The organism is Lactococcus sp. LG1267, assembly GCF_017309545.1.
Taxonomy (GTDB): Bacteria; Bacillota; Bacilli; order Lactobacillales; family Streptococcaceae; genus Lactococcus; species Lactococcus petauri.
In genome coordinates this window covers 1,153,430-1,268,772 of sequence record NZ_CP071295.1, presented here as the reverse complement: position 1 = coordinate 1,268,772, position 115,343 = coordinate 1,153,430, and the positions used below count along the sequence as shown (strand labels likewise).

Genomic DNA, 115,343 nt, shown 5'->3' with positions numbered 1-115,343 from the left:
TTGGCTGTGAAGTACCCATCTTAAGATTTTCATCTGCTTTTTCTTTGATGAGTTGTGCATTAATTGTCAACTTGTCTAGAAAATTTTGGTCTCCCACAGTGACATTTACAGGTAAAACATGCACTTGATGTGCAAGCACGAATTCTTGAGGTAAATCAGCAATAGAATCTGTAACAATCGCTATTGGAGCTAACATTTGTTGAGAAATTTCGTACTGTAGGCGCATATCGTCTACTTTTTGGTAGATAATTTGTCCGTATTTTTCTAGCTTTGCCAAGACCTTTTGAGGCTCATTAGTGTGCATATGGAGTTTTAACTGTTTAGCATTTCCTGCAGTAACCATTGAATCGCCCTTTTCTTGCAGTACTTCTCGTAATTGAAGTTCAGAGATTTGGGGTGCTTTGATGATAAATTCGGAACAGTATCTGTAACGCGGTGCTTCAGCTATGATATGATTTACCGAAAGTTCTTTAACCCTCTCTAGACCGTCATCTGCCTCTTCATCCCCAACTTTTAAAACTCTACCACAGTAAAAGTCTGTAAAACCAAGGATGAAATAATAAAAACCTTTCGCCCCTGCATCTACCAACTTATTTTTCCGTAACAAAGACATTTGAAATTGCGTAGCATTTAGTGCTTCTTGTGCTTCTGCTTTTGCTTCTAACAATGCCTCTTCAAAGGAGTGATTCAATCTATAATTTTTTTCCAGTGTAATAGACCAGGCACGCATTACTGTTAAAATAGTCCCTTCCTTAGGATCTATTAACGAACTATAAGCTTTGTTTACAGCTTGTTCTAAAGCTTCCACAAAACTTTCAAAATTCGTTTCTGCTTTCTGGTAGTTCTCAGCCACAGCACTTAAATATTGGGCAAAAATGATTCCTGAATTTCCTCGAGCACCAATAAGTGCAGCTGCTGATATCTCATCTAAAAGAATATCCATAGGATAATTTTTCATCGGCACATTGTCAATAATAGCTTGCATTAATGAGGCAAGATTACTACCTGTATCTCCATCTGCCACAGGGAAAACATTTATTTTATTCAGCTCTTCTTTCTGAAGGATTACTTTTTCTGCCCCAGCTCTAAAACTCTGTAACAAGCGATAATTTTCATTTTTTTCTCCCACTTCTTTCTCCTTCTAAAGCTGTGTAGCAATTATATAAGTGAGTGTTGCACTAAAAAAAGTCACAAAACTCCCCCAAATAATATCAACAATTGTAATTTTCAATGGCCAATCGCTCAATGTCGCAAGATTTGTCAAATCATATGTGGCATAACATACTGCTCCAAAAAAAGCTCCGGCTAAAAGAACATAAGAAAGGCTTTCTTTTTCTTGTCCAGGTATCAAAACAAAAAATACAAGTGCAGCCACATAAATAAGATAAAAAATGACGGCAGGCAAAAGTTTGGTTTGCCCCATCAGATGGCCAATATATGGTTGATAAAATTTTTTATTTGCAAAGATTAACCATAAACTATCCAAAATAAGGAAAATTACTGCATTGATTAAAAACAACTTTAAAAATTGAAACATCTTATACCCCTTTTCCACTTCGTATCCTACTCGGCAACCGATTTCATTTCATTAATTTTAACACTTCTCTTTAAAATTAGCGAAAAACTTAACTCAAATCTTTCAATTCAGAAAATTTTCATTTCTTAAATGAATCAGAGAAGTTAAATCGTCAAAATATTGATATAATAATAAGAATAGGAGTTAAAAAATGGAGAAGATAAATGAAAAAAATAATTGAAATTCCGGATGATGTTGCGGATAAATTTGAGCAACAAAACTATAAAATGTCAGTCGAGCAAAACCAGATTGTCTTAAAAAGTGACGTTGATCAGCTTGATGCACAAAATTTTTCGTTACACTATATGCTTATTCCCAGTTTATTAAGTTTAGTTATCTCGCTACTTACTTTCTTTTTAAGTGGTCATTCTCAGATTAATTTTACGGGCGGGCGGTATCATTCTGTCGCTGGAATCAGCATGCTGTGTGCGACAATTATTGGCTTTGCAACCTTCCTTTGGGTTTATGCCAAGCAAAATACCTCACCACAAAAACGCATGCTTAGCCGTATAAGAGAACTTGTCACAATCAGCCTTGCCTATACCTTGATTGTTTTTGCGATTCAAGCATTAATTTGGTACATTTTGGGGATGACCTTTGTCGGAGTAACTCTCGATCGCTTCACAGCTTCTTTTGTAGCTGCTCTCTTTTCAGCTATTGTTTTTTACTTTTTGATTCTTTTTGCAGCCTCTGTTAAAATTTCTCATCTGATTATCTTATTGTTTATTACCTTTATTGGTGGTATTTTCCTTTCCATGGCCACTAATGGTCAAAATGGCTGGTGGCAATACAACTTTAGCTTTTTAGGAACAGGTGAAGCTAAAAATCAGTGGCAATTTAATTTTACGATGATTTTTTCTGCTTTGATGCTATTAACGATCACTGATTATTTATTTATGGATTTTCAAAAAAGCGACTTGTACAATTTCAAAGTCAAAATTGTTCAAGCTTTCTACTATGTCATTGCTCTGTTTATTGCTGGTGTAGGTATTTTCCCCGCTCAATCATGGACAATGACCTTTCACAATGCCTCTGCGTATGGTATTGTTTTGTGCATTATTATCTTGATAGTATTAAGTAAATATCTGTTACCCCAAATTTCGAAAGAATTTCTCAGCATGTCAGCTATTGTTTTCGTCGCTCTTGTTACTTCAGCAATTTTATTTCTGAAAGTTCATTATCTGTCTCTGACGGTTTTCGAGATTATTGCCTTTGCAATTTCCTTTACATGGTTGGTTCTGATGATTAATGCTCTCCAAAAAATGCTTCATGAGTCGAGTATCTATCAAGTCAAAGTTGTCCAACTAAAGGAAGAGATTTAATAAAAAAAATAAGGAGAAAATCTCCTTATTTTTATTTTACACGTGGTTCATCATCATCGCTGACTTTGTCTTTCACTTGATCAACTTTTTCCGAAGTAAATCGTCCTGTTGATTTTGCGGCATCGCCTACTTTATCTTGAAGGCTTTGTTCATCTTGTTTTTGTTGTTCTTTCGTTTTAACATCGATAACATCTACGTTAACTTCTACAACTTCAAGGTCTGTCATGCCTTTAACTTCTTTTGAAACAACTTCTTTTATATTTTTATAAATGTCAGGAACATATTTCTTATATTCAGCTACGATTTTAAGATCAACCGCAACTTGTTGTTTACCAACTTCGACACCTACACCAGAAGTTACATCGTCCGTATTTACGAGTTTTCCTGTGAGATTAGACAGGAAGCCACCATCAACTGCAAGCAAGCCGTCTACTTTTTCCAAGGCAAGTCCTACGATTTTTTGAATCACTTTATCTTCATAAGTTAAAGTTCCACTTACTGCATCAACTGAGTTATCCAAAGTTTTTTTGTTTTCTTGTACCATAGCTTCTCCTTTTTATTTATAAATTATTTAATTATTTTTTACCTATTTTATCAATATATCCTGTACGTTCGAGATAGAAACCAATATAACTACCAAGCGCGATGAGTAAAAACAGTAAGAGCATCTTCCAAAAACCAATTGTAAAGATACAGATAGCGATGATTGCTCCAATTGCCCCACCTATAATTGGATATTGATATTCTTCTAAAAGATTCATCTAACCTCCAATCATAACACACGTGAACTGCTTTTACTCTTTGGTGTTACAGCGTTCACTTTTATTTTCAAACTTAAGTGATGATTTACCCCGAGAAACTCTTTCAAGCCCTTACGAATTTCTTCTTCAATAAGCAAAGCCTTTTCTGAAATTTGCACACGAGGTATAATCTCACCTTTAATCGCAATTTTAATCTTATTTTTACCTAGCAAAGTATCGATTTTCGGATCTTTAATATAACCATTTTCTCTGAGCGTTTCTCGCACAAAGCCTTCAATCGCAGATTTTTTAAGAAGCAGTTCTCCTCTACCTTCTCCTAAGACAAAGCCTGTATATCTTCTTGGATAGAAGATAATGACAAGTAAAAGAATGAGTAAGAGAATTCCTAAAATACCTGTTGCAAACAAGAAATATGTAGGCAAGTAAGGTCCAATATAAGGGACCTGCGCCATATCTGTAATTGGTTGGACTATATTAAATTTCCCGAGTGTGTAAAGAAACAGTGGTAGGATGATTGTAATAAGAAATAAATCAACTAAAATTAGAATAATTTTTTTTCCTTTTGACACATTTCCTCCTCCCGTTTTACTGCAGCTACTGTTTAATCGCCCATTTTACTTAAGAAGAAAGAAACAACAGCTACCACGATAACGGCACCGATAATGGAAGGTATAAGCGCCATACCAGCTAAACTAGGGCCCCATGATCCCAGTAAAGCTTGACCAACAGCAGAACCCACGAGACCCGCTAAGATATTAGCAATCCATCCCATAGACTTCCCTTTGCTTGTGATTGCACCCGCAATCACCCCGATAATTGCACCAACGATTAATGACCAAATCATAAAGCACCTCTTTCTTTCTATTTATTATTTTTTCTATATAATAATTCTAACAAAGTTAAAAAACGCTTACAAATTATTCGACTTATCTTTTTTAGATGAGAGTTTTTTCTTCATTAACTTTTAATTTATAGATAATTAATCAGGTTTTTGAGAGACAATATGTTATACTGGAAGAAAGAAAAGGAATTTTAAGGAGTCTTACATATGAAAAAATTTAAATTATCATTACTTTTAGTTAGTTCATTAGCTGCTATCTTGCTACTGACAGCTTGCAGCAATACAACTAGTGCAAAGAAAGACACATCTTCTGAACCTTCTAGCTCTGTTAAAAGCTCAAGTGAAAGTACAAGTAAAGCCAGCAGTTCAGAAACAACAACTACAACATCTGAGAGTTCAGATGCCAGTTCAACTTCAGATTCCACAACAGCTACTTCTGAAGCCCCAGCTACATCTGAACAACCGTCTGAACCTGCAACATCAGAAAGTTCAGATCAGGGCTGGGTCGATAACTCAAATAATCCAGTAGAAAATAACGGTGCAGGTGGTCATAGTCCTCAGGCTGACCCTAATGCAACACCATCTAGCTCTGAAACAACTCCCAACGGACGTGCTTGGGTCTTGGTTTATGTAGATAAAGCAGGCAACAAGCATGAGTCAACAGTTTCAACATCATACAAGGAACTTCAAGATAAAGCAAATGCTCTCCTCGCTTCAGGTGAAGCAACATCTTATTACTTCATTCAAAAATAAGGATAAAAGTAAAAAAATAAGCCATTTAGCTCTAGTCTAATGGCTTTTTTTATGTAAATTTTATCTACAAGCTCTGGTTCATAATTGCTTCAATCAACTTAAGCACACGTTCTGTTGCTTTGCCATCGCCATAGTTATATGTTTTCTTGAAAAAGAGAGCTCTTTCTTTTTGGTAGGAAGCACTATCTGTTGCTTGGAGCGCTTGGATGAGCTCACTTTCATTAAAAGTAACCTCTCCGGGAAATTCTTGCAGATAATCGATCGTCAAACCTGGTTTTTTAGAATAACTTTTATAGTCGGGCACATAAGCAATAAACTCAAAAGAAAATAAACTTATAGAAGGCACTAAAAAAACTCAAGGTATCGAAGAAATTATTTCTTCTATCTACTTGAGTTTTTTGTATTTTTCACCCTTAATACTTATCTTCCCTGTCGTTGTTTAAGAAAAATATCATAAACCACAAAAATTAATAACCCAGCAACTACGCTATAAAAAGTCGAGAAGCTTCCTAGATTTTTCCAAAATGGAATTTTGGTTACTTCTACTGTTTTATTCCAAGGTGTCTCTGCATCAATGGTAATACGAGTTGTTTTTGATCCATTGCTACTGTAGCCTCGTGGCAATTGTACGGTGAGTGTTTCTCCTGTTTGGCCTTCAATGTTTGTGATGGAAATATTTTTTTGATGTTTATCATTAAAGAAAAGTGTGATGGTATGAAGTGTAGGCTTGACATGAATGTCAATGGTCTGATCGAAACGTTTATTAAAAATATAAGATTTAGGATTATTTGATAGTATTTCATAGCCTGCAGTTGCTGCATGAGAAATATCATAAGCTTCATTATAAGGTGAAGTGATTTGCTCTGTTGCAACGATTTCATCCTTGTTTACATCGATATAGCGAATAAGCGCGTTACGAAGCCAAGGTTTATCTGCCGGTAAGTTTTTGTTATTTGGTTTAGGATTCTTAGTAATGGTTGTTTTTGCTGCCGAAGTTTTAGCAGTTTGCTCACGTTTTAAGACCTTATCAGTATTGAAAGGAAGAATCTTGCGTTGGAAATAACCAAAATATTTATTGTAAGCATTCAGAATGTTATCAATAGGTTGAGCATTCTCTAAGTTTACTTTTGCCATTGGCACTGTATCATCCAAATAGACTTTCTCTAGCCCATAATATTTGGCAAACCATGTGTTCGCCCATTCTTTTTCTGGGTGCTCACTTGAAACCAAATAAGGCGTCCCAAAATAAGCATTAAAGTCGTTAGAAGTCATCGGAATCCCAGGTACGCGGACCGAAGTTTTACCCTCTTCTTTTGCTTTTTGGGCTATAGATTGGGCTGTATAAAAATATTCATATGAATTTTTGATGTCTTTTAAATTATAGTCATAGCTGGGCAAACTCACAAAGCTTAAGCAAAGAATGGCAATGCACAAAGGCACATTGGTCCAAGAGCTTTGTGTATGTAACTCCTGCCATGCTTCAATCATCATTAATAAAGCTATGATAAACAGAATATTACTCGCAAACCAAAGACGGGCAGGTGTGATGGGCGATGCCAGGATTGCAGCACAACCTGCAAGACCTGATACCAGAAAGATAAGTCCTCCATGCCAGAGATAACATGCTTTTTCTTGGAGTTGCTTCCGGTTAAAATAAAGAATTCCCCCAAATACAAGGATAGGCAGTATCAGAAAACCAGAATAATGCGCAGTTCCCAATATGATATCGAGGAAACGTTGGCCTAAACCGGAAGAAGCACCGTAGTTCTGCGTTTCAGCAGATCCTGATGATAAGATGACTTGCATCCCAAAACCAAAGGCGGCAGCTAAGGTTCCTAAAATCTGCGCCACCGTGTTTCCGTTTGTCGATTTTTTAAAATTATAAACCGTAAAAATGAGAGCAAGCAATACAGTTGTCGCGCCACCGACTTCATTTGTTAAGCCTGCTAAAAGTCCCAAAACCGGGAGATAGTATTCTTCCCAACCACGTTTTGTACTTACATTAAAACGGTAGGGTAATAAAAAGAGGAGTATGATTACTGTGGCCCACAGGTAATTTGCAGCTCCACTGACCCAAAGCACTGTGCTGCCCATCCCCGGAATGAAAAACCACATCAACAGAAAAGTTAACGTCAGATGCAAAGGTTTTAAAAGTACCTTTTTACCACTGATTATTACATTCAATAACAGCCCAACCAATACATAAATACTGGCATTAAGGATATTGAAAATTCCTTTAGGAAGCTGCATCGCTAAGATTTCGAAAATTATCGAAGTCATGCGGGCATTCCATAGTGTCATGTGCGTATAGACTGCTGAAATATAATCACCAATATTATGATATTCACTCAGATGTTCACTTGGCCAAGCACCTGTATAGATAAAGTGATACAAAAAATCATCGCCCGTGTAGCCTGTAAAGCGGTTGAGGTTCAAAATAAAAATAAAGGTCAGTCCTAAAACAACTATGGTTGCTATTGTGCATAATATATTCCAACCACTTGTTAAATTAAATCTTGTCCTATTTTCCATGTTCAATATCCTTAAATAGCTTATATAAGCCATCTTCTATTTCTTCCGTATTTTAAGCCGGTTAAGGTTTGGCTTACTGTCTTTTTTATCTTATTATCGGACATTTTCCCACTTTAAATCATTACTTACACTTTCAAATAAATGTGAAAAAATCACCGTTAACATTATAGCAAAAAAATGTGTCAATTTTACTTTATGAAAAAAATAACATACTGTTACGGTGATTTCTTTTATCTTCTCCAACTTCTTATCAATTGTCTAAAAATATAAAAAGCTCAAGATGCAGAAAAGCCTGTGCTCTTCTACATCTTGAACTTTTCAAATCACCAAAACCTACTGTTCTCTATGGTCTAATCCTGTATCATCTTCAAGACTTGCTCTGTCGAGCGGACGCGTCCTAAGCGTGTAAAGATACCGTTAACGATGCCTCTATGTAGTGCCCCATTAAAGTCTGTCATTGCATCTTCAACAGCAATCACATTATATCCATGTTGATAAGCTTCACGCGCCGTTGTATCACAACCTATCATTGTAGCAACACCTGTCAAGATAATGTTTTCAATGCCTCGTCTACGTAACTGCACATCGAGATCTGTCCCATAAAAAGCGCCCCAATTGTGCTTTTTGACATGGATTTTATTTTTAACCTCTTCATCATAAGCCAGAGGAGAAACAAATTGGCTATAATTGTCGGGAAGTGGACCAGAAGCACTTATATTTGTATCTGTAAGCGGAGTGAGCATTTCTGGCCCATAATTTTTCACATGCACAAAAACGATAAGTCCTGCTGTATTTTTGAACTTGTCCAGCAATCTATCATTTTTGTTAAGAATTTCTTCCTTACTATAGGGTTCAAGCTGTGAACGATTTACAATGCCTTCTTGTAAATCAATCAGGACCAAGGCCGTTTTCTCAAGATTCAATTGTTCTGACATAGGCTTTTCTCCTCTAAAGTATTTTTATTTTTTCGATTTTTTCTTCGTATTATTTCCGAATTTTCCTTTTGCTGCATCCGCATAGAAAGGCTTCTTCTTTTTCTTTTTATTTGGTTTTTTATCGAAATCGTTTTTACGTTCTCGATCCTCATCCTTGGATTTTCCTCTGTATTTTTTGTTTTTGTTATTTTCAGAGAAATTTTTTCCGTGTTTTGAGGCTTTACGTTCCTCTTTATTTTCGGAACGATTTGCTTTTGGTCTACGGCGTGGGCCTTTTTCTTTTTTAGATTTTAAATTACTTTCGACAACATCGAGATCACTCTTGATATATTCAAAGTCGATATCACCGGTAACTTTATCCGCTTTAGTAACTTGGATTTTGATGGGTTGACCAATTCGGAAGACAAGTCCTGTTTTTTCTCCCACAAGCGCCATCATACGTTCATGAAAGTTCATATATTCACCTTTAATAGTAGAAATATGAACCAAACCTTCAATAGTATTTTCAAGCTCAATAAACATCCCAAAGCGAGTAACGCTAGCAATAACACCTTCGAACTGTTCACCGACATGTTTTTCCATAAATTCGGCTTTTTTCATCTTTTCAACTTCACGTTCAGCATCGACAGCACGGCGTTCACGGTTACTTGATTGTTGAGCAATTTCCGGTATTTTTTCGGCCCAATATTCGATGGTCTTTGGACTTGGTTGAGCCATCTCACGAATTAAGCGGTGCACGATCAAGTCAGGATAACGACGAATCGGACTGGTAAAGTGCGTATAGTTTTCTGCTGCCAAGCCAAAGTGACCATAGTTGTCTTCCGAATAGCGTGCTTGTTGCATCGAACGCAGAAGCATCGTTGAGAGAACCATTTCTCCTGGTTGGCCTTTCACTTTTTTCAAAAATTCTTGCAAGGCTTTTTGACTAACTTCTGTCGAAGTGCCTTTGACTTGCAAACCAAAAGTTGCAGCAAAGTCGATAAAACGGGTCATTTTTTCTTCTTTTGGATGTTCGTGAATACGATAAATCCCTGGTAAATGACGTGCTTCAAAACTGCTTGCAACTGTTTCGTTAGCAATCAACATGAAGGACTCAATCATTCGTTCTGCTGTTCCACGACTGCGCTTACGAATTTCGATAGGCAAGCCATTTTCATCAACGATGATCCGTGCTTCCATCGTTTCGAAATCAATCGCTCCACGGCGGCGGCGCATCGCTGCCAAAGCTTCGTGAAGTTCAGACATAATTTCTACGGATTCTTTAATTGCAGCATATTTTTCTAATGTTTCCTCGTCACCAGCAAGCATAAGGTTAACATCATCGTAGGTCATACGTTCTGTCGTCTTGATAATGGAAGGACCTATTTGTGATTGAAGGACTTTTCCTTCTGGCGTAATCTCCATCACACAAGACTGTGTCAAGCGATTAACGCGTGGGTTGAGTGAACAGATACCGTTTGAGAGTCGTTCAGGCAACATTGGCACGACACGATCAGCCACATATACTGATGTTCCACGCTCAAAAGCTTCACGGTCCAAGGGCGAATTTTCAGTGACATAGTGTGACACATCTGCAATGTGAACGCCCAACTCATAGTTACCATTACCCAAGCGTTTGATATGCACAGCATCGTCTAAGTCTTTTGCATCAGCGCCATCGATAGTGAAAGTAATCTCATTACGATAGTCCACGCGCCCCATGATATCTTTTTCATCAACTTCTTCTGGTACAGCGTTCGCTTGCGCCAAAACGTCTTCTGGAAATTCAGAACGAATACCAAGTGAAGCTAAAACTTCAAGAACATCGATTCCTTTATCACCTGCTTGTCCGACAATTTCGACAGCCAAACCTTGCATACTTTTGGGATTTTTCTTATCTGGATAAGCGGTAATGTCAACACGAACTACTGCTTTATCTTCTGGTACCAAGCCCTTATCTGTCAAAAAGACATGATAAGGCAACTTTTTATTGCGTGATTTTACGTAACCGATAGGATTGAACTCTTGACGTTCTTTTTCGTCAAATTTGACAAAAGTTCCGACAAGCTGAGTAACCGCGCGCTTTAAAACCTCTGTAACTACCCCTTCAGCACTTGTGCCTTTTAAAGGATTAGCATTACTTTTCAGTTCGACTTTTACTTCATCTCCTTCAAGAGCAAAAGCCGTTCTTCCCTTAGGAATAAAAACGTCAGGCTCATCAGAATCCACTGTTACAAAACCAAAACCGTTCGCATTAGCACGGAAGATTCCGACAAGTTCTGCTTTTACTTCGGCTAGTGTGACTTTTCCATTTTTTGTAAATTCCAGTAATCCTTCCCCTTCAAGAGCAGCTAAAGTTTTAACAAATAGTTTAAAATCTGAAGCCTTTGTTAGGTCAAGTTCCATTGCCAGTTCTTCTACAGCATAGGCTCTCTTTGGATGTTTTTTAAGTTCATCCAATATAACTTCTTTTATTTTCATGTTTCTCCAATATTTCTTTTTCTCTATGCACTTTGGTGATTCTTTTCAATCCCAATAACATACATTATTATTTTAAAAATTAAAATGCGGACTGTCAGCAGCCCGCTACTTTTTGGTTCGATAAACGTAAAATCTCCACTGATTTCTCCGTAATCGTTTATTCAATAGGGGCAATCATCCTAAACAGCCCAATCTTTTTCATCGTCCGCATGGAATAATGATATTATAACATATTTGATATTTTCGTGAACCACCTTTTACTGCACGCGATCAAATCTTGCTCCTGCTGTTGGATGATTATGATATTCAAAAGCTTCCAGAAGATCCTCACGTGTGTTTCGATCCACAGAAATATTCTGCAAGTTTTTAACTTCTTCCCGCGAGAAAAAGCGTGCCTCCGAAGTTTCTAATCCCGGATGCAACTCAAAAGTTTTGGGCTCACAATAAAAGAAGAGCTTATAAACATAATTCAAGCTTTTAGGATAAGGATGTTTGGCCTTATCAACCAGCTTAAACAACTGTAACGGTATCACTTCAAGCCCACTTTCTTCTCTTACTTCTTTTTGAGCTATTTCTGCGGGAGAATAACCGACATCTGCCCAACCACCAGGTAAAGACCATTGTCCTTCAGTTTTTTCTTTCACAAGTAAGAGACGGCTATCTTCAAAGACAACAGCTCTTACATCCACTTTGGGTGTGACATAACCTAAATCCTCATTAAAGAAGGATTCCAGTTCATTTTTTGAGTAAGAGGTCAACTTTTGAGAAATTTCAAAGAGAATTTCTTTCATTTCTTCTAATCTTTCTCGGTCATACACATCTTTATTATAATACAAAGAAGTGTTTACAAGAGCTTTAAGTTTTGCTAGAGCTTGAGTTGTATCCATTTTTTATCCTCCTTCTCTCATTTTATCACACGTACGGGATGATACAAAAAGTATTTATTATTAACTAAATGAAAGAGTATATTTTATTGAAAAATTTTTATTAAATGTTTGAATCTTGGGGAGCTTGTCTATATAATGAAAAGAGTAAGAGATAAAAAATGGGAACAAATCATATCGCAAGCTAGTCTCTTGAAGAATGAAATACGTGCGCGAATCACGCTAAAAGGGCAAGGAGAAACTTTTATGAATGAAAAGAAGATTAACAAACATATTTTTGTTTGGATTGGAAACTTTTTAGTTGGACACTTTGGCGTTGACCGCTTTATGCGTGGTCAAATCGGCATGGGTATCTTTAAACTTCTATGTAACTGGATGACTTTTGGTATTTGGTCACTCACCGACTGGATAATCTCCCTCGTGAAAGCTTATAGTACATATAGTGACACAGACGATATTACCTTTATCGATGGTAAATATTCACGATAAATGAAAAAACATCCTCATCTTCAAAAGATAAGGATGTTTTTTTGTGGGATTACTTAAAACGTTGTCCACGCTTTCGTCTTATCAACCGAATAACTACACCCGATAAGCCACAAAAGAGAGCACCAACGGAAGCTATCGCTCCCAGCCCTTCTAAAAATAATTTGTGAGAGTGTGCGCCATAGCTAAATAAAACAAGACCAACTGCTATTATGACAAGCCATGTACTGCTTATTCTGATTCGATCGTCCATTGTGTTCCTCACATGTTTTAGTAGGATATTATTATAGCATATAATATCACGAATCAATTCAAAATAAATTGTGAGGAAAAATATTTCCAAAGAAATGTTAGGAATTTCCTAAAATTGTAATAATCTCTTCAAAGATTTCCGTCTTTTCCTTATATTTTATATCTTAACGCTTTGCTTCTTATAGTTTCGGATCAGCCACCAGCCTAATACACTGAAGACAACTGGTCCGGCTATCATTGAGATAATATCCGAATAAACACTTCCCAAAGGAATTTCAGCTGGCGCTTGGAGATAATTTATGACGGGTTCAATAATTGTAAAGAAGTCCGCCAGAATAATCATCAGCGCTGCAATCCAAGAGATGCCAATAGCAAAGGCTTGATTTTTCATAATCGTGAAAGGTTTCTCGATCGCCTGATTTTTCTTGAATTTGATATAAGCAAAGACGATAAAGACATAGGGAAGACTAGAAGCAATATTACTCATGTTAGTAATGACTAGGAAGAATTTATCTGCTGCTCCCTTATTGATGAGTGAAATTCCCATATTCAATAAAATCATTAGAGTCACAATGATGAATTGAGCTTTCATAGCATTTTTAGGCACACCATTTTCTATTTTTCCAAGTTTTCCTGGCCACACTTTTTCCGGTGTCCCCTCCATCAGTTGTTTAAGGGGAGAATAAATCAAAGTAAAGAGTGCACCTATAAGAGTGAGAAACATCGAGAGACCTACATAACGAGCAAAAACTGTTCCCCAAGTATGTACAGCACCAGATGATAGATTGAAGGATTCTGCCAGTTTTTCACCCAGCTGCTGCATCATAAAATAAGTAATATTACCTTGGTTGACTGAACCATCCATAATCCCCGGAATCCAGTCTTTATCAAAATTAATGAAAAAACCTGTACAAAGAATCATGAAAGAATAACCAATGCCAATAATGGCTGCCGAAAGTAAGATACCTTTAGGAAAGTTCTTTTTCGGTTCCACTGTTTCATCAACCAGTCCTCCCACGGATTCTACTCCGGCGTAGGCAAAAATAGCATATACTAAGAAAGCAATAAAAGTAACAAAACTTGTAGGTTGCAATGTTGGATTTGGTGTTGAAATCAAGGATTTTATCGTTAAGGGCGTTGCAGGCTGAAAACCACTTTTAGCTAAAATAATAAAGGCACCGATGATGAGAATAAAATTAAGTGAAACAACAGCAATACCTCCAACTGAGGCCACTTTTTTTATGGTTTCAAGCCCTCTAAGCGAAATGAACGTCACGAGAAACATGATAAGAATGGCCAAAAGTGACACAATAACTGTGCTTGGTAAGATTGTTGTACCAAAAATCATGTTCGATATAGGTACAAGTATCCTGTTACCTACAGAGACAAACCAGATAACCCATGACATGTACCACATCAAAGTACCAACCATGGCAAAGGATGGCCCCACTGATTTTTCCATCCATGTATAAATACCACCTTTCTCAGCATTAAAAGCAGAACCAAATTCAGTGACCATTAAAGAAAATGGGATGAAAAAGACTAAGGCACTAATAATATACCAAATGATTGATCCGTAGCCCATTTGAAAAAAGGCGAGCGGAACATTCCCAAAGCCATACACCGATGTAAAAATCATCAGGGCTAAAGAAATTGCTGTTAATTTATTTTTTTTTAGTTGCGACATTTTCTTCCTCTTTATGTATTTCTTTGGATTTATTATACAGCTATATGTATATTTATGCAAGAATTTATTAATAAACTGCAGTAAGTATGAATATCAATAAAATGCTTTTCTATTGTCTCTCCTTGAATCGGCATAAAAAAATAGAGTAAAATACTCTATTTTTTTACTAGAAGGTAAATGCTGGATTAAAAACCCCTCTATATGGCTCATGTTCAACATAGACCACAATATCCTTACCAGCTGCATCTTTCCCCATACGTTTGTAAGTAAATTTTTGAGAATTTAGCTCAGTGATTTCTAATACTGCACCGTATTTATTTTGACCAATAGAAACATGACTTCTAATTTTATTTTTGAAAATCACATCAAAGTAACCAAAATCACCACGGGTATTGCCTGTATTGACATCGAAAAATTCATATTTGCTAGTTTGTGCATCAAATTTCGCAAGGCTAATAAACATCTGGTTTTCTTTTGTCACGTCATTACCTTGCTCATCACGTACTACTGTACCATGCCATAAGGTACTACCAAGAATTTGACTGCCGGGCTTTGACTTCACAATTTTGCCTGTTTGAGTATGCAATTTTTCACGACCATGTGTAAATTTAAGATTTTTCGCCTTATAGGGTACATGTTCGACATATACTTCGACAGATTGACCATTTTTATCGACACCCATTCGTTTGTAAGTAAATTTGTGGTGATTCAACTCTGTGATATCAACGACAGCTTGATAGTTTTGTGTCGCAGAGATGAGAACACGTTTTGTACCATCATTTGTTACGAAAAATGTTCCTTCATCACCTCTTGTTTTTCCGGTTGTCTTATCAAAAAATTCATAGTAACCTGTTTTGCTGTCATACTTGGCAAGGCCGATAAAGTTACTATTTTCTTTTGTTAAATCATTGCCCTGCGCATCATAAACTTTTGTGCCTTGCCAGTTTGTCTGTGACAATGTTTTTTCATATTGATTTCCTAATGAAGAATCGTTTTTATGTGAAGATGAATGTTGAGACACCTGATTGGCTTGGGTCGAGTGATCTGACACATAAGTATCTGCAAAGACACCAAGTGCTAAGACAGATGAGAACAATACTATTTTTTGAACTTTCATAAGATAATCTCCTTTTTTATTGTATAATTTATTATAGCAAGCAAATATAAACTCCAAATGGCTAAATTATGAACAAATTATAAACTTTTAGCATTTGGTTGAGAAAGAGCTATATGACAATAAAACATAGATTTATCACAACTTACATCAGTGCTATCGCAGTGACATTAGTTTCTGTGTTCTTAATTTTTTCTGTTGTATCTTACAGTACTTTGGGTAAGATTCCTTCTATAAAAAATATTTACAGTATGTTAACGACAAACCAGCCTCTCTCAGAGCAAGAAAAGCAAAGTTTTCTGACTTTGCAAACATTGGTAAAAAGTTCGCCAAATCTTCTTGAGCCTCCTTTAAAGGACGAAGCCAAAGATATTATTCAGAGCATCGAAAAGCAAAATATTAATATCGTCATTCGCAAAGGCAATAATGTCCTCTATCATTCCGAAGAGCTGAAAGCTTCTTCACTTCGGGTTCATATACCTGAGTTCGACGAAAGCAATCTTAATCCGACAGGCACGATGGATAACAATGGACGTTTTTATAATTACATCAAGTACAGCTTTAGATATGAAGACGGGACTTTTGGTGATTTTCTAATTTTAAAAAGACAAACTAACTTATTTGAGTTCTTCATTCGTTGGGGCATCTGGATGATTCTGTTCATTCTCATTTTATCTGCTCTTATTTTCTGGTTTATCAGTAAGCAGCTTTCAAAAACCGTCATCAAACCCTTAGTTACTCTAGAAAAAAATGCCCGCTATCTGGTCGAACAGAATAATATACTTACGGAAAATCCATTTACTGATGATTCAAAGGGTGCAAAAGAGGTTGAACAGCTAAAAGAAAGTTTGTACCAGATGTGGACGGATCTTCAATCTGCACGTCTGGTTCAGAAAAAGTATGAAGAAAATCGCAAAGAACTGATTGCCACCATCTCGCATGATCTTAAAACACCGATAACTTCAATCCTTGGTTATGTCGAAGGGTTGCAGGAAAACATTGCTCAGACGCCAGAAAAACGAGCACTTTATTTGGCAACCATCCATGAAAAGAGCTTGGTACTCAATGAACTTATCGATGAACTCTTCCTTTACTCGAAGCTAGATATGGATAGTGTCAACTTAAATTTTAGCAAAATCGACTTTACCTTTTATATCCAGAAGTTTGAATCCGAAATTGCAAGACACGAAAATGTCAATGTTATCCTTCAGCTCCCACAAGATGAACTTCCTGTGCTGTTGGATACAGCTTACTTTGACCGAGTTATGCAAAACCTCATCCAAAACAGTTTTAAATTTGCCCAAGCAGAGCAGCAGTTAGAGATTATACTCACTTTATTTAAAACCTCAAAAGGTGTCCAGTTTATATTTGAAGACAATGGCAGAGGAATTTCACCTGAGGACTTACCTTATATTTTCGATCGTTTATACCGATCTGATAAGTCGCGCACTTCTCAGATAAAAGGCAGTGGTTTAGGGCTGAGTATTGTCAAACAAATCGTAGAACAACATCAAGGGTCTGTTCATGCCGAAAGTACTTTAAATAAAGGCACACGTATTATAATAATTCTGCCTAAAGCATAAGGAGTAACAATGAAAGATAAAATTTTAATCATCGAAGACGATGTGAGTATCGCCAATTTACAAAAGGACTATTTGGAAATTAACGGAATGGATGCTGTGATTGAAACAGACGGAACAGCTGGTTTAAACACTGCTCTAAATCTAGATTTTGACTTAATTATCGTGGATATTATGCTTCCCGGGGTTGATGGATTTGAGATTTGTAAAGCAATTCGAAATAAAAAACAAACGCCTATCATGATTGTTTCCGCAAAAAAAGAAGATATTGATAAAATTCGCGGACTTGGCTTAGGTGCTAACGATTATATGATTAAACCATTCAGTCCCAATGAACTGGTGGCACGAGTCAAAGCTCATATCCAGAACTATAAAATTTTAAAACCTAAAGAAAACACCGATATGCTTAGGATAGATGACCTTATCATCCACAAGGATTCACATAAGGTTTATGTTTTAGACAAAGAAATCATCCTCACGAACAAGGAATTCCAACTGTTGCTCTTTTTAGTCGAACATCCAAATCGAGTATGGAGCAAGGAAAGCTTATTCGAACAAATCTGGAAGATGGATATTTATGATACAGATGTTGCTACTGTTGTTGTTCACATTAAAAGACTAAGAGAAAAACTCAAAAGCGTTCAGTCGCCAACACAACCTATCGAAACTATTTGGGGCGTGGGCTATCGTTTTAATTTATAATAAAAAACGTTTCTATCATAAGGACAGAAACGTTTTTTATATTCTTTATTTTCCAAGATAACGTTGTTCAAAAGCTTCAAGGCTTTCACCTTCTCGACGTTCAACAACTTTTTCAACAGTCCATAATTCATCATGGCTACGATCACGCATCGTATCCGAAGTATCTAGAGGACGTAAACTTGCTGCTGTACGTGCTTTGACAGCTTCATCTTCTGGGAAGAGATGAGGAGGTAAACTTAGGTCTTTCCCTGCTTCTTCTTTTGATTCGTCAATCCAGAAACCTGAAGTAATTAATGCCTCTTCATAACTGTCGACAGCACCATCACCTGACTCAGCCATATCAAGAGCGCCAATACCTGGTGTAAATGTAGCAATTTCAAACAGAACACCCGGAGCTACACGCACGTATTCGCTAGAGAAGTAGAAACGATCCACCAAGCCAGAATGTGGTAAACGAAAAGCTTGAATACGTTCAATCCAGTAATTTAAAGTTTCAGGATTTGTCGTTCCTAATGCTAAATGGTGAATTGTACCGTAGCCTTGATAAGCATAACGCTCATTTTCTTGCGCTTCTTCAATGATCAAAGCTGCACCATTGCCTCCATTGGCTACTTCAAAAAGATGCAAATTATCTTCTTGACCAGCATAACGAAAGCCAAAGACTGTTTCCAAAATAATCCGTAAATTGTAAGTGTCCGTAACTTTCACAAAGACTGGACCCATGCCAATGATTCCATGTTCAGGCGCTACATTTGAGAGAAGCCATGAACGATCCAGTGCAGCATCACCTGTGTTGTCTTGATCGGAAATCAATTGGTATTTTTGACCATCAAAATCTTCAAATTCGAGTGTTTTCTTGCCAAATTTGACATTAATTTCGCCATGTTTAACATGGGCTTTTTCAAAACGCTCTGTCCAGTAAGTAAGAGAAGCGTCACTTGGTACACGAAACGAAGCACGTTCAATATTGTTTGCCCCATGCATTCCTTTGGGAATATCTTTGAAGTCAAAGAAGGTCATATTTGGACTTTTCCCATCTTCCCCTGTGAAGTAAAGGTGATAAGTCTCATAACCATCTTGATTGACGGTTAATTTTGCCAAACGTAAGCCTAAGATATTTGTAAAAAAGTCATAATTCTTTTGTGCGCTTGATGTGATTGCTGTAACGTGGTGAACTCCACCAAGGATGTTTTGTGTTTCAATTTCTGTGTTCATGGGATTTTCCTCTTTTTTTAGTTTTTTTATGATTTTCTCGATTGGAAAGACATGTTCATGTAAGCTTATCTTTTTCTTCATGCTGCTAACCATTTCTTTGCTGCTACAAGTTCATCATTGCTTAATTGGTGACCAAAACTGGTTTTAAATACTTCCAGCTCACATTCTGTCTTTTGCAAGTCAGAAGAGAGCTCTTCCAGATTTGCTCGACTTACGATAGGATCATTGTCCGCGTGAGTCAGAAAAATTTTACTTTCATCTGCAATTACGGGTTCTTCTATATCGGTAAGTTGCATGGCATGAAAGGCTAAAACTCTATCAAATTGCATTATGCCTTTCAGTTGCATATATAGTGCAACATTCGCACCATTAGAATAACCAATCACTGCAAGTCGCGTAAGATCCAGCTGATATTTTTGTCCTAAACGTGTCACTTCTGTAGCTAACCATTGGGATTCTTGGCTCAGCGATTTCAAGTCAAAATTTTCTTTCGTAAAACCAGGACCTTTGAGTTTAAAGTAGCGGTTTATCCCTTGCTCACTGACGCGTCCACGAATGGATAAGAGAGGGTGATTGGGAAATAAGTCTTCAGCCAATGGAATCAGCTGCTCTTCATCACCACCTGTGCTATGCAAAACCAGAACAGGTGCAAGACTTTCATCGCCGGGTTTAAAAATATAGTTGGTCATTTCATTTCCTCTTTCTGATACAGATTAGACTTGCCTATTTTTGATACAGCCTCAACATCGTTTTATGTTTTTTTAATTTTCATTTTTTGCCCTTTTCGTTTACGTTTGTAAACTATATTTGTATTATATCGTTTACTTTTGTAAACGTCAAGTATTTAAGATTATTTTTTCAAAAATTTTTTAGTGACTAAAATCCTGCAACTTACTTTAATTGTCCTTGAATTTTTACTTTTTTTGTTCTTTATCAAGTTTTCACTTACGAAGACACGGTCATTTATGTTATGATATAGTGCACTTAAAAAGAATGGAGAAAAAAAGATGCCTAAAAATTTTAAAGAAGAACTTGTTTTTACCGGATTAATTGCTGGAATGATGGTTTTTGGAATGACCATGTATAATGTTTTTAAAGCCAGCGGTATAAGTATGGAAAGTTGGGGAAATGTAGCTACTGGTTTTCCACTCGCTCTACTTGTCGCTGTCATACTTGATCTTGCACTTGTTGGTCCGCTGGTGAAAAAAATTGTCTTTTCTCATATCGAAAAAAAGAACTTACAGCCTTCTCCTGCGCAACTTGGTATTTTTATTTCCTTGTTTATGATTCTAGGAATGGTTACCCTTATGTCTATTTTTGGGATTATCATGGAAGGGACACCAACAACAGATAGTCTGCTTCTCTTGTATGGTAAAACATGGGCATTAAACATCGTCGTTGCACTTCCTCTTCAATTACTTTTGGTCGGTCCAAGTTCACGATTTATATTTGCGAAAATTTATCGTTAAATACCTGAAGAATACTAAAAAGTCCCTTTAAAAGATAAAGGGACTTTTTAGTCAAAAGAAAAAACTCTCCAAGTTGAAGAGTAAATTGAAATTATGAAATTATGTATTTAAATTGTATCAAAAAATTTACACTAGTGGTTAACATTTGTCTATAAATTTTTCTTTTTAAATAAAAAAGCGGTCCATTATTTTTCGACCGCTTCATTTTGCATATTGTTATTCTTTTATTTCGTAGAGAGAACGACCAAGATGAAACCAAGTACAAGCCAAATACCAATAGTAATACCTGTAAAACGTTGCATCACAGCCTCAAAACCACGCGCTTTACGTCGTTCAAATAGCTCGCCTGAACCACCTGAAAAAGCATCAGCAGCACCATCTTGTTTAGAAGGTTGCATCAAAATTGAAATAACTAAAATTGCAGAAATAACCAACATAATGACGAGTAAAACGTCGTAAATTACTTTATCCATATATAATTTTCTTCCTTAATCAGAATTACACTAATAAGATTATAACACATTTATTACTAGAATACGAACGATAAAAACAAAAAAGAACGGCAGTAATGCACGCTCTTTTTTGTTTAACCTTCTACATATTTGTAAGCTTCTTGAGCTGCTTGGGCTCCATCACCTACTGCAGTAGTAATTTGGCGGAAATCTTTTTGACGAACATCACCAACGGCAAAGATACCTGGAATGCTTGTCTTCATCGTAGCATCTGTGATAATCCAACCTTCTTCATCTGTAATACCTAAATCACGAGCAAATTCAGATACAGCATCCAAACCTACATAGATAAAGAGACCACCGAAGTTGGCTTCTGTAACTTCACCTGTCTTAACGTTTTTATAACGTACAGATTCAATTTTACGTTCATCACCTTTGATTTCTTCAAGAACAGAATCCCAGATAAATTTTATTTTATCGTTAGCAAAGGCGCGTTCTTGAATAATTTTTTGCGCGCGTAATTCGTCGCGGCGATGCATAATTGTTACTGTTTTACCAAAGCGAGTTAAGAAAATGGCTTCTTCAACAGCGGAATCACCACCACCAACAACCAAGATATCTTGATCACGGAAGAATGCACCATCACAGACAGCACAGTAAGATACACCACGGGCACCGTATTCTTCTTCTCCAGGAACTCCTAACTTACGGTGATTTGCTCCTGTCGCAATGATGATTGATTTTGTTTCAAATACTTCTTCTTCAGTATTGATTGTTTTAGTTGCACCATTATCGACGATTGATGTGACAAAGCCATAAGCATTTTCAACACCAAGATCAGCTAAAGGCTCATACATTTTCATTGAAAGTTCAGGACCCATGATTTGACCATAGCCTGGGTAGTTTTCAATTTCTGCTGTATTATTCATTTGCCCGCCCGGAACACCTCGTTCCAAAAGCAAGGTTTTCATTTCACTTCTAGCGCTGTACATAGCTGCGGTCATGCCTGCAGGCCCTGCACCGATAACTACTACATCGTAAATTTTTTCTGTCATAATTCACCTCTTCAAGTATAGAACCATTATAAATTCTCTTTTGATTATTTGCCATTATTTTGATTTACAATCATCTGATTCTTAAAATAATCAGTATACCAACAACTGCAAAACTCAAAATCGGAATCGTCAAAATATCCACCAAAATAATGTCAAATAAACGATTGCGCCAGACATTTCGGGGTTTATGATGATTACGGAGCCAATAGATAAAACCGTACAAAAGACTGAGTAAACCTACAACTAAAAAAGAAATGAGTAAACCTTTAAGATAAAACTGTAAAACTAAATTAATCATTTGAACTTCCTATATCAATGGTTTTAACATGACGAGAGAGAAACTCACTCGTCCGCGGATTTTTAGGATGATGGAACACTTCCTCAGGGCTACCTTCTTCAATGATTTTACCCTTTTCAAGGAAGAGTACTTTTGTAGCAACATTATAGACAAAGTCCATCTCATGACTCACCAAAACCATTGTTTGTTTATTTTTAGCTGCATTGAGAATAGTGTCTTGTACCTCGCCAACAAGTTCCGGATCCAGCGCTGATGTCGGCTCATCAAGCAAGAGTAAAGTTGGCTGCATTGCCATCGCTCGTGCTATTCCTACACGCTGTTTTTGACCGCCGGATAAGAATTTTGGATAGTAATCCATACGATCTTCAAGACCGACTTTTCTTAAATTTTCCTCAGCAAGCTTCTGTGCTTCTGCTTTGGACATTTTCTTAACTTGAATTAAACCTTCCATCACATTTTGGAGGGCTGTACGACGTTCAAAGAGATTGAACTGCTGGAAGACCATTCCTGTTTTGCGACGAAGCTCAAGAATTTCTTGTTTACTGATATGTTCAAAGTCGACTTTAAAATTATCAATTTCTAACTGTCCACTGTCTGCTTCTTCCAGATAATTAATAGAGCGTAAAAATGTTGACTTACCGGCACCTGATGCACCAATAAGCGCAATGACATCACCTTCATTAATTTCCAGATTAAGATTGTCAAGAACAACATTACCTGCAAAAGATTTACTTAAATTTGAAATTTTTATCATTTGTTGGTCACCCCATTATCAAAAGGATTGCGTCCAAGTGAGATTTTCCGCGCTGCTTTAGGCATTTTGATTTCCAGTTTGCTTTCAATCTTACGAATCAAGATTTCCAGAACGATACAGATTGGCCAGTAAATTAAGGCCAGAGCCAAATAGGTTTCAAAAAGACGGAAGGTTGAACCGCCAATTATTTGGGCTTGAGCGGTCATTTCGACTACACCAGCAACAAAAGCGAGTGAAGTTGATTTGAGTAAGCCAATCAAAGCATTGCCTAATGGCGCTGTTGCAACAGAAGCTGCTTCAGGTAAGGTTACACGCCAAAAAACTTGAAAATTTGTCATTCCTAGGGAGCGTGCTGCTTCGATTTGACCTTTATCTACTGATTGAATGGCTGAGCGGATTGTTTCTGAATTATAAGCGCCTTCGTTAAGGGCAAAAGCCACAATCACAAAGAGCATAGCAGGAACCGAGTTAACTGTATAATTTGTTCCGTAATTCATATTGATTGCTTTAAGAATCAAGGGAATCCCTGTATAAGTTAAATAAAGTTGTACCAGAATTGGTGTCCCACGTGTAAAGGAAACAAACAAGGCACGTAACTGATCTAAAATAGGAATTTTATTTATTCTGACAAGTGCAAGGAGCAACCCCAAAATGAGACCAAAGAACATTGCGATAAGTGTCATCTGCAATGAAATAGGAATCATTTTAATGATTGGTACAAAGGCTGCTGTAAAGTCTTTCCAACTAAAAATTTTGGTGAAAAACATCGTCCAAAATTCGTCAAAACTATATTGCCCTTGCATGATCAAAAAGGGAAGCATAGGCAAAATAATCAACAGGAGCAAAACTCCCAAGCCTAAAATTATTTTTTTATTTTTATTCATTTTTATTCTCTTCATCAAAGAAAGCTGTCTGAACCCCTCACTCGTGCCACAAGCATTTGTGTGTGAGAGACTCAGGGACAGCTTTTACACTACTCCTACTATTATACAAGAAACTAAAAATTTTTTCTTGTCTGTGAAATATTTATTTAAACTTGCTTGCTTCAGGTACAAAATCTCCATCAAAGAATTTTTCTGAAAGTTTTTTCAAGGTACCATCTTTTTCAAGCTCCGCAAGTACTTTGTTGACTTTAGATTGAAGTTCTTTGCCAGCATCATCTTTTGCAAAGAGGAAATACTCATAACCGTCATGTTCAGGATCACCTGTTGAAGTATCGATATCTTGAATTTTCAAGCTGTCAAATCCTTGATCCTTAATACTTGATTGCAGAGAAATTTTATCATAAAGCATGAAATCAATCTTCCCAGATTCAATCTGGTTAAAGCGTGTATTGATAGATGTGCTATCTGAAGAGTAGCTGATATTTATTTTCTTATCTGGATGCGCATTGTTCCAATCATTGATAATCTTTGTATAGTTAGAAGCTGGATTACCGATTGTACTTTTACCTGCAAGATCTTCTAGGGTTTTATAATCACCGTCTTTCGTTAATACTGCATTATTCGATTTAGAAATTGGTGATGAAAAATTATATTTTTCTGCACGTTCTTTTGACCAACCAAAATCATTGGCTCCCATCTGATAACGACCACTGTCCAAACCTGGAACAATCCCAGAAAAGTCAACTGCTTGATACGTTACTTTATATTCAGGTAACTTATCAAAGACAGCACGTGCAACCTCAATGTCATATCCTGTTAAATTTCCTTGATTATCAGAATAGGTAAAGGGTTTAGTTGCTCCATCTGTAGCTACAACAATCTCCGTTTGCTTGGTTTTTGATTCTTCTTTACTTGATGAACCACCATTACTGCAAGCAGCTAAAGCTCCTGCGGCGATAAGCGAAACGAGCGCGAGTGAAAGCTTCAGTGACTTTTTCATAGTAATGTTCTCCTTAATTTTTTGATATTTAAAGTTTATCACGCTCCCTATTGGTTTGTCATATTATTTGTTTATCGAGGGGTTAAGATTTTTTTATACCGGAATTTTATTTATTTAATATCAGCAAACAAAAAAGTTATCCGCAAAAAAGGATAACTATTTCTCTTTATTTCCAGACCGGTTGCCATGTAATGCCAAATTTGTCAGTGATCCAGGCACATTTACGAATATCTCCTACAGCTTCCGGCCCCATCATCACGCTTCCTTGGTCTGCTAAAGCTGCAAAGATTTCATCAAATTCAGCCTCGGTCGCACAGTCCAGAAGAAGGGAATTTGACCAATTTGGTGTTGGTGCTGCATATTCTTTTTGCATATCAAGAAAGAAAAGTTCTGTCCCTTTTATTTCCAAACTTCCATATAAAACAAGTTCTTCTTTCAGCTCAGAAAAAGCTGGGCTTTCATTATAAAACTCCATACGTATAATCTTTGTGTCTGGCAAAACTTGAGCATAAAAAGTCATCGCTTCCTTGGCCTTACCATTTAATGTAATAAAAGGGGTGAGTTTTGCTTTTACCATCGTTCTCCTTTGCTTAAAACAAACCAGTGATTTTCCCAGTTTCGTCAATATCCATATTTAAAGCCGCTGGTTTTTTAGGTAAGCCAGGCATAGTCATCACGTCACCTAACAAGGCCACGATGAATCCTGCTCCAATCTTCGGCACCAACTCACGCACGGTAACTTCAAAGCCTTCTGGTGCTGCCAGAAGTTTAGGATTATCAGAAAATGAATATTGTGTCTTCGCCATACAAACAGGCAACTTATCCCAACCATTCTCCTCAATTTCTGTTAATTGACGCGCTGCTTTTGCAGAAAAATTAACTTTCTTTCCACCATAAATTTGTGTCACAACTGTTGTAATCTTGCTCTCCACTGATGCTTCTAAATCATAAAGATAATGGAACTCTCTTGCTTCCTGCGTGAAAATACTAGTTAGTTTTTCGGCTAAATCAATTCCACCTGCGCCTCCCTTTTCAAAGACTTGTGTCAAACTCACAGCAACATCTTCTGCTTCAACAAGTCGTGTTAACTCAGCTATTTCCGCCTCAGTATCACTGGCAAATTGATTAATGGCTACAACGATTGGCGCACCATAGCTCGCCATATTTTTAATATGACGTTTCAGATTTGCAAAGCCTTGGGTAACGGCTGCAACATTTTCGCCAGTTAGTTCCGTTTTAGCTACACCACCATGCATTTTCAACGCACGAAGAGTAGCAACAATTACAATAGCATCAGGGGTTTTTCCCAGTTGACGTGTTTTGATATCAAGGAATTTTTCGCCGCCTAAATCTGCTCCAAATCCAGCCTCTGTAATAGTTACATCTGCTAATTTTAAGGCTGTTTTTGTGGCTAAAACAGAGTTACAGCCGTGCGCAATATTGGCAAAAGGACCGCCATGTACTAATACGGGTGTCCCTTCAATAGTTTGGGCCAGATTTGGCTTAAGTGCATCTTTCAATAGGACTGTAATTGCACCTTCAATCTCTAAATCACCCACAGTGACCGGCTGACGATCATAAGTATAAGCCACAACAATACGTGAAAGACGTTCTTTCAAATCTGTCAATGAGGTAGCCAAACATAAAACAGCCATAATCTCACTGGCTACCGTGATATCAAAACCGTCCTCACGGGGCACACCATTAACTACACTGCCTAAGCCAGCAACGATATGACGAAGCTCGCGGTCATTCATATCTAAGACACGTTTCCAAACAACACGACGACTATCGATGTTTAGAGCATTTCCTTGGAAGATATGATTATCTAAAAGTGCTGCAATAGCATTATTCGCTGTTGTCATGGCATGAATATCGCCTGTGAAATGCAAGTTAATATCTTCCATCGGAAGAACTTGAGCATATCCTCCACCTGTTGCACCACCTTTTATCCCCATCACAGGGCCCAATGAAGGTTCACGTAGCGCCACCATTACCTTTTGGTTCAAGCGTGCAAAGGCATCTGCTAGTCCAACTGTCACCGTTGATTTTCCTTCACCAGCAGGAGTTGGGTTAATGGATGTAACCAAGACAAGTTTTCCCTCAGCATTATCCTCAAACTTTTTAAGGCTTTCGAGTGGTATTTTTGCTTTATATTTTCCGTAAAGTTCGATATCTTCAAAACTTAAACCAATTTTTTCAGCGACGTTTGTGATAGCTTCCATCTTGCATTCTTGTGCAATTTCGATATCTGTTTTCATCTTTTAAATAACTCCCTAATCTCCATAACTTTCTTATCATTTTAACAGAAACATCTGGAAATTTCCTTTGCAAATGCTAAATTTAATAATTTTACCCTTTCAATGTTCGGCTTTAACTTTTACTTTCTCCTAAACAATAAGTGTTTCAAGCCCTACACGCATCATATCAGTAAAGGTAGTTTGACGTTCTTCTGAACTTGTTGACTCTCCTGTCACTAGACTATCAGAGATGGTCATGATTCCTAATGTTTGGACATTATGTTTTGCACCCAAATAATAAAGAGCTGCTGCTTCCATCTCTACTGCTTTTACGCCCAATTTACCTATAGCCAGCGTATCAATATCACTGTAGAATAAGTCAGCCGAAAGAACATTTCCTACATGGGTTGGAATATTTAAGTTTTTCGCAATGTGATAGGCCTTATCTAACAAATCAAAATCAGCAATTTGCGGCAAATCAAACTGTGGCCAGTCATTTTTAATAATGCGTGAAGTTGTGGCAGCGCCTTGTGCCAAGACTAAATCTCGTACATGAACATCTTCATTTAGCGCACCTGCTGTGCCTACTCGGATCAATTTTTTCACGCCGTATTCGGTGATTAATTCATGTGCATAGATGGAGATTGATGGCATTCCCATGCCTGTTCCCATAACTGAGATACGGTGTCCTTTATAAGTCCCTGTATAGCCCAACATGCCTCGCACATTATTAAATTGTTGAGCATCCTCGAGAAAATTTTCAGCAATAAACTTGGCACGCAATGGATCGCCTGGCAAGAGGATTTTATCTGCAATTTGACCTTTTCTAGCTTCGATATGAACTGACATAGTTACTCCTTATGTTTAGGTTATTTTGGTGCCAGCTTTCTTCACTAAAAAAAGAAAACGCTAACACGTTTTCTCTTATTTTATCACATTTTCACTAAAACATTCTTAACAAGTGTTTTAAATGTTTCTTTCACACGTTCTGTTGTCTCAACAACTTCAGCGTGATTAAGTTCACTTTGCATTCCTGCAGCTAAGTTAGTAATGCATGAAATACCTAGAACACGCATTCCGGAATGAACAGCCACAATAACTTCAGGAACAGTTGACATACCTACGGCTGAAGCTCCCATCGTGCGAGCCATATGAATTTCTGCTGGTGTTTCGTAAGTAGGTCCGGTGAAGCCCATGTAGACCCCTTCTTGAACTTTAGCTGACATTTCTGCTGCTGTTTCCTTAACAAGCTCTTGATAGGCTTTGTCGTAGGCTTGTGACATATCTGGGAAACGTGGACCGATTTCATCGTCATTAGGACCAATCAATGGGTTTGTTCCCATGAAGTTGATATGATCGTTGATGATCATCAAGTCGCCAGGTGCGAAGTCTTTATTTACTCCACCTGCAGCATTGGTAACAATAATTGATGGTGTACCAAGAGCTGAGAACACACGTACAGGATAAGTCACAACTTCCATTGTATTTCCTTCATAGAAGTGGAAACGCCCTTGCATAGCAATAACTTTCTTACCAGATAAATCACCATAAACGAGTTGTCCAGCATGACCAACAACTGTTGAAACAGGGAAGTGAGGGATTGTTTCATATTTGATAATAACAGGATTTTCAATTTCTCCTGCTAATTCTCCCAAACCTGATCCTAAGATAAGAGCGACATCAATAGCGCCAACACCTTGATCTTTGAGGTATTTTGTCGTTTCAGCTAACTTCATTTTCAATTCCATTTTTGTGTTCCTTTAATTTTTATTTTTTCCAGCGCTTCAAGCCCTTTATTTGCATCGGGTAAAGTGTCTTGAGGAGCCATTTTTTAATTCCTGATATTTCCAGTTGTTCCAAGGCTTTACTTCCTAAAGCAATTGTTTCTTCCAAAGTAATATTGGGTTGTGTCCAAGAGCCATTCTGGTAGCAATATCTACAATATTCGGTAGCTGCTTGGCCGTTTCTTTCCGTTCCAAAATCGACCGCTTGTGCTAAAGGCATACCGCAAGATTGACAAAAAACTTTTTTAGTCATGAATTAGACCAAGCTTTCAAGGAAGGACTCCCCGATTTCAGCCTTGTCAATATTAAAATTATCTGCAATAGTAGCAGAGATATCCGCGAAGTGGCCCAAAGGTAGAACTTTTGGTTCTTTCAATGAAGGTGAGAAGATAACAAGTGGAATATATTCACGTGTATGGTCTGTACCTACATAGCTTGGATCATTCCCGTGATCAGCTGTAATCATTAACAAGTCATCTTCATGCATGGCTTCAAGAATTTCAGGCAAACGTCTGTCAAAGTCTTCGATTGCTTGTCCATAACCTTCTACATCACGACGATGACCATATTTCGCATCGAAATCAACCAAGTTCGTAAAGCTAAAGCCTTCAACGAATTCTTCTTTACGCATTGCTTTGAGAAGACGATCGACACCATCCATATCATTTTTATTATGTCCCATATCATATTTCACACCAACTGTGTTGAAAATATCAGAGATTTTACCTACTGAGTATGTGTCTACGCCAGCATTATAAAGTTTTTCTAACACTGTTTCATCAAATGGGCTCAAGGCATAATCACGACGGCCATCAGTACGTGTAAAGTCCCCTGGTGCACCCACATAAGGACGAGCAATTATACGACCAATCATAATACCAGAACCTTCCAGTGTGATTGAACGCACGTATTCGCAAATTTTGTACAATTCTTCACGAGAAATAATATCTTCGTGTGCCGCAATTTGTAACACAGGATCAGCTGAAGTATAAATAATCAACTCGCCTGTTTCCATTTGACGTGGTCCAAAATCATCGATAACAGCTGTTCCAGAATAAGGTTTGTTGGCTTCACGAATGACTTTACGGCCCGAAAACTCTTCAATTTTTTGAAGGAGATCTTCAGGATATCCTTCCGGATATGTTGGGAAAGGAGTTTGAATATTCAAGCCCATGATTTCCCAGTGCCCTGTCATTGTGTCTTTACCTTTAGAAACTTCTTGTAACTTGGTCACATAAGCTTTAGGCTGATCAGCAGCTGGAATAGTTTTTAGAGCTGTATCGCGTGGGATATTGCCCCAGCCCATTTCTTGAAGATGAGGAACATTTAGACCACGGATTTCTGAGATGTGACCAATTGTATCCGAATTCACATCATTTACTGCTTCGTGTGTTTCTACATCGTGGTTGAAAAACTTATCTGCATCTGGTGCAGCACCGATTCCAACGGAATCCATAACTACGAGGTGAACACGATTAAATTTTTTAGGCATATTATTTTCTCCTTACTTAGTGAACTTCTATATTATCATTATAAACTATTTAGTGATGAATAGGTTTCCAGAGCTAAACCTTCATGCAGAAAAACTTTTCTCGTTCGGAAGTTGCCCTTTGATGAGAAAAACGAAAACTGCTAAAGCCGCAATGGCTACACATGCAATCATGAGAAGAACCTCACTATAATGTCCTTTGACGGTTGCCGCAAAAACATGAAGATTTACACCATCAATAAAACGTGAAGAATAAGTAAACCCGATTGACATTGCAATATTGATGCAAAGATTGTAGAAACCAATTGCTGTTCCTTTATTTTCTTCTGGCATTTTTTCCAAACTTGTGTGCATAAGTGGTGCATACATCATGGCAAAAGCACATGAACTTAAAATAAGTAAGCCTGTGAAAAGGAAAACTGAGGCTCCCATGAACAATGCAGCAAGCACAATTGTCACCACAATAGTCACCATTGAAACAATAACGGCTTTAAATGAATTAAGTTTGGAAGCAATTGCTCCTGAAAGACTACCTACAATCGCAGCTGCTAAACATGCAGGAATAAACATCAAAGATACACTATCTAATTGCATTTGATACACATCTGTAAGCAAAAATGAAAATGTATTCAAGGTAAAGGCAGCTTGTGTCGAGTAGATCAAAAGTGCAGCAATCAAAGTAAAGACAAACAATTTGTTTTTGAAGAAGTCAATCGTAATAAAAGCATTTTTCTTTTTCGAAATATAAAGTAAGAAAACAATTGTTGCCAAAATAAAACCAATCAAAACAAGCCACGAGAAGTTGGTCAGGTAAACCATTGCAGTAACAGCAACAGCTGCAACAAGCATAATTCCCATCACATCAATATATTTTTTCTCACCAGATTCTTTGGGAAGATATTTTAAAAGGAAGGGGATAACCAATAAAGAAAGTAACGGCACAAGGAAAAGCGTTTGCCAAGCCAAATGCGTAGTGATAAATCCTCCAGTCAAAGTGCCAATAACTGTCGCAATTTGAAAACTAGACGTTGAAAAGCCATAATATTTTTTTTGCTTATCTGGTGCAACATAGCGGGCTACAAAAATAAGATAGAGGGTTTCAGTAGCACCCAATCCAGCTGCCTGAATGACACGCGCAAAAACAACCAACCAGTAATTATCATGAACCAGGTAACCCATAAAGGAACCTGCAGAAATCAAAAGAATACCAAAAATAAGTAATGAACGAATACTAATACTGTCAGAAAGGGATGCATAGACGACTGCTCCCATCCCTATAACTAATCCGGCCAAGGTCACTTGCCAAGCTACTGTACTCGCAGAAACATGGAAATATTCAACCAGTTTAGGGGAAATTATTTTAAAAGAATTATCAATGACCAAAGAAAAAATCATCAATAAAAGGATGACAGGAACAGCTTTGCCTACCTGTACTTCTTGTGTTGTATTTTGCTGACTTGTAGAGAGTTGTGCTTCCACAGTTAGTCCTCCGATATGATATATTTAAGTGCTTCATGAAAACGCTATCTTTAAAGAATATAATCATTATATCTTAAACATTTCTGAAAATGTATTCGCTTTCTCATGAAACACCTTGAAAAACTTTACAAAAAAAGACAAGTTACTAACTTGTCTTCTTTTACCTGATTGTACCTTTTGCGCGATAGATCGTAAACATATCCACCATAATACGACAAATTACTTCTAAAGGTAAAATACTTCCAGCATCTCCATAGAGTTCTTCTTTCTCTAATTTACTTTGATAAGCAAGTAGATAGTAGTCACTCATTTGGGCCAATTGGCTTCGGTAGTTATTTGTCAGAACTATTACTTTTGCACCCTTCTTCTTTGCTTTTTTAGCTGCAGAAACAATGATTTTCTCCTCACCTGTTGAAGAAACGATAAGCATCATATCTTCTGAAGTCAGTTTTTCAGCATACATTTCCATATCATCATAGTAACGACTGATTGCATTTTTCCCTAGCGTTTGAAACCGATGAATCATATCATCCGCTACAGCTTCACTTGCGCCACGCGCTACTGTCATGATCATCTTCGTTTCCACTAAAGCTTTCGAAATAGCTTCCAAGTCGGCAGGGTTAAGTAAACCAATCGTCCGTGAAACTTCAATCAAGTTCTTAAAAACATATTGATTAGCCTCGTCAGACAAACCAACTATCTTGTTTTCTTCCGCATTAGCTCCATTTTTATTTCTTTTGAGAGAATTTTTGAAATCGGCAAAGCCATCAAATCCTCTTTTTTTGAGAGTTCGCACAATTGTGGCTGTACTCACATGTGCTTCTTCAGCAATTTGAGTAATTGACATCAATTGAACTTTTGACTTGTTTTCTTCCAAAAATTCCCAAGTATACATTTCCGCATCTGATAATTTTTCCATAGTTACTCAATTATATCATATCCAAGAAGGAAGAAGATACAAAAAAGCGCTCTTTATGAGCGCAATTGTCTGGTGTTATTCTGCTAATGATTTTAATTTTGAATTTTTAAAGACATCAATAGTATAAATTTTATTGAGGACTTTACATAAACCAAATGCAAGGTTGAAATCGACAAAGCTATGAACAATTCCACCGAAGAAGACAAGCATAAGCAAGCTATTTAAGGCTTGAGGATTAAGATCTGCAAAACCAATACGATAAAAGGCTAAAACAGCCAAGGCCTCCAATCCTGCGTGGAAAACTCCCAAAATCAGGTTAAAAACTTGTAGTTTAACTTTTTTGTCAACTAAATCTGGATTCTTCTTCAAGAACCAAGCACCAGCAGTCATTACTACAATATGAGTTGCCGCTCGCATCCAGATAAGGGGAACTGGGACACTAATAAAGAAACCAAGTGTGGTCCCAACAGCTACAAGCGCTGCTAAATAAGGGCTAAAGAACATAGCGGCCATAACTGGCACGTGTGAAGCAAGAGTAAATGATGCGGGGCCAATTACGATTTTTGCCGGCATAATCATCGGAATTAAAATCCCTAAAGCCGTAAGAAGAGCACCAATCACCAAGTTCCTGATTCTTTTTCTACTATCAGAGTTCACTTTTATAATACCAACCTTTCTATGTTCACTATTTTACAATATTTCCCAGCGAATAAAATTACAATTTAGTTACATTTCCTGTTTTTTTACGTATATTAGGGAAGAGTTCAGTTTTCTATACACTTTAAAAGAAAAAAGTCTGAATAAATTCAGACTCTCTTGTTATTCTTTAAGGCCTAGGCGTTCTTTAATCTGCTTAACTTGCAGTTTTGTGAATTCCTCTGGGCTGTTCTTTTGTAGTTCCATCATTGCTTTTGCTTGCGCAGGATTTGCTTTCAGTGCTGCTTCTTGCTGAGCTTGCATCGCTGGTACTTCTTGTTGAAGTTTTTTGGCTTCATCTTGGGTCAAGACGAGCCACGTATCCTTAGGCACGTAAGCACGCGCGTGTTGAGAAACAAGCTTTCCTTCTTCTCCGCCAATACCGAAAAGGAACTTCATAAAGTTGTCTTTAAATTTCCATTTGACTGTTGTTGTAACAACTTTGGCTTCAGACTCAGACGTCAGCTTGTAGTCTGCCGTTTTTTTCAAAGTTTCAACCATATGTTTTTGATCAGGTTGGAAATGAACTTCAGGCTCTTTATCTTCTTTGTTTGTACGGTAGACTAAAGCATAATTATTGGTGTCTTGACCGATTTCTGCTTTTAAAAGCATCCCAAAGGCAGCATTAGTATCTCCTGCTGTGTAAATTTTCTTCGTTTCAGTAGAAGTTACTTTCTCCATACCCCAGTTATCTTTAATGTGTATTGTCAAAGCCATAACTGATGCTGTAAGTAGGATTAATGATAAACCGCCAACAAGACCACGCCAAAATATTTTATCAATGTGGATAAAGCCGTAGAAGGTTAAAAGTGTAAATAAAGCAATAAGTATGATAATCATTATTTCTCACCTCCTACTTCTTTTTTGTTTTTAACAATATGCCTTTGAAGGAAAAATGAAAGCACGAGCCCAAGGATAGCAAAGGCTAACCCTATAGCGAAAGAGGCGTGATAGCCTTTAAGCATGGTATCTAACATATCTCCTGCAAAAGTAAGTGGGTTGGACTCTTTCAAGCTTGCTGCAGGTTGTGAATTGGTAATAATATTTTGCGTAACAGAGCTTAAGAGCGCCACAACAACAGCTGAAGCAACTTGACGTGCTGTACTATTTGCTGCAGTACCATGTGCCGATTGTTCGCGTGGTAAAGCGTTCATGGCTGATGCAGTTAATGGCATCATTACCATCGCAATACCAAACATACGCAAACCATAGAGCACAGTAATAAAGTGTTCTGGTGTTGTTGTTGTCAAAAACATAAATGGAATTGTACCAATGGCCAAAATGGTAAAACCAACACGCGCTAAGCGTTTCGCACCTACTTTATCATAGGCAGCACCCGCAAGTGGACTCACGATCCCCATCATCAAGGCACCAGGTAAGAGTGTCAAACCTGAACTCAATGGTGAAAGACCGTGGACTTGTTGCATATACAAAGGCAACATCATTTCAACACCCATCATAGCCATCATTGAAAGTGCCATAACAACGGTTGTCAAAGCAAATTGTTTATTTTTAAATACGGAAACGTTTAAGAAAGGTGTTTCCATATGCAATTGACGACGGACAAAGAGAGCAATGATTGCTACCCCCGCAACGATAGGTAGGATAACCGTTTGAAGATCACCCCAGCCATCGCTAGCTACATTTGTAAAGCCCCATAAAAAGAGCCCAAAACCAAGAACTGATTCGACTAATGACATAAAATCTAGCTTCATGTCACGATTAGGCACAATGTCACGCATAAAAATAAGCATCAATACCCAACAAATGGCAATAACAACCATTGGAATCAAGAAGATTGTGCGCCATGATTGTTCCAGAGTGAATCCTAAAATGACATGATCTTTATCTAGAATCCATCCTGCATAAGTAGGGCCAATTGCTGGTGCAAGACCTATAACAAGTCCCATAGCACCCATAACAGCACCCATTTGTTTTGGTGAGAACATATTGACCATAACAACCTGCATCAAGGGCATCGAAATACCAACGGCAATAGCTTGCATGATACGAGCTCCTAAAAAGACGCTCCATGTCGAAGTTGGTGCCGAATAGGCGACAAACATTCCAGCCAATAAAATTGCATAAGAAATCAAATATAACCAGCGTGTTGGGAATTTTGTTGTTAAATAGGCCGATACAGGGATCATAATTCCGTTTGCCAACAAGAACCATGTTGTGGCTTGTTGCCCCGTAGCTAAAGAGATATTAAAATCATTCATCAATGTGGGCATTGCTGTACCCAATGAGGTTTGCATGAGCATCCCTCCAAAAGTAGCAATCAAAATAAGGGCAAGAACAATTCCTCGATTAAATGGTTTCCCATGAATATCGAGTGGCTGATCTTTTGTTAATTCTTCAGTCATACTTTTTCGTTTTCCTCCTCAAATATTTCCATTGCTAAATCAAAAAATAGTTGGACATTTTCGACAAAACTTTTGGTGCGTTCTTCGCCCATTCGTTCAAGGATTTTCACAATACGGCTCACAGCTTCTTTTCTTGATTGCTCCGCTTCTTCACGACCTTTAGCCGTGATAGCCACTAAAATTTTACGACGGTCCGTACGAGAGATCTCACGTGTAACAAGTCCTTTCTCCTCAAGATTATTAAGAATTGTTGCTACTCGCGCTGTACTCATATTGGTTTGCTTCGCAATGTCACTAGGTAAAATTGGTGAGCCAGTATTTTTATAGAGGCCAACCAAAACGAGTTTTTCACCATGCGCATACTTACTAAAACGGCTCATAACTTCAGTTTTACTGCGACTCTTCACACAAGATAAAAAAGTTTCTGCTGCTTGATTGTAATCCATATCTTCCATTCCTAACACTATTAATTATCTAACACTGTTAGTATTATATTCTCTTTATTATCAATTGTCAAAAATTTACTACGATAAAGAAAGCTTAATCCCTCAAGGTTATCCCTCTTTTTTATTTGGGAATATTAGTGAAAAAGTTTTCATATAAAAAGAGACCTCCTAATAGTGGTCTACTTTAATGGCCATTTTTTTCGATAATACTAGTGCAGAGCAAGGAGATAAAAAATAGTTTTTTGAAAATCTCCAACTCTTTTTATGGAATGTATGTATTATAAGTCTTGTATCTTAAGGTAAACTGAATAAAAAAGGTTAAATTTTAGCTTTGCAATATGCAGTTTGGGCACAAAAAATCATAATCATAAAAAAAACATTATTAACTGGAGGAGACTTATTGATATTTTAAACATAGTTTTTTTAACGTTTATTTTTATTGGTGTTTCCATAAACTAAGGATTTAATTTCATTGGTTTTATGATAAAATATAAATATTGGAAAATTTTAATTTTACAGGAGTGAATAAGAAAAATGAGGATGCAACACATAGATAGCGCAATAAAAAGAATACTTTTCTTCTTATTATTTTTACTTTCGTTTTATTGGCTTTTTTGGTCTGTAAGGTACATCTTTTCGGCTGTTCTTCCGAGTATGAGTCACACATTCTTTTTATCACTACTTGTTTTGGGAATTGTTTCGGGAATCATCTTTTATAAATCTCTAAAACCTTTGGTTATCAAGCTCTTCAAACTCCTTTATACTTATCGTTATTTTGTTATCGGAATACTTTTCATAGGTCAGATTGTGATATCTGTATTTGCCCAATGCCTTCCCAACGGAGATGCTTCTATTCTATATAAGGTAGCAACCGCTCCACCAACACACAGTGGTTCATCCATTAGGTACTTCTCCTTATTTCCGAATAACTTTCTCATTTTTATCACCTTTAAAATCTTGAACGGCATTGTTACAGCCCCGCACCTTATTTTAACTGTGTCAATTTTAAATGCTCTACTTATTGATGGCGGTATTTTATTGCTGACGGGTCTGGCTGATCATCTGAAGGGGGAAAAATTAGCTCGAATTGTCTTTTTAGAAAGCCTATTTCTATTTGGGTTACAACCACATTTTTTATCTTTCTATAGCGATCCAGCTACCTTCTTCCTAATGGCTCTGCTGTGTTATTTAGTGATTATAAATTTAGATAAAGCTGGGATTTTTAGATGGTTTGCTATTGGCCTTCTTTTTAGTATTGCCTACAAAATTAGAGTGCCCATTTTTATTTACCTTATCGCCTTAATCCTCCTGATTATCTATAGGTTGATTTTCGACAAGAAACAAGTGAACCTTAAGCGCCTGTTCATTCGGAGCTTACTCCTTCTTTTAGGGATGCTCACAATGACTTTCGCTATTAATTTTTATGCGGAAAATCAAAAGTTTGTAGAATATGATGGAAAATACACTATGAGTCCCTGGTTTTTTGTAGACTTAGGCTTGACTGCTACAGGAGCAGATCATGCAGCAGTCAGTCAGGATGTTAAGTTTTTGGACGCTAAGGGTCAATTTAAACCAAGATCTGAACTGGAACCTCAACTTAAAGAGGATGTAAAAAAAAGATTCTCACGATTTGGTACTTTGGGTCTTATCAAACACCAAAGTACTAAATTTAAAATTTTTACACAAGATGGTAGTCTAGGTTGGACTGCAGAAAATGTTTTAAAAGAACAAAATATTGTTAAAACCAAATTTACAAACTCTAAATTTGGTCAAAAGATAAGATCAGTAATCTATGTTGGAAATCCTCACTATGGTAATTACGCCCTATACCTTCAAATCGCTTGGTCTATAATAATTTTGGGATTGGTTGCTTATTTTAAAAAATTTAGGCAGACCTCTAATTTTGAATTCTACCTGCAGATTGTATTATTTGGGGTTATTCTATACTTATCAATATTCGAAGCTGGTAGAAGTCGCTACTTAATACAATTCCTTCCAGCGATTATTATGTTATCATCAATTGGATACTTAAATTATTTTAACAATCGTCAAAACAAATAAAATCAAAAAAGCTCTCAGTTTTATAGCTGAGAGCTTTTTTAAATTATTAAACGTCAATAGTAGAATATTGTGCATTGGCTTCGATAAATTCGCGACGTGGTTCCACACGATCGCCCATTAGCATATCAAAGATTTTGTCTGCTTCAGCGGCATCTTCTACAGATACACGCGCCATGAGGCGGGCATCTGGATCCATAGTTGTTTCCCAAAGTTGGTGGTCATCCATTTCTCCTAAACCTTTATAACGCTGTACTGTTGGTTTAGCACGACCTTGAGACCATTTTTCAAGTGCAAGCTTCAGCTCACGTTCTTGATTCTCCCCTGGTTGAATGTATTCTTTTGTTTCCGAACCGACTTTGATTCCGTAAATTGGTGGTTGAGCAATATAAACATAACCGGCCTCAACTACAGGACGCATATAGCGGTAAAAAAGAGTTAACAAGAGTGTACGAATGTGTGCCCCATCGACATCGGCATCGGTCATGATAACCAGTTTATGATACCGTGCTTTAGATAAATCATAGTCAGCACCAAAACCAGTTCCCATCGCTGTAAAGAGTGAACGGATTTCTTCATTTGCTAAAATCTTATCCATTGTCGCTTTTTCCACGTTCAAGATTTTACCACGGATGGGCAAAATAGCTTGGAATTCTCGATTACGGCCAGACTTAGCAGAACCACCAGCAGAATCCCCTTCGACGATGAAAAGTTCTGTTTGTTTAGGATCATTGGAAGAGCAGTCCGCAAGTTTACCAGGCAAGTTAGAAATCTCTAAACCTGATTTTTTACGCGTTACTTCACGTGCGCGTTTGGCCGCAATACGTGCCTTGCTTGCAAGAATCCCTTTCTCAACAATCTTCTTCGCAACTTGAGGATTCTCAAGCATAAAGGTTTGCAAAGCTTCTGAGAAAAGCTTATTGACGATACCTGTTACTTCACTATTCCCCAGTTTGGTTTTCGTTTGACCTTCAAATTGTGGATTAGGGTGTTTAACAGAAATGACAGCGGTCAAACCTTCACGAACATCGTCCCCAGTAAGGTTTTCTTCGTTATCTTTAAGAAGCTTTTGAGCCTTTGCGTAATTGTTTATCGCACGCGTTAAAGCTGTACGGAAACCTTGTTCATGCGTACCACCTTCATGCGTATTGATATTATTTGCAAATGACATGATTGTTGAATGGTAAGTTCCTGTATATTGCATAGCAACTTCGACAGTTATTCCATCTAACTCACCCTCTGTATAGATTGGCGTATCAAAAATAACTTCCTTGTTTTCATTGATAAAGGAAACATAAGATTGAATCCCACCTTCATAGTGGAACATAGCATGATTGTCTTCTTGGCCTTCACGTTTATCGGTAATAGAAATACGCAAACCACGGTTCAAGAAAGCCAACTCACGGACACGTGTCACCAACTTATCATAGTCAAAAACTTGAGTTTCGGTGAAAATTGTTGGATCTGGTGTAAAGTGAACGACTGTCCCTCGTTTATCTGTTTCACCAATAATGGCCAAATCTTCGACGACAACACCACGATGGTATTCTTGATAGTATTTTTGACCATCTTTATGTACAGTAACGTCTAACTGTGTTGAGAGGGCATTAACAACGGATGAACCAACACCGTGTAAACCACCAGAAACTTTGTAGCCGCCACCGCCAAATTTACCACCAGCATGAAGGATAGTAAAGACCGTTTCGACCGCAGGACGTCCTGTTTTTTCTTGAATGTCTACGGGAATACCACGTCCATCATCGACAACTGTAATTGAGTTATCAGGTTCAATAAACACTTCGATATGGCTGGCAAACCCCGCTAGCGCTTCATCGATCGAGTTATCAACAATCTCCCACACTAAGTGGTGCAATCCTTCCTTTGAAGTTGATCCGATATACATCCCAGGACGCATACGCACCGCTTCAAGTCCTTCTAAAACTTGAATTTGACTGGCATCATATTCTTCTGCCATTTTTTCAATTTGTTCTTTATTTTCTTCGTTCAAAATAATCTCATTTCTTTGAAAATACTTACTTATAATTATAGCACATTCTAGCTTTTTTTACTATATACTGCGAGCCATAAAAGCTTTTACTCCATCTTAATAATTTCAGAAAAAAAGCAGCTTTAAGCTGCTTTTTTGTTTAATATATTTTGTCTTTTTACTTAATTCATCCGAACTTTTGGTGATTTTTTCCATGACCAAGGAAGATAAATAACAAGCCAAAACATCAATACAATAAAAATTAAACCTAAGATATAATAAGAACCGAACACATCATAGATGGGTTCAAGTGGACTTCCCGGAACTGGTGTCCTTAGGAAGAAAAAATTTTGATTCCAAACTTGATTGAGGACTGCACAAATCGGTACAACAATCGACAAAAAGACAGCAGAGCGCCAGAGTTCACGCCATTGAGGGACAAAATCGCCTGCAATCAGACGCATTAAAACATACGAGATAAGTAAGCAATGAATCAAAAAGCTCTGCCATACAAAGACATTAACAAAATCATTGGTTACCCAGTTCGGTGTCACAAGTGCAAAAATTGCTCCAGGTAAAGTTAAGCTATACAAGAGCTCACGACTCGTCTTATTTGAACGCATTGCATCAAAAACAATAATGAATATGCCAAGTCCACACAGCTGCAAAGGCAAGTCTGCGTACAAAAATTGATGAGTCATCACTAAAATGATATCTCTAATGATTTCGAGCAACAGGGTAAACGAGGCAACAAGTAGACGTAACAGTTTACGTCTCTCGTCATTTGCGCGCAGATAAATACGAATCAAGCCAAAACTGAGCAGTGCTAGAACAGCAAGGGCAAAAAAGTGATTGGCACTAAAAAGGCCAAAGCCTGGCCCAACTGCTTTTTCATTCGATATAAAAAAAGTATTCATTGTGGTTCAGTTTACTCCATAATGTCTGATAATTTTTTGATGCTTCGCGTTGCTTGGGGATACTCCTGCTGGCTATCAAAGAAAATAGTCGCAATACCCGCTGCACGACCGGCTTCAATGTCCAAAGGACGGTCACCAATCATCACCGTCTTCTTGGGGTCTAAATTATATTTTTGTACTAAATATTTTATTGAATCTGGTGCTGGTTTACGTGGGAAACCATTATCAGCAGTAACAACTTCAGTAAAATACTGAGAAATATGGGCTGCCTCAAGAATGTCCAGTACTTGCTTATCTCTATGAGAAATCATAAAGTTTTTGCAGTTCTGGCTCACGATAGTATGCAAAAGATCAACAGCACCTTCAAACAAAATTGGCTTGTCCAAAGCTTCTGCTTCTAATTTCCGATATGTTTCAAGAAACTGCGGTATATGACTCGCGTATTGGTCCACAGCATGTGCTGTAGAAACTTTGAGTGCTGCATAGATATCGTCATGCAAAACTACTCGTTCTTCCTTTTGCCAAAGTGCTGCAGCAAAAGCATGACTAGAATTTTCGTAATTATTAAGTAAAGTGCCACCTAAATCCCAGATATAGTTTTCGTAGTTCATTTGATAATTATATCACAGCCAAGGGCTGGCTTTCTATTTTAAACTTATGCTTCTTATTTTCTAAGTAAAGGCTGTGTGCTACATCTAAATGAACCGCCCAAGCTTCGGGATATTTTAAAATCAAGGTATTCTGAGCGGATGCCTCGTGCTTCCAGAGCTTCGCCAATGTATTTAAATTCTGAATCTAGTATATATACCTCGTCATTTATTGGTAGACCATTTATTGCTAGCTTTGCAATATCTTCAAAAGGAACATTTATTCTATCCCAATTTTTAAGCTGTTCAGGTATACCAGTTAGAAAGGCTTCTTCACAGATAATCATTAGACCATCTCTAACTAGACTTAGAGCGCAATCAAGATGCAAAACATCATGATGAAGTTTAACCTCAATCACCTGATAGCCCCAATGTGCTAAATAAGCTTTAAGCCATAAATAGCCATTATGATTGCTCGCTTTACCTGAATTTCCTACAAATACTGTTTTTCCTAAAACGAGGATATCGCCACCTTCTAAGAAAGGTCCACTCTCATCCGTTTCTCCTTGTGAAGTATCTGCCATTGGAAGAGAAACGTAAAAAGCATCGCTAGAATAGGCTTGTTCAGTGAGTAAGTTTCTTACGGGTAAAACCTCGTTGCGGCGATGGAAAAAGCGCATAGACCCTTCAATCAAAGAGTCACCAATCGTAAAGAACGGGTCACGTACAAAAAAGTTTGCAGCACCATAGACTTTTCCTTGTTCTTTCTCATAATCCGTGAGAAGACGTGGTCGCAAAACTTCAATATCATATTTTTCTAACAAAGCTTGTAGATTAGTACGCTCTGCTTCCCATTTTCTTTGTCTTTCAAGAAATACTTCTGCATAATTTTTTCCACTGGTGTCTTTATTATTAAACATATCAAGAACATCATCTTCAAGGAAGGAGCCATCATCATTGGTATGCTCTTCGTGAGGTAAGATAAATTCCGATTGTGTTAAAACTACACGTCTCAGTGGTGCAAACTCACTTGTAACACCTATTTCATTTGCATTGCTCATTTTTATTTCCCTCCTTAAAAACTAAATTGTTAACTAATTCTTATATTATAACATTTTGTGATTTTAAAAAGTCCTCACATTGGTGAGGACTAAAGATGTTACAAAAAGAGTATTATTTGGAATAGTTATATTATACATTCGTCTTCTTAACCAAGACTAAAAAAGACTGCTTTTTTAATGAATTAATATCTTTTTTCTAGATTTGTCTGAATTTTTATATATTTACTATAATATAATAGTAATTTTGACCTTAAACAAGGTTTAATTAAGTTTTAAATGTAATAATAATAGTTACAACACTGATAAATATAGGCTCCTTTTAAAGCAATTACAAAGATACGAAATTATTTATTCAAAGCTTTAAGGATATCCTAGAAATAACGAACTGTTAAGGAGAACTTATGACACTTTTAGGCGTAAAAATAGATAAATATTTTATGCGGGATTTACTGATACTACTGATCGGCGTAGGACTATATGTCCTATCTGTACAGCTTTTCGTCATCCCCAACCGACTAGCCAGTAATGGCGTTGCTGGATTTTCTGTATTGATGGACTTTGTCTTTGGTGTTAATCCAGCTTTAACTTTCTTCCTCGTTAATGTGCCACTCTTTACTTTTGGCCGTAAATACTTATCTTCGCGTGAGCTTCTTCTCAGTATTCCGGGTGCAGCCGCTATGAGTGTCTGGATGATAATTTATGAAGCAATCGGAATTACAGGGATTCAGTTTTCTAATATTGTCTTTGCTGGTATTTTCGACGGAATTCTCTCAGGAACAGCTGCTGGTTTAGTCATTATTTCTGAAGGAACCTTTGGTGGAACGCTGCTTCTAGGACGAATTTTAGAAGAAAAATGGAGCTTCAAAGTAGACAAAGTTTTATTTGGTGGTGATGTCATTGTTTTGAGTCTTTCGCTTCTCACATACCTTACCTTACCCAATTTTGCTGTCACATTGTTGTCTTGTTACCTCTTCAGTAAGGTCACTTTGATTGTTGGCCGTGCTGACTACCGTCAAGAACTCTTGCAACGTCTTTCATTCATACGTCTACCTCAGTTTGGTACTCAAACGATTAAAGAGCGAAATAGAAAGTAAGAAAAAAAGTTTCCCAAAAAAGTGGAAACTTTTTTATTTGTGTTCAAAAGCGAAGCTGCTGGCATATTTTTCTAGCATAACAAGTGTTGAACCTATCCACAAATTGAAACTTTTTTGTTATACTAGTGACATGACATATGATAAAAAGCGCCGCAAGGCGACTTCTAAGATCCGAAGTTTCTTCCGCATTATTTTGCAGCTTTTGATTTTTCTCTTTGTTGCAGCTAACCTCTTGAATTTTAGAGTGATACAAACCAGTGATAATCGCAATGACACTGAGCTTGCCAACCAAGTTGAAACAATTACAGAATATAACTTCATTCGTACTATAGCACCATATGCGCAAGAATCACAAGAAAAGTATAATGTTCTCGCTTCTCTGACTTTGGCTCAGGCTGCTTTGGAAAGTAACTTTGGCCAAAGTGGACTTGCCGCAAAATATTACAATCTTTTTGGTATCAAAGCTTACGGAAATGTCCCCACAGTAACTTTAGAAACCAAAGAATTTGAAAATGATAAATGGGTGACTGTAAAAGCGCAATTTCGCGTTTACGATGGTTGGAAAGAATCTGTCGAAGGACATGCCTATCTCTTTACTAAGGGCACTACATGGAACCCTAAGCAGTATGCGAGCGTTTTAGCTGCGAAAAACTATAAAGAAGCCGCGAAAGCTGTGCAAACTTCTGGTTATGCAACTGACCCAGCCTATACTGAAAAGCTCATTCAAATGATTGAGAGTTACGGTTTAGATCAATACGATAAGATTTAGTCTTTCTTTCTCAAAGACATAAAAAACGTAGAAACAAAAACTCTGTTTCTACGTTTTTTATTTTATTCAAACAGGAATCTACTCTCCTACTGCAAAATCATGCCTTTACCTGAAGCATAATCAATTTGAATACCGGGCTGCACATTTGGAATGAAAACATTAAACTCTAAGCTTCCATCTTTCGACTTGGCTTCCATATGCGTCCCTGAGGGAACGAGATCATTCCCATCATACATAGGTTCTACACGATAACGGACTGTTTTGTTCTTATCGAGCGCTTTACGCACTAAACCTTCATAATAGTTTTGCCCTGTATTTTCCTCGTTGCCATTACTTGCCTGATTGGCCCAAGCGGTTTGTGTACTGATATTTTGTGGATTTGCTTCAGAAGCATCAAAGCCTTTAATATTTCCAGCTAGCGCGTAGCCAATTGAATGTCCTCGGTTATAGAGTGTGCTGTATGAACCAGAAGGAATCATGAGTTGTTTCCAGCCTACAGGATTTATTTTCGCACTGTTGGACTTTCCATCTGCTCCCGTTGTTTCTGAACGGTTTTTATACTGGCGGCTTGTCTTGTTGAGGAGTGCATTGGCAAGTTTGGGACGACCTAAAGCATCTTGTTTTGCCAGTTGAACATAAGGTGCACTGTTAACTTTAGCATCCAAGTCTGTTTTATTGTCATTGACAATAAAGGCACCAGTTCCATTATAAGTGACTGAATCTTTGAGGTTCTTTTTAATTGAAGGTGTCAAAACCGATTGTGATAAAGATTGTGTCGGCACTTTGTCTTTGACACTACCATAATCTACCTTGCTAAAATTCTTAAGTTGCTGGCTTTGCGCTGGCTGATTCAGTGATGGTGTTCCTGTGACTGTCGACAATATTTCGGGATTCGACTTTAGAAATCCTAAACCAAGAACGACAACTGTTCCTAGAATCCCTGCCCCTGCTTTCAAACCTGTTTGTTTTTTCTTTGCCATCTTCGCTCCTGATTTTATCTTATTACTCGTTCAATGTTTGTTTCTTCTTGTCTCAAAAACAACATAAAGAAAATAGACTTTCGTCTACTGCTACTTCCCTTTATTAGATTAGGGATTTCTAAAAAGTTTATCGTACTGTTCTTGCGTACGAATCATATTTAAATCTAAATGCCCACCATAGCTCGACAATTGTCCGCGGTCCGTAAACTGGTGCATGTCATAGTTCAAGTCTGTTTTAGGAGATGTATCCCACATCCCGGTATTTCGACCATAATCAGCCATCCAAATTGAACTAAAATGGCTAGAATCAATCTTATGGTCAGTCAAGAACCAATCTTGCGCGTAGATACCTATATTCTTGGCACCTAGGCTCTTAAGCTCCTCACGGAAAGCATCCACACCTTCGCTCATGTTATCCATGCTGACTTCTTCAATATCCAGCCAATAATACGTTGGTTTAAAAGGATGAGCTCGCTCATAAAAAAGACGTGCCTGTTCTTTCATCTCTTCAACATTTTTACCATTGACATAGGCATATACAGCAACAGGAACACCACGCTTTTGCAATTCGCTCATATGCGTTTTAAATTGACGATCTTCACCACTTTTATAAGCTGCTGCATTGTCCTTACTTGACTTTCCTGTCTGTACACGTACGACAGCACCAATGACTTCTTGACTCATTAAATTATAATCAATATCTTCTGGGCGTTGCCATGCGGAGATATCTACTACAAAACGGTTCAAATCAACATCATCATTGCTTAATGATTTATTTACAACCACCGTTTCTTCTTTTTCATGCGTCGCTGCCATTTCGGGAACCTGGTATCTTAGGTTACCAAAAGCAAAGACCAGAGCAGTAAAAATTCCAGCAACAATCATGGTTGCTAGAGGGGTAAGCTTTTTTCTCATATTACTATTTTCACTCTTCATTCACACTATTGTAACATAGATTAGAACAATATCTTTCAGATATGCATACTTAATCTAACAAAAAACGCTCAAAAACTTCATTTCCTAATTCAAATCCTTTTTCCGTCATCTGAATCCGTCCATCAGCTTCAAACAACATTTTTTGAAACGCCAATTCTTCAATAATTGTGCCATAAACTTCTTCAAGTGTTTGACCAAACTTTTTATGGAAACGTTCAATGGATACGCCATTTTTTTTGCGTAAGCCCAGAAACATTTCCTCTTCAATCCTTTGTTTTCTTGTCAATATTTCTTCATTTACACGTTTATTTTCCTCGCGTAAATAATGATGAACAGGTCCATGATTTTTATAACGAATACCATCAAGATAACCTGAAGCTCCAGCTCCAATGCCATAGTATTCCGCATTGTCCCAATATGTCATATTGTGCTTACTTTCATAGCCGATTTTTCCAAAATTTGAAACTTCATAATGCGAATAACCTTTAGAAGTCAGCATTTCAATAATATACTCATACATATCCGCATTGCGATCATCAGATGGTAAACGGAGGCGTCCACGACGTTGACGATTCATGAATACTGTATGATCTTCTAGTATCAGGCTATATAAGGCAACATGGGGAAGGTCCAATTCTAAGAATTTTTGAACATCCCGCTCAACCATTTCCATCGTTTGGTTCGGTAAGCCATAAATTAAATCTATTGTGATATTTTCAAATCCGACAGTACGTAGTCTTTCTATTGAAGAGTAAACTTGTGCTTCAGTATGTGTTCTCCCAATTTTTTTCAAGAGTTTATCATCAAACGATTGTACACCAAGTGAGATGCGGTTCACAGGCGAATTCGCTAAAACAGCAAGGACTTCATCTGTTAAATCAGAAGGGTTTGCTTCCACTGTGAACTCTTCAAGTTCTTCTAAATCAAGCTTTTTTGTCAGATGCGTGAGTAATTTTTCAAGCTGATCTGCAGGTAAAACACTCGGTGTCCCACCTCCAATATAAAGCGTTTTCAAACTACTAATATCATAACTATCATATTCTTTGAGCAACTCATCAATATAGGCTTCGACCGGTTGTCCCGTCATCAAAACTTTAGCAAAATCACAATAGTAACAAATATGTGAGCAAAAAGGGATATGGACATAAGCTGCTTTTGTTTCGTTCTTTTTCACTTTATTTCCTCTTCATTATTTGTTTCTATGATTTTTACAAATCTTCATTTTTCGCTATTCTTTATCGACTTATCTTTCACTTTTAAAATCACTGTCATTAAGATGTTTAATAGAAAAAGATAAACAGGGAAAGCAAGATGTGCAAAATCCCAAGTACTTGTAGCGGGAAGGGCAATTCCCGTGGTTACTATTCCCGCAGCAAAGGGCTTAATGCTTTCAGTTTCAGGATATCTCCAAGCTTTAATCAAGGTAGGCAAAGCTGCTAAAGCATCACTCATGATGGCCAAAAAAATCGCCAGATTAGAATTCTGTGTCAAATACCAGATGACTAAGGTGATCAGTGAAACTACTCCACAGGACAAGTCAAAAAAGGTTATTTTCCAAAAAGACTGCTTATTTATAAAGGAAGCGCCAAAAACAAGCAAGGGCGTAAAGCCAGCCATAAAAACAGGAATTTGACCAAGGCTAAACCCCGACGAAGAAAAGGTGGCAAAAAAAGCAATCATTGGCGCTAAAGCCCAGAGAAACCAAGTTACTTTATTGGGAATAACCCAGCCTTTGAGTGTGGCTCTAACGTAGCCCAAAGCAAAATATAAGGTAACAGCAGCACTCAAAATAAGTAAATATGCCATCTTGCCGCTCTCCTTTACTGGTAAAAACTCATATCTTACTATTGTAACAAAAAACGAGCGAAAATTTTATCATTTTAGACTATTTGAGTCAATTTGTTTTCTATTTATTGTGTTATAATTAATAACAAAAGTTCAATAAATTTAAATGGGAGAACACATGGAAAAAGAAGTTACCATTACTGATTATACCGGTTTAGGAGCTTTTGAAGTTAGCTTTGAAATGCTTAAACTGGCAGAAAAAAATAAAAAAGCCAATATCTTTTTGAATGCCGGTCGCGGCAATCCAAACTGGATTAATACAAAAGCACGTTTAGCCTTTAATCGCTTGATTGAATTTGGTATTAAAGACTCCCTTCGTACGATTGAAAAAGCTGATATGGCTGGATACACAACATTGAAAGGTATTGGGCAACGCTTTGAGGCTTTCTTAGAACCTGACGATGATGAGATTGATAAATTCTTGATTGATGTCATGGACTATATCGAAATTGATCTTAAGCTAAATATTGACGATGTGATTAAGGAATTTATCGATGGTGCTATCGGAAATAATTATCCTGTTCCTAGCCGCTGTCTGAGAAATACCGAAATTGTCTTGAATCGTTTTATGGAAAAAATTCTGTATAATGGCGTTCATCTCGAAAATAAGACACAAATCTTCCCAACGGAAGGCGGTACAGCTGCGATTGTCTATATCTTCAACTCACTCAAGCGCAATAAATTAGTTGTGCCGGGTGATAAAATAGCTATTAACACACCTATCTTTACACCTTACTTGCAACTTCCTGGTTTAAGTGAATTCAATCTGGTTGAAACATTAATTACTTCTGATGAGAGCGACAATTGGAGCATTCCCGAAACAGAAATCGAAAAATTATCAGATCCTGAAATCAAGGCATTCTTCTTAGTTAATCCATCAAATCCAGGTTCTAAAGCTTTCAGTCAAGAAACACTTGACGCTTTAAAACGAGCTGTTGAAAAAAATCCGGATCTCATCATTATTACAGACGATGTCTATGGAACTTTCGTTCAAGATTTCCAATCTGTCTATAGTGTGGTTCCCTATAATACCATTCTCGTTTATTCTTTCTCAAAACTTTTTGGTGCAACAGGTTGGCGTTTAGGGCTTATTGCCATGCAGGAAGATAATGTCTTTGACCGTCTTATCTCTGAGCTTGATCCTGAGGATATTGAGAAACTCGACAAGCGCTATGATATTGTAACACATGACACTAAAGAGCTACCATTTATCGAACGTATTGTTGCGGATTCACGTTCTGTTGGTCTCTATCATACGGCTGGCCTCTCTACACCACAACAAATCATGGAAGTTCTTTTTGCCTTTACGCATTTGATTCATCGTAAAGAGGCAGATCCTTACTTTGAAGCTTGTGATGCTCTTATTGATGAGCGTTATCAAGATTTGCTTAAAGCCATGAAATTAGAGCCAGACAACTCGAAAGAGAATGCTAAATATTATACGCTCGTAGATATTTACCAACTTGCCGAAATCCGTTTTGGTAAAAAATTCCGTATCTATTTGGAAGAAAACTTTGATTACTTAGAGTTCTTGCTCAATCTCGCCGACAAAAATGGCGTTGTTTTGATGGACGGGACAGGTTTTGGTGCTTCTAGCGGAACACTCCGCATCTCTCAAGCCAACTTACCTACAGAGGATTATTACTTGATTGGGAAGCAGATTATCAATCTCCTTAAGGAATATTACTCGGATTATTTGAAGAAGAGATGAGTGTAAATAATACTATATGAAATAAAAAAAGGAACCTTAAAGGTTCCCTTTTTTTATTATGCATGTTAATCTTATTTGTAAATTTCAAGCAAGCCAAGGAATGAATCAGCTTCGAGTGAAGCTCCACCAACCAAAGCGCCGTCAATGTTTTCTTTAGACATAAGTTCAGCAACTGTTTCAGGTTTTACAGAACCACCGTATTGGATACGTACAGCATCTGAAACTTCTTTTCCGTAAAGTTTTTCAACTGTTGAACGAACAACACCACAAGTTTCGTCAGCGATTTCAGCAGTAGCAGTTTTACCTGTACCAATAGCCCAGATTGGTTCGTAAGCGATAACCATGTTTGCAACATCTTTACCGTCGATACCAGCAAGACCAGCTTCGATTTGAGCTGAAACCCATTCAGCTGTTTTACCAGCTTCAAAAGTTTCAAGTGTTTCACCACAGCAAAGGATTGGTGTTACACCAGCTGCGATAAGAGCTTTAGCTTTTTTGTTGATGTCTTCGTCTGTTTCGTGGAAGTACTCACGACGTTCGCTGTGACCGATTACTGAGTATTCGATTCCTTCTGCTGCAAGCATAGCTGGAGCGATTTCACCAGTGAAGGCACCTGAATTTTCAAAGTAAACATTTTCTGCTGCAACTTTAAGTGGGTTATTTCCACGTTCTTGTACCATTGATACAAGGTAAAGTGCAGGAGCTGCAATAGCAACTTCTACTTTGTCTTCTGATGGCAATTTACCGTCAATGTTAGCGATAAATTCTTTAACCTCTTTGAGGTTTTTATTCAATTTCCAGTTACCAGCGATAATAGGTTTACGTGACATTATTAATGTTCTCCTTAAAAATTGTTCTTATTAAGTATATCACAATCTGGCTCTTTCTGCTTGGATTAACGTTTCAACCTTTTACCCGCCAACTCGTGAACCAAGTAAAGGGTAACAGAAAAACCTAATCAAAATTAGGCTTCTTTTACTTTATATTGACGTGCTTTTTCTTCATCATCTTTCATCTGAACAATCAAAGCTTCAATGCTGTCAAATTTAATCATTTCTCGAATCTTATCTAGCCAGAGAACCGTTAAATTTTCTCCATACAAGTCCAAATCTTTATCAAAAATATGGATTTCGACTGTTTTTTCTTTGCCATTAAAAGTTTCATTATAGCCGATTGAAGCAAAGCCACGTTGACGTTGGCCCTCCCAAAGAACATCTACCGTATAAACACCAGTTGATGGGAGATGAATAAAGTCTTTAATCGCTAGATTAGCAGTTGGATAGCCGATTGTTCGGCCACGTGCAAAACCATGCACCACAATTCCAGTTGTCTCATAAGGATAACCTAAAAGCTCGTTTGCTGCTTCAATATCTCCAGTTTTTACAAGTTCACGTATCCGAGTAGAGGAAATTTTTCCTTCATCATCTGCAACTTCTGGTATAACGACCACTTTATATTGATCATTGCTTTTGAGTTGTGTCATGTCTGAGCCTGTTTTATGATCAAAGCCTGTAATAACAATTTTCGGTAAGAATTTTTCCACTACATTTTTTGAGAATTCTTCTGCTGTTTGTTTAGCAAAACTTGAAGTAAAATCTTTAAAAACTAGATAGTCCACCCCATTTTCTGCAAAAAGTGCTTCTCGTTTTTTATCACTTGTTAACTTAAGCAACATATCTGGTTCAAATTTTTGAAAAGTAAGTGTCGGTTTTTCTGGAAAAGTTAAGACGGCAATCTTCAAATTTAGAACAGCTGCGAGTTTTTTTGCCTCAGCAAACAAAGCTTGGTGACCACGATGTAAACCATCAAAATAGCCCAAGACAAGAACTGTCGGTTCAGTCCAATTTTCAATTTCGTCAAAATATAAAGTTTTCATTTTAATTTATTACCTTATTTGGTTTTAATATTCCTGGTTTTTCGGGATGTCTCATATAGACAGCAATCAATTGATCTTGATAAAAGAAAGCAAAACGTGTGGCTTCGCCAAGCTTAGCAAACTCAGCTTCTTCAAACTTTTTACCCACGCGTACTGCTGCTGCTTGTTCGTCTGTCACATCAAGGCGCGGTAAGTCAGAGACTGCGACTTCATTTGGCTGTAATATTTCATCAAGTTTTTCAGCCTTAACTAAAGTCTCAATCTGCTCCAAAGTCATTGCATCAGCAATATGCAAACCGTTAGCTGCAGTCCGCTGTAATTTAGACATATGCCCCGCATAGCCTAAAGCATCAGAGAGATCAACTGCCAAAGTACGAATATAAGTACCCTTGCTACAAGCTACACGAAACGTAAATCGTGCACAGCCCTTTTCAAAAGTCACTGGACTTGTCCGCGTAAATGATTTGATGGTAACCTTTCGTATAGGACGCTCAACCATTTGTCCAGCTCTTGCATATTCGTAAAGGCGCTTGCCTTTCACTTTAACTGCTGAATACATGGGTGGGACCTGTTGAATCTCCCCGACAAAACGTGTCATTACCTCATCAATTTCTTCGTCTGAGAGGGTTGATGGCACAGGTGTAGTTTCAATGACTTCACCTTCAGCATCCTCTGTTTCTGTAGAGAAACCGATTGTCACTTCACCTTCGTATACTTTCCCCGCCTCTTCCATGTATTCCAGAAGGCGAGTGGCTTTACCAACAGCTACAGGGAGAACTCCTGTCACTTGTGGATCAAGCGTTCCTCCGTGGCCGATTTTTTTTGTTTTTAAAATTCCTCGAAGTTTAGCAACAACATCAAAAGATGTCCAGCCCGCTTCTTTATATACATTTAAAATTCCATTCATAGATACATAATTATAGCACTTTTTCAGACTTATTTCAGATAAAGGAGCGCTTCAATTTAAAATATTTACATAAAAATAACGTAGCATTTTCTGCTACGTTAAAATACAAGTGAACTTTGCCCGTTTTTACATTTCTCCAAGTTTAGAGTAAGGTTGCGCATGCAACATCCATCGTACGCCATATTTATCAGTAAAATCGCCCATAGCGCCGCCCCAGAATTGTTCTTCAAAAGGCATATTTATTGTCACTTTTCCTGAATCAGATAAGTGTTTCCAAAATTCCTGCGCTTCTGCCATCGCCTCTTTATCTTCTGAATTAAGATCTAATAAGATCGATATTCCTGTATAACTTAAAGCTTCATGTTGAAAATTATCTGCTGCCATAATAGTCGTTCCTAAGATATCAAACTGACTGTGCATTGTCATTTCTGCTGCTTGTTCTTCAGATAAATCAAATTCTTTTGCCTGTTCAGCAGCAACAGGAACACGGCGGATATTTTTTGCACCAAGAACTTCTTCATAGTAAGCAAGTGCTTCTTTGGTATTATTAAGAGCAATATAAGGATGTATGTTAGCCATAAGCGCCTCTTTCTTTTTTATACTTGCTATTGTGATACCTTCATTTTATCATAAGGAAGCTCTTTCAACTATTGATTTGACATTTATTTCATTGTCCTTCATTTTCTAACTTTCTTTGCAAATGTTTATCATAGTTCCGAACTGAGGGCGTACAATATAATAGAGCTGCAGCTAATATGCCTCCAAAGCCTGCAATCACAAGCATGTTTTGAACACCTATGGATTCCGCTACTGGAGCTGCGAAGATTAGCCCAACTGGTCCGGCAATACTCATCAATGCAGAGACTATTCCCATAACCCGTCCTAAGTATTGGGCTTCAAATGATTGCTGCGTGATTGCCATATTCATTGTGGTATAAATCTGTCCCACAATTCCAGCAAAAACATTCAAAACAAGGAAAACCCAAAACCCGTTCATATTGCCAGGAAGAAAGCCTGAACCACCGATGCTCAAGCCAACGATAAGATAAGCCGCAATAATCCAGGGCATACGGTCCTTAGTTTTTCCAAAAATACCGACAGCAAAAGAGCCAATCAGCATCGCAGCAGCAAATAGAACTTCAACCCAACCCGCGTGGACAATCGTGCCGCCAAAATATTTTGTGGTCACTAGAGGATAGAGACTCATTGCAGGCATAAAAAGTAACATAAATAGGGCACCGATGAGTGTCATTTTCCACATCGGTTTGTTCTCACGGAGAATATTAAAGCCCTCAAGTGCATCCTTCATCACAGAGATCTTTTCGCCCTGTGAAGCGACTTCGGGAATCCTGACTAAAAGCAACATTCCAGCACCAAGAATGAAGCCAATCACATCAAGTAAAATAACCCAATGAATCGGCATAGTTGCTACCATGAAAGCTCCAATCCCAGGTGAAACAATAAATATCAAAGATTGAATAATACCGAACTGTCCGTTGACTCGAGTAATTTCGTCTTCTGGTACCATTGTGGGCATAATAGATTGGACTGTTGGCATCTGAGCGGTCTGTGCAACCGCACGAATACCAATAGTCACAAAGACCATCCAAAGTGGATAAACATCATTATTAATCCCGTAAATAAAAAGACCCAAGGCTATTACTGCCACCACAGCATCATATGAAATAAGTAAGAACTTCTTGTTGATACGGTCAATGAATGGCCCAACAAACGGGCTTAGAAGCGCCATTGGTAACATACCTACAAGTGTAGCAATTGCAAGGACAGATTCTTCACCTGTTTCAAGGGTCAAATACCAAATAATCGCATACTGGACAATCATTGAAGTCACGCCCGTTAGGAGCTGACCTATCAAAAACAAATAAAAATTTTTCCGCCAATTTGGCGGGACTGATGTGTTCATAGAGTTCCTTTTTCTATATTTTCTTTAAAGAGCCTAAAATTTTATCCGTAATCCAAACAGATATTCTTCTCCTTTTTAAATATTAGCATATCAAAAAAGGAAGAGTTCTCAAAGCAATTCAAACCTTAACCTTTAGTATTTTGCTGATTATTAAGAAGCATCAAAAAGCGCCTGATAAATGTCAGACGCTTCTCTTTCTACAACAGCTCTTTATTACGGAAACAATAATCCGCATGGTCATTAATCACGCCTACAGCTTGAAGATAAGCATAGATGATTGTTGGACCAACAAATTTCATTCCTCTTTTTTTCATGTCTGTAGACATAGCTTCAGCTAAAGCATTGGTAACAGGTACTTGGCTCTCATCAGTAATTTGATGTTGCAACACTTGACCTTCTGAGAAAGACCAAATATATTTATCCAAAGAACCGAATTCTTTCTGAAGTTCTAAAACTTTTTGAGCGTTATTTACTGCAGCTGCTATCTTTAGCTTGTTGCGGATAATTCCCGCATTTTGGCGGAGTTCTTCTTCCTTTTCCTTACTATAGCTGGCTACTTTTTCAATCTCAAACTGATCATAAGCTTTATAGAAGCTTTCTTGTTTGTTTAAAATGGTTGACCAAGAGAGGCCTGCTTGATTCATATCTAAAACGAGTTTTGCAAAAAGCTCTTGATCGTCATGGACCGGAGTACCCCAATATGTATCATGATAATGAATCATCTTCTCCGAAGAAAGACACCACTTGCATCGCTTCTTATCCATTTACTACTCCTTTTTCTCAATTGGTGCCATTGCAGCCAAAAGACGTTTCATACCCACTTCAGGAAACTTAATTTTCAGCTCCATATTCTTACCGGTTCCAGTAACAGCTAACACAATACCTTCACCCCATTTGCGGTGGACGGCAGTATCTCCAATCGTCCAATCTTCTGTAGCTACATCTGCTTTTTCAATCACACGTGATGCTCCAGGATTGACTGCAGCTTTACGTTGATGAAGAGCATCTGTCATGGACATGCCAGTACCAAATCGTGTCGCACCTCCAGCCATTTTATAACTAGCATTGAAGCTTGAATTGGCCTTACGTGCAATCCCTCCATAGTCCAATAACTCATCATCAATCTCAGAGATGAAACGGCTCGGACGATTATAGCTGGTTTTACCGTAGAGCACACGTTGATTTGCATTGGTCATATAAAGAAATTCTTCGGCGCGCGTGATTCCCACATAGGCAAGACGACGTTCCTCTTCCAATTCATCAGGATCATCATTAACACGTGAAAGTGGAAAGATATTTTCTTCCATCCCAATAAGAAATACAACAGGAAATTCTAGACCCTTTGCAGCATGTAAGGTCATCATAGTAACCGCGTCACTCGCTTCTTCATATTCATCCACCTCAGAAAGAAGACTCACTTCATTAAGGAAACGACTCAAGCGGTCCAAACCGGTTTCCTTGATTGGTTCTCCGGTCATTTCATCTAGTGGTACTTCTGATTTTTCATCAAAATTCTTTGTCACGGAGAGAAATTCTTCGATATTCTCAATCCGTGTCTGAGCTTCAAGATTTGCTTGCATTCGTAGGAACTTCATATAGCCCGTGCGGTCAAGCATTTCTTCGACAAGTTCCGTGATACTAGATGTTTCAATGAAGCTACGCAAGAAATCAAAAATTAGCCCAAGATTGTAGATTTCGCCAGCTGCTTTGCCTCGAATATCCGATAAAGTAATATCCAACGTTGATTCTGCTAAAGATTTACCTTGCATATCCGCAAAGTTTCTCAATTTTTCCAGAGCACTTGGACCAACACCACGTTTAGGCTCATTAACGATCCGCTCAAAACTCATATTATCTCGAGGATTGGCAATCACGTTAAGATAAGAGATCACATCACGAATTTCTTTACGTGAGTAGAACTTTGTCCCAGCGACCATACTATAAGGAATATTAGACTTCAAGAAGGCTTCTTCTATTGTACGTGACTGTGCATTTGTCCGGTAAAGGACTGCAAAATCAGAGTATTTCCGTCCAGCTTGCACTTGCTCATTGATTGTCGAAGCTGTAAAGATTGCTTCATCCCGCTCATCGTTGGCACGATAATAAAGAATATTCTCCCCATCATTATTTTGAGTCCATAATTTTTTAGGACGACGGTTCACATTGTTATTTATCACATTATTGGCAGCCTGTAAGATTGTTTTTGTGGAACGATAATTTTCTTCAAGTAAAACAACTTTCGCATCGGGATAATCTTTTTCAAAGTCAAGAATATTCTGCATATCTGCACCACGCCAGCCATAGATTGATTGGTCAGCATCACCAACGACACAAATATTTTTAAAACGTTGAGCCATTAACTTGACGAGCTGATATTGCGCATGGTTAGTATCTTGATATTCATCCACATGGATATATTGAAATTTACCTTGATAATAGGCTAAAACATCTGGATTTTTATCAAAAAGACGTAAGGTTTGCATGATTAAATCATCGAAATCCATCGACTCCGCTTTACGCAGTTCTGCCTGATAGGTTTTATAAACACGGGCTGTCAGTAACTCATAAGGATTACGCGCATTGATTTGTCCTTCGTAAGCCTCGGGATCGAGAAGGTCATTTTTAGCGTTTGAAATCGTATTAAGGAGCGTTTTGGGTTCCCATTTTTTAGGATCCAAGTTAGCTTCTTTCAAAATACGCTTCATCAAGGTTTTTTGTTCCCCTGGATCAATAATCGTAAAGTTTCGGTTATAACCAATATGATCTGCATCGCGTCGGAGGATTCGAACACACATTGAGTGAAATGTTGCAATTAATGTATCTTGAGCTGCCGGGGTTAAATTAAGCGCACGTTCTCTCATCTCACGCGCAGCTTTGTTGGTAAAGGTAATCGCCAAAATATTCCAAGGATTCACCATTTTTTCATCGATAAGATAAGCAATGCGGTGTGTCAAAACACGGGTTTTTCCTGAGCCCGCGCCTGCCATGATTAAAAGTGGCCCTTCTGTAGTTTGTACTGCTTCTGCTTGTTTTTCATTCATTCCATTTAATAAAGGATTCATTTACTCTCTCAATTCCAGTCTAGTCTTGCTCTCCTATTATAACAAAAGAGGACCTATCCTGCACATCTGTTTTCCCTAAATTCTTTTTCATTAAATGTAATGACTCTCGCAATAATCAAAGCTGTAAATATGGTATTACACTTTATGGATTGGCTTGTAAAAGCAACGCACACATGATAGAATTATTCATAAAATGAAAGAAGGAAAAACATGACGCTGAACATCCAAAACCTCCGCTTCTCTTACCAAGCGCACAATGTCCTGAATTTATCCTCTGTGTCTTTTGACCAAGGAAAAATTTATGGGATTGTGGGAAGAAATGGTGTCGGAAAAACAACATTTTTTAAAACGCTGACTAATATTATTACCAACTATTCCGGTAGCATCGAAATTGATGGTAAGAATATTAAAGAAAATCCTAAAGTACTTACTTCTGTCGGTATTGTTCTTGATGATATGGAACTTTATAAAAACTACTCAGGTTGGTTTAATCTTCGCTACTTTGGTGGGCTACGTGGAAATTTTGATGAAGAGAGAACCCGCATCTTAGCTAAAGAATTAAATATTTACGATAACCTGAACGAAAAAGTAAGCCATTATTCTTTAGGAATGAATAAAAAGTTGATTCTTCTGATTTCCCTGATGAGCGATGCAAATATTCTCATTTTTGATGAGCCTTTCCGTGGCTTAGATAAAAAAACAGTCGAATGGTTTAAACATTACTTGCTTCATTTAAAGACAGAGGGACGAATGATTCTTATTTCAAGTCATGTTCAAGAAGACATTGAAACTCTAGCCGATGAAGTTTTAGTCCTAGAAAATGGTAATTTTGTTGAAAAATTCGATCTTCATAAGAAGAATCAGACCTATATTTACCGTGTACAAACAAATCAGCCTCAAGCGCTTCACACCTTCCTAACGGAGTTACAAGTTAAGTTTTCACAACAATCCGAAAACTGGACTATTTTTGAAATGAATGAAGACAAGTATCGTGAATTCTTCAAGGAAGCTGTAGCTCAAGATATTGAGTTTTATCAGATTAAAAAAGAAAGCAAGTTCATTGAACTTGTGAAATAGGAGGAACTCAGTATGAATGCCAAAAATATTTTTAAAATGGAAATGTATAAAAACATAAAGGATAAAACTTACATGATTGTCCTTGCCGTATTCATTTCTTTAAGTTTACTGCTTAACTTTTCATGGTTAGCTGTCAGTTTGACAAACATTGATTTCCAAAACTTTCCCATCCTCCTCACCTTTCTTTCGATTACGACTGTCTTTGCCGTCATTGGGTTAGCTATCTTTTCCCTCTTATATCCTTTTCATCTGCTCAATATTGATTATAAAAACAAGGTCATGAGTTTGATGATTGCAAGTGGAGTCTCTCGGGTCAAATATTACTTTGTCAAGATTGGCACAACAATTTTGACTCAATTAATTGCTCTTTTTCTTGTCTTAGTTGTCCCCTTTGTCACCTTCTTTATCTTCAACCAAGAAACGGTCTTTTCTCTCTTTCGATCGCTTGACTTACTCGTTCATTCTGCCGATATTTTTATGGGACTTCTTTCTTATATTTTAGGACTCGTAGCTATGATGGTAACAATGGCTTTAGCCGTTATTATCACGCGCGGAAGAACATCAGGTTTATTTGTATACATTGCTTTTAATTTCACCTCTCGTATTCTTCAAACAGTCTTAATGAGTCTATTTTTCCTCTTCCTTGCACAAGTAGGAACTTCAGACTTTAGTTCTACCTTTGTAAGTAATAACAGTCTCTTCAGTATTGGTTATCATATTATAGAAATCTTAGTTTTCGGCCTCATTGGTATTTTCTATCTTCGCAAACAGGATTTATAAAAATATCGAAAAAACTCCCAGAGCATTTCTGGAAGTTTTTTTATTAAAGTACTTGATTATAACTGCGGTCAAAAGCAGATTTCATCTCTTGTGTCGCAGCATCGTAAGCAACTTTTTTCTCAAATGTACCATGTACAATAATTCGATTTACAGCTTCTGGATCAGCACAGGTTACCAAGGTAATCTCCGTTTTTCCTGGTGTATCATCGATTACCTCTGAATGTTCTGGAGAAACGACAGATATTTTGTTGATACGATATTGATAGATATTATTTTTGTCCGTGACGTAAATAATCATCCCCTCTTTCGCACGTTCAAGCGGGGTAAAGAGTAGGCTAACATCGCTGCTAAAACCAGTGACGTTATGGCTGGCTAAAGCATAATTTCCTTGCCCCATCACTTGGTCTTCCTTCATCGTACCCGCTCCAAAAGCAAGGTTCTCATTTGCTAAGCCTTTGAAAATTGGCAGATTAATGCCAACATCTGGAATTGCAATACCTCCAATGACTGGCATGGGTTGACGGTTTAACTGGTTACGTACCACTTGTTCAAAACTAATCGACTCTACACTGTCAAAGTCAAAGTTGCCCTTTACTTCTTTGTTTTCTTTAATCGTTTCCCGCGTCACATTATTTATCTGATAATGCGCCGTATTTCTGCCGATTAACCAGTTTCGGATAGGTTTGTTAAAAACAAGGATTAAACCCACAAGAAAGAGAACCAAAATAAGCAAATTGACTAGCACGCGTTTCCAACTCTTACTTTTTTTCGCCATGTTACCTCTTTCTATTTTAAGTCTTTAATTTGACCGATCTTATAGTTTTCACTGGTTAAGTCAAATTTATCTTTTAAGCCATCCGTAATATAGACCTTGTTATCTTTATCCACAAATACAGCTTGAACATTTTTCAGGCTTTCGACATATTCATAACCTTTTTTGGTTCCCATAGCGTAAATCATAGTAGATAAACCATCACCATTTGTAGCATCATCACCAGAAATTAAAAGAGTGATGCTGGCAATATCATTGTCAAATGGGAAGCCCGTTTTAGGGTTAAGGATATGAGAGTAGCGATGCCCATCCACTTCTAAATAACGTTCATAAATACCAGAAGTATTTACATGTTGATCACTTGCTTTTAAAATTCCTAACTGCGATTTTTCTGGATCATTGGGGTCTTTTATAGCAATCGTCCACGCATCATTTGTTTGACGTGGAGAATGTCCAATCACATAGATAGAACTTGATCCCAAATCGACAATCCCAGTGGTTACGCCATTATTTTTAAGACTTTCAACCATCTTCATGGCTGTATATCCTTTAGCTATTGAACCTAAATCTAAGCGGGCACCTTTTTGACTTAAATAGACGGTACTGTCCTTTTCATTAAACTGGATAAATTGATAGTTAATCAGAGGTAAGACCTTGTCTATCTCATCTTGTGAAGGTTTCCGTGCATCAGGAAAGCCTATATTCCAGAGCTTGCTCAAAGGACCTATGGTAATATCATAGCCCATGTTCTTAGCAGAATAGTTATAGCCTAGCTTGATCAATTGATAAATTTCAGAATTTACTTTGACTGGTTTAATACCAGCATTGTCATTGATTTTATCGACAACTGATTTTGCTTGATCTACAGATACCCAATCGTTATATTTCTCAGCAATATTTAAAGCTTCTTCAACCGCTTTTTCCTTACCTTTATCGTAGACAGTGACTTGGATGTATGTTCCCATTGTTGTGGCATCTTTTTTGATTGGCTGCTCTAAAAGATCACGGGTCTCCTTATTTGAACTACAAGCTGCCAGTAAAAAGATACTGACAGCTGCAGTTAAGAATATAAATAATTTTTTCATTTTATTCTTCCGTATTTGAAGCTCTCTCTGCCTCGCTTATTTCTTTCTCTTCCTGTTCAGGTTCAACCAGAGCAAATGTCACAATTTGTGCATCATCATCCAAACGCATGATTTTCACTCCTTGCGCTGCACGACCCGTTTGTGAGATATTATCAACACTTGTACGAATCACAACACCTGTATCAGTAATGACCATAATATCTTCATCACCATTGATAGCAGTCAAACCGGCAAGTTTACCTGTGCGGTCAGTGATGTTCATGACTTTAATCCCTTTACCACCACGACCTTTAACAGGATATTCACTCGCAATCGTTCTCTTACCTAAACCTTTTTCAGAAATCACTAAGACTTCCTGTTCATCATGAACAATCGCTGTACCAACAACAAAGTCGCCTTCACGCAGGCTGACACCTTTAACACCCGTAGCAGAACGGCCCATATCACGTACCACAGCTTCCTCAAAGCGTACGGAGAAGCCATTATGCGTTCCGATAATGATGTTTTCTTTGCCTGATGTGAGCAGAACATTGATAAGCTCGTCACCTTCACGAAGATTTAGAGCTTTGAGACCGTTAGTTCGAATATTGGCAAATTGTTGGGTATTGGTACGTTTGACTAAGCCTTTACGTGTTGTAAAGAACAGATATCTTTCTTCGTCTGACTTCACAACATTAATAATTGTTTGAATCTTTTCACCTTCATCAAGTTTTAAAAGATTGACGATAGGCAAGCCTTTAGCAGCACGACCGTATTCTGGGATTTCATAGCCCTTCATTCGATAGACACGTCCAAGATTAGTAAAGAAGAGCAAATGATCGTGTGTACTTGTTGATACCAGATGTTGTACAAAATCATCGTCGGACATGTTCATGCCCTGAACACCACGTCCACCACGTTTTTGTGCACGGAATTCGTCATTGCTAAGACGTTTGATATATCCCTTATTTGAGAGAGTTATAAGAACATCTTCTTCCTCAATCAAATCTTCGTCTTCCAGATTCAAGACTTCTCCAACCAAAAGCTCTGTGCGACGTTTGTCTGCAAATTTACGTCTAATTTCACCTAATTCTTCTCGAATAATAGCTTTAACACGTTCTGGTTTAGCCAAGATATCTGCCAAATCAGCAATCAAGGCAATAAGCTCTTGATACTCATTTTCAATCTTGTCACGTTCCAAACCTGTCAAACGGCGCAAACGCATATCCAAGATAGCTTGCGATTGCTTGTCTGACAGTTGGAATTCATCCATCATCGCTTTTTGAGCAATTGCATCTGTTGCAGATTCACGGATAATAGTAATCATACGATCAATGTTATCCAAGGCTATACGCAAACCTTCTAAGATGTGAGCACGAGCTTCTGCACGAGCTTTATCAAAGCGTGTACGACGTTCTACAACTTCGATTTGATGCTCAATGTAGTCGGTCAAGATTTGTTTCAATGACAGAATCTTTGGCGTACCCTTTTCAATGGCCAACATATTAAAACCAAAGGATGTTTGAAGTTGTGTAAGTTTGAACAAGTTGTTCAAAATCACGTGTGCCGATGCATCGCGACGGACTTCAACCACTAAACGTACACCTTCACGACTTGACTCATCACGACAGGCTGTAATACCTTCAATACGCTTTTCTTGTGCCAAACGAACAATATGCTCATGAACTTTTGACTTATTGACCATATAAGGGAACTCAGTAACTACAATGCGTTCCTTACCTCCAGGTAATTCCTCAATTTCTGTCTTCGCACGAAGCGTAATTGAGCCTTTACCTGTTTCATAAGCACGGCGAATACCAGATTTACCCATGACTAGAGCACCAGTAGGAAAGTCTGGCCCAGGTAATACTTCCATCAAATCACGTGTTGTCGCCTCTGGATTTTCCATCAGCAAGTCAACCGCATCAATTGTTTCTCCTAAGTTATGAGGTGGAATATTTGTCGCCATCCCAACGGCAATCCCCGTTGTTCCGTTAACCAAAAGGTTCGGAAAACGTGCCGGAAGTACTTCTGGCTCTCGTTCTGTTCCGTCATAGTTATCAACAAAGTCAACAGTGTTTTTGTTGATGTCACGAAGCATTTCCAAGGCAATTTTTGACATACGTGCTTCGGTATAACGTTGAGCGGCAGCGCCATCTCCATCCATGGAACCAAAGTTCCCATGTCCGTCAACCAGCATGTGGCGATAGCTCCACCACTGAGCCATACGTACCATGGCCTCATAAATCGAGCTGTCTCCATGTGGGTGATATTTACCCATGACATCCCCGGTAATACGGGCAGATTTTTTATGTGGCTTATCAGGCGTTGTACCAAGCTCGTTCATTCCGTAAAGAATGCGGCGATGAACCGGCTTTAAACCATCGCGTACATCAGGTAGGGCACGTGCCACAATAACTGACATTGCATAGTCACGAAAGCTGGTTTTCATCTCCTCAGCAAGATTGACATTTATGATATTTTTATCTTCCATGTTCTCCTCTTTCAATGTATAAACACTGTCTCTATTATACCATAATTTCTTATTGTTTACAGTTGTTTTTAAATCTTTTGAATATACTTTTCACTTGTAAATCAGGCTTATTTTGACAGTATTTCTAAATAAAAAATAATCCTCATTGAGGATCATTTTTATTTTATTTTTGCTTCAATCACACGATCAATATCTTCGGCTAAGGGATGGCCATTGCTTGCACGATCGGATAAATTCAAGTCTGTCAGTTCTGTTTGATAGACTTTGCCCACTGCTGAAGTTACCTCCAAAATCTGGCTCTTATCAGTTGGCATATCTTCTGCTTCTGCAGGACTGAAAAGATCAACTGTCTCTGAAAGTGGTGTCTTATCAGTATTGATCACACTGCCTGCTGAGAATACGGTATGCGGATTGGTCTTCAAAGGACGTAAAACCTGTAAGCCACGATTTGCTCGACTTGTTTCCGGGATATCCTCAGATTTTACCCGCTTGATAAAGCCACGTTGTGTGAGTAGGTACCAACTGTCTGTTTGCACAAAGAAGGCAGCCTTGACCAAATCTCCTGCTTTAAGATTCATTGCCTTAACACCAGCTGCTTTAGCCCCCACAACTGGAATTTCTGAGATGTTAAAGCGAAGGGCGTAGCCATTTCCAGAAATCAACATCACATCTTCATCACCTTTAACAATCGGTGCGATGGTTACAATACTGTCTTTGTCCCCTTTGAGTTTCCCGTAAACCATTGACTTAGAGCGGTATGTCCGCCAAGGTTTAAAGGAATCAAGTTCAACTTGCTTGATTTGACCAGCTGCTGTGACTACCATGTAATTTTCGCCAGACTCAAAATTATCAAGTACTTGTGCAAAGATAATTTCTTCATCGCTGGCAAAATTGTTCAAAGTTTGGGAGATATGCTCGCCAATATCCTTCCAGCGGACATCAGACAATTCATGGACTGGACGATAAATAACATTTCCAAGACTGGTAAACATCAGCAGGTGCTGCGTGGTCCGTGCGCCAGCTTTAACAAAGATTAATTCGTCATCCTCACGTTTACCAACTTCTTCAACATTGGAAGAGGTAAAGCTACGTGGTGATGTGCGTTTAATATAACCACCACGCGTAACTGAAACAACCGTTTCCTCTTCCGCAATCAGTTGTTGCGCCTCGATCTCTATCGTTTCAACATTATCTTGTAGTTCTGAACGTCGTTCCTTGCCAAATTTTTTCTTAACTTCACGTAACTCACGTTTCATCAAGTTATAAAGTGTACGTTCATCATTGATAATCGCACGGAGTTCTAAAATCTTAGCTTCAAGTTCGGCTTGTTCATTCTCTAGAGTTACGATGTCGGTATTAGTTAAACGGTAAAGTTGCAGTGTAACTATAGCTTCTGCCTGTTCCTCACTGAAAGCATAACTCACTTTCAAGTTTTCCTTAGCATCTGATTTGTTTTCAGATGCACGGATCAAAGCAACGACTTCATCCAAGATAGAGACCATCCGGATCAAACCTTCAACCAGATGTAATCTTTTCTCTGCTTTACTCAAGTCAAATTTTGAACGCTTAACAATAACGTCCTGACGATGGGCAATGTAAGAGCGCAGAACAGGAAGAACACCGACTTGACGTGGCGTCATATTGTCAATTGCCACCATATTGAAATTATAATTAATTTGCAAATCTGTGTTTTTATAGAGGTAGTTAAGCACCAGCTGACTATTGGCTTCTTTTTTCAGCTCAATAGCAATGCGTAACCCTTCACGATCGGATTCATCACGCACTTCAGAAATCCCAGGCACTTTGGCATTTACTCGCACATCATCAATCCGTTTAACCAAAGTTGCTTTGTTGATTTCATAAGGAATCTCTGTAACGACGAGTTGTTCACGACCGCCTTTAAGTTTTTCAACTTCTACTTTTGAACGGACAGCAATGCGCCCTTTGCCTGTTTCGTATGCCTTTTTGATCTCACTACGCCCTTGAATAATGGCACCTGTCGGAAAATCGGGGCCGGGCATGAAAGTCATGATTTTTTCAACATCAGCTTTAGGATGATCAATCATATAGATTGTCGCATCAATAACTTCTCCAAGATTGTGCGGCGGGATATCTGTTGCATAACCTGCCGAAATCCCCGTTGAACCGTTCACCAACAAGTTAGGAAAGCTTGCGGGAAGTACCGTTGGTTCTTTTTCCGTATCATCAAAATTCCAAGCATGAGCAACTGTATCTTTCTCAATATCTTTTAATAAATACGAAGAAATTTCTGCCAAACGTGCTTCAGTATAACGCATAGCAGCCGGTGGATCACCGTCCATTGATCCGTTATTCCCGTGCATCTCAATCAAGGGCTCAAGCATTTTCCAATCTTGCGACAAGCGAATCATCGCATCATAAATCGAGCTGTCTCCATGAGGGTGAAAATTACCCATAACATTTCCGACAGACTTGGCAGACTTACGATAAGCTTTATCAAAAGTATTGCCATCCTTATTCATTGAATACAGGATGCGTCGTTGAACGGGTTTTAAGCCGTCTCGAATATCAGGTAGGGCACGTTCCTGAATAATGTATTTTGAATAGCGTCCAAAACGCTCGCCCATAATATCCTCTAAAGGTAGAGTTTGTATATTAGACATTAGTCCTCCAACAGTTATTTCATTTTTAAGTTTACAAAATGTTTTTTAAGAGGCAAAATCCTTTAAGTCCAAAATCATTTCAACATGTTTTATGCCGTCTTCCAAAAAGGGTTCTGAATCTTCCTTGAAACCAAAGGAAGCATAGAATGCCCGGAGATAGTACTGGGCTTCAATACGCACTACAGGTTCTCGCCATGATTGAGCCAGAAACTCAAGAGCCTGTTGCATCATTTTACGCGCCGTTCCTTTGCCACGTTGGCTTTCCTTCACCAGTACACGTCCAATAGAGGCCTCAGGATAAGAAAGCCCCGCCGGTAAGATACGACAGTAGGATTGAATGGCACCTTCATCATCTTCTAACCACAAATGCAATGACTTTTGATCCTTACCGTCGACATCTTGATAAGCACATTCTTGTTCGACAACAAAAATTTCAGAGCGGACTTGTAAAATTTTGTAGAGTTCTGATCGCGTAAGTTCTTCGAAATTTTTAATCTTCCATGCCATATTTATCCCTCTTTTTCTATTTCGTTTGTAAAGTTAGCTTTCTGCATTTCCTTCAAAAAGTCAGAATGAATGGTTACTGTCTCATTATTATAAAGCGTAGCTGTCAGACTGTAGCCCGTTGAATAAGCTGCTGTTATCGCTAAGCTTGTCACCTCGAATTTTTGCCAATTTCGCTGTGTATCTCTACGATAATAAACCAAATCTTTCGTAATTGGTAAGCTCAATTTTCGGCGAACTTCTTCCGTGATTGTTGTATCTACCTCACCAAACAAATCCATTTGTAAACTTTCGTTTGATACTAGTTGCGGTTTGGGTGGACGTGACAAGTCTTGTAAGTACTGATAGAGACGCGCGGTGATAAGGCAATCATTGAGTGCATCGTGGCTGCGCAAATCAATACCTAAAACATCCTTAAAAGTTTCCAACTTATAGTTGGGCATCTGCACTAATTTTTTTGCTTCAGAAAGTGTATCGTAGACTTGAAAATGAGGTGCATCACCAATCTCACAATCTACTATCGCCTGATAAAGAAAGCTGACATCAAAAGGTGCATTATGAGCCACCATCAAGCTATCTCTTGAAAAGGCTATAAAATCAGGTAAAACTTCAGCGAGAACTGGTTGTCCCAGTAAGGAAGCCGGCCAAATTCCAGTCAGTTCTGAAATTTTAGTCGGAAGATAAGAACGCGTGGGTTTGATCAACTGATTAAAGCGCGCAATTTCTTGGTGCGATTGGTCATATTTGACAGCACCAATTTGAATAATTTCATTTTTTTGAGGACTAAATCCTGTTGTCTCAAAGTCAAATACTACGTAATGCTCCACCTTATCACATTCCTTTCTCATTTTTCCTAAAAATATGCAATTACTTAAAAGACTGTGTTTTCTTCCAATGTAAACTTAACATTGTTCTCAATCCATTTACGACGAGGCTCCACCTTGTCTCCCATCAAAACTGAAACCCGTTTTTCAGCTTGCGCTGCATCATCAATAGTTACTTGAATCAATGTACGAGTTTCAGGATTCATAGTTGTCTCCCACAGCTGGTCAGCATTCATTTCCCCTAGACCTTTATAACGCTGAAGCGTTGCTCCTTTGCCAAAAGTTTGACGAAGTTCTTCAAGTTCAGCATCTGTCCAAGCATAAGCAACTTTTTCTTTTTTGCCTTTACCTTGACTCATCTTATAGAGCGGTGGCAAGGCAATATAAACGTGCCCATTTTCGAGAAGAGGCTTCATGTAGCGATAGAAAAAGGTAAGAAGTAGGGTTTGGATATGTGCACCATCTGTATCCGCATCGGTCATAATAATTACTTTATCATAGTTCCGATCCGCGAGGGTGAAATCTGCTCCAACACCCGCACCAATAGTGTAAATCATTGTGTTGATTTCTTCGTTTTTAAGGATATCCTGCATTTTGGCTTTTTCAGTATTGATTACCTTACCACGTAAGGGTAAAATCGCCTGGAATTTACGGTCGCGTCCTTGTTTTGCTGAACCACCGGCAGAATCTCCTTCGACAAGGTAGAGTTCATTTTTATTAGGATTTTTGGTTTGTGCTGGTGTTAATTTCCCTGAAAGAAGTCCTTTGTCTTTCTTATTCTTTTTACCTGTTCGAGATTCTTCACGTGCTTTGCGTGCTGCTTCACGTGCTTCACGCGCTTTAATCGCCTTACGAATTAAATTTTGTGCCAGTTCACCATTCTCCAAAAGATAGAAAGTCAATTTTTCAGAGACCAGAGCATCAACTGCTGGACGTGCTAAGGGTGACCCAAGTTTATCTTTCGTTTGCCCTTCAAACTGCAAGTATTCTTCTGGTACAAGAATAGAGAGAACAGCTGTCAGCCCTTCACGATAGTCTGAGCCTTCGAGATTTTTATCCTTGTCTTTGAGTAAACCTGTTTTTCTGGCATAATCATTCATGGCTTTGGTCAAGGCCGTTTTAAGTCCAGCTTCATGTGTTCCGCCATCCTTTGTCCGAACATTGTTAACAAAAGAAAGGATATTTTCCGAATAACCATCATTATATTGTAAAGCTACTTCTACTTGGAAAGAATCTTGTTCCCCTGCAAAATATAAAACGGGTGTGAGCGTATCCTTATCCTCATTGAGGTAGTCTACAAAATCTTGTACGCCATTTTCATAGTGGAATTCTTCCTTAACTTCCTCTTCTCCACGCTGATCTGTAAGCGAGAGAGTGACGTCTTTCAAAAGAAAGGCAGATTCGTTTAACCTTTCCGAGATTGTTTGGTATTTAAATTCAATCGTCGAAAAAATCGTCGCATCTGGCATAAAGGTAACTTTTGTCCCTGTTTTAGATTTTGGTGCCTTACCTATTTTTTCTAATGTTGTTACAGGATGTCCACCGTTCTCAAAACGTTGACGATAAACATTACCATCACGTGTAATCTCTACTTCAAGCCAGCTTGACAAGGCATTCACGACGGAAGAACCTACACCATGTAAGCCTCCGGATGTTTTGTAGCCACCTTGGCCAAACTTACCACCCGCATGAAGGACAGTAAAGATAACTTCAACAGTCGGTTTGCCTGTAGCGTGCATTCCGACAGGCATTCCACGCCCTTCATCTTCCACAGTAACAGAGCCGTCTTCATTTAATATTACCGAAATCTTTGTTCCAAAGCCTGACAAGGCTTCATCGACAGCATTATCTACGATTTCCCAAATCAAGTGATGCAAGCCTGTTGAATCCGTTGAACCAATATACATCCCTGGGCGCTTTCTTACGGCATCAAGCCCTTCCAGGACCTGAATCGCGCTGTCGTCGTAATTATTTATATCTACCATTCATTATTCTCCATTTAAGCTAGCTCTAAACCAGCAGAAATATTCATCTTTCCTATTCTACATTCTTCAAGAGCCTTTGTCAAAAGTCTTTATAAAACAAACTGAGCTTTTTTATCCCTATTACCTAAAAAAATTAAATTTGAAAAGATTTTCTTCAAAGAATCGCTAAAAATCGTCAACTTTTATGTTATAATTGTAGAGCTATTACAAACGTAAAAGAAAGATGATATGACTATAATAATTTTATGCATCGCTGCCTATCTTATTGGAGCGATTCCTGCAGGACTTTGGATTGGAAAGATTTTCTTTAAAAAAGATCTGCACGCGTATGGTTCTGGAAATACTGGTACAACGAATACTTTCCGTATTCTTGGAAAAAAAGCTGGCATCATTGTTTTCATCTTTGACCTTCTCAAAGGTACATTGGCCACACTTCTGCCTCTCATTTTCCATGTTCATGGTGTTTCGCCACTTATTTTTGGATTGTTAGCGGTCGTTGGTCACACCATTTCCGTCTTTGACAAATTTAAAGGTGGAAAGGCTGTTGCGACTTCAGCTGGTGTTGTTCTTGGATTTAACCCCGTTTTCCTCCTTTATCTGGCCGTAGTTTTCTTCCTCGTGCTTTACCTTTTCAGCATGATTAGCCTGTCTTCTATTTTAGGAGCCATTGCTGCACTGATTGGCGTTCTTGTTTTTCCTTATTTCCACTTTATTTTACCCGATTACGATCCCTTGTTTTCGGTAATAATTTTAGCCTTTGCTTCTATTATCATCGTTCGACACAAGAGTAACATTAAGAGAATAAAAAATAAAGAAGAATCTTTGGTACCATTCGGCTTAAACCTCAGCAAACAACACAATATATAGTATTTTACATAATTATAGACCACAATATCTAGTATCGATAACTTGACTAGGTATTTTTTTTATACTAAAATAAAAGAATAAAATTAAAGAAAAAATTGGAGAATAATTATGGTCACTGTATACTCAAAAAACAACTGCATGCAATGTAAAATGGTAAAAAAATGGCTCACAGAACACACTGTGGACTTTGAAGAAATTAACATTGACGAAAAACCAGAATTTGTACAAACAGTGCTTGATATGGGATATCGTGCTGCACCTGTCGTTGTCAAAGACGACGTTTCATTCTCTGGTTTTAACCCAAGCGAATTGGCAAAATTGGCATGAAATTAATCTATTTCAGTATAACTGGCCAAACACGTCGTTTTGTCAATAAAACCAATTTAGAGCATGAAGAAATTCTGCCTAACGATCCCGAATTTGAAGCAAATGAAGATTTCCTGATTATCGTCCCAAGTTATGCGGATGAAACTCCTGGAGCTGAAAAAAGCATGGACATTATGGACCCAGTCTTTGAGTTTATGTCCTATGCCAATAACGCGCAATACTGTAAAGGCATTGTCGGTACAGGAAATCGAAATTTTGCTTCTTTATATATATTTACCGCAAAAGAATTATCCGCTCAGTTCCAAATTCCTATTGTTTACGATTTCGAATTTAATGGTACACCGAGCGATGTAGCTGCTGTCGAAGACATTGCAGCTCGATTAGAGTCTGGAGCAAACATCAGTCTCAAATCATAAATTTCACTAAAAATAAAAAATTAGCATGCGGGCGCAAAGCCCCGGAGAAATATATGTCACTTAAAAATCTTGAAGATGTTACGTACTTTACACTTAACAATCAAATCAATATCCCCGTTAACGGCTCTATTCCTTTAGCAAAAGACAAAGAAGCGATCACTGCCTTCTTCAAGGAAAATGTTGAGCCTAACACTTTCACTAAAGATACTTATGCCGAAAAAATTGAAGCCCTTCTAGAAGGTGATTACCTAGAAGAAGACTTCATCCGTAAGTATGAAATGAGTTTCATTGAACAACTTCATCAAGAATTGTTGGACTTTGGCTTTAAGTTTGATAGCTTTATGGCTGCTTACAAGTTCTACAATCAATACGCCATGAAAAACAACGAAGGTACACTCTATCTTGAAAACTTTGAAGATCGCGTCTTAATGAACGCGCTCTACATGGCTGATGGTGATACAAAGCTTGCACGTAATTTAGCATTTGCTATGGTTAATCGCCGTTACCAACCTGCAACTCCAACTTTCCTCAATGCTGGACGTAAACGCCGCGGTGAGTTTGTCAGCTGTTTCCTTTTACAGCTGACAGACGATATGAATTCGATTGGTCGTACCATTAACTCTGCCCTCCAACTTTCAAAAAACGGAGGCGGTGTTGGTCTTAACTTGACCAATTTACGTGGTGCTGGTGCACCAATAAAAGGTTACGATGGCGTTGCAGCGGGCGTTGTTCCCGTGATGAAACTTTTCGAAGATAGCTTTTCTTATGCCAACCAACTTGGGCAACGTCAAGGTGCTGGTGTGGTTTATCTTTCCATTTTCCACCCTGACATTATGGAATTCCTCTCAACGAAAAAAGAAAATGCTGATGAGAAAATTCGTGTGAAAACTTTGTCACTCGGTGTAACTGTTCCTGATAAATTCTACGAACTTGCAGCTAAGGGCGAAGATATGTACCTCTTTGAGCCTTACTTTGTTGAAAAAGAATATGGTATGCCTTTTGCCCATGTTGATATTACAGCAGAATACGACAATATGCTCGCAAACGATAATATCCGTAAAATCAAAATCAGCGCGCGTGAGTTGGAGCAAGAACTCTCTAAACTCCAACAAGAATCTGGCTATCCTTACATCGTGAACATCGATACAGTAAACAAAGCTAACCCTGTCGATGGTGTTATCTCTATGAGTAATCTTTGTTCTGAAATCCTTCAAGTTCAAACACCTTCTGTACTTAATGATGATCAAACATATTCAACATTAGGAACTGACGTTGCATGTAACTTGGGTTCAACAAATGTCATGAACATGATGACTTCAGGCGCAGACTTTGGAAGCTCAATTGAATCAATGGTTCGTGCCTTGACTTTCATCTCTGAAACTTCAAATCTTGACTCTGTACCAACTGTACGTAAAGGAAATAACGAAATGCGCGCCATTGGACTTGGTGCTATGGGGCTTCATTCTTTCCTCGCTAAAAACCATATCCATTACGACAGCAAAGCCGCTGTTGACTTTACAAGTGTTTACTTTATGCTCTTGAACTACTATACTTTAGTTGCATCAAATACACTTGCAGTTGAACGTCAAGCAACCTTCAAAGACTTTGATAAATCTGCTTATGCTGATGGCTCTTACTTCGACAAATACCTTAACCATGACTATTTCGCCGCTGTTCCAAACGAAATCCAAGAACTTTTCGCTGGTATTGCTGTACCTGGTCCAGCTGAATGGGCTGCCTTAAAAGAAAAAGCTATGCAAGGTGGACTTTATAACTCTTACCGTATGGCCGTTGCACCTAATGGATCAATTTCTTATATCAACGACTGTTCTTCTTCGATTCACCCGATCGTTAACCGTATCGAAGAACGCCAAGAAAAGAAAGTCGGTAAGATTTACTATCCAGCCGCTGGTCTTTCAACAGATACCATTCCTTATTACAAATCTGCTTACGATACAGACATGCGTGCTGTCATTGACGTATACGCTGCTGCAACAGAACATGTCGATCAAGGTTTGTCTATGACCCTCTTCATGCGTTCAACCCTACCTGAAGGCCTTTATGAGTGGAAAATTGCAAATAATAAAATGACAACACGTGATTTGAGTATCCTACGTAACTATGCTTACAATAAAGGTATCAAAACTATCTATTACGTCCGTACCTTTACTGACGATGAAGAGGAAGTTGGCTCAAACCAATGTGAAAGCTGTGTTGTTTAAAAAAAGGAAATACTATGTCTGAACAAAATAACCAAAAAGTCCCTACTTACTATGCAGCCATTAACTGGAATGCAATTGAAGATTCTATTGATAAATATACTTGGGAAAAACTGACCAGCCAGTTTTGGTTGGACACACGTGTCCCTGTTTCAAATGACCTTGACGATTGGCGCAAATTGCCTCAAGTTGAACGTGATACTTTCGCGAAAGCTTTTGCTGGTTTGACTCTCTTGGATACTTTACAATCTGTAGACGGTGCGGAGGTGCTCAAACATGATGCACGTACTCCTCAAGAAATCGCATGCTTCAACAATATCCAGTTTATGGAGTCGGTCCACGCCAAATCTTACTCTACAATCTTTAGTACCTTAAATACAAAATCAGAGATTGAAGAGCTCTTTGATTGGGTCGATACAAATGTTTACATGCAAAAGAAGGCAGAAATCATCAACGATATCTATCAAAATGGTACAGCCCTTCAGAAGAAAATCGCAAGTGTCTTCCTTGAAACTTGCCTCTTCTACTCTGGTTTCTTCACACCACTCTGGTATCTCGGCAACAACAAAATGATCAACTCTGCTGAAATCATCAAACTTATTATTCGTGATGAAAGTGTCCACGGCACTTATATCGGTTACAAGTTCCAACTTGGTTTCAACGAATTATCTGAAGAAGAACAAAGTGAACTCCGTGATTGGATGTACAACTTGCTCTACGAACTTTATGAGAACGAAGAAGCTTATACACACTTACTTTACGATGAAATCGGCTGGACAGATGAAGTCTTGAAATTCCTTCGTTACAACGCCAACAAGGCACTCATGAACTTAGGTCAAGATCCCCTCTTCCCCGATACAGCAGCGGATGTCAACTCTGTTGTAATGAACGGTATCTCTACTTCTTCATCAAACCATGACTTCTTTAGTCAAGTTGGTAACTCTTATCTGCTCGGTGAAGTTGAAGCTATGTCAGATGACGACTATATGATTGGTATGAAATAAAATAAAAAGGATTAGGAATTGTTTCCTAGTCTTTTTTCTTACTGATAGCTTACCCACACTGCAAAAAAATGCATACCATTTGGTACGCATTTTTCATTTTTAAACTTTCAAGAAACGACGCATTGAAGTTACTGCTCCGAGTGAACCGATCAAGATACCAATAAGGAAGAGTAAACCAATCATCATTGGCACAAAGGTGTCTGCGGGAAGCAGATATAGACTTTGCGGTTTCAAGCTTGGTGTGAAGCTTGTGAAAGCAAGGTTATAAAGCCAAGCTATCAATACACTTGGGACAATAGCTCCCAAGAGTCCAACCCAAGCACCTTCCAAGAAGAATGGCCAACGAATATAACCATTACGTGCACCCACCAATCGCATAATCTGAATCTCACGCTGACGTGACATAATCGTGATACGGATTGTATTTGAGATGAGGAAGACAGCAACTAAGATAAGTAGAGCTGCTGCTGCACCACCCCAAATCTTCACATTATTTCCTAAAGCAAGGATACGTTCTGTATTGGCACCACCATAGTTTGCAGATTGGATACCATTAATCTTCTTAATCGCGCTGGCAACTTTTTCGACATCCTGTGGGTTATCTGCTTCAACGATATAAGCGTCGTAGAGCGGGTTAGCATCACCTTGGAAAAGAGCCCAAGTGCTGCCCAATGTCTCTGTCAATTGCTTAAGTTGTTCATCTTTACTTGAGAACTTGATTGAAGCAACATCAGGGATTTTTTCAATTTCTGAATAAATTTTACGATAGTTTGGATTATTGATTTCTTTTTTAGGATTTTTTGGATCTTCAATTTTCTTATCCATATCATGAACATTCAAATCCATATATGCAACAATACGTACATTTTTTTCGATATCACTGGACAATTTCGCCGTATTTAAAATAACTGAGAGAAAAAGTCCGACTAAAGTCAAAGTAATCATTACAGAGGAAACTGCTGCTACAGTCATCCATCCGTTACGACGGAGATTTTTCAGTGATTCCAATAAATGTTTAAATAAATTTCTAATCATCGTAACCGTAATCTCCTTCCGCTTGGTCTCGAACGATACGTCCATTTTCAATAGCAACAACGCGGTGACGTAATGTGTTTACGATTTGGCTGTTGTGAGTTGCCATGAGAACAGTTGTTCCTTGCAAGTTAATTTTTTCGAGCAAATTCATAATTTCCCATGAATTTTCTGGGTCCAAGTTTCCTGTAGGTTCGTCAGCAATCAAGAGTTTAGGCGCATTAGCGATTGAACGTGCAATTGCTACACGTTGTTGTTCACCACCTGAAAGTTCATCAGGGAAAGAACGCAATTTATGTTTTAGGCCTACAAGATCCAAAACTTCATTGACACGTTTTTTGATTTCGCGTGGACGTTTTCCGACAACTTCCATTGCATAAGCGATATTCTCATATACAGTCTTCTTCGGCAAGAGTTTGTAGTCTTGGAAGACAACCCCTACAGAACGACGTAACAAAGGCACATCACGACGTTTAAGTTTCATCAAGTCAAACTTTGCAACGACGCCTGTCCCCTTGTCAATTTTTAGTTCATGGTAGAGCAACTTAATAAAGGTCGACTTACCAGCTCCAGACGGTCCAACAATATAAACAAATTCTCCTGCTTCGATGTCAAGAGAGATGTTACGTAAGGCTGTTGTTCCGTTAGAGTATTTTTTTGATACATTATTTAATTTAATAATACTCATTATCCCTAGTCTCCATTGAATTGTTTTGCAACTTTTTTTCTCGTCCTATACTCGTCCTATATAGATAGGAATAAGAAATATTTTTTTGAAACCACTCTTCCTGATTCAAAAAAAAACAAAGTTCTTCTCATTATACCAGATAAAAAGATTTTTAGGTATAATTTATTTTACAGTTTTTCTTTAAAGTTACAAATGAATTTCGCTTGAATTACTAACTTACATTTTCCAACGTAGGTAAGCATGGATAAAGCCATCAAGATCTCCGTCCATTACTTTATCAATTTGCCCTGTCTCATACTCTGTTCTTGTGTCTTTGACCAACTGATAAGGCATAAAGACATAAGAACGAATTTGGCTTCCCCAAGAGATGTCTGACTGATCACCACGAAGTTCATCGACTTCGGCTTGTTTTTTATCCATCTCTAATTGATAAAGTTTTGATTTCAGCATGGCCATTGCCTTGTCTCGGTTACCGTATTGTGTACGGTCCATTGTAGAAGCCACTACAATTCCAGTAGGAACGTGTGTCAAACGTACACCTGTTGAGACTTTATTGACATTTTGTCCACCTGCACCACCTGAGCGGAAAGTATCCATCTTAATATCTGCATCGCGAACATCAACTTCAACTGTATCATCAAGTTCTGGCATGACATCTACCGAAGTAAATGAAGTATGACGACGGTTTTGTGAGTCAAAAGGCGAGATACGCACCAATCGGTGTACTCCCTTTTCGCCTCGTAAGAAGCCATAGGCATTTCGGCCCTCAAATTTTAATGTCGCTGATTTTAGACCTGCAACATCTCCGTCTTGATAATCCAAAACTTCTACCTTGAAGCCGTGTGCAGCGCCCCAGCGTTCATACATACGCATGAGCATGCTGCCCCAGTCTTGTGACTCGGTTCCCCCAGATCCTGGGTGAATTTCCAAGATGGCATTCATGTGGTCATAAGGTTGGTTGAGCATGATTTCCAACTCGTAAGTTTCAATCTTTTTACCTAACTTCTCAACGTTCTCTTCAAGCTCGACTTGCATATCTTCATCGTCTTCTTCCTGAAGCATCTCCAACAACACTTCACTGTCCTCATGAAGTGTTGCAATTGACATGAAGTTTTCATACTTTGCCTTAAGCGCATTTGATTCATCAATGACTTTTTGCGCAGCTTCATTATCATTCCAAAAGTCAGGCTCAGCCATATCATTATCAAGCAAAGCGATTTCTTCTTCTAAGCGATCTAAGTCAAGTGAGCCACGAAAATCTTCGACTTTCTGACCATATGTCTCTAGTTTATTTCTAATTTCAGATAGTTCCATAGGCTCTATTTTAGCATATTTGTCCAAAAAAAGACAGCAGCGCTAAGGCTCCTATCTTTTTCGTGGTCGCATACGATGCTTGTATTCGAGTTTTTCAATCGCCCATTCGGCAGCATCTACCATATAATCCCTAACATCATTTTCCGCAATCTCATGCAATTTGGGTAGAGCTGTCCGATCATTTGCATTTCCTAAGGCATAGATCGCATTGCGTTGGATAGGATTCTTCCCTCGCCAGCTGCCTGCCATATTGCCAAATTTATTCGCAAACTCTTTATTAGATAAATCCAAAAGTGGGAGCAGCTCTGGGTTTGTCAAGTCTGGATCGGGCTCCATTTCCGGGTGGAAATGACTGTTTATTCCCTTATTATAGGGACAAACCACTTGGCAAATATCACAACCATAAATTACCGTTTTAATTTTTTCACGGTATTCTTCTGGCATCGGCCCCCGTGTTTGTGTTTGATAAGATAAGCAACGCTGCGCATTTAAGCGTCCATCTCCTAAAAGTGCCTTCGTCGGACAGAAATCGACACAGCGTGTACAAGAGCCACAGCCATAATCGACAGGCTGATCTTCCTCAATCTCTAAATTGGTTACCAGTTCGCCCAAAAACATCCAAGAACCGTACTCCTTGCTGACGAGTAAACCATTTTTCCCCACAAATCCCAAGCCTGCCCGCGCAGCTACAGCGACATCCACAAGTGCCCCTGTATCCACCATGGCTGTATAGTTAAAGCTTCCCGCTATTTTTTCTATTCCTTCCGCAAGTTCTTTTAACTTTCGTCGAAGCACGTGGTGATAATCTTCGCCCCAACTTCCCCGGGAGAAGGAACCTCGGCGGAATTCTGTTTTTTCGGGCTTTTCTTCTGCCTTATTAGGATAGGCTATACCGATGGATATGATTGTTTTTGCATCTTCGAGAGACAACTTTGGTTGTAAACGCTCATCGAGATTTTTATGTTCAAAACCAGACGTGTGTCCCGCTTCTTTCTGTTCAATCAAAGAGGCACGAAGGTATTCAAAATCATCTGCTTTTGTAAATCCAATTTTTTGAATATTGAGGTCTGCCGCAAGCTTTTGGATCTCTTCTTTTAAACTTTTCATCTGTTAAACCTTTCTTTATAGACATCTTAACATAATTTTTACCAACAGCCTTCATAATTATGTTAAAATAAGCATTAGATTATTAAGAAACACGGGGTAAAACATGGCTTTCGACGGTATTTTTTTACATCATATGACAGCTGAAATTTCTGAAATCCTTAAAGGAGGACGAATTCAAAAAATCAATCAGCCTTTTGAACAAGAACTTCTTTTAACGGTTCGTTCAGGAAGAACATCACATAAATTATTATTATCTGCTCATCCAACTTTCGGCAGAATCCAAATCACTAAGACAGACTTCCAAAATCCTCAAAATCCTAATAATTTTGTCATGATTTTACGCAAGTACCTGTCTGGCGCTTTTATTGAAGATATTGAGCAAGTAGGCAATGACCGCCAATTGATTTTCCATATCTCAACCAAAGATGAAATTGGTGATGCTATGAAGATTGCACTGGTTGCTGAAATCATGGGGAAACATAGCAATATTATCCTTATGGATAAAAGCAGCAATAAAATTATTGAAACCATTAAACATGTCGGATTTTCGCAAAATCAATATCGGACACTTCTTCCCGGTTCGACTTATATTGCCCCACCAGCAAGCGATAAGGTCGATCCTTTTACAGCTTCTGACGAAAAGATTTTTGAGGCACTGCAGACACATACATTACAGTCAACCTTTCAAGGTATCGGGCGTGATAGCCTCCAAGCTTTAGAGAACTTGACACTTCCGGAATTCAAGGTAAAATTGCATAAAGTCCTTCCTTCAATCTATTCTAATGATAAATTTTCGGCCATTCAACTTGCGGAAGACTATCAAGAATTTCCCAGCTTATCTGAAATGTTAGATGTTTATTATGCAGACAAAGCCGAACGTGATCGTGTAAAGCAGGTTGCTAGTGAAGTGATCAAAAAAGTTCAAAATGAGCTTAAGAAAAATCGTGACAAGCTCAAAAAACAGGAAACGGAGTTACGTGCTACAGAGAATGCTGAGATTTTCCGCCAAAAAGGAGAGCTGCTTACAACCTTCCTTCATCAAGTTCCAAACGATAAGCCTGAAGTGACCTTAGATAATTATTATACCAATGAGCCAATCACGATTAGCCTAAATCTTGCACTCAGTCCTTCACAGAACGCCCAACGCTACTTCCACCGTTACCAAAAATTAAAACAGGCGGTGAAGTTCCTTGGTGATCAAATAGAGAATACAAAACAGACAATTGCTTACTTAGAGTCCGTTGAAGCAAACCTTACACATGCTGATGTTGTTGAAATTGCCGATATCCGTGAAGAACTCATCCAAACAGGTTTTGTTAAAGCCAAATATCGTAACAATAAAAAGCAAAAAATGTTGCCACCAGAAAAGTATCAAGCTGAAGATGGAACCATTATTCTTGTCGGTAAAAATAACCTTCAAAATGAACAAGTCAGTTTTAAACTCAGTCGTAAAGGTGACCTCTGGTTCCATGTGAAGGATATTCCTGGTTCCCATGTCTTAATTACTGGGAATGCAAATCCTTCAGATGAAACGATAACTTTTGCTGGAGAACTCGCAGCTTATTTTTCTAAGGCCCGTTATTCTAACTTGGTACAGGTTGATATGATTGATGTGAAGAAACTTCATAAGCCAACAGGAACTCCTCCAGGATTTGTGACTTATACTGGTCAAAAAACTATTCGTGTTACGCCTGATGAGACCATCATCAAAAAAGCAAAAATAAAATAAAAAAAAGTTCACATATAATTTTTGTGAACTTTTTAGTTTATCAAAGTCCCGTTAAATTTTCTATGTAAAAATTGTCAAAAACCCTTTAAAACACTGAAAACTTTAACAATCTGTGAAAACGCTTCATTTTTAGGTATAGAAAGTTCTTTATAAAAGCCCCGATATTTGTTATAATAAAATGTAATTATTTTGTCTAAAGTGTAGCTATATTAGGGCTTTCCAGTAAGTCTTTCTTTTTTAACTTTAGGCATTATGTCATAAATTTTTTTAGAAGGAGCCGCCATGGCCAACGAAAATGTTATCCAAATGATCAACGTTACCAAAAAGTTTGGTGACTTTGTCGCAAACGACAAGATCAACTTGGAGCTGAAAAAAGGTGAAATTCACGCCTTGCTCGGTGAAAATGGTGCCGGTAAATCAACTCTGATGAACATGCTCTCTGGTCTTCTGGAACCTACAGAAGGCGAGATTCATGTTAACGGCAAACTCGAGCAAATAGACTCTCCAACAAAAGCTTCTCAGCTTGGTATCGGTATGGTTCACCAGCATTTCATGCTGATTGATGCCTTTACTGTTACTGAAAATATCATGCTCGGAAGTGAAGTGACGAAAGGCTTAAGCCTTGACCTTAAAACAGCTCGAAATAAAATCGTGGAATTGTCAAAACGTTATGGACTTTCTGTCGAACCCGATGCACTTGTTCGCGATATCTCTGTTGGACAGCAGCAACGTGTCGAAATTTTGAAGACACTCTATCGTGGAGCAGATATCTTAATTTTTGACGAACCTACAGCTGTGCTGACTCCCTCTGAAATCACTGAGCTCATGGAAATCATGCGCAACTTGGTTAAAGAAGGCAAGTCCATCATTCTTATTACCCACAAGCTTGATGAAATCCGTGCGGTAGCTGATCGTATTACTGTTATTCGCCGCGGTGTTTCTATTGAAACAGTCGAACTGGGAGATAAATCAAATAAAGAACTCGCTGAAATGATGGTGGGGCGTTCTGTATCTTTCAAAACGGAAAAAGAAGCTGCTCAACCGCAGGACGTTGTTCTCTGTATTGATAATATTTCTGTTAAAGAAAAACGTGGTTCCTTTGCTGTAAAAGGACTTTCTTTAGATGTCCGTGCTGGTGAGATTGTCGGTCTTGCTGGTATTGATGGCAATGGTCAAACAGAATTGATTAAAGCCATTACTGGTTTGATGAAGATTGATTCTGGTTCTGTTAAACTCAAAGGTAAAGACATCACCACTCACAAACCTCGTAAAATCATTGAAGATTCTGTAGGTCATGTCCCAGAAGACCGTCACCGTGATGGTGCAGTACTCGAGATGACTGTTGCTGAAAATATTGCGCTTCAAACTTATTACAAAGCACCATTAAGTAAGTACGGTTTCTTGGATTACAATAAAATCAATGCTAAAGCCCGCGAACTTATGGAAGAGTTCGACGTCCGCGGTGCTGGTGAACAAATTCCTTTCAAATCACTTTCAGGCGGGAACCAACAAAAAGCTGTTATTGCGCGTGAAGTCGATCGTAATCCTGACTTGCTTATTGTTGCTCAACCAACACGTGGACTTGATGTCGGTGCCATTGAATATATCCACAAACGCTTGATTCAAGCACGTGATGAAGGAAAAGCTGTGCTCGTTGTATCTTTTGAATTAGATGAAATTCTGAATGTTTCGGACCGTATTGCTGTTATTCACGATGGACAAATTCAAGGAATTGTCAGTCCTGAAACGACAAGCAAACAAGAACTTGGAATTCTCATGGTTGGAGGTAATATCAATGAACAGCAAAACTAAAAAAATCCTTGTACCTATTATCGCCGTACTTTCTGGTTTCTTAATTGGTGCAATCATTATGCTCATCTTCGGCTTTAATCCTATATATGGTTACGAAGATTTAATTATCGGAGCCTTTGGTACACCACGTGCCATTGGTGAAACACTTCAAACTATGGGGCCTTTGATTCTTTGTGCCTTAGGTTTCTCTGTTGGTATGAAGGCCGGTCTCTTTAATATCGGTATGTCAGGTCAGGCTCTTGCAGGTTGGATTATGTCAATGTGGTTTGCCCTTAGTTTCCCTGACATCCCTAAACCAATTATGATTCCATTAGTAATCATTATCGGTATGCTCTTTGGAGCTCTCATGGGTGCAATTCCTGGTATCTTACGTGCTTTCTTAGGTACTTCGGAAGTCATCACTACCATCATGCTTAACTATGTCATCCTCTTTATGTCAACCTTCTTGATTCATGATGTCTTTAGTTCAAAAATCATGATGCCTAACTCAACGGACCAAACAAAATTGATTAGTGCAAATGCTTCCTTCCGTACAGGTTGGTTGTCAGATTTGACAAATAATTCAACCTTGAATATTGGCCTTTTTATTGCTTTAATCGTTCTTGTCATTATGGCTATTGTCCTTTCTAAGACTACACTTGGTTTTGAAATTAAGTCTGTCGGTTTAAATCCAGATGCTTCTGAGTATGCAGGGATTTCAGCCAAACGTACAATCATCATGTCAATGCTAGTTGCCGGAGCTCTCTCAGGTCTTGGCGGTGTAGTTTACGGTTTTGGATACATGCAAAACTTCGTCACACAGTCCGCAACACTAGACATTGGTTTCAACGGTATGGCTGTTGCTCTCTTAGGTGAAACAAATCCTGTCGGTATCCTATTTGCTGCCTTCTTGTTCTCAATGCTTCAAACAGGTTCAGGAAATATGAGTAATATCGATAATATTCCGCCGCAAATTGTACAGATTGTCACAGCTACAATCATCTTCTTTATTGCCGTAAAATATATTATCGAAAAGGTTCTCCCAAATATTAAGAAGAAAGGAGAAAAAGCATAATGAATATCGTAGATACATTGCAAATTATTGTTGCAAATATGCTTATTTACTCAACACCTCTAATTTTTACAAGTATCGGTGGAGTATTCTCTGAACGTGGTGGTATCGTCAACGTTGGTTTAGAAGGTATTATGACAATGGGGGCTTTCAGTTCTGTCGTCTTTAACCTTACTTTCACAGAAACATTTGGTGGAATGACACCTTGGCTCTCCATCCTCTTTGGAGCATTTATTGGTGGTATCTTCTCCCTGATTCATGCGGTAGCAACCATTAACTTCCGCGCTGACCATATCGTCTCAGGTACAGTTCTTAACTTAATGGCTCCTGCGCTTGGCGTATTCTTAATTCAAACGTTTTACAATGCTGGACAGGTAAATATTACTAACCAAATTGGTTACTGGAATTTCCCCGTTCTCTCAAAAATTCCTGTGATTGGACAAATCTTCTTCTCACAAACTTCACTACCAGGATTCCTTGCAATTCTCGTTGCCTTCCTATCTTGGTATCTTCTCTTTAAAACGAAATTCGGACTTCGTCTCCGCTCAGTAGGTGAAAACCCTCAAGCAGCAGATACTCTCGGTATCAATGTTTACCTTATGCGTTATGCTGGGGTTATCATCTCCGGTATCCTTGGTGGTATTGGTGGTGCAATTTATGCCCAATCTATCTCAGGTAACTTCTCTGTAGCTACAATCGCAGGGCAAGGTTTCATCTCATTGGCTGCTATGATCTTTGGTAAATGGAATCCTGTTGGAGCGATGCTTGCTTCCCTCCTCTTTGGACTTTCTACCTCACTGGCAGTTGTAGGCGGCCAAATTCCCGTTATCAAAGAAATTCCTTCTGCCTTCCTCCAAATGGCACCATACGTAGTGACTATCATCGTTCTTGCGGCCTTTCTTGGAAAAGCTGTCGCACCTAAAGCTGATGGTGTTAACTATATCAAAACGAAATAAAATAAAAAAGCATTTCAATTTGAGATGCTTTTTATATTTTAAGAGCATACGAAATCATTTATTACAATATGTTGATAATTACTTGTTTATTTTCATAATAAGCTTTTTAAGAAAATAAACAAGTACGATAATTAAAACTATGAGTGCTATTAAAACTATACTGACAAAAATCACTTCTTACATACCTCCATCCTATTAGAATTATACAGTCTACATCAAATACCTCTTGTCTAATCGACGACATTATACCTTGGAACATTAATCCAAAATATGCTACTCTTTCCACTATAATCAACTTTTACATTTTCGAGGAGGACACTCTTATTAATTTATCTTTGATAGTAAGTAACACTCAAGCTGTAGAAATTTCTGTAAATATAAGCACCTCATGTCTTTGATAAGATAACTTTAGTTAGATATGTCCCCCCTTATATAGCTTTCATAATTTTTATGATACCAGTTTTTCATTAGTCCATCATACATATAGGAAGCTTTACAAATAGACTTCATTGTTGTTTTGTACTGTCCTTTTCCAGTTTGTTTGTATTTAAATAAGCTTTCGACAAAAAGGTAAGCCATTTTTGCAAGATCATCTGTTTCTTGAACAAACTCTCTGGCAAATGCCAAGAAATATTCTGCTTCAAGAAGACTATTTTCCGTTAGTCTTAAGAGCGTTATTTCAAGACCCGCCAAGACTAAACGTCTAGGATAAGTATTTTTTTCCTTAAAAAGTGTTTTAGAATATAGCAAATTTTCGCAAACTAACTTTAAGGGATCTGAACTTAGAAACTTAGCACTGTATTGAAAAATAAAAAGTTCTCGAGTAGTCCAGTATTCTCTTGTAATAAAATATTTTTTAATTGCTATTCTCTCTTGGTCAGAAATGTTGTCCACCATTCCTTTGAGGCAAAGTGATAGAAAAAAGTGTTCATTACACTCAGCAAGGCCCTCATACAAACTTTTCAGTTTCGGCGTATCACCTCTGTAATAAGCAAGATCTACCTGCTTCCAAAAAAACTCTATAGGGCTTTCACTCCCTTTATCGAGGAGAGAACAATAATCTTCAAGGCTTATGTTCATCTCCATAAGTATGGCGTACAGTTTATCAAACTCAAACATAATTAGCCCCGATTCAAAAAGTTTCAGTTGTGCCGCAGAAATAGAAAGATGCGTAAAATCTTCTCGTGAAAAGCCGTTTTGTTTTCTAATTTTTGTAAATATTTTTCCGTATCTGCCATATATCTTCTCTTTGTGGGCAATATGATAAAAATCAATAATATTTAAGTCAATACTTTCCAATAATGCCTGCAGTTTAACTATCGGGAACACAGTCTCCCCTCTTTCATAACGAGACAGACTCCTACGCGGAACGATCCCCTCGAAATCCTTCAGAGATAACTTTCTTCTCTTCCTTATCTTTTGAAAAACTTTGCCATAGTGTACTTTTTTAGCCATATCATATCTTTTTCCTCAACTTTTTTATTCTTATTATTTAGTACGAAAAAAAATTGAAAAAAGCTCAAAAAAAAAAATACCTAAATTTAGGTATTTTTTTATACTTAGTTTTTAGATGCTGAAGCAAACTCTTCTTTTGAGAAAGCTTCGTCAAGAATAGTTTTAAGTTGTTTAGCTGAAGCTTGCATTTTTTGTAATTCAGCATCGTTCAATGGAATGTTGACTGGACGAACGATACCTTTGTCACCAACGATAGCTGGTTGACCAATGTAAAGTCCTTCTACGCCTTCGTATTGACCTTCTTGGAAAGTTGAAAGTGGCAATACAGCATTTTCGTTGTCAAGGATAGCTTTTGTGATACGTGCAAGAGCTACAGCGATACCATAGAATGTCGCACCTTTTTTCTCAATGATAGAGTAAGCAGCGTCACGAACTGATTCGAAAAGTTCAACCAATTCTTCTTCTTTTACGCCTTGAGTATCTTTGAGGAATTCCTCAAGGTTAACACCTGCAACGTTAGCGTGTGACCATACAGCAAACTCAGAGTCACCGTGTTCACCCATGATATAAGCGTGAACTGAACGCGCGTCAATATCAAGTTTTTCTGCCAATGCTTGACGGAAACGTGCTGAGTCAAGTGAAGTACCAGAACCGATAACACGTTCTTTAGGGAAACCAGAGAATTTCCAAGTTGCATATGTCAAAATATCAACAGGATTAGCAGCAACAAGGAAGATACCATCGAAACCTGATGCTACAATTTCAGTAACAACTTGTTTAGTGATACGCAAGTTTTTCTCAACAAGATCCAAACGAGTTTCACCTGGTTTTTGTGGCGCACCTGAAGTCAACACAACCAAATCAGCATCATGTGCATCAGAGTAGTCTGCTGAATAGATTTTCTTAGGAGATGTGAACGCAAGAGCGTGTGAAAGGTCTTCTGCATCACCTTGTGTTTTTTCTTTGAAAATATCTACGATACCCAATTCTTGGGCGATTCCTTGGTTTACAAGTGAGAAAGCATAGCTTGAACCTACGGCACCATCACCAACGAGGATAACTTTTTTATGTTGTTTAGTCATAATTGTTCATTCCTTTCCTGAATGCAATAATAATGTTTACTATATTATTATAGCATTTTTTCACATTCTTGTCACATTGGAAAGTGATTTATATCACATTATAACGCTTACATTTAAAGCGTGATACGTTTATATTTCGTGAGCTTTCCATAAAGAAAATCAATCAAAAAAAGCACCACATTGGGTGCTTTTTTTTGAGCAAAAACTGCTCTTGAAAAATTTTTATTATTTGATTGTACGGATACGCATTGTATTTGTACGTCCTGAACCAACTGGAACACCAGCAACGATAACGATGTTATCACCTGATTCAACAAGACCTGAAGCCAAGGCTGCTTTTTCAGCTACTTCGAACATATCGTCTGTTGAAGCTGGTTTGTCCATAAGCATTGGGATAACACCCCAGTTGATCATCAATCCGCGTTCAACTTTTTCATCAAAAGTGATTGCCAAGATATCAGCTTCTGGACGGTATTTTGAAATCAAACGAGCAGTTGCTCCTGACTCAGTCAAAGCAACGATAAGTTTAACTTCCATTGATTCTGCAGCGTTTTTAACTGCTGATGCTACAACTTCTGTCACTGAATCTTTATCGAAGTTTTCTGGGTGAAGGCGTCCGTATTCTTTCAACAATGTTTGAGCGTTTTTGTTAACTGTAGCCATTGTACGAACTGATTCACGTGGGTATTTACCGTTAGCTGACTCACCTGAAAGCATAGTTGCATCAGTACCATCGATAACAGCGTTAAAGACGTCAGAGATTTCAGAACGTGTTGCACGTGGTTTTTCAGTCATAGACTCAAGCATGTTTGTTGCTGTAACAACGATTTTACCTGCTTGGTTAACTTTACGGATGATTTCTTTTTGGAAGACTGGAACCATTTCAAATGGTACTTCGATACCCATGTCACCACGAGCAATCATGATACCGTCAGCTGTATCGATGATTTCATCAAGGTTATCAATACCTTGTTGGTTTTCGATTTTAGCCAAAAGTTGAACGTGTGTGTTACCAGTTTCTTCAAGGATAGCACGAACTTCGTTAACGTCTTTCGCAGTACGTACGAATGAGATTGCGATGAAGTTCAAACCATTTGGTTGTGAAAGACCGAAACGGATATCGTCGTTATCACGTTCTGCAAGAGCTGGGAAAGGAATTGTAGTGTTAGGAATATTAACACCTTTTTGTTTACCAATAGCACCGTCATTTTGTGCTACAACATCGAATTCGCGTGCTTCAACGTCTTTAGCAGCTACTGTAAGACCCAATTTACCATCATCGATAAGGATAGTTTGACCAACTTCAACATCATCAAAGATATCAAGACCACCAGCAACGTTCAAAGCAATGTTATCACGAGTTGATTTCAAACCTTGTTTTGTAGAAACGCGGAATTGGTCACCAGTAACATATTTGTATTCGTCTGCACCATCTTCGTACACTTCTGTACGCATTTCTGGACCCTTAGTGTCAAGCAAGAAACCAACTTTACGGCCAGCAATTTCTTCAGCACGAAGTACTGTTGCCATACGAGCAGCTTGTTCAGCGTGGTCACCGTGAGAGAAGTTAAAACGGAAAACGTCAGCACCTTCTTTGATCAAATCAGCAATGGTTTGTGCTGATGTTTCAACATCAAGCTCTTCTCCCCAGTATCCTTTTTCTCCGAATTTTTTACCACCACGAGTTTCTACTGCAGGGCCAAGTGTTGAGACGATTTTTACACGTTTGTTCATTTTGAGTAATTCTCCTATTTTTATAAATGTACTCATTATTTAGTCAATGTGAGCATTCAGTGTTTTAACTTCACTCTGACATCAACCAAATAAGATTACTAACAATAACTTAATTAAATTTGATGTCAAGGTTGTTTAAATCAGCGTTTAAACGATAGAGTTCCAATCCAGCTTTGTGTGGATTGTTGACAACGATTTTACCTTCATCTGTCAGACTGAAAAGGGCATTTTCTTCTGCAGTACCAAGGATTGGGCTTTCGACAAGTTGTTCGTTACGAACACCGACAGCTACACCGCCAATACCATCACGAAGCAATTCTACTGCACGAGCACCCATGCGTGATGCAAGAACGCGATCGCGCGCTGTAGGTGATCCACCACGTTGGATGTGACCGAGAACAGATACGCGAAGGTCAGAATCATCACCAGCAGCTTTAAGCTTCATAGCAAATTCTTCACCCGACATAACGCCTTCAGCAACTACGATGATGTGGTGGTTTTTACCTTTGGCATATCCTGATTTGATATTACGTACGATACTTTCAAATTTGAATTCTTTTTCCGGAATTGCAATATCATCAGCACCTGCAGCGATACCAGACCAAAGCGCGATATCTCCAGCATTACGTCCCATAACTTCTACAACGAAAGTACGGTGGTGAGATGATGATGTATCACGAATTTTATCAATGGCATCCACAACTGTAGATACAGCTGTATCAAAACCGATTGTAAAATCTGTACCAACGATGTCATTATCAATAGTACCTGGAAGTCCTACTGCTGGGAAACCATGTTCAGTCAAGCGCATTGCACCATGATAAGAACCATCACCACCAATAACAACAACACCTTCGATGCCATGTTTTTTAAGTTGCTCGATACCCGCAAGTTGCCCTTCAAGTTGAGCAAACTCTGGGAAACGTGCTGAATACAAGAATGTACCGCCACGTCCAACTTTATCACCAACACTTGCAGATGTTAGTGGGAAAATATCGCCCGCTACCATCCCTGCATATCCGTGGTTGATACCGTAAACTTCGATACCTTCAGAAATCGCTTTACGAACAACAGCACGAATAGCTGCGTTCATACCTGGTGCATCACCACCAGAAGTCAAAACTGCAATGCGTTTCATTAAAGTTTTTTCCTCCATCATATCTGATACTTATATTTGCAATTGCAAATTTAAAGTTCAATTTTTATTTCATTGTTTATTATATCACGATACGAAAAAAAAATCTCATAAAAACGCTATGACAGCGTTTTTATTTATAGTTTTTCAAATGTAATGGTTTTCAGATTACAAAAAGATTATTACTGTCTAAAACTGGTCTCAAGCATAACTTCCTTTTGAAGCAAAATTAGGATAAATATATGATTTCAAACTATCGACGAATCATTTTAATTGAAAAGATACAGATTCCTCCTAATAGAGCAAAAACTGAAGACACCATAAAAATAGCTGAAAAACCAAACATACTAATAACTGCTGCCGCTAGAACAGGTGCCAAAGCCTGTGTAATTGTGTTTCCTAAATTATATACTCCAAGAAAGAAAGCCACACGATTTTTATCAGGAATAACTTCTAAATTCAATAAATTATCCAAAGAATTCCAAATACCCATTCCAAGACCTGCTGTAAATCCATAAATCCAAATACTAGTATCATTTTTTAGGAAAAAAATGCTCAAAGCTCCCAAGGCTAGAAAAAGTGTCGAAAATACAATCGGGAGTTTTAATAGCTTGTAACGATCTGAAAGGGGGCCAGCTAGAAATCCCATACTAATACCAAATACGAGCATTATTGTATTGACAATTTGGATGGAATTTTGCGCTCCTGTTGTACTTTTCCCGAGAAAATCTGTCATTATGTATAACATGTAACCTGTAACAGCAAAGTTACCTACTCCTTGTAATAATTTTCCCATTAAGGCTAAATAATAATCCCGTCCAATCTTCCAAGTTGGAAAAATTTTCAAAGAATCACGTGTTATTTTTTTCTTTTCTTTTTTGCTATTTGCTTGGTTTGCATTTAACTTTTTTTCGTCTAAATTTGAAGGCTCTTTGACAATAAGCGTTGCAATTAGTGTTCTTAAAAAAGTTATTATTCCAAAGATAATAAATCCTAGTCGGAATTGGTTAATGAGCATCGCACCAAAAATAATAAAGCCATTATTTCCCAAAGCCATCCCAAGTCCACCATAGGCGCTTGAAGCCGTTCCGCGTCCATTTTCGGGTGCCATATCAATCCAAGCAACCATTGGTGCGACAATAAAGTTTAGAGCAACTTGACCCAGCATCCAAATAACTAAAAGATAGGGAACAGAGTGTGCAAAGGAAGCTAAAATCATCACAATCATGAATGAAAAACTCCCCCCAAGTAGCCAAGGTGTACGTTTTCCAAACTTAGAATAGGTTCTGTCAGAAAGATAGCCCGCAGTCATATTAGAAAGAGCTGCAACAATCATTCCACAAGTCGAAAACAGGGCTAAAAGATTAATTTTATTAGGCGCATCAATTTCTTGAAGTAAGATTGGTAAGAACAAGCTGGCCGCTATTATATAAGGACCAAGCCAGCTTGCCGGACCAATGATCAAAGCTGGTACGAGCCTTTTGATTGCTACTTCTTTTTTCATAATTTATTTTCCTCCTGTTCATTGACTACTTGATAGTAATCAAAATCAGCATAAGATTCTCTTTGATGCGCATCTACTGCACCAATAAAATTAAAGAGTCCTGTAAAACCACCTATTTCTCCAGGCTCACCATTGACGCCTTCATCCGAAAGATAGCTCACATCAAGATTACGCAACACATTATCCCAATCCTCATACTCTGTCTTATAGAATAAACTTGCAAAACCGTCCTTGTAGATGATTTTCAGCTCTGCTTTATCATGTGAGACTTTTACACTATGATCTGGATACTCTATCTTTTGCCCCAGCTTTGCTTGCGAAATGGTTAGAATTGTCGACTTATGCTCTTCAGAATAAGTCAAATTCAAATACAACCAATTGTTACAGTCATAGTACAAGCCCGCTCCTGCGGTTTCCGAATAATGTTTAGGGTGAAACTCAAGCTTGGTTTTAAACTCATAGTTAAATGATGTTGCTCTTGTCGCCATGATTGCTGGCTTGATTTGAGAAAATAGTGAATTTTCTCCATATATTCTTAAATGTCCTTGATGTTCACTTGTATTGACCCAATCCTTATGTTGTTCACGATAAGGAGTCATAAATCTTGCATCAAATTCAGCATTAAAATCATCATAAATATCCCAGTCAAAATTTTGAACAAACTCAAGTCCCGAAATACCCTCTACCTCCATTTTGGCAATATTTGAACCATCAGCCATTTCTAGCCACTCATCATCAGTCCAAATCATTTTTTGAATAGAAGTTTCACGCCCTAAAGGATTCAATAGTTTATTTTTCAAAGGACGAGACATGAGATGGGTGATGTACCATTCGCCTGTCGGTGTTTCCACTAGAGAACCGTGTCCTGCTTTTTGCATAGCAGAATTTGGGTTGTACATTTCAAAATGTCCCGCATCAGGATCTCCAAGTGAAAAGAGATGTTTTGGAGATGAAGTGATGATGGGTTCCCCAGATGGATGGGGCACATATGGTCCAAAGATATGCTTGGAACGCCCAATTTCCACACCATGAGCATAACCAGTGCCGCCTGCTGCGATGAGAAGATAGTAATAATCATTTTTCTTGTAGATTTGTGGTGCTTCTGCACAGCCCCGACTAGTAAAACCTTGCGTTACTCTGTGCCATTTTCCCACGATAGAACCTTGTGCCAAGTCAATCTCAGCAATTACGATATGACCAGGTGCTTGGTATCTTGAACGACTTTCCCACTCTAAAATACTGATATAATGTTTACCATTTTCATGGAAGAGAGAGGGGTCAAAACCAATAGCCGTTACAAAAATTGGATCTGACCATGGACCACTAATGCTATCCGCAAAGATAATATATGAGTCAGCATTAAACTCACGCCCTCCCATATTGACCATATGGGAATAAGCCAACCAATATTTTTTAGAAGAGGAGTCATAAGACAAATGAGGTGCCCAAATACCTGCGGGAGTGTTCGTGCCTTGTAAGTTGACTTGTCCTGACTTCAGCGCATAATTCACCAACTTCCAATTAGCCAAATCTTGCGATTCATAAATTTGGATGGCCGGTTGCCAGTGAAAAGTTGAGGTGGCGAGGTAGTAGGTATTTCCCACTCGAATTACGGATGGATCGGATGCCATACCGGGAATAATCGGGTTTTTTATAATAGTCATTGTTTCTCCTTGTTAGCGTTTTCTTTTTCTGATATCATCTTATCAAAAAAAATTTACATGGAAAATACCAAAAAAAATCATAAATTTACCATCTTCCATATTTTCACAGATAAAAGACATCAAAAAAAGTACTCTTCATAAGTACTTTTTATTTCTTTTCTATTTTTATGATGCAGTATGTGCTCTTTTCCTATATTCACTAGGGGATTTTCCATACCAATTTTTGAATTGGCGTGAGAAATGAGAGACATCTTGATATCCTATACATTCAGCAATCTCTTGTATACTCATTTCTGGCTGATTGAGCAAATATTTTGCCTCATTAAATTTTAACTGATTTAAGAATTGTTTGGGCGAAATAAAATACATTTTTTTAAAAGTTTTCAGCATTGTGGAATCACTGATATTTAACTGCCTCGCAACATGACTCAAGGACAGTAACTTTCTTCCTTCGTCAACAGGTTGATGAGTATATTTTACAAAATTACTTTTAATAGTTTCAGCAATCATTTTCGCTAAAATAAGATGATTATCTCCGCTTTGCTGTGAAGACTCACAATCACTATAAGAAATCAAATGGATGATCAGCTCCAGTAATAATTTTTCTATTGTAAACTTATCCTGTAAAGAAAACTCCTGCTTATCGAGAATTTTAATATATTCTTGCAAGGTTTTCCGGATTTGGATATGTGCAGCATTGTCTTTATTTAAAAGAATCGAACAATTAGCTATGAGTTTACGTTGCAATTCTGGGTTATCAATATCAAAATGGACGCAAAAATAAGATAAGCCGTCTCCTAAATGACACGAATTTCGATGCAAAAGTCCAGGAGGAAATAAAAGAATATCGCCCTCCTTAAAATCAAAGTGATGCGTTGAAAGCTCCGTATGTTGGATACCCTCAATAATAAAAAGAATTTCAAAAGCGAAATGGCGTTCCCAATCAACAGACCAACCAGCCGCTACTTTCTGCTTATGTCCGCCAAATAACTTGATATTGTCATTAAACTCCGGCAATTTAGGAATGGTTTTTAACCAATTTGGTGTTGGATGCATAGAGTCTTCTCCTTATTAACAAGCATTATGACGATAATATTTTACTATATACTCCAAGTCTACCAGAATTTTAGAAAGTTTCAAAAACAAATCAAGCTGCGTTTTGCATAAAAAAACCAGACATTCTCTCTGGAAGATGTCTGGTTTTTTTATTAATATCACTTTTATTAAGCTTGATAACGTTTTTCACCATCAAGATAAGTTGCAACAAGCTCAAGGTGTTCATCAAGAACGATAAAGTCTGCATCTAAACCTTCTTTAATTTGACCACAAACATCATCAATCTTCGTAGATTTAGCAGCATTCAAAGAAGCCATTTTTACAGCTTCAGCTGGTGTTGCAATTTGCCAATCTACAACATTTTTCACTGCATCTTTAAGCAAAAGAATAGAGCCAGCGAGATTTCCCCCTTCTTTCAAACGTGCGGCACCATCTTTAACGATTACTGGGAATTCGCCAAGGTAATACTCACCATCGCTTAATCCAGCAGCGCGCATTGAGTCTGTAATTAATACGACATGGTCTGTACCTTTTTCGCGCATCAAAATCTGACATGCTTCTGGACGTACGTGGAAGCCATCACAAATCAATTCTGCATAAGTGTTTGGTAAGTTGAAGACCGCTCCAACCATACCAGGCTCACGGTGATTAAGACCGCGCATACCATTAAAAGCATGTACCCACATTGAAGCACCAGCTTGAACAGCTTCTACAGCATCGGCATAAGTCGCATTTGAGTGACCAAGGGCGATTGTAAAGCCATGTTCCACTGCTTCTTTCACAAAGGAAGTTGAACCTTCACGTTCTGGTGCAATCCCAATTTTGATTGGCAAACCTTTGGCTGCTTCACCATATTCAGCAAGTTCGCTATATGAAGGGTCGCGCATGTACTTAGGATTTTGAGCACCTTTAAATTCTTCCGTGAAGTAAGGACCTTCAAAGAAGAGACCACGGATTTTAGCGCCAGCTGCTTTATCTACATTTGAACCAATTTCATCAGCGACTTCCAACAATTCTTCATGACTTGCAGTCACAGCTGTTGGGAAGAAACTTGTAACACCTGCTGCTAAAAGTCCTTCACTCATTGTTTGGACGATACCTTCGATTTTACGGTCATTAGTGTCTGCTCCACCAAAACCGTGAATGTGTGTGTCTACCAGACCAGGAGCAATGGATTGACCTGAATAATCTAGAATATCAGCTCCAGCTGGAGCATCTGCTGTCCACTTTCCAAATTTGCCGTCTGTGATTTGCAGGAAACCACCTGTTTTCACTTCATAAGGATAGAAAAATTTGTCTGCTTTAATATAGTAAGTCATAAAAGGGTTCCTCCGATACTTTGTATTCTCCAACATTTTAACACTCGGTACTAAAAAAGTCAAGAATTGGTATATATCAATACTTGACTTTTTGCTTATTTTTTATTAGAAAGTTCGAGCAATTTTTGCTTAATTTCATCTTCCATTTTGACCAATTCTTGCTCAGTTTGCTGACGTTTTTGACGTCCGTCAGATTGGATGCGCATAGTTTCTTGAATTGTATCGATAAGATTTTGTTGTGTAACTTTTAATGTTTCCACATCAATAAGTCCACGTTCATTTTCTTCAGCTGCTTCAATCGTTGAAGATTTAAGCATTTCAGAATTCTTACGTAGAAGATCATTGGTTGTTTCTGAAACAATACGTTGACTCGCTAGAGCATCTTTTTGCTTCAATAGAGTTAAGGCAATTGCGACTTGGTTTTTCCACAAAGGAATCGCTGTGTTGATTGAGGTTTGAATTTTTTCTGCAAGCTCTTGGTTTGTATTTTGAATCAAACGGATCTGTGGAGCTTGCTGAATCGTTAATTGACGCGCCAAACGCAAGTCGTGCGCCCGTTTATCTAAACGATTTTTATAAGCTTCAAGATCGCTTACCTTTTGAACTGCTAAAGCCCCATCATCACCAGCACCTTGAGCTTCTTGACGTGCTGCTGGTAGGACTTCTTGTTCTAGCTCTTCAATCTTAAATTCCGCTCCTGCAATGTAAACATTAAGAGCTTTAAAATAGTTGAGATTTTCATCATAAAGCTTATCAAGCATCTCATTGTCTTGAAGAAGCCCTTGTTGCTCATTATTAAGTTTTGCCGAAATTTTATCAATTCCAGCACCAATTTTTTGATACTTTTGAGTAACTTCAAAGATTGATTTTTTAACTTTTCCAAACATTTTTTGGAAAACACTTTTGTTTTCATCAACAAGTTCATTAGGATTTGCTTGTTGGAGATTGTACATCAAATCAGTCAAAGAGCCACCGACATCTCCTAAATCTTGCGCCTGTACTTTATCCAAAACACTTTGTGAAAAAGCTGAAATCTTATCTTGCGCATTTGCCCCATAAGCAATCACAGACTGTGAGCTATTCTCATCGAGTTGTTTAGCCAGTTCCTTCGCTTTTTCACGCTCTTCTGGACTTAAAGCATCTATCGCGCGCAAAGAAGCTCTTTGGTGCATATCAACAAGTTCTGTCTTTTGAGTTTCAGACAGCGCTTCTGCTTCTTTCACGACTTTATCACCATTAATTAATTCATCTAAAATAGGGTTTTCCATTCTCACTCCTTAATCAAACTTTACTTCATGCTTAATAACATTGACATCATCCATCAAAACTTCATGATAATTTTTCGAGATATTTGTTGCCAGTGTCTTAATCAGAAGCAGTGTTTCATCCATATCACGACTAACTTCATCAGATTTAACATATTGTTTTTGCATTTCCAGATATTTCTCTGTTAATTTTACCATATTGGGTAAATCTTTATAGAGAAAATCATTCTGTTTTGTCAATTGTGTTGGGTTTTGCACAATATGTTTGAAGAGGAGTTTACTTGCTTCAAGGCCACCTGTGACAGATTCCACAACTTGTAGCTCGTCATTTTTCTTCGTATTTGCTTCCCATTTTTCAATGTTTTCTTTAGCATCTGCTAAAGTGTCACGAAAAATTTCGATGTCACTCTCAGAAAGTCCTGCTTCTTGATAGCGTTGTATATTTTCTTTACGCGGTGGTTTTTTTGCTGTTTTATTCTTTTTATTCGATTTGTTTCTCATTAAGCTAATCAGCCAAAGTGCCACTAGTAGAATTAGAATTGTTCGTATGAATCCATGCATTCCACCCATCATCATTCCTGTCATATGCATTTTTAGCCTCCATTCTTGTTTTCCTGTTATAACAAGCTTTCTTTACTTATTTCATCAGCCAACTGGCTATACTTTAATTTTATCATATTCTGAAGGAAACTTTTCAGACTTTCGTATGATTTCTAATTTGAGATAAGAGTGCTTATCGTAAGATTATAAGCTCGATTTTTGAAGACTGAAGATATAATTTTTCGTAAGAAAAAAAAAGAGAAAAAAGTTTTTTCATTCCTTTTTCTCAAACATATCTCTTTTATACTTCTTTATTTGTGGTCTGGCTTGGTTTCTGTGTTCTTTTAGGCAGTGAAAAGTAAAGATTGAATAGTAAAACAACAGCAATTACGAGGGATACATAAGGATTGCTGTTGTAAAATATAAAATTTATTCCAATAGCAATAAGTGAAAGTAACGTGATCAATAGGTTAATATGTTTTTTTGTCATGAATTAGTGTTCCTTTTATTTTGAGAGTTCATCACACTTTAGTGAAAAAACTGAAAATTCAGCGTAAATTTTAAGAAAGAGTATCGTTCGTTTCATTCTCTTTTAAGGTTGAAAGGGCGTACTGTGAAATGCAAATAATTATTACAAAACCTATAATTTTAAGCAAAAGACTTAATGGCGCAAATAAGTACAATAAAATTATTGCTACTATTTCACAACTATAAATAATAAATTTCATGATTTTTTTCCAATCTTTTTAATAACTCTGAACACCTAGAGATGTTCTTTTTTTTATTTTATAAGGATTTTTAGGATTTGCCATTACGTAGAACTACCTCCCTAGAAAAGGAGTTAATACTTCCAATTATAACATCAATAAATGTAACTATCCTTTTTCACTCGTAGAAACATTTCAATGTGTAAAAGTGATGTACAGCACTCATATTTATTAGAACACTACTTTAATCAAGAGGTGCATGATAAAAATGTAAACCTCAAGTAAATATCTCGAAAATAATAGTTTTAAATCTTAAATTCCTTAATCTTATCAACCTTCATTCCTTCTTTATCAGTAACAAATGTCCATCTTTGTTTAAATTTTTGTTGATAATTGGGAAGACCTTTTAGTATTTGTTGAGTATCCTTATCTATTACGTAATCAACAGCCTTAAAAGATATATCTATCTCGAAAGTGTTAGATTTTTTCCAGTATAGGCGACTGAGTCCTTCGATTTCAATATTTTCTGTGTGATTTATTTTTCGCTTATCTAAGTAGCTTAACAAAGTTTTAGTATGCTTGGTATAAAGTTTTTCGCTATATAACTGCGATACTCTTGATATATCCTGTGTATTCCAAGCATCTTGAATAGATAAGAACTGTTTCTTTATGGCATTAGAAAGTTCCATATCATCAATATGAACTCCCTCAGTATATATTCCCTTAGGTTTAATAACTGCACTAATAGCTATGATAATACCAAGACCTACAAGAGAAAGCATAAGCTTTACTTTATTTGATATACCACCTTCCACACTTGATGGTGAGTTATTACTAGTGTGAATGCCTCCAGTCCCTCCATGGAAACCTCCACCACCCGTAGTTCCACCTCCATGGAAGCCCCCAGCTAATGCCAGAACATGGGGAGCAAAGATGATGAAGAAACTCATTACTAGAAGAGCAATAAATATTTTTTGTTTTTTTATCATTTTTTTATTCTAGAAGCTCAATCAGTAAAGTGATACGATACATATATAGAACCTTTATAGCTAAGAGATATCAAATCCATTTCTCTTAGCATTATAACTCATTATGAGTTGAAGCAATTTTTTATACTCAAGCTCCGGCATATCGTAGGGGATCTTAAGTGACCCTTTTCCAAATTCAAGACGATAATCAGCAAAATCAGAAAAATCGCTTTCTTTCATACCTTGTGTTCCATAAATACCTAACCAGCCCTTATTAGCCATTAGTAAAAAAAGTTGTTGTGTCGCTTTCTTGGCCTGTTTAGGGTAAAAACCTGGCATTGCATAAGAAACACGTTCTTGCACATCAGGATAGATAGTATGGACCAACTGTCGTGTAAGTCGCATTCTCGCAAGTTTTTCTTCACTTAAGTCATTATCATTAAAGTAAGCTTCAAAAGGTTGTGCTTTTTTCATTTTAATTCATTCCTTCCACAACTTCTATTTCATAAGTAATTGTTAATACTATTATTAATCCTTGACACTCATTCCACTGCCAATCCAAGTCAAGATTCCTCCAACAAAGCCTAAAAATGGAAACAATCCAAATATTCCGCCCAAGATAAAATAAAAACCTGCACGCCTAGTATCTTTTTCTGTTGAAGATTTACGGTCAACAACCCCCATAATAATCAAAATAATACTAATAATTACTGTTACACCAAACATACCTAATAATAATTGAAGATTCCAGTTCTCTGGTACGTGTCCGTGAACCCCATTAAAGTATGGATTAGTATTCCAGAAAAGTTGAAAGCCAAAAAGAGACAACACAATGAGGACACTGCCTAAAAAGGCACTCATTACTGCATTTATTAAACTCATTTTTTTATTTTCCATTTTCTCTTCCTCCTTGACTTTCTTGTTTTTCTTTTTGGCTGTGAGCACTAATTTCCTGTAAAATTAACAGTATAAATAAGGGAATCTTCTTTATAAAATTCTACTTTAGTGTCAAGATTCATTTTTTTGACGGCACATCTGTCATAATTTGTTTTACCATAAACAGATTTTGCTAATCGTTCCAGATCTTTGGTAGAAGCATTTTTGATATTTATCATAGGAGTGCTTAAAGCATCCCATGATAAACTCGAACTGTCCTTATCCTGCTGAATCTTAGCGCCTCACATCTGTGGATCGTTAATAATGTCCGTAATATTTTGTTGGCTATACATTTTGGCGCTTATATCCGTCAATGCAAAAGAACCCAACACTAATAAAAGTGGGCTGAAATAAATCAATAGGGCAGCAACTAGGATTATCAAAAGAGAGCGAATAGATACTGAAATTTTTGCACTTGTTTTTTTAATTTTAATAATATAACTCCTTATAATTTAGAGTTCAATCAGCACATTTTTAGCCTTTAAGTTATCCAGGCATTCCATCAAATAATCTACATTATGCTCTGGATAAATAGGAACAGTCAAAGACATAGTCTCCAGTGACTCATAACTTGAACAATGGTTACCACGGTACAAGGGACTTTCCCATTCCTTAGCCGGTTTGTATCCTCTTCGCTTCATTTCCTCCATAACTTGTTGATGATATTGAAATAATTTATAGGGTGAATAATCAAAAACATAATTTACAGTCGCGTGTGGCTTGCCCCAGCCTCTCCCTCTCAAAGCACAGCATTCTCTGTGCTGTCCAAGCAATTGCATCCGCGGAAGATGCTTTATTAAATCTTCGTGCCATAACCTCATCTCTCATCTCCTTTTTCCAGATTATTATTCCTCCTATTTTAGATCAATCATAAAGGTCGATTTATCCCCAGCGGAACACTTCCAAAAGGCAAAATTTCATAAAGCCTTTCAGGAATTTTTTGACTAAATTTTCTTGCATTTGGCGATAATTTTCCGTTTAAGGCAAGCAAGGTAAAGCTCACTTGAATACGTTGCACTATCTGCGGGACATAGTCACCGCTTTCTATCAAGTTTTTCGCCTTAGTCAGTACTTCCCGTTCTTGGCTCGTCAAGGATTCATCCAATATTAATCGATAAATATCGTTTAAAATCTGTTCTTCACTTGCGGATAAATTTACATTTTTCATAAGTGAACTCCTTTTGAAAAGCCTGTTTTGATTTATTTGAGCAAGGTTTTAAAAATCAGAACCACTAAAATTAAATCAATAGCCAAGCCAAGATACCATGAAACGATAAAATATGTTTTTTGTGTTTTATGTCGACAAATTTTTCCACCTAGAAATGCGCCTAAACCACCGCCCAATATCGCCTGGGAAATAAGCACCTTCTCTGGAATCCGCCACAAATGATGCTGCGCCTTGTATTTGTCAATAGCATAAAACAGAAAGACAATAATGTTCCAAATAATAAGTGCTGTTAAAATAAGAAGTCCTGTTGTTGTCATTGCTATCTTTCTGTTTTTAAATTTATTTTTAAGAAGTTTTAAATACCAATGGTTAGTCGCTTCATTCATTGGGTGATTTAAAACTTTTTATCAATTTAACTCATCTTTATGCTATTCATTATATCACTTGCTGGGCTTGAAGTCATAACAGACTATCAAATAAATGAAGCACTTAACCTCATTTATCTGTAAAATTTAACTATTTGACATTCAAAAAAACTCGGAGTATAGTTTTATCTATAGCAAAGTTAGAAAAGGGGAAATAACTTGGTATTTGAAAAAACAGTATTAAACAAAGCTCTCGCCTCTGCCTTTGATATTCCAGTAAAAGTAACTTACTGGGATGGCAAAACAGAGAAATATGGCGATGGTGAAGCTCAAGTACACATCATTTTCAATAAAAAATTCGCTTTTAGCGATTTAGCATCCATGCCTACTCTGGTTCTTGCTGAAGCTTACATGCACGATGAAATCGAAATTGAAGGAAGTATTCAAGAACTTGTCGCTTCCGCTTATCGTAAAGCAGATAGCTTTTTAACAAATCAATCAGGCTTCGGAAAATCCATTGTTGAGCTCTTGGGCAATCACTCCCAAAAGCAATCGAAAAAGGATATTCATCAGCACTATGACATTGGGAACGACTTTTACAGAAAATGGTTGGACCCAACGATGACTTATTCTTGTGCTTATTTTGAAAATGAGAATATGACACTGGAACAAGCACAAATCGCTAAAGTACATCATATCCTTGACAAGCTCAACAGTACACCTGGCGGACGTTTATTAGATATTGGTTGTGGCTGGGGAACATTGCTCTTTACCGCTGCACAAGAATACGGCTTAGAAACTGTAGGTGTTACTCTTTCTGAAGAACAATACAACTATATCGTAAATAAGGCAAAAAAACTCGGACTTGAGGATAAAGTCAAAGTCTTCCTTACAGATTATCGTGATCTAAATGAAGGAACCTTTGATTATGTAACTTCTGTGGGCATGTTTGAGCATGTGGGTAAAGAAAATTTAGAAATGTATTTCCAAAAGGTTTATGATTATCTCAAACCAAATTCTCGTGCCCTTATCCATGGAATTACTGGTCAACATCGTGGAGCAGGTGTTGATCCCTTCATCGAAAAATATATCTTCCCAGGAGGTTATATTCCAAACATTGCTGAAAATGTCGAACACATTATGACTGCAAAATTACAACTTGATGATTTGGAACCTTTACGTCGTCACTATCAAAAAACACTAGAAATCTGGAACGAAAACTACAGTAAAGTTTTTGTAGATGTTGAAAAGGAAATGGGCCGTCCCTTTGCTCGCATGTGGACGCTTTATCTTCAAGCTTGTGCCGCTAGTTTTGAATCAGGGAACATTGATGTGGTTCAATATCTTTTAACAAAAGGGCCTTCAGGTGTTGGTCTTCCAATGACTCGTCAGTATATGCTCCAACATCATTAAACGTTTATGAATATTAAAAGAAAAAAACAGTTGTCAAATACAACTGATTTTTTTTTGCACATTTATTCTTTGTGCTTTTGTTTGGAATATATAAAGGCCTTGGCAATAACAGAGATGAACATAGCCATGATACCTAAACCAACCGTAGCATAGATCATTGTAAATATTTTACCTGTTGTAGTTATCGGATATAAGCCACCGTATCCTATCGTTGTTAAGGTCATAAAACTTAAATACAAGGCATCAAGAATACTAAATTTTTCTACTGTTGAATAAAAGATAGTTCCACTCATCAAGGTTGTTGCCATTAAGAAAAACAAAGCTTTTGTATCGTCCTTTTTTAAGATAAAACTAAAGGAAGTGAATAATTTTTTGGTCGCAATTAGTAAGGATAGCACAGAAACCTTCTTTCTAAATTTATTATAAGCTTATTTCCAAATAAGAAGTTCTGACTCTGTAGTAACATCCCCAAACTTATCCGAAAAATCTTTAAAATGTACTGCACCTAACTTTGTATAAAGGCTTCTTGCATTTTCATTATTTTTAAGAATTGCAATGGTAACCGTCATTTGGGCTTCTTTTGCTTGCTGCAACACATGTGACAATAACTGAGTCCCCACCCCTTTTCTTTGAAACTTCTGGGAGATGTGAAGGGAATCAATGTACAAGTTACCTCTCTGGTCGCTACTTTCTGAGTAAGCAATGAAACCTGCAACGTTATTTTCTAACTCTTTGACGAGAATATATTGTGAGGGTTTTGCAAGAAAATGCTCCCAATTTTTCTGAAATGTATCATATTCTAAACTTTCTAAATAAGTAGGAGGCAAGATGCTTTCATATGTCGTTTGCCAATTGTCTACGTTAATATGTGCTATTTCTTCTAAATCAGAATAATGTGCCGGACGAATTCTTGTCATCTTCTTCTCCTTTTTATTTTAAATAATCTTTTTTCAAAAGCCCCATAAAATGACTGTCGTGGTAACTTCCAGCTGCAAAGAAATGTTCTTTCATTGTTCCTTCAATTTTGAACCCAACTTTTTCATAGATATGAACAGCAGGAGCATTATCAACATCAACCCAAAGATAAACTTTATGCATGTTTAATACTTTAAAAGCATATTCTAAGGCTTGGTGAAATGCTTCTTGTGCCAAGCCTCGACCAGAATACTCTTCTGTAATGATAAGCTGTATTTCACAACTACGATGGATGAAGTTGATTTCCATCAATTCTACTATGCCCGCAAATGCACCATCCACATCTACAACAAAACGACGTTCATCCATACTATGAATGTGCTTATCATATAGAGCCGTTAATTCATCTAAGGATTCGTAAGGTTCTTGAAACCATAAATGCATAGTTTTAGCTTCATTGTTGATGATATGAATATTTTTTAAGTCTGTTCTTTCTAGTGCTCTGATTTTCATTTTAGAATCTCCTTGCTTTTTATTTCCAATATCCTTCATGAACTTTTCTAGCTTTTTCCTCTACTTCTGGAAAGGGTCCGATAATCTGTATGAGCTTTTGTCCGCGATCAATAATCTGTTGCGCAGGCAAATCAAAAGTGGGATTTTGTTCATTGTCTCCTGTTAGTTCTAACAAACGTTTTTCAGTTAGAGCATAAACGATAGTTCCAATATTCCCCCAATAAATAGCTCCGGTACACATTGCACAAGGTTCCGCTGTAGTATAAAGTTTACATTGCCACAAAAATTCTTTGGAATAAAGCTTGGAAGCTTTTGCAGCCAAACTGGTTTCTGCATGTCCCGTACAAATCTGTTCTGTAATTTCAATATTTTCTTGTTCTAGGAGAATATTTCCCTTGCTATCTGTCAAAAGTGCACCAAAAGGAGTATTCCCATGATTGCGAGCATTTTGGGAAATCTCCACACAGCGTTCCAAAAGCGCAATATGTTTTTGTCTTTGCATATTCACCTTCCTTATTCCATAATAAAATAGTTAGACTTTATTATACAATGAACCCGCTGTAAATAAAAGCGTTTACTGTATTATTGACATCTTTTAAGCAAAATTTCTTTTTTGTTTTATTTTCTCACTTGGGTTTTCAGTGAATTTTAATATAGATTATGGTAAAATGAGGATGTATTGGGCTTTTATAAGCTAGGATAAATTAGTAAAGGAAAAAATATGAATCCACAAAAAATTGCCGTGCTCGGCCCTGGATCATGGGGAACTGCTCTTTCTCAAGTTCTTAATGACAATGGACATGAAGTTCGTATTTGGGGAAACAATGTTGACCAAATTGCTGAAATTAATGAAAAGCATACCAACGAACGTTACTTCAAAGGGATCACTTTAAATCAGAAAATTTCTGCTTATACCGATCTCGAATTTGCCTTGTCTGATGTTGATGCTATTCTTTTCGTTGTTCCAACAAAAGTCACACGTTTGGTTGCTCAACAAGTCGCAAAAGTTCTTAAACATAAAGTGACAGTTATGCATGCATCTAAGGGGCTCGAACAAGGGACCCATGAACGTATTTCTTCAATACTCGAAGAAGAGATTCCAGAAGAATACCGAAGCGAAATTGTTGTGGTTTCTGGTCCTTCGCATGCCGAAGAAACAATTCGACGTGATATTACCTTAATCTCTGCTGCTTCAAATGATTTAGAGACGGCTAAATATGCCCAAGAAATTTTTTCTAACGATTATTTCCGACTCTATACCAATACGGATGTTATTGGTGTAGAAACAGCGGGTGCTTTGAAAAATATTATTGCAGTCGGTGCTGGGGCTTTACATGGTCTTGGTTTTGGTGATAATGCTAAAGCAGCAATTATCACGCGTGGCTTAGCAGAAATTACCCGTTTAGGTGTTGCTATGGGCGCTCAACCACTTACTTATAGCGGCTTGTCTGGTGTAGGTGACTTGATTGTTACGGGTACATCGATTCACTCACGCAATTGGCGAGCAGGTGATGCTCTCGGTCGAGGTGAGAAGCTTGCGGATATCGAAGCAAATATGGGAATGGTTATCGAAGGTGTTTCAACAACCAAAGCCGCTTACGAACTCGCACAAAGTATGCATATCGATATGCCCATCACTGAGACAATCTACAAGGTGCTTTATGAAAATATGGATGCCCGTGAAGGCATCTTAGACATTATGCGCCGTGAAACACGTACCGAAAACGAATTCAGTATCTAAATCAAAAGGAGCTAATTTTTAAAATGATTAAAACAAACCCAAAACAAAAAGTAAGAAAAGCAATTATTCCCGCAGCCGGTCTGGGTACACGTTTCTTGCCTGCTACTAAAGCCCTTGCCAAAGAAATGTTACCTATCGTTGATAAACCAACGATTCAATTTATCGTTGAAGAAGCCTTAAAATCAGGAATTGAAGATATCTTAATCGTTACAGGTAAAGCTAAACGTCCTATTGAAGACCACTTTGACTCAAACATTGAGTTGGAACAAAACCTTAAAGAAAAAGGTAAAACAGAGCTTTTAAAATTAGTTGAAGAAACAACAGATATCAATCTTCACTTTATACGTCAAAGCCACCCAATGGGGCTTGGACATGCAGTTCTTCAAGCAAAAGCCTTTGTTGGCGATGAACCATTTGTTGTTATGCTTGGTGACGATCTTATGAACATCATGGGGGATGGTACACCACTCACAAAAGAATTAATTTCTGACTATGAGAAAACACACGCTTCAACAATCGCTGTAATGAAAGTTCCACATGACGATGTGGACAAATATGGTGTTATTGCTCCAGAAGGTGAAGTTTCTAAAGGTCTTTACAATGTTGCAGAATTCGTCGAAAAACCTGCTGTTGAGGATGCTCCTTCTGATTTGGCTATCATCGGCCGCTACCTCTTAACTCCAGAAATTTTCCAAGTTTTAGAAAAACAAAAACCTGGTGCAGGTAACGAAATCCAATTGACGGATGCGATTGAAACTTTAAATAAAACACAACGCGTTTTTGCACACGAGTTCACTGGCAAACGCTATGATGTCGGCGATAAATTTGGTTTCGTTGAAACAACTATCGAATATGGTCTCAATCATCCACAAATCAAGGATGAATTACATGATTACATCATCGCTAAAGCAGAAGAACTTTTAAAATCTGAAAGCAAAACTGAAAAATAATTCAAGGCTGTCCAGCGTTTGCTTGGGCAGCTCTTCTTATCCCCTTTTTCCTTGTAAGAACAAATCATTCCGAACTTCTTATTTTGCCTAAATTATGCTATCATGGAGGGGATGAAATTTTTCAAAGAAATCAAGATTAAAGCTCTGGATATTATCATTATTCTTGCCTTATTTTGTGCTTCTTTTTCTGTTTTTTTTCTCCTGCCTCACAATAGCTCTGGGACAAAGGCCCAATTACGTGTGCAAGGGAAAGTGATTAAAACATTTGATTTAAGCAAAAATCAGCGCTGGACTTATCGCTCTGAGGATGGGGATTACAATGAAATAGAGGTAAAGGATGGAGCGATTGCTGTTGTTAAGGCTTCTTGTCGCGATCAAATTGATGTGCAACGTGGCTTTATTTCAAAAGTTAACGATACTATCGTTTGTTTACCTCATGATTTAGTCATTCAAATCATTGGAGATCAATCAGAATCTGGAGTGGATTATAGCGGATGAATGTAAAAGAAAATATTTATATAGCACTTCTCACTGCAGTAGCTGTTGTTATGGGCATTTTTGAAAGCTGGATTCCCTCCTTCTTCGCTTTTGCTCCGGGAGCCAAAATTGGCCTAGCTAATCTGGTAATGATTATTGCCATTTTCACCTTAGATTGGCGAAAAGTTTGGACAATGCAGGTCTTGCGCTTGCTAATTACTGCCTTATTCACAGGTGTTTCTGTGGTTATCTACTCTGCGGCAGGAGCTATTTTAAGCCTCTTAGCCATGTACCTCATGAAGCAATTAGGACCCAAATGGGTCTCTCTCATTGGTATTTCTGTTGTCGGAGGCTTCTTTCATAATCTCGGACAACTGCTTGTTGCTTCGCTTATTACAGGTACAAGCTCCGTAATGCTTTATTTACCATGGCTCTCTTTTTTCGGTATGCTCGCTGGTTTTGCCATCGGTGTTGGTGGCAACCAAATCATTCAGCGTGTAGCACCAATACAGTTATTATTTATTAAAGAAAGTAAAAAATGGACGTAAAAAATACAATTTGGTCAGAATATCCAAAATTAGAATCTTCCTTAGTCAAAGTTCAAAAGCTGATGAAGCAACAGGTTGGCATCAAAAATAAAGAAATCAAGTCAGCCATTTTTGACCTGTTTGATGCAGGTGGAAAAATGCTACGTCCGGCTTATTTATTAATGTTTGCTGATTTTACTGCTATGGATAATAAAAGTAAAATCGCACTTGCTGCAAGCGTCGAAATGCTGCACACTGCAACGCTTATTCACGACGATATTGTTGACCAAGCAGATACACGTCGCGGTGTCGAGACTCTCTCGAAAAAATACGATCCGTCAATTGCTGTTTATGCTGGCGATTATCTCTTTGTAACTGTTTTTAAACTTTTGTCAAAATATTCTTTTGATTTGCCAAATTTAACAAAAAACATCGGATCTATTGAACGCCTTTTAGGCGGAGAACTTGGACAACTCAACAAACATTTTGATTTTGAGCAAATGCTCGATGACTATATTCAAAATATTTCTGGAAAAACTGGCGAACTTTTTGCTATGTCATCCTCAATCGCTCCTTTAATTATGCAAGATGTTCACTTATCTGAACTCTCCTATAATATTGGGATGGACATTGGAATTGCCTTCCAAATTATGGATGACTATCTTGATTATGCTAGCGACAGTCAAACCCTGGGAAAACCTGTACATGAAGACATCAAGCAAGGTATCTTTTCTGCACCCGTTCTTTTTGCTTTAGAAATCGATCATCGTCATGTGAAATCTTTGATTCAAAAAGAACAATTTGAAGAAGTTTACAGCTTCATTCAAAGCTCTGGAGCGCTGACTAAAACTAAAGAGTTGGCCCAATATTATACTAATCAAGCTCTCAATCTAATTAATAAACTCCCTGAGGGCCAAACACGTGATAACATTAGCAGTGTTACAAGAAAACTTTTGGAACGGAATTTATAATGAACCCTGAAGAATTTTATGCGCAACTTGAAACTTTTGACCTTTTCTTAAATGATCAACAAAAAGAACAATTTGAACGCTATTTTGAGCTTCTCGTTGAGTGGAATGAAAAAATTAACCTTACGGCAATTACAGAGAAAAAAGAAGTCTTTCTCAAGCATTTCTATGATTCAATTGCACCGATTCTCTATAAGCTCATTAAAAATGAGCCCTTAAAAATCCTTGATATTGGCGCCGGGGCAGGCTTTCCTAGTTTACCAATGAAGATTATTTTCCCAGAGCTACAAGTAACTATTATTGATTCGCTTAACAAGCGCATCAACTTCTTGTCTCTTTTATCAAAAGAGTTGCACTTAGAGAAAGTGACTTTATTGCACGGTCGCGCTGAGGATTTTGGACAAAATCCTCTCTACCGCGCTCAATTTGATATTGTTACAGCACGCGCAGTTGCGCGTCTCAGTGTACTCTCTGAACTCACTATTCCTTTTCTTAAGAAAAATGGCCATCTCTTGTCACTCAAAGCGGCTAAATTTGATGAAGAACTTTCGGATGCTAAACATGCAATTGCCGTCTTAGGAAGTAAATTTATCGAACAGATTGATTATCAACTTCCAAATGGTGATGAGCGACACATTGCTATTATCGAAAAGAAAAAAGAAACGCCGAAAAAGTACCCACGAAAAGCGGGAACGCCCAATAAAAAGCCACTTTAAAAAGCTCTGGTTCATTCAGAGCTTTTTCTTTATTATGCACGCCCATTCCATTCATTTTTAATAGTTTGATAGGCTTGAATTGGATTTTCAGCACGCGTAATTGGACGGCCAACAACAATATAATCCGATCCGATATTGCGTGCTTCTTCTGGTGTCATCACTCGTTTTTGATCTCCCTTGGCTGTGCCTGCAGGACGAATACCTGGTGTCAAACAGATGAAATCTGGACGTGTGACACTTTTAATCTTTTGAACCTCATGAGCTGAACATACAACACCATCTAAACCAGCCTCATCTGTGCATTTAGCATAGTGTAGAACTGATTCTTCCAAACTTGTCATAATCATTTGATCATGGTGCATACTTTCTTGGCTAGTGGAAGTCAGCTGAGTGACAGCAATCAAATCTGCAACCTTTTCTCCAGCAGGTGTTCCAGCTATCAAACCTTCTTTAGCTTGCTGCATCATCTCAATCCCTCCAGCAGCATGAACATTAATCATATCTATTCCTAAACGGGCTAGACCTTTCATGGCTGAGCCAACTGTATTTGGAATATCATGGAGTTTCAAATCTAAGAAGACATCATGACCTTGAAATTTAAGGAAGTCTACAACAACAGGCCCTTCTTGATAGAGGAGCTCCATTCCCACTTTTACATAGAGTTTTTCGTGATCATCAAAGCGCAGTAAAAAATTTTTTACGTCGCGTAAGCTGGGGAAGTCAAGGGCTACCATTGGTCTTGATTCATGCATTTTCTTTTTTCTCCTTTTTTACTTCTTTACGTAATTCTTCTAAACTTTCAATCCCATACTTATCCATAAGTTCAGGAAGTTCATTAATAATTTTCGGACACACATAGGGATCGGAAAAGTTTGCTGTCCCTACTGCAACCGCACTTGCACCAGCCAGATAAAATTCAAGAACATCTTGAGCAGTCATTACACCGCCCATTCCGATAATCGGTAATTCCACTGCTTGTGCCACTTGGTGAACCAATTTTAAAGCTACTGGTTTAATCGCCGGCCCTGAGAGACCACCTGTAATGTTGGCTAAAATCGGTTTACGAGTCTGCAGATCATAACGCATTCCCATTAAAGTATTAATCATCGTAATCCCATCAGCTCCTGCTGCTTCTACGGCCTGAGCGATTTCTACGATATCCGTCACATTTGGCGAGAGCTTGACATAAAGTGGGACATCCGCTACCTCCTTACAAGCCTTGACCAAATCATAAGCAACTTTCGGATCTGTACCAAATGCTTGCCCGCCATGCTTCACATTAGGACAAGAAATATTGAGTTCAATAGCTTTAACATTTGGTGCTGTCCCTATTTTATCGCAAACAGCTACATAATCATATAGTTCAGAACCGGCTACGTTAGCAATAATAGGTAGCTCAGGAAAGTTTTCATACAGCCAAGGCAATTTATCTGAGAGTACTGCATCTAGACCAGGATTTTGCAGACCAATCGCATTAAGCATGCCGGCACTTGTTTCTGCAACACGTGGCGTTGGATTACCATAACGTGGTTTAAGGGTTGTGGCCTTAATCATTATGGAACCCAGTTGATTTAAATCATAATATCGTGCATAGTCCTCGCCAAAACCGAAACAGCCTGAAGCAGGCATAATTGGATTTTTTAGATTCAATCCAGGAAGTTCCACTGCAAGTCGATTCATTATATTACTACTCCATTTCCTTTAAATACCGGCCCGTCTTGACATACTTTTAAAGCATGTTCTGGGTCTTTTTTATCTGGGACAACACAAGCATAACATGCACCAATTCCACAAGCCATACGTGCTTCCATTGACAAATACAAGCGCTCTAAAGTTTCAAACCTTGTTGCTACGGTTTTTAACATCATTGGTGCACCACAAGCGTAGACCACATCTACCTCTTGTTCAAGCTGATTGAATAAATGCCCAACATGTCCTCGAGAACCATAAGAACCATTATCTGTAGCTACTTTTACCTCAATATTAGGGAGCTGCGCGAACTGCTCTTCAAGAATCTTGACTTCCTCACGTGCAAATCCGAGCAAAACCGTAATATTGCAGCCTTTTTTACTAAGCTGCTTCGCTAACTCGTACAGCGGAGGAACACCTATTCCTCCACCTACTATAAGGACTTGATCATTTTCTGTTACTTCATCAACTGGAAATCCTTTACCTAAAGGACCAAGAATATCCACTGATTGTCCTGCAACCATTTTTGACAAAAGGTGGGTTCCCGTGGTTTTATCACCTCGACGATAGAGTAATGTACACGTTTTTTCCTGCTTATTCCAACTCGAAATCGAAATTGGCCGCCGTAAAAGTAATTCTTGACTGGGAACTTTTAATTGCAAAAACTGTCCTGCCATCTCCATATCATCTACCAAATCGCCTTGCAACACCAACTCAAAAATATCTTCAGCAACTTCTTTCTGACTGACAATAAGCATCTCTTCTTGAAGCTTCATTGCTCCTCCTTTTTATAAAACGAATCCATTAGCCAAAGCGTTTTGCAGGTCAAGAGTTCTTTATCTACAATGAACCCGCATATTAAAGCAGAAATAATAACTAATGCTTTACAACTCGCTTTGCTCCTTGCGTATTATCATTCTAATCTGCTAAAGCAGAAAGAATGACTGATGGTTCACAACTCGCTTCGCTCCCTGCGTATTATCATTCTAATCTGCTAAAGCAGAAAGAATGACTGATGGTTCACAACTCGCTTTGCTCCTTGCGTATTATCATTCTAATCTGCTAAAGCAGAAAGAATGATAATAAAAACACCTGCAGAGAGGCTGCAGGTGTACAAAAGCGTCTATCATCCTTTTCTCATACTTAAAAGTACGCGAAATAAAGGGGATATAATTTATCGTATCCTTGCTAGCCTCTCTGGACTAAGTTAAAGGTTTTAAAGTATTATAACTTAAATTAAGAGGAATTACAAGAATCAATAAATCCTACTCAAGTTGTAAAAAAATCCTTTCTTTATATGGTATAATGAAAGCGTGTAATTTAAATAAAGACAGGAGAAAAATATGGGTATCATTAAAGCAGCGACAAGTAGCATCGGAGGAACGTTAGCCGATCAATGGCTTGAAGTCATCGAACCAGAAGATATGTCCGATCAAACTGTTATGACCAAAGGTGTTATGGTGCGCAAGGACGATAAACGTGGCAGCAATCGTAAAGGAACTTCTGATGTCATTACAGATGGATCTGTCGTGCATGTCTATCCTAATATGATGATGCTCCTTGTTGACGGCGGTAAAATCATTGACTATACCGCAGAAGAAGGTTATTATACGGTCAAAAATGATACTGCACCTTCTATGTTTAACGGTGGACTTAAAGAATCTGTTCAAGAAGCCTTCTTTCGTTTTAAATTTGGTGGTGTGACACCTCAAAAACAAGAAGTTTACTATATTAATCTTCAAGAAATTAAAGGCATTAAGTTTGGAACAGCTACGCCTTTACAATACTTTGATAACTTCTATAATGCGGAACTCTTTCTCCGTACACATGGAACATATTCGCTAAGAATTACAGATCCTATCTTGTTCTATGCTAATGCCATTCCAAAAAATCAAACACAAGTTGAAATCTCAGATATCAATGAACAATATCTCCAAGAATTTTTAACAGCATTGAATACGTCAATCAACCTCTACTCAGCACAAGGTGAGCGCGTTTCTTTCCTCCCTTCAAAATCTGTTGAACTTTCAAAATATATGGCGGATACACTTGACGAAGAATGGCGCAAACTTCGTGGAATCGAAGTGGTCGCTGTTGCTGTAAGCTCAATCAGTTACACAGATGACAGCCAAAAACTAATCAATATGCGTAACCAAGGTGCAATGCTAGGTGATCCAAGTGTACGTGAAGGCTATATGCAAGGCGCTGTGGCGCGCGGTATTGAAGCAGCTGGAAGCAACACTGGTGGAGCCATGCAAGCCTTTATGGGAATGGGCATGGGAATGAACCAAGCGGGAGATGTGCTTGGTCAGGCCAGTGCCTCAAATCAAGCCCAAATGGCTCAACAGGAAAAGGCAGCGACAAAATCGGAAGACACGTGGACTTGTTCAGCTTGTGGTACAGAAAATGCAGGAAAATTCTGTTCAAACTGTGGTGAGAAAAAACCTGAAGTGCAAGCTAACTTAAAGATCGAAATGGCTTGCTCAGCTTGTAATGCAGTCGTTAATTTAGCTAATGGTGGTCCAAAATTCTGTCCAGAATGTGGACAACCTTTTGTTGCTAAACCTTTATAAAAATCAGAAAAGAGGTAAATTATGAGCCAGTCGAAGGTTCTCACCCATCTCTGTCCTAATTGTGGCGGTCCCCTCTTATTTGATCCTAAAAGTCAAAAGTTTCATTGCCAGTACTGCTTATCTACCTTTACGGAAGAGGAAGTTACTGCCTTTGAAGCCAAACAAAAAGACAAGGGAATTCCAGAAGAAAGTATTCCAGATGTTCCTTTAGAAACTGATGAGGCAGAAACACCGATTGATGATCAGGTTGGACTCTTTGTTTGTCCTTCATGTGGTGCGGAAATTGTGACAGATGCAACTACTGCTTCTACTTTCTGCTATTATTGTCACAATCCTGTCGTTCTTTCAGAACGTCTCTCTGGGAAATTTCTCCCAGAAAAAGTTCTACCTTTCCAGATTGAACAGAAGGATGCTGAAAAAGCTTTCCTCGACTGGGTAGGGAAAAAGAGATTTGTCCCGAAAGATTTCTTTGATAAAAAACAAATCAAGCAACTTCAAGGTGTTTATTTCCCTTATTGGGTTGTTGGTGCAGATTTAGAAGGACAATTGCAAGCACGTGCCAATAGGATACGGGTCTGGATTGTTGGAGATTTAGAATACACAGAAACTAAGCAATACCAAATCTTCCGAGAAGGAAACAGCAACTTTCAAGATTTAGTAAAAAATGCCTTGAAAAAAAATGAACCTGAAAAAATGGTTGGTGCTGTTCAACCCTTCGATTTATCCAAAGCGGTATCTTTTAAAAATCAGTATCTCTCCGGTTTTTTAACTGAAAAAAGAGATATTGAGTATGCAGAAATCAAGGAACGCGTAGATAGCGAATTACGTCAGTATTCCGAAGCGCTCATGCGCGACACAATTCAAGGCTACACTGCTGTAACCAGTGTTCAATCTCAACAAAGCATTAAAAATTTGGAAAGTGATTATGTGCTTTTACCACTCTGGCTCGTGACTTATCGTCAAAAAAATAGTGATAAACTTTTCTATTATGCAATGAATGGTCAAACAGGTAAAACTGCTGGTATCCTTCCTGTGGATAAACTGAAAGTCGCTCTGGTGGCACTTCTTATTTTCATCACTGTACTCATACTTGGCGTGACTGTGGGGTGGTTTGTCTCATGAAAAAGAAACGAATACTTTTAACACTATTTTTT

At 37.9% G+C, this 115,343-nt stretch carries 114 protein-coding genes (2 of these 114 running past the window's edge); 31 read left to right on the top strand and 83 right to left on the bottom strand.

The features are described from left to right. Both J0J33_RS06275 and J0J33_RS06270 read right to left on the bottom strand, forming a co-directional pair. Positions 1-1,129 carry the 5' portion of a DAK2 domain-containing protein gene (locus J0J33_RS06275; RefSeq protein WP_117517416.1) on the bottom strand. Its footprint begins 665 nt before the window's first position, so the window shows 1,129 of its 1,794 coding nt (coding positions 1-1,129); the start codon lies at positions 1,127-1,129; its stop codon lies off the left edge, out of view. A gap of 12 nt (positions 1,130-1,141) precedes the next feature. After that, the gene (locus J0J33_RS06270; RefSeq protein WP_206921624.1) at positions 1,142-1,537 is read right to left on the bottom strand and encodes a DUF2177 family protein; all 396 of its coding nucleotides are present in this window, start codon (positions 1,535-1,537) and stop codon (positions 1,142-1,144) included. Between the two features lie 203 nt (positions 1,538-1,740). Here J0J33_RS06270 and J0J33_RS06265 point away from each other — a divergent pair, with 203 nt between their 5' ends. Further along, positions 1,741-2,898, top strand: a complete 1,158-nt coding sequence (locus J0J33_RS06265) for an ABC transporter permease (RefSeq protein WP_019291887.1) — start codon at positions 1,741-1,743, stop codon at positions 2,896-2,898. A 31-nt stretch (positions 2,899-2,929) separates the two neighbouring features. On the opposite strand, the gene J0J33_RS06260 is transcribed toward J0J33_RS06265, so the two are convergent. Genes J0J33_RS06260 through J0J33_RS06245 form a run of 4 tightly spaced genes read right to left on the bottom strand, consistent with a single transcriptional unit; the run spans position 2,930 to position 4,503 of the window. After that, the gene (locus J0J33_RS06260) at positions 2,930-3,442 is read right to left on the bottom strand and encodes an Asp23/Gls24 family envelope stress response protein (RefSeq protein ID WP_019291888.1); all 513 of its coding nucleotides are present in this window, start codon (positions 3,440-3,442) and stop codon (positions 2,930-2,932) included. 31 nt (positions 3,443-3,473) lie between these two features. Continuing rightward, entirely contained in the window at positions 3,474-3,659 is a 186-nt protein-coding gene (locus J0J33_RS06255; protein WP_019291889.1) for a DUF2273 domain-containing protein, read from the bottom strand. Between the two features lie 11 nt (positions 3,660-3,670). Then, positions 3,671-4,228, bottom strand: coding sequence for an alkaline shock response membrane anchor protein AmaP (gene amaP / locus J0J33_RS06250; protein ID WP_019291890.1), 558 nt, complete (start codon positions 4,226-4,228; stop codon positions 3,671-3,673). A gap of 32 nt (positions 4,229-4,260) precedes the next feature. Then, the gene (locus J0J33_RS06245) at positions 4,261-4,503 is read right to left on the bottom strand and encodes a GlsB/YeaQ/YmgE family stress response membrane protein (RefSeq protein ID WP_017369751.1); all 243 of its coding nucleotides are present in this window, start codon (positions 4,501-4,503) and stop codon (positions 4,261-4,263) included. Between the two features lie 204 nt (positions 4,504-4,707). On the opposite strand from J0J33_RS06245, the gene J0J33_RS06240 reads away from it, so the two are divergent. After that, positions 4,708-5,253 carry a hypothetical protein gene (locus J0J33_RS06240; protein ID WP_206888739.1) on the top strand — a complete coding sequence of 182 codons (546 nt, stop codon included), beginning with the start codon at positions 4,708-4,710 and terminating at the stop codon, positions 5,251-5,253. Positions 5,254-5,317: 64 nt separating this feature from the next. Here J0J33_RS06240 and J0J33_RS06235 read toward each other — a convergent pair whose 3' ends face one another. From J0J33_RS06235 to J0J33_RS06215, 5 genes are all read right to left on the bottom strand, one after another. Then, a complete protein-coding gene (locus J0J33_RS06235; RefSeq protein ID WP_230625243.1) occupies positions 5,318-5,557 on the bottom strand; it encodes a CDP-glycerol glycerophosphotransferase family protein in 240 nt (79 codons plus the stop codon). A gap of 116 nt (positions 5,558-5,673) precedes the next feature. Then, positions 5,674-7,785, bottom strand: coding sequence for a DUF6056 family protein (locus tag J0J33_RS06230; protein ID WP_165716685.1), 2,112 nt, complete (start codon positions 7,783-7,785; stop codon positions 5,674-5,676). 350 nt (positions 7,786-8,135) lie between these two features. Further along, complete coding sequence (locus J0J33_RS06225) at positions 8,136-8,720, bottom strand: isochorismatase family protein (RefSeq protein WP_206888737.1); 585 nt, start codon at positions 8,718-8,720, stop codon at positions 8,136-8,138. A gap of 24 nt (positions 8,721-8,744) precedes the next feature. Then, on the bottom strand, positions 8,745-11,180 hold the full coding sequence (gene rnr / locus J0J33_RS06220) for a ribonuclease R (protein ID WP_206888734.1): 2,436 nt from the start codon (positions 11,178-11,180) through the stop codon (positions 8,745-8,747). 257 nt (positions 11,181-11,437) lie between these two features. After that, positions 11,438-12,067: an NUDIX hydrolase N-terminal domain-containing protein gene (locus J0J33_RS06215; protein ID WP_206888716.1), complete on the bottom strand. Its 630-nt coding sequence runs from the start codon at positions 12,065-12,067 to the stop codon at positions 11,438-11,440. A gap of 135 nt (positions 12,068-12,202) precedes the next feature. On the opposite strand from J0J33_RS06215, the gene J0J33_RS06210 reads away from it, so the two are divergent. Beyond that, positions 12,203-12,553 (top strand): NINE protein, encoded by a 351-nt coding sequence (locus J0J33_RS06210; protein WP_230315945.1) that lies wholly within the window; start codon positions 12,203-12,205, stop codon positions 12,551-12,553. Between the two features lie 406 nt (positions 12,554-12,959). Here J0J33_RS06210 and yjeM read toward each other — a convergent pair whose 3' ends face one another. Together yjeM and J0J33_RS06200 are read right to left on the bottom strand one after the other, a co-directional pair. Further along, positions 12,960-14,489, bottom strand: a complete 1,530-nt coding sequence (yjeM, locus tag J0J33_RS06205) for a glutamate/gamma-aminobutyrate family transporter YjeM (protein ID WP_165713697.1) — start codon at positions 14,487-14,489, stop codon at positions 12,960-12,962. Positions 14,490-14,655: 166 nt separating this feature from the next. Next, positions 14,656-15,606, bottom strand: a complete 951-nt coding sequence (locus J0J33_RS06200; protein WP_206888710.1) for a DUF4822 domain-containing protein — start codon at positions 15,604-15,606, stop codon at positions 14,656-14,658. A 113-nt stretch (positions 15,607-15,719) separates the two neighbouring features. On the opposite strand from J0J33_RS06200, the gene J0J33_RS06195 reads away from it, so the two are divergent. Both J0J33_RS06195 and J0J33_RS06190 read left to right on the top strand, forming a co-directional pair. Beyond that, positions 15,720-17,186: a cell wall metabolism sensor histidine kinase WalK gene (locus J0J33_RS06195; protein ID WP_206888708.1), complete on the top strand. Its 1,467-nt coding sequence runs from the start codon at positions 15,720-15,722 to the stop codon at positions 17,184-17,186. A gap of 9 nt (positions 17,187-17,195) precedes the next feature. After that, entirely contained in the window at positions 17,196-17,885 is a 690-nt protein-coding gene (locus tag J0J33_RS06190) for a response regulator transcription factor (protein ID WP_206888704.1), read from the top strand. A 45-nt stretch (positions 17,886-17,930) separates the two neighbouring features. Here J0J33_RS06190 and J0J33_RS06185 read toward each other — a convergent pair whose 3' ends face one another. Then, complete coding sequence (locus J0J33_RS06185; RefSeq protein ID WP_206921623.1) at positions 17,931-19,100, bottom strand: VOC family protein; 1,170 nt, start codon at positions 19,098-19,100, stop codon at positions 17,931-17,933. Positions 19,101-19,177: 77 nt separating this feature from the next. Further along, positions 19,178-19,789: an alpha/beta hydrolase gene (locus J0J33_RS06180; RefSeq protein ID WP_206921622.1), complete on the bottom strand. Its 612-nt coding sequence runs from the start codon at positions 19,787-19,789 to the stop codon at positions 19,178-19,180. A 318-nt stretch (positions 19,790-20,107) separates the two neighbouring features. Between J0J33_RS06180 and J0J33_RS06175 the strand changes: the two genes are divergently transcribed. Then, the gene (locus tag J0J33_RS06175) at positions 20,108-20,569 is read left to right on the top strand and encodes a DUF2798 domain-containing protein (protein WP_061413246.1); all 462 of its coding nucleotides are present in this window, start codon (positions 20,108-20,110) and stop codon (positions 20,567-20,569) included. A gap of 224 nt (positions 20,570-20,793) precedes the next feature. Here the strand turns inward: J0J33_RS06175 and secG are convergent, their stop codons facing one another. The 18 genes from secG to J0J33_RS06085 all read right to left on the bottom strand — a co-directional run bounded on the left by secG (position 20,794) and on the right by J0J33_RS06085 (position 36,431). Beyond that, the gene (secG, locus tag J0J33_RS06170; RefSeq protein WP_004258115.1) at positions 20,794-21,042 is read right to left on the bottom strand and encodes a preprotein translocase subunit SecG; all 249 of its coding nucleotides are present in this window, start codon (positions 21,040-21,042) and stop codon (positions 20,794-20,796) included. Positions 21,043-21,155: 113 nt separating this feature from the next. Further along, positions 21,156-22,076 (bottom strand): thioredoxin-disulfide reductase, encoded by a 921-nt coding sequence (gene trxB, locus J0J33_RS06165; RefSeq protein WP_004258118.1) that lies wholly within the window; start codon positions 22,074-22,076, stop codon positions 21,156-21,158. 70 nt (positions 22,077-22,146) lie between these two features. Continuing rightward, the gene (locus J0J33_RS06160) at positions 22,147-22,374 is read right to left on the bottom strand and encodes a DUF4059 family protein (RefSeq protein ID WP_004258121.1); all 228 of its coding nucleotides are present in this window, start codon (positions 22,372-22,374) and stop codon (positions 22,147-22,149) included. After that, a complete protein-coding gene (locus tag J0J33_RS06155) occupies positions 22,367-23,128 on the bottom strand; it encodes an amino acid ABC transporter ATP-binding protein (protein ID WP_061413248.1) in 762 nt (253 codons plus the stop codon). The genes J0J33_RS06160 and J0J33_RS06155 overlap by 8 nt, the downstream gene beginning before the upstream one ends. Next, positions 23,125-24,012, bottom strand: coding sequence for an amino acid ABC transporter permease (locus J0J33_RS06150; RefSeq protein WP_004258125.1), 888 nt, complete (start codon positions 24,010-24,012; stop codon positions 23,125-23,127). The genes J0J33_RS06155 and J0J33_RS06150 overlap by 4 nt, the downstream gene beginning before the upstream one ends. 142 nt (positions 24,013-24,154) lie before the next feature. Continuing rightward, a complete protein-coding gene (locus tag J0J33_RS06145) occupies positions 24,155-25,012 on the bottom strand; it encodes an amino acid ABC transporter substrate-binding protein (RefSeq protein WP_019292120.1) in 858 nt (285 codons plus the stop codon). A 166-nt stretch (positions 25,013-25,178) separates the two neighbouring features. Further along, positions 25,179-25,589, bottom strand: a complete 411-nt coding sequence (locus J0J33_RS06140; protein ID WP_206888690.1) for a VOC family protein — start codon at positions 25,587-25,589, stop codon at positions 25,179-25,181. A 13-nt stretch (positions 25,590-25,602) separates the two neighbouring features. Then, positions 25,603-27,273, bottom strand: a complete 1,671-nt coding sequence (locus J0J33_RS06135) for a formate--tetrahydrofolate ligase (RefSeq protein ID WP_206888687.1) — start codon at positions 27,271-27,273, stop codon at positions 25,603-25,605. 129 nt (positions 27,274-27,402) lie between these two features. Further along, positions 27,403-28,101: a purine-nucleoside phosphorylase gene (deoD, locus tag J0J33_RS06130; protein WP_206921621.1), complete on the bottom strand. Its 699-nt coding sequence runs from the start codon at positions 28,099-28,101 to the stop codon at positions 27,403-27,405. Positions 28,102-28,184: 83 nt separating this feature from the next. Further along, a complete protein-coding gene (locus J0J33_RS06125) occupies positions 28,185-29,000 on the bottom strand; it encodes a purine-nucleoside phosphorylase (protein WP_019292124.1) in 816 nt (271 codons plus the stop codon). 19 nt (positions 29,001-29,019) lie between these two features. Continuing rightward, complete coding sequence (locus J0J33_RS06120) at positions 29,020-29,289, bottom strand: zinc ribbon domain-containing protein (protein WP_019292125.1); 270 nt, start codon at positions 29,287-29,289, stop codon at positions 29,020-29,022. Between the two features lie 3 nt (positions 29,290-29,292). Beyond that, positions 29,293-30,528 carry a phosphopentomutase gene (locus tag J0J33_RS06115; RefSeq protein WP_019292126.1) on the bottom strand — a complete coding sequence of 412 codons (1,236 nt, stop codon included), beginning with the start codon at positions 30,526-30,528 and terminating at the stop codon, positions 29,293-29,295. An 81-nt stretch (positions 30,529-30,609) separates the two neighbouring features. After that, positions 30,610-32,004: an MFS transporter gene (locus J0J33_RS06110; protein WP_191672563.1), complete on the bottom strand. Its 1,395-nt coding sequence runs from the start codon at positions 32,002-32,004 to the stop codon at positions 30,610-30,612. Between the two features lie 160 nt (positions 32,005-32,164). Then, the gene (locus J0J33_RS06105) at positions 32,165-32,923 is read right to left on the bottom strand and encodes a MurR/RpiR family transcriptional regulator (RefSeq protein ID WP_206921620.1); all 759 of its coding nucleotides are present in this window, start codon (positions 32,921-32,923) and stop codon (positions 32,165-32,167) included. A gap of 75 nt (positions 32,924-32,998) precedes the next feature. Beyond that, on the bottom strand, positions 32,999-33,580 hold the full coding sequence (locus J0J33_RS06100) for a hypothetical protein (RefSeq protein WP_206888677.1): 582 nt from the start codon (positions 33,578-33,580) through the stop codon (positions 32,999-33,001). Between the two features lie 162 nt (positions 33,581-33,742). Further along, positions 33,743-34,459: a DUF4811 domain-containing protein gene (locus J0J33_RS06095; RefSeq protein WP_117517444.1), complete on the bottom strand. Its 717-nt coding sequence runs from the start codon at positions 34,457-34,459 to the stop codon at positions 33,743-33,745. Then, positions 34,459-35,985: an MDR family MFS transporter gene (locus tag J0J33_RS06090; RefSeq protein WP_206921619.1), complete on the bottom strand. Its 1,527-nt coding sequence runs from the start codon at positions 35,983-35,985 to the stop codon at positions 34,459-34,461. Before J0J33_RS06090 ends, J0J33_RS06095 begins: the two co-directional genes overlap by 1 nt. Continuing rightward, positions 35,982-36,431 (bottom strand): MarR family winged helix-turn-helix transcriptional regulator, encoded by a 450-nt coding sequence (locus tag J0J33_RS06085; RefSeq protein WP_029343317.1) that lies wholly within the window; start codon positions 36,429-36,431, stop codon positions 35,982-35,984. Before J0J33_RS06085 ends, J0J33_RS06090 begins: the two co-directional genes overlap by 4 nt. 534 nt (positions 36,432-36,965) lie before the next feature. Here J0J33_RS06085 and J0J33_RS06080 point away from each other — a divergent pair. Beyond that, positions 36,966-38,492: a hypothetical protein gene (locus J0J33_RS06080; protein WP_206921618.1), complete on the top strand. Its 1,527-nt coding sequence runs from the start codon at positions 36,966-36,968 to the stop codon at positions 38,490-38,492. A gap of 46 nt (positions 38,493-38,538) precedes the next feature. Here J0J33_RS06080 and gyrB read toward each other — a convergent pair whose 3' ends face one another. The 4 genes from gyrB to J0J33_RS06060 form a co-directional block, all read right to left on the bottom strand. After that, the gene (gene gyrB, locus J0J33_RS06075) at positions 38,539-40,497 is read right to left on the bottom strand and encodes a DNA topoisomerase (ATP-hydrolyzing) subunit B (protein WP_019292133.1); all 1,959 of its coding nucleotides are present in this window, start codon (positions 40,495-40,497) and stop codon (positions 38,539-38,541) included. Positions 40,498-40,658: 161 nt separating this feature from the next. Next, entirely contained in the window at positions 40,659-41,393 is a 735-nt protein-coding gene (locus J0J33_RS06070; protein ID WP_019292134.1) for a TIGR02206 family membrane protein, read from the bottom strand. An 11-nt stretch (positions 41,394-41,404) separates the two neighbouring features. After that, positions 41,405-42,004 carry an HAD family hydrolase gene (locus tag J0J33_RS06065; RefSeq protein ID WP_206921617.1) on the bottom strand — a complete coding sequence of 200 codons (600 nt, stop codon included), beginning with the start codon at positions 42,002-42,004 and terminating at the stop codon, positions 41,405-41,407. A 53-nt stretch (positions 42,005-42,057) separates the two neighbouring features. Further along, entirely contained in the window at positions 42,058-43,041 is a 984-nt protein-coding gene (locus J0J33_RS06060; RefSeq protein ID WP_206888647.1) for a dimethylarginine dimethylaminohydrolase family protein, read from the bottom strand. A gap of 401 nt (positions 43,042-43,442) precedes the next feature. On the opposite strand from J0J33_RS06060, the gene J0J33_RS06055 reads away from it, so the two are divergent. Then, entirely contained in the window at positions 43,443-44,135 is a 693-nt protein-coding gene (locus J0J33_RS06055; protein ID WP_019293293.1) for a YitT family protein, read from the top strand. Between the two features lie 130 nt (positions 44,136-44,265). Next, positions 44,266-44,904, top strand: a complete 639-nt coding sequence (locus J0J33_RS06050) for a glycoside hydrolase family 73 protein (RefSeq protein ID WP_227671653.1) — start codon at positions 44,266-44,268, stop codon at positions 44,902-44,904. A gap of 86 nt (positions 44,905-44,990) precedes the next feature. On the opposite strand, the gene J0J33_RS06045 is transcribed toward J0J33_RS06050, so the two are convergent. From J0J33_RS06045 to J0J33_RS06030, 4 genes are all read right to left on the bottom strand, one after another. Then, positions 44,991-45,884: a DNA/RNA non-specific endonuclease gene (locus J0J33_RS06045; protein ID WP_206888645.1), complete on the bottom strand. Its 894-nt coding sequence runs from the start codon at positions 45,882-45,884 to the stop codon at positions 44,991-44,993. 108 nt (positions 45,885-45,992) lie between these two features. Beyond that, complete coding sequence (locus tag J0J33_RS06040) at positions 45,993-46,799, bottom strand: GH25 family lysozyme (RefSeq protein WP_019292139.1); 807 nt, start codon at positions 46,797-46,799, stop codon at positions 45,993-45,995. 70 nt (positions 46,800-46,869) lie between these two features. Next, positions 46,870-47,994, bottom strand: coding sequence for a radical SAM family heme chaperone HemW (hemW, locus tag J0J33_RS06035; protein ID WP_206888642.1), 1,125 nt, complete (start codon positions 47,992-47,994; stop codon positions 46,870-46,872). A gap of 44 nt (positions 47,995-48,038) precedes the next feature. After that, positions 48,039-48,626, bottom strand: coding sequence for a hypothetical protein (locus J0J33_RS06030; RefSeq protein WP_206921616.1), 588 nt, complete (start codon positions 48,624-48,626; stop codon positions 48,039-48,041). Positions 48,627-48,783: 157 nt separating this feature from the next. On the opposite strand from J0J33_RS06030, the gene J0J33_RS06025 reads away from it, so the two are divergent. Beyond that, positions 48,784-50,376, top strand: coding sequence for a bifunctional aspartate transaminase/aspartate 4-decarboxylase (locus J0J33_RS06025; protein ID WP_019294126.1), 1,593 nt, complete (start codon positions 48,784-48,786; stop codon positions 50,374-50,376). A gap of 71 nt (positions 50,377-50,447) precedes the next feature. Here J0J33_RS06025 and tpiA read toward each other — a convergent pair whose 3' ends face one another. The 7 genes from tpiA to pcrA form a co-directional block, all read right to left on the bottom strand. Further along, positions 50,448-51,206: a triose-phosphate isomerase gene (gene tpiA / locus J0J33_RS06020; RefSeq protein ID WP_004258230.1), complete on the bottom strand. Its 759-nt coding sequence runs from the start codon at positions 51,204-51,206 to the stop codon at positions 50,448-50,450. Between the two features lie 134 nt (positions 51,207-51,340). Then, positions 51,341-52,252: a bifunctional riboflavin kinase/FAD synthetase gene (locus J0J33_RS06015; protein WP_061413260.1), complete on the bottom strand. Its 912-nt coding sequence runs from the start codon at positions 52,250-52,252 to the stop codon at positions 51,341-51,343. Position 52,253: 1 nt separating this feature from the next. Further along, complete coding sequence (gene truB / locus J0J33_RS06010; RefSeq protein WP_019293693.1) at positions 52,254-53,159, bottom strand: tRNA pseudouridine(55) synthase TruB; 906 nt, start codon at positions 53,157-53,159, stop codon at positions 52,254-52,256. Between the two features lie 126 nt (positions 53,160-53,285). After that, positions 53,286-53,738, bottom strand: coding sequence for a VOC family protein (locus J0J33_RS06005; RefSeq protein ID WP_206888551.1), 453 nt, complete (start codon positions 53,736-53,738; stop codon positions 53,286-53,288). A gap of 88 nt (positions 53,739-53,826) precedes the next feature. Next, complete coding sequence (mdt(A), locus tag J0J33_RS06000) at positions 53,827-55,083, bottom strand: multidrug efflux MFS transporter Mdt(A) (protein ID WP_019293694.1); 1,257 nt, start codon at positions 55,081-55,083, stop codon at positions 53,827-53,829. Between the two features lie 197 nt (positions 55,084-55,280). Next, positions 55,281-55,847 carry a DNA-3-methyladenine glycosylase I gene (locus tag J0J33_RS05995; RefSeq protein WP_165719503.1) on the bottom strand — a complete coding sequence of 189 codons (567 nt, stop codon included), beginning with the start codon at positions 55,845-55,847 and terminating at the stop codon, positions 55,281-55,283. Positions 55,848-55,850: 3 nt separating this feature from the next. Then, positions 55,851-58,145, bottom strand: a complete 2,295-nt coding sequence (gene pcrA, locus J0J33_RS05990) for a DNA helicase PcrA (protein WP_019293696.1) — start codon at positions 58,143-58,145, stop codon at positions 55,851-55,853. Positions 58,146-58,355: 210 nt separating this feature from the next. Between pcrA and J0J33_RS05985 the strand changes: the two genes are divergently transcribed. Both J0J33_RS05985 and J0J33_RS05980 read left to right on the top strand, forming a co-directional pair. Further along, positions 58,356-59,222, top strand: coding sequence for an ATP-binding cassette domain-containing protein (locus J0J33_RS05985; RefSeq protein WP_165719502.1), 867 nt, complete (start codon positions 58,356-58,358; stop codon positions 59,220-59,222). Positions 59,223-59,234: 12 nt separating this feature from the next. Then, positions 59,235-60,002: an ABC transporter permease gene (locus J0J33_RS05980; protein WP_019292494.1), complete on the top strand. Its 768-nt coding sequence runs from the start codon at positions 59,235-59,237 to the stop codon at positions 60,000-60,002. A gap of 43 nt (positions 60,003-60,045) precedes the next feature. Here the strand turns inward: J0J33_RS05980 and J0J33_RS05975 are convergent, their stop codons facing one another. The 7 genes from J0J33_RS05975 to parE all read right to left on the bottom strand — a co-directional run bounded on the left by J0J33_RS05975 (position 60,046) and on the right by parE (position 70,287). Beyond that, positions 60,046-60,777: a class A sortase gene (locus J0J33_RS05975; protein ID WP_019292493.1), complete on the bottom strand. Its 732-nt coding sequence runs from the start codon at positions 60,775-60,777 to the stop codon at positions 60,046-60,048. Between the two features lie 11 nt (positions 60,778-60,788). After that, positions 60,789-61,859 (bottom strand): FAD:protein FMN transferase, encoded by a 1,071-nt coding sequence (locus tag J0J33_RS05970; RefSeq protein ID WP_019293699.1) that lies wholly within the window; start codon positions 61,857-61,859, stop codon positions 60,789-60,791. Between the two features lies 1 nt (position 61,860). Then, on the bottom strand, positions 61,861-64,332 hold the full coding sequence (gyrA, locus tag J0J33_RS05965) for a DNA gyrase subunit A (RefSeq protein ID WP_206888548.1): 2,472 nt from the start codon (positions 64,330-64,332) through the stop codon (positions 61,861-61,863). A 158-nt stretch (positions 64,333-64,490) separates the two neighbouring features. After that, entirely contained in the window at positions 64,491-66,974 is a 2,484-nt protein-coding gene (parC, locus tag J0J33_RS05960; protein ID WP_206921615.1) for a DNA topoisomerase IV subunit A, read from the bottom strand. A 45-nt stretch (positions 66,975-67,019) separates the two neighbouring features. Continuing rightward, positions 67,020-67,481, bottom strand: a complete 462-nt coding sequence (locus J0J33_RS05955; protein ID WP_206888542.1) for a GNAT family N-acetyltransferase — start codon at positions 67,479-67,481, stop codon at positions 67,020-67,022. 2 nt (positions 67,482-67,483) lie between these two features. Further along, positions 67,484-68,326 carry a PolC-type DNA polymerase III gene (locus tag J0J33_RS05950; protein WP_206888539.1) on the bottom strand — a complete coding sequence of 281 codons (843 nt, stop codon included), beginning with the start codon at positions 68,324-68,326 and terminating at the stop codon, positions 67,484-67,486. Positions 68,327-68,349: 23 nt separating this feature from the next. Continuing rightward, entirely contained in the window at positions 68,350-70,287 is a 1,938-nt protein-coding gene (gene parE / locus J0J33_RS05945; RefSeq protein ID WP_206921614.1) for a DNA topoisomerase IV subunit B, read from the bottom strand. Positions 70,288-70,515: 228 nt separating this feature from the next. Here parE and plsY point away from each other — a divergent pair, with 228 nt between their 5' ends. From plsY to nrdF, 5 genes are all read left to right on the top strand, one after another. Continuing rightward, positions 70,516-71,154, top strand: a complete 639-nt coding sequence (gene plsY, locus J0J33_RS05940; protein ID WP_206888537.1) for a glycerol-3-phosphate 1-O-acyltransferase PlsY — start codon at positions 70,516-70,518, stop codon at positions 71,152-71,154. Between the two features lie 108 nt (positions 71,155-71,262). Beyond that, positions 71,263-71,481, top strand: a complete 219-nt coding sequence (gene nrdH / locus J0J33_RS05935; RefSeq protein WP_019292485.1) for a glutaredoxin-like protein NrdH — start codon at positions 71,263-71,265, stop codon at positions 71,479-71,481. Continuing rightward, entirely contained in the window at positions 71,478-71,897 is a 420-nt protein-coding gene (gene nrdI / locus J0J33_RS05930) for a class Ib ribonucleoside-diphosphate reductase assembly flavoprotein NrdI (RefSeq protein WP_019292484.1), read from the top strand. The genes nrdH and nrdI overlap by 4 nt, the downstream gene beginning before the upstream one ends. A gap of 53 nt (positions 71,898-71,950) precedes the next feature. Next, positions 71,951-74,119 carry a class 1b ribonucleoside-diphosphate reductase subunit alpha gene (gene nrdE / locus J0J33_RS05925; protein WP_206921613.1) on the top strand — a complete coding sequence of 723 codons (2,169 nt, stop codon included), beginning with the start codon at positions 71,951-71,953 and terminating at the stop codon, positions 74,117-74,119. A gap of 14 nt (positions 74,120-74,133) precedes the next feature. Beyond that, positions 74,134-75,120 (top strand): class 1b ribonucleoside-diphosphate reductase subunit beta, encoded by a 987-nt coding sequence (gene nrdF, locus J0J33_RS05920; protein ID WP_017369812.1) that lies wholly within the window; start codon positions 74,134-74,136, stop codon positions 75,118-75,120. A 99-nt stretch (positions 75,121-75,219) separates the two neighbouring features. Here the strand turns inward: nrdF and ftsX are convergent, their stop codons facing one another. From ftsX to queG, 4 genes are all read right to left on the bottom strand, one after another. Further along, complete coding sequence (ftsX, locus tag J0J33_RS05915) at positions 75,220-76,155, bottom strand: permease-like cell division protein FtsX (protein WP_206888535.1); 936 nt, start codon at positions 76,153-76,155, stop codon at positions 75,220-75,222. Next, positions 76,148-76,840: a cell division ATP-binding protein FtsE gene (gene ftsE, locus J0J33_RS05910; protein WP_017369093.1), complete on the bottom strand. Its 693-nt coding sequence runs from the start codon at positions 76,838-76,840 to the stop codon at positions 76,148-76,150. The genes ftsX and ftsE overlap by 8 nt, the downstream gene beginning before the upstream one ends. A 216-nt stretch (positions 76,841-77,056) precedes the next feature. Continuing rightward, positions 77,057-78,154 carry a peptide chain release factor 2 gene (prfB, locus tag J0J33_RS05905; protein WP_029343296.1) on the bottom strand — a complete coding sequence of 366 codons (1,098 nt, stop codon included), beginning with the start codon at positions 78,152-78,154 and terminating at the stop codon, positions 77,057-77,059. Positions 78,155-78,205: 51 nt separating this feature from the next. Continuing rightward, positions 78,206-79,261 carry a tRNA epoxyqueuosine(34) reductase QueG gene (gene queG, locus J0J33_RS05900; protein WP_206921612.1) on the bottom strand — a complete coding sequence of 352 codons (1,056 nt, stop codon included), beginning with the start codon at positions 79,259-79,261 and terminating at the stop codon, positions 78,206-78,208. A 103-nt stretch (positions 79,262-79,364) separates the two neighbouring features. On the opposite strand from queG, the gene J0J33_RS05895 reads away from it, so the two are divergent. The 4 genes from J0J33_RS05895 to J0J33_RS05880 all read left to right on the top strand — a co-directional run bounded on the left by J0J33_RS05895 (position 79,365) and on the right by J0J33_RS05880 (position 84,809). Continuing rightward, the gene (locus J0J33_RS05895) at positions 79,365-80,990 is read left to right on the top strand and encodes an NFACT family protein (RefSeq protein WP_206888534.1); all 1,626 of its coding nucleotides are present in this window, start codon (positions 79,365-79,367) and stop codon (positions 80,988-80,990) included. A gap of 282 nt (positions 80,991-81,272) precedes the next feature. Next, entirely contained in the window at positions 81,273-82,802 is a 1,530-nt protein-coding gene (locus tag J0J33_RS05890) for an ABC transporter ATP-binding protein (protein WP_004258328.1), read from the top strand. Then, positions 82,786-83,856, top strand: a complete 1,071-nt coding sequence (locus J0J33_RS05885; RefSeq protein ID WP_019292477.1) for an ABC transporter permease — start codon at positions 82,786-82,788, stop codon at positions 83,854-83,856. The genes J0J33_RS05890 and J0J33_RS05885 overlap by 17 nt, the downstream gene beginning before the upstream one ends. Next, positions 83,856-84,809 (top strand): ABC transporter permease, encoded by a 954-nt coding sequence (locus J0J33_RS05880; protein ID WP_019293707.1) that lies wholly within the window; start codon positions 83,856-83,858, stop codon positions 84,807-84,809. The genes J0J33_RS05885 and J0J33_RS05880 overlap by 1 nt, the downstream gene beginning before the upstream one ends. 408 nt (positions 84,810-85,217) lie before the next feature. Here the strand turns inward: J0J33_RS05880 and J0J33_RS05875 are convergent, their stop codons facing one another. From J0J33_RS05875 to J0J33_RS05795, 17 genes are all read right to left on the bottom strand, one after another. Beyond that, positions 85,218-86,264 carry an Rgg/GadR/MutR family transcriptional regulator gene (locus tag J0J33_RS05875; RefSeq protein WP_206888532.1) on the bottom strand — a complete coding sequence of 349 codons (1,047 nt, stop codon included), beginning with the start codon at positions 86,262-86,264 and terminating at the stop codon, positions 85,218-85,220. 104 nt (positions 86,265-86,368) lie between these two features. After that, positions 86,369-87,346 (bottom strand): L-lactate dehydrogenase, encoded by a 978-nt coding sequence (locus J0J33_RS05870; protein WP_004258341.1) that lies wholly within the window; start codon positions 87,344-87,346, stop codon positions 86,369-86,371. A gap of 225 nt (positions 87,347-87,571) precedes the next feature. Next, positions 87,572-89,080 (bottom strand): pyruvate kinase, encoded by a 1,509-nt coding sequence (pyk, locus tag J0J33_RS05865; RefSeq protein WP_014025066.1) that lies wholly within the window; start codon positions 89,078-89,080, stop codon positions 87,572-87,574. A gap of 109 nt (positions 89,081-89,189) precedes the next feature. Continuing rightward, the gene (pfkA, locus tag J0J33_RS05860) at positions 89,190-90,218 is read right to left on the bottom strand and encodes a 6-phosphofructokinase (RefSeq protein WP_004258348.1); all 1,029 of its coding nucleotides are present in this window, start codon (positions 90,216-90,218) and stop codon (positions 89,190-89,192) included. Positions 90,219-90,468: 250 nt separating this feature from the next. Further along, entirely contained in the window at positions 90,469-91,719 is a 1,251-nt protein-coding gene (locus J0J33_RS05855; protein WP_206921611.1) for an MFS transporter, read from the bottom strand. Then, a complete protein-coding gene (locus tag J0J33_RS05850) occupies positions 91,716-93,383 on the bottom strand; it encodes a family 43 glycosylhydrolase (protein ID WP_206888528.1) in 1,668 nt (555 codons plus the stop codon). Before J0J33_RS05850 ends, J0J33_RS05855 begins: the two co-directional genes overlap by 4 nt. Before the next feature lie 165 nt (positions 93,384-93,548). Further along, positions 93,549-94,439 (bottom strand): AraC family transcriptional regulator, encoded by an 891-nt coding sequence (locus tag J0J33_RS05845; protein ID WP_206888526.1) that lies wholly within the window; start codon positions 94,437-94,439, stop codon positions 93,549-93,551. Positions 94,440-94,606: 167 nt separating this feature from the next. Beyond that, positions 94,607-95,758, bottom strand: coding sequence for an N-acetylglucosamine-6-phosphate deacetylase (nagA, locus tag J0J33_RS05840; RefSeq protein ID WP_019291627.1), 1,152 nt, complete (start codon positions 95,756-95,758; stop codon positions 94,607-94,609). A 95-nt stretch (positions 95,759-95,853) separates the two neighbouring features. Next, positions 95,854-97,026 carry a toxic anion resistance protein gene (locus tag J0J33_RS05835; protein ID WP_206921610.1) on the bottom strand — a complete coding sequence of 391 codons (1,173 nt, stop codon included), beginning with the start codon at positions 97,024-97,026 and terminating at the stop codon, positions 95,854-95,856. Positions 97,027-97,035: 9 nt separating this feature from the next. Next, entirely contained in the window at positions 97,036-97,614 is a 579-nt protein-coding gene (locus tag J0J33_RS05830) for a 5-bromo-4-chloroindolyl phosphate hydrolysis family protein (RefSeq protein ID WP_206888522.1), read from the bottom strand. A gap of 961 nt (positions 97,615-98,575) precedes the next feature. After that, positions 98,576-99,259 (bottom strand): TIM44-like domain-containing protein, encoded by a 684-nt coding sequence (locus J0J33_RS05825; RefSeq protein WP_019291630.1) that lies wholly within the window; start codon positions 99,257-99,259, stop codon positions 98,576-98,578. A 60-nt stretch (positions 99,260-99,319) separates the two neighbouring features. Further along, positions 99,320-99,712, bottom strand: coding sequence for a hypothetical protein (locus J0J33_RS05820; RefSeq protein WP_206888519.1), 393 nt, complete (start codon positions 99,710-99,712; stop codon positions 99,320-99,322). Positions 99,713-99,766: 54 nt separating this feature from the next. Further along, positions 99,767-100,135, bottom strand: a complete 369-nt coding sequence (locus tag J0J33_RS05815) for a hypothetical protein (protein WP_207781712.1) — start codon at positions 100,133-100,135, stop codon at positions 99,767-99,769. Positions 100,136-100,182: 47 nt separating this feature from the next. Next, on the bottom strand, positions 100,183-100,353 hold the full coding sequence (locus tag J0J33_RS10775) for a hypothetical protein (protein WP_242526912.1): 171 nt from the start codon (positions 100,351-100,353) through the stop codon (positions 100,183-100,185). Positions 100,354-100,626: 273 nt separating this feature from the next. Further along, positions 100,627-100,995 (bottom strand): TIGR02328 family protein, encoded by a 369-nt coding sequence (locus tag J0J33_RS05805; RefSeq protein ID WP_165719488.1) that lies wholly within the window; start codon positions 100,993-100,995, stop codon positions 100,627-100,629. A gap of 47 nt (positions 100,996-101,042) precedes the next feature. Next, positions 101,043-101,342: a bacteriocin immunity protein gene (locus J0J33_RS05800; protein ID WP_019293716.1), complete on the bottom strand. Its 300-nt coding sequence runs from the start codon at positions 101,340-101,342 to the stop codon at positions 101,043-101,045. Positions 101,343-101,374: 32 nt separating this feature from the next. Further along, positions 101,375-101,659, bottom strand: coding sequence for a DUF1294 domain-containing protein (locus J0J33_RS05795; RefSeq protein WP_029343287.1), 285 nt, complete (start codon positions 101,657-101,659; stop codon positions 101,375-101,377). A 267-nt stretch (positions 101,660-101,926) separates the two neighbouring features. Between J0J33_RS05795 and J0J33_RS05790 the strand changes: the two genes are divergently transcribed. Next, complete coding sequence (locus J0J33_RS05790; protein WP_019293718.1) at positions 101,927-103,120, top strand: cyclopropane-fatty-acyl-phospholipid synthase family protein; 1,194 nt, start codon at positions 101,927-101,929, stop codon at positions 103,118-103,120. 62 nt (positions 103,121-103,182) lie between these two features. Here the strand turns inward: J0J33_RS05790 and J0J33_RS05785 are convergent, their stop codons facing one another. Genes J0J33_RS05785 through J0J33_RS05770 form a run of 4 tightly spaced genes read right to left on the bottom strand, consistent with a single transcriptional unit; the run spans position 103,183 to position 105,050 of the window. Further along, positions 103,183-103,518 (bottom strand): potassium channel family protein, encoded by a 336-nt coding sequence (locus J0J33_RS05785; protein WP_206888515.1) that lies wholly within the window; start codon positions 103,516-103,518, stop codon positions 103,183-103,185. Positions 103,519-103,548: 30 nt separating this feature from the next. Then, positions 103,549-104,037, bottom strand: a complete 489-nt coding sequence (locus tag J0J33_RS05780; RefSeq protein WP_019293720.1) for a GNAT family N-acetyltransferase — start codon at positions 104,035-104,037, stop codon at positions 103,549-103,551. Between the two features lie 13 nt (positions 104,038-104,050). Continuing rightward, positions 104,051-104,548 (bottom strand): GNAT family N-acetyltransferase, encoded by a 498-nt coding sequence (locus tag J0J33_RS05775; protein WP_086582126.1) that lies wholly within the window; start codon positions 104,546-104,548, stop codon positions 104,051-104,053. 19 nt (positions 104,549-104,567) lie between these two features. After that, on the bottom strand, positions 104,568-105,050 hold the full coding sequence (locus tag J0J33_RS05770) for a nucleoside deaminase (RefSeq protein WP_019291641.1): 483 nt from the start codon (positions 105,048-105,050) through the stop codon (positions 104,568-104,570). A 219-nt stretch (positions 105,051-105,269) separates the two neighbouring features. Between J0J33_RS05770 and J0J33_RS05765 the strand changes: the two genes are divergently transcribed. From J0J33_RS05765 to rsmG, 6 genes are all read left to right on the top strand, one after another. After that, positions 105,270-106,289 carry an NAD(P)H-dependent glycerol-3-phosphate dehydrogenase gene (locus J0J33_RS05765; RefSeq protein WP_019291642.1) on the top strand — a complete coding sequence of 340 codons (1,020 nt, stop codon included), beginning with the start codon at positions 105,270-105,272 and terminating at the stop codon, positions 106,287-106,289. A gap of 23 nt (positions 106,290-106,312) precedes the next feature. Beyond that, positions 106,313-107,239, top strand: a complete 927-nt coding sequence (gene galU / locus J0J33_RS05760) for a UTP--glucose-1-phosphate uridylyltransferase GalU (RefSeq protein ID WP_019291643.1) — start codon at positions 106,313-106,315, stop codon at positions 107,237-107,239. A gap of 102 nt (positions 107,240-107,341) precedes the next feature. After that, entirely contained in the window at positions 107,342-107,737 is a 396-nt protein-coding gene (locus J0J33_RS05755; RefSeq protein WP_004258398.1) for a NusG domain II-containing protein, read from the top strand. Beyond that, positions 107,734-108,264 (top strand): Gx transporter family protein, encoded by a 531-nt coding sequence (locus J0J33_RS05750; RefSeq protein ID WP_014025081.1) that lies wholly within the window; start codon positions 107,734-107,736, stop codon positions 108,262-108,264. The genes J0J33_RS05755 and J0J33_RS05750 overlap by 4 nt, the downstream gene beginning before the upstream one ends. Continuing rightward, positions 108,255-109,214: a polyprenyl synthetase family protein gene (locus J0J33_RS05745; RefSeq protein ID WP_206888508.1), complete on the top strand. Its 960-nt coding sequence runs from the start codon at positions 108,255-108,257 to the stop codon at positions 109,212-109,214. The genes J0J33_RS05750 and J0J33_RS05745 overlap by 10 nt, the downstream gene beginning before the upstream one ends. After that, on the top strand, positions 109,214-109,927 hold the full coding sequence (rsmG, locus tag J0J33_RS05740; RefSeq protein WP_206888505.1) for a 16S rRNA (guanine(527)-N(7))-methyltransferase RsmG: 714 nt from the start codon (positions 109,214-109,216) through the stop codon (positions 109,925-109,927). The genes J0J33_RS05745 and rsmG overlap by 1 nt, the downstream gene beginning before the upstream one ends. A gap of 32 nt (positions 109,928-109,959) precedes the next feature. Here rsmG and pyrF read toward each other — a convergent pair whose 3' ends face one another. The 3 genes from pyrF to J0J33_RS05725 are packed head-to-tail and all read right to left on the bottom strand — an operon-like array spanning position 109,960 to position 112,392. Continuing rightward, positions 109,960-110,679, bottom strand: a complete 720-nt coding sequence (gene pyrF, locus J0J33_RS05735) for an orotidine-5'-phosphate decarboxylase (protein WP_019291647.1) — start codon at positions 110,677-110,679, stop codon at positions 109,960-109,962. Continuing rightward, complete coding sequence (locus J0J33_RS05730) at positions 110,672-111,607, bottom strand: dihydroorotate dehydrogenase (protein ID WP_206888502.1); 936 nt, start codon at positions 111,605-111,607, stop codon at positions 110,672-110,674. The genes pyrF and J0J33_RS05730 overlap by 8 nt, the downstream gene beginning before the upstream one ends. Continuing rightward, positions 111,607-112,392 (bottom strand): dihydroorotate dehydrogenase electron transfer subunit, encoded by a 786-nt coding sequence (locus J0J33_RS05725; protein ID WP_206921609.1) that lies wholly within the window; start codon positions 112,390-112,392, stop codon positions 111,607-111,609. Before J0J33_RS05725 ends, J0J33_RS05730 begins: the two co-directional genes overlap by 1 nt. Positions 112,393-112,959: 567 nt before the next feature. Between J0J33_RS05725 and J0J33_RS05720 the strand changes: the two genes are divergently transcribed. The 3 genes in view from J0J33_RS05720 to J0J33_RS05710 are tightly spaced (at most 21 nt apart) and all read left to right on the top strand, a layout consistent with a single transcriptional unit that may run on beyond the window. After that, positions 112,960-114,189 (top strand): SPFH domain-containing protein, encoded by a 1,230-nt coding sequence (locus J0J33_RS05720; protein WP_206888499.1) that lies wholly within the window; start codon positions 112,960-112,962, stop codon positions 114,187-114,189. Positions 114,190-114,210: 21 nt separating this feature from the next. Further along, positions 114,211-115,311, top strand: coding sequence for a TFIIB-type zinc ribbon-containing protein (locus J0J33_RS05715; RefSeq protein ID WP_165719486.1), 1,101 nt, complete (start codon positions 114,211-114,213; stop codon positions 115,309-115,311). Then, positions 115,308-115,343: the start of a YgcG family protein gene (locus tag J0J33_RS05710; protein ID WP_206888497.1), read on the top strand. It continues 762 nt past the right edge of the window; only the first 36 of its 798 coding nucleotides appear in the window; the start codon lies at positions 115,308-115,310; its stop codon lies beyond the right edge, outside the window. Before J0J33_RS05715 ends, J0J33_RS05710 begins: the two co-directional genes overlap by 4 nt.

Coding starts and splice junctions, on each gene's coding strand:
- J0J33_RS06270 (WP_206921624.1), bottom strand. CDS start 1,537: ATGTTTCAATTTTTAAAGTTGTTTTTAATCAATGCAGTAATTTTCCTT.
- J0J33_RS06265 (WP_019291887.1), top strand. CDS start 1,741: ATGAAAAAAATAATTGAAATTCCGGATGATGTTGCGGATAAATTTGAG.
- J0J33_RS06260 (WP_019291888.1), bottom strand. CDS start 3,442: ATGGTACAAGAAAACAAAAAAACTTTGGATAACTCAGTTGATGCAGTA.
- J0J33_RS06255 (WP_019291889.1), bottom strand. CDS start 3,659: ATGAATCTTTTAGAAGAATATCAATATCCAATTATAGGTGGGGCAATT.
- J0J33_RS06245 (WP_017369751.1), bottom strand. CDS start 4,503: ATGATTTGGTCATTAATCGTTGGTGCAATTATCGGGGTGATTGCGGGT.
- J0J33_RS06240 (WP_206888739.1), top strand. CDS start 4,708: ATGAAAAAATTTAAATTATCATTACTTTTAGTTAGTTCATTAGCTGCT.
- J0J33_RS06230 (WP_165716685.1), bottom strand. CDS start 7,785: ATGGAAAATAGGACAAGATTTAATTTAACAAGTGGTTGGAATATATTA.
- J0J33_RS06225 (WP_206888737.1), bottom strand. CDS start 8,720: ATGTCAGAACAATTGAATCTTGAGAAAACGGCCTTGGTCCTGATTGAT.
- rnr (WP_206888734.1), bottom strand. CDS start 11,180: ATGAAAATAAAAGAAGTTATATTGGATGAACTTAAAAAACATCCAAAG.
- J0J33_RS06215 (WP_206888716.1), bottom strand. CDS start 12,067: ATGGATACAACTCAAGCTCTAGCAAAACTTAAAGCTCTTGTAAACACT.
- J0J33_RS06210 (WP_230315945.1), top strand. CDS start 12,203: ATGAAAAGAGTAAGAGATAAAAAATGGGAACAAATCATATCGCAAGCT.
- yjeM (WP_165713697.1), bottom strand. CDS start 14,489: ATGTCGCAACTAAAAAAAAATAAATTAACAGCAATTTCTTTAGCCCTG.
- J0J33_RS06200 (WP_206888710.1), bottom strand. CDS start 15,606: ATGAAAGTTCAAAAAATAGTATTGTTCTCATCTGTCTTAGCACTTGGT.
- J0J33_RS06195 (WP_206888708.1), top strand. CDS start 15,720: ATGACAATAAAACATAGATTTATCACAACTTACATCAGTGCTATCGCA.
- J0J33_RS06190 (WP_206888704.1), top strand. CDS start 17,196: ATGAAAGATAAAATTTTAATCATCGAAGACGATGTGAGTATCGCCAAT.
- J0J33_RS06185 (WP_206921623.1), bottom strand. CDS start 19,100: ATGAACACAGAAATTGAAACACAAAACATCCTTGGTGGAGTTCACCAC.
- J0J33_RS06180 (WP_206921622.1), bottom strand. CDS start 19,789: ATGACCAACTATATTTTTAAACCCGGCGATGAAAGTCTTGCACCTGTT.
- J0J33_RS06175 (WP_061413246.1), top strand. CDS start 20,108: ATGCCTAAAAATTTTAAAGAAGAACTTGTTTTTACCGGATTAATTGCT.
- secG (WP_004258115.1), bottom strand. CDS start 21,042: ATGGATAAAGTAATTTACGACGTTTTACTCGTCATTATGTTGGTTATT.
- trxB (WP_004258118.1), bottom strand. CDS start 22,076: ATGACAGAAAAAATTTACGATGTAGTAGTTATCGGTGCAGGGCCTGCA.
- J0J33_RS06160 (WP_004258121.1), bottom strand. CDS start 22,374: ATGATTAATTTAGTTTTACAGTTTTATCTTAAAGGTTTACTCATTTCT.
- J0J33_RS06155 (WP_061413248.1), bottom strand. CDS start 23,128: ATGATAAAAATTTCAAATTTAAGTAAATCTTTTGCAGGTAATGTTGTT.
- J0J33_RS06150 (WP_004258125.1), bottom strand. CDS start 24,012: ATGAATAAAAATAAAAAAATAATTTTAGGCTTGGGAGTTTTGCTCCTG.
- J0J33_RS06145 (WP_019292120.1), bottom strand. CDS start 25,012: ATGAAAAAGTCACTGAAGCTTTCACTCGCGCTCGTTTCGCTTATCGCC.
- J0J33_RS06140 (WP_206888690.1), bottom strand. CDS start 25,589: ATGGTAAAAGCAAAACTCACCCCTTTTATTACATTAAATGGTAAGGCC.
- J0J33_RS06135 (WP_206888687.1), bottom strand. CDS start 27,273: ATGAAAACAGATATCGAAATTGCACAAGAATGCAAGATGGAAGCTATC.
- deoD (WP_206921621.1), bottom strand. CDS start 28,101: ATGTCAGTTCATATCGAAGCTAGAAAAGGTCAAATTGCAGATAAAATC.
- J0J33_RS06125 (WP_019292124.1), bottom strand. CDS start 29,000: ATGGAATTGAAAATGAAGTTAGCTGAAACGACAAAATACCTCAAAGAT.
- J0J33_RS06120 (WP_019292125.1), bottom strand. CDS start 29,289: ATGACTAAAAAAGTTTTTTGTCAATCTTGCGGTATGCCTTTAGCACAA.
- J0J33_RS06115 (WP_019292126.1), bottom strand. CDS start 30,528: ATGCCTAAAAAATTTAATCGTGTTCACCTCGTAGTTATGGATTCCGTT.
- J0J33_RS06105 (WP_206921620.1), bottom strand. CDS start 32,923: ATGGAAAAATTATCAGATGCGGAAATGTATACTTGGGAATTTTTGGAA.
- J0J33_RS06095 (WP_117517444.1), bottom strand. CDS start 34,459: ATGATTATCATACTTATTGCTTTATTTACACTTTTAACCTTCTACGGC.
- J0J33_RS06090 (WP_206921619.1), bottom strand. CDS start 35,985: ATGACTGAAGAATTAACAAAAGATCAGCCACTCGATATTCATGGGAAA.
- J0J33_RS06085 (WP_029343317.1), bottom strand. CDS start 36,431: ATGGATTACAATCAAGCAGCAGAAACTTTTTTATCTTGTGTGAAGAGT.
- J0J33_RS06080 (WP_206921618.1), top strand. CDS start 36,966: ATGAGGATGCAACACATAGATAGCGCAATAAAAAGAATACTTTTCTTC.
- J0J33_RS06070 (WP_019292134.1), bottom strand. CDS start 41,393: ATGAATACTTTTTTTATATCGAATGAAAAAGCAGTTGGGCCAGGCTTT.
- J0J33_RS06065 (WP_206921617.1), bottom strand. CDS start 42,004: ATGAACTACGAAAACTATATCTGGGATTTAGGTGGCACTTTACTTAAT.
- J0J33_RS06060 (WP_206888647.1), bottom strand. CDS start 43,041: ATGAGCAATGCAAATGAAATAGGTGTTACAAGTGAGTTTGCACCACTG.
- J0J33_RS06055 (WP_019293293.1), top strand. CDS start 43,443: ATGACACTTTTAGGCGTAAAAATAGATAAATATTTTATGCGGGATTTA.
- J0J33_RS06050 (WP_227671653.1), top strand. CDS start 44,266: ATGACATATGATAAAAAGCGCCGCAAGGCGACTTCTAAGATCCGAAGT.
- J0J33_RS06045 (WP_206888645.1), bottom strand. CDS start 45,884: ATGGCAAAGAAAAAACAAACAGGTTTGAAAGCAGGGGCAGGGATTCTA.
- J0J33_RS06040 (WP_019292139.1), bottom strand. CDS start 46,799: ATGAGAAAAAAGCTTACCCCTCTAGCAACCATGATTGTTGCTGGAATT.
- J0J33_RS06030 (WP_206921616.1), bottom strand. CDS start 48,626: ATGGCATATTTACTTATTTTGAGTGCTGCTGTTACCTTATATTTTGCT.
- J0J33_RS06025 (WP_019294126.1), top strand. CDS start 48,784: ATGGAAAAAGAAGTTACCATTACTGATTATACCGGTTTAGGAGCTTTT.
- tpiA (WP_004258230.1), bottom strand. CDS start 51,206: ATGTCACGTAAACCTATTATCGCTGGTAACTGGAAATTGAATAAAAAC.
- J0J33_RS06015 (WP_061413260.1), bottom strand. CDS start 52,252: ATGAAAACTTTATATTTTGACGAAATTGAAAATTGGACTGAACCGACA.
- truB (WP_019293693.1), bottom strand. CDS start 53,159: ATGAATGGAATTTTAAATGTATATAAAGAAGCGGGCTGGACATCTTTT.
- J0J33_RS06005 (WP_206888551.1), bottom strand. CDS start 53,738: ATGGCTAACATACATCCTTATATTGCTCTTAATAATACCAAAGAAGCA.
- J0J33_RS05995 (WP_165719503.1), bottom strand. CDS start 55,847: ATGGATAAGAAGCGATGCAAGTGGTGTCTTTCTTCGGAGAAGATGATT.
- pcrA (WP_019293696.1), bottom strand. CDS start 58,145: ATGAATCCTTTATTAAATGGAATGAATGAAAAACAAGCAGAAGCAGTA.
- J0J33_RS05985 (WP_165719502.1), top strand. CDS start 58,356: ATGACGCTGAACATCCAAAACCTCCGCTTCTCTTACCAAGCGCACAAT.
- J0J33_RS05980 (WP_019292494.1), top strand. CDS start 59,235: ATGAATGCCAAAAATATTTTTAAAATGGAAATGTATAAAAACATAAAG.
- J0J33_RS05975 (WP_019292493.1), bottom strand. CDS start 60,777: ATGGCGAAAAAAAGTAAGAGTTGGAAACGCGTGCTAGTCAATTTGCTT.
- J0J33_RS05970 (WP_019293699.1), bottom strand. CDS start 61,859: ATGAAAAAATTATTTATATTCTTAACTGCAGCTGTCAGTATCTTTTTA.
- gyrA (WP_206888548.1), bottom strand. CDS start 64,332: ATGGAAGATAAAAATATCATAAATGTCAATCTTGCTGAGGAGATGAAA.
- parC (WP_206921615.1), bottom strand. CDS start 66,974: ATGTCTAATATACAAACTCTACCTTTAGAGGATATTATGGGCGAGCGT.
- J0J33_RS05955 (WP_206888542.1), bottom strand. CDS start 67,481: ATGGCATGGAAGATTAAAAATTTCGAAGAACTTACGCGATCAGAACTC.
- J0J33_RS05950 (WP_206888539.1), bottom strand. CDS start 68,326: ATGAGAAAGGAATGTGATAAGGTGGAGCATTACGTAGTATTTGACTTT.
- parE (WP_206921614.1), bottom strand. CDS start 70,287: ATGGTAGATATAAATAATTACGACGACAGCGCGATTCAGGTCCTGGAA.
- plsY (WP_206888537.1), top strand. CDS start 70,516: ATGACTATAATAATTTTATGCATCGCTGCCTATCTTATTGGAGCGATT.
- nrdH (WP_019292485.1), top strand. CDS start 71,263: ATGGTCACTGTATACTCAAAAAACAACTGCATGCAATGTAAAATGGTA.
- nrdI (WP_019292484.1), top strand. CDS start 71,478: ATGAAATTAATCTATTTCAGTATAACTGGCCAAACACGTCGTTTTGTC.
- nrdE (WP_206921613.1), top strand. CDS start 71,951: ATGTCACTTAAAAATCTTGAAGATGTTACGTACTTTACACTTAACAAT.
- nrdF (WP_017369812.1), top strand. CDS start 74,134: ATGTCTGAACAAAATAACCAAAAAGTCCCTACTTACTATGCAGCCATT.
- ftsX (WP_206888535.1), bottom strand. CDS start 76,155: ATGATTAGAAATTTATTTAAACATTTATTGGAATCACTGAAAAATCTC.
- ftsE (WP_017369093.1), bottom strand. CDS start 76,840: ATGAGTATTATTAAATTAAATAATGTATCAAAAAAATACTCTAACGGA.
- prfB (WP_029343296.1), bottom strand. CDS start 78,154: ATGGAACTATCTGAAATTAGAAATAAACTAGAGACATATGGTCAGAAA.
- queG (WP_206921612.1), bottom strand. CDS start 79,261: ATGAAAAGTTTAAAAGAAGAGATCCAAAAGCTTGCGGCAGACCTCAAT.
- J0J33_RS05895 (WP_206888534.1), top strand. CDS start 79,365: ATGGCTTTCGACGGTATTTTTTTACATCATATGACAGCTGAAATTTCT.
- J0J33_RS05890 (WP_004258328.1), top strand. CDS start 81,273: ATGGCCAACGAAAATGTTATCCAAATGATCAACGTTACCAAAAAGTTT.
- J0J33_RS05885 (WP_019292477.1), top strand. CDS start 82,786: ATGAACAGCAAAACTAAAAAAATCCTTGTACCTATTATCGCCGTACTT.
- J0J33_RS05880 (WP_019293707.1), top strand. CDS start 83,856: ATGAATATCGTAGATACATTGCAAATTATTGTTGCAAATATGCTTATT.
- J0J33_RS05875 (WP_206888532.1), bottom strand. CDS start 86,264: ATGGCTAAAAAAGTACACTATGGCAAAGTTTTTCAAAAGATAAGGAAG.
- J0J33_RS05870 (WP_004258341.1), bottom strand. CDS start 87,346: ATGACTAAACAACATAAAAAAGTTATCCTCGTTGGTGATGGTGCCGTA.
- pyk (WP_014025066.1), bottom strand. CDS start 89,080: ATGAACAAACGTGTAAAAATCGTCTCAACACTTGGCCCTGCAGTAGAA.
- pfkA (WP_004258348.1), bottom strand. CDS start 90,218: ATGAAACGCATTGCAGTTTTGACTTCTGGTGGTGATGCACCAGGTATG.
- J0J33_RS05855 (WP_206921611.1), bottom strand. CDS start 91,719: ATGAAAAAAGAAGTAGCAATCAAAAGGCTCGTACCAGCTTTGATCATT.
- J0J33_RS05850 (WP_206888528.1), bottom strand. CDS start 93,383: ATGACTATTATAAAAAACCCGATTATTCCCGGTATGGCATCCGATCCA.
- J0J33_RS05845 (WP_206888526.1), bottom strand. CDS start 94,439: ATGCATCCAACACCAAATTGGTTAAAAACCATTCCTAAATTGCCGGAG.
- nagA (WP_019291627.1), bottom strand. CDS start 95,758: ATGACTTACTATATTAAAGCAGACAAATTTTTCTATCCTTATGAAGTG.
- J0J33_RS05835 (WP_206921610.1), bottom strand. CDS start 97,026: ATGGAAAACCCTATTTTAGATGAATTAATTAATGGTGATAAAGTCGTG.
- J0J33_RS05830 (WP_206888522.1), bottom strand. CDS start 97,614: ATGCATATGACAGGAATGATGATGGGTGGAATGCATGGATTCATACGA.
- J0J33_RS05825 (WP_019291630.1), bottom strand. CDS start 99,259: ATGATAAAAAAACAAAAAATATTTATTGCTCTTCTAGTAATGAGTTTC.
- J0J33_RS05820 (WP_206888519.1), bottom strand. CDS start 99,712: ATGAAAAAAGCACAACCTTTTGAAGCTTACTTTAATGATAATGACTTA.
- J0J33_RS05815 (WP_207781712.1), bottom strand. CDS start 100,135: ATGGAAAATAAAAAAATGAGTTTAATAAATGCAGTAATGAGTGCCTTT.
- J0J33_RS10775 (WP_242526912.1), bottom strand. CDS start 100,353: ATGATAAATATCAAAAATGCTTCTACCAAAGATCTGGAACGATTAGCA.
- J0J33_RS05805 (WP_165719488.1), bottom strand. CDS start 100,995: ATGAGGTTATGGCACGAAGATTTAATAAAGCATCTTCCGCGGATGCAA.
- J0J33_RS05800 (WP_019293716.1), bottom strand. CDS start 101,342: ATGAAAAATGTAAATTTATCCGCAAGTGAAGAACAGATTTTAAACGAT.
- J0J33_RS05795 (WP_029343287.1), bottom strand. CDS start 101,659: ATGACAACAACAGGACTTCTTATTTTAACAGCACTTATTATTTGGAAC.
- J0J33_RS05780 (WP_019293720.1), bottom strand. CDS start 104,037: ATGACAAGAATTCGTCCGGCACATTATTCTGATTTAGAAGAAATAGCA.
- J0J33_RS05775 (WP_086582126.1), bottom strand. CDS start 104,548: ATGAAAATCAGAGCACTAGAAAGAACAGACTTAAAAAATATTCATATC.
- J0J33_RS05770 (WP_019291641.1), bottom strand. CDS start 105,050: ATGCAAAGACAAAAACATATTGCGCTTTTGGAACGCTGTGTGGAGATT.
- J0J33_RS05765 (WP_019291642.1), top strand. CDS start 105,270: ATGAATCCACAAAAAATTGCCGTGCTCGGCCCTGGATCATGGGGAACT.
- galU (WP_019291643.1), top strand. CDS start 106,313: ATGATTAAAACAAACCCAAAACAAAAAGTAAGAAAAGCAATTATTCCC.
- J0J33_RS05755 (WP_004258398.1), top strand. CDS start 107,342: ATGGAGGGGATGAAATTTTTCAAAGAAATCAAGATTAAAGCTCTGGAT.
- J0J33_RS05750 (WP_014025081.1), top strand. CDS start 107,734: ATGAATGTAAAAGAAAATATTTATATAGCACTTCTCACTGCAGTAGCT.
- J0J33_RS05745 (WP_206888508.1), top strand. CDS start 108,255: ATGGACGTAAAAAATACAATTTGGTCAGAATATCCAAAATTAGAATCT.
- rsmG (WP_206888505.1), top strand. CDS start 109,214: ATGAACCCTGAAGAATTTTATGCGCAACTTGAAACTTTTGACCTTTTC.
- pyrF (WP_019291647.1), bottom strand. CDS start 110,679: ATGCATGAATCAAGACCAATGGTAGCCCTTGACTTCCCCAGCTTACGC.
- J0J33_RS05730 (WP_206888502.1), bottom strand. CDS start 111,607: ATGAATCGACTTGCAGTGGAACTTCCTGGATTGAATCTAAAAAATCCA.
- J0J33_RS05725 (WP_206921609.1), bottom strand. CDS start 112,392: ATGAAGCTTCAAGAAGAGATGCTTATTGTCAGTCAGAAAGAAGTTGCT.
- J0J33_RS05720 (WP_206888499.1), top strand. CDS start 112,960: ATGGGTATCATTAAAGCAGCGACAAGTAGCATCGGAGGAACGTTAGCC.
- J0J33_RS05715 (WP_165719486.1), top strand. CDS start 114,211: ATGAGCCAGTCGAAGGTTCTCACCCATCTCTGTCCTAATTGTGGCGGT.